97 protein-coding genes, 1 tRNA gene and 2 riboswitches (2 of these 100 running past the window's edge) are annotated in these 114321 nt (G+C 67.5%); of the genes, 41 read left to right on the forward strand and 57 right to left on the reverse strand.

What is annotated here, in order from left to right; all coding sequences use genetic code 11:
* Positions 1 to 2923: the 3' portion of a methionine synthase gene (gene metH, locus ACFVVC_RS08475; protein WP_387451300.1), read on the forward strand. The gene continues 722 nt to the left of window position 1, outside the view; 2923 of the gene's 3645 nt are visible here — the last part of the coding sequence; the start codon falls outside the window, past its left edge; it ends in the stop codon at positions 2921 to 2923.
* 6 nt (positions 2924 to 2929) lie between these two features.
* Here the strand turns inward: metH and ACFVVC_RS08480 are convergent, their stop codons facing one another.
* The 7 genes from ACFVVC_RS08480 to ACFVVC_RS08510 form a co-directional block, all read right to left on the reverse strand.
* Positions 2930 to 3364, reverse strand: coding sequence for a hypothetical protein (locus ACFVVC_RS08480; protein ID WP_387451303.1), 435 nt, complete (start codon positions 3362 to 3364; stop codon positions 2930 to 2932).
* 170 nt (positions 3365 to 3534) lie between these two features.
* On the reverse strand, positions 3535 to 6402 hold the full coding sequence (locus tag ACFVVC_RS08485; protein WP_387451306.1) for an ATP-binding cassette domain-containing protein: 2868 nt from the start codon (positions 6400 to 6402) through the stop codon (positions 3535 to 3537).
* A complete protein-coding gene (locus ACFVVC_RS08490; RefSeq protein WP_387451309.1) occupies positions 6399 to 6962 on the reverse strand; it encodes a hypothetical protein in 564 nt (187 codons plus the stop codon). Before ACFVVC_RS08490 ends, ACFVVC_RS08485 begins: the two co-directional genes overlap by 4 nt.
* 149 nt (positions 6963 to 7111) lie before the next feature.
* Positions 7112 to 8686 (reverse strand): APC family permease, encoded by a 1575-nt coding sequence (locus tag ACFVVC_RS08495; RefSeq protein WP_387451897.1) that lies wholly within the window; start codon positions 8684 to 8686, stop codon positions 7112 to 7114.
* A gap of 147 nt (positions 8687 to 8833) precedes the next feature.
* Positions 8834 to 10471, reverse strand: a complete 1638-nt coding sequence (locus tag ACFVVC_RS08500; RefSeq protein ID WP_387451311.1) for a GMC family oxidoreductase — start codon at positions 10469 to 10471, stop codon at positions 8834 to 8836.
* Complete coding sequence (locus ACFVVC_RS08505; RefSeq protein WP_387451314.1) at positions 10472 to 12010, reverse strand: aldehyde dehydrogenase family protein; 1539 nt, start codon at positions 12008 to 12010, stop codon at positions 10472 to 10474.
* Between the two features lie 101 nt (positions 12011 to 12111).
* Positions 12112 to 12738 (reverse strand): TetR/AcrR family transcriptional regulator, encoded by a 627-nt coding sequence (locus ACFVVC_RS08510; RefSeq protein WP_387451317.1) that lies wholly within the window; start codon positions 12736 to 12738, stop codon positions 12112 to 12114.
* A 141-nt stretch (positions 12739 to 12879) separates the two neighbouring features.
* Between ACFVVC_RS08510 and ACFVVC_RS08515 the strand changes: the two genes are divergently transcribed.
* The gene (locus tag ACFVVC_RS08515; RefSeq protein WP_387451320.1) at positions 12880 to 13068 is read left to right on the forward strand and encodes a hypothetical protein; all 189 of its coding nucleotides are present in this window, start codon (positions 12880 to 12882) and stop codon (positions 13066 to 13068) included.
* Positions 13069 to 13112: 44 nt separating this feature from the next.
* On the opposite strand, the gene ACFVVC_RS08520 is transcribed toward ACFVVC_RS08515, so the two are convergent.
* Together ACFVVC_RS08520 and catA are read right to left on the reverse strand one after the other, a co-directional pair.
* The gene (locus ACFVVC_RS08520; RefSeq protein ID WP_387451323.1) at positions 13113 to 14390 is read right to left on the reverse strand and encodes a benzoate/H(+) symporter BenE family transporter; all 1278 of its coding nucleotides are present in this window, start codon (positions 14388 to 14390) and stop codon (positions 13113 to 13115) included.
* Positions 14391 to 14481: 91 nt separating this feature from the next.
* Entirely contained in the window at positions 14482 to 15363 is an 882-nt protein-coding gene (gene catA / locus ACFVVC_RS08525; protein ID WP_387451326.1) for a catechol 1,2-dioxygenase, read from the reverse strand.
* Between the two features lie 326 nt (positions 15364 to 15689).
* Between catA and benA the strand changes: the two genes are divergently transcribed.
* From benA to ACFVVC_RS08550, 5 genes are all read left to right on the forward strand, one after another.
* Entirely contained in the window at positions 15690 to 17075 is a 1386-nt protein-coding gene (gene benA, locus ACFVVC_RS08530; protein ID WP_387451329.1) for a benzoate 1,2-dioxygenase large subunit, read from the forward strand.
* A 33-nt stretch (positions 17076 to 17108) separates the two neighbouring features.
* Positions 17109 to 17645 carry a benzoate 1,2-dioxygenase small subunit gene (benB, locus tag ACFVVC_RS08535; RefSeq protein WP_387451332.1) on the forward strand — a complete coding sequence of 179 codons (537 nt, stop codon included), beginning with the start codon at positions 17109 to 17111 and terminating at the stop codon, positions 17643 to 17645.
* A 123-nt stretch (positions 17646 to 17768) separates the two neighbouring features.
* Positions 17769 to 19340: a benzoate 1,2-dioxygenase electron transfer component BenC gene (gene benC / locus ACFVVC_RS08540; protein ID WP_387451335.1), complete on the forward strand. Its 1572-nt coding sequence runs from the start codon at positions 17769 to 17771 to the stop codon at positions 19338 to 19340.
* Positions 19340 to 20167 (forward strand): 1,6-dihydroxycyclohexa-2,4-diene-1-carboxylate dehydrogenase, encoded by an 828-nt coding sequence (locus ACFVVC_RS08545; RefSeq protein WP_387451338.1) that lies wholly within the window; start codon positions 19340 to 19342, stop codon positions 20165 to 20167. The genes benC and ACFVVC_RS08545 overlap by 1 nt, the downstream gene beginning before the upstream one ends.
* 59 nt (positions 20168 to 20226) lie before the next feature.
* Positions 20227 to 23058 carry an AAA family ATPase gene (locus tag ACFVVC_RS08550; RefSeq protein ID WP_387451341.1) on the forward strand — a complete coding sequence of 944 codons (2832 nt, stop codon included), beginning with the start codon at positions 20227 to 20229 and terminating at the stop codon, positions 23056 to 23058.
* Positions 23059 to 23063: 5 nt separating this feature from the next.
* Here the strand turns inward: ACFVVC_RS08550 and catC are convergent, their stop codons facing one another.
* From catC to ACFVVC_RS08570, 4 genes are all read right to left on the reverse strand, one after another.
* Positions 23064 to 23342 carry a muconolactone Delta-isomerase gene (gene catC / locus ACFVVC_RS08555; protein ID WP_141159042.1) on the reverse strand — a complete coding sequence of 93 codons (279 nt, stop codon included), beginning with the start codon at positions 23340 to 23342 and terminating at the stop codon, positions 23064 to 23066.
* A gap of 28 nt (positions 23343 to 23370) precedes the next feature.
* Entirely contained in the window at positions 23371 to 24471 is a 1101-nt protein-coding gene (locus ACFVVC_RS08560; RefSeq protein ID WP_387451344.1) for a mandelate racemase/muconate lactonizing enzyme family protein, read from the reverse strand.
* A complete protein-coding gene (locus tag ACFVVC_RS08565) occupies positions 24468 to 25400 on the reverse strand; it encodes a LysR substrate-binding domain-containing protein (RefSeq protein WP_387451347.1) in 933 nt (310 codons plus the stop codon). Before ACFVVC_RS08565 ends, ACFVVC_RS08560 begins: the two co-directional genes overlap by 4 nt.
* 80 nt (positions 25401 to 25480) lie before the next feature.
* Positions 25481 to 26851, reverse strand: a complete 1371-nt coding sequence (locus ACFVVC_RS08570; RefSeq protein WP_387451350.1) for an MFS transporter — start codon at positions 26849 to 26851, stop codon at positions 25481 to 25483.
* Between the two features lie 328 nt (positions 26852 to 27179).
* On the opposite strand from ACFVVC_RS08570, the gene ACFVVC_RS08575 reads away from it, so the two are divergent.
* Positions 27180 to 27878, forward strand: coding sequence for a maleylpyruvate isomerase family mycothiol-dependent enzyme (locus ACFVVC_RS08575; RefSeq protein WP_387451353.1), 699 nt, complete (start codon positions 27180 to 27182; stop codon positions 27876 to 27878).
* 77 nt (positions 27879 to 27955) lie between these two features.
* Here ACFVVC_RS08575 and ACFVVC_RS08580 read toward each other — a convergent pair whose 3' ends face one another.
* The 3 genes from ACFVVC_RS08580 to ACFVVC_RS08590 form a co-directional block, all read right to left on the reverse strand.
* Entirely contained in the window at positions 27956 to 28936 is a 981-nt protein-coding gene (locus tag ACFVVC_RS08580) for an ABC transporter substrate-binding protein (RefSeq protein WP_387451356.1), read from the reverse strand.
* A 268-nt stretch (positions 28937 to 29204) separates the two neighbouring features.
* Positions 29205 to 29903, reverse strand: coding sequence for a type 1 glutamine amidotransferase domain-containing protein (locus ACFVVC_RS08585; RefSeq protein ID WP_387451358.1), 699 nt, complete (start codon positions 29901 to 29903; stop codon positions 29205 to 29207).
* A gap of 24 nt (positions 29904 to 29927) precedes the next feature.
* Positions 29928 to 30800: an aldo/keto reductase gene (locus ACFVVC_RS08590; protein WP_387451361.1), complete on the reverse strand. Its 873-nt coding sequence runs from the start codon at positions 30798 to 30800 to the stop codon at positions 29928 to 29930.
* A gap of 143 nt (positions 30801 to 30943) precedes the next feature.
* On the opposite strand from ACFVVC_RS08590, the gene ACFVVC_RS08595 reads away from it, so the two are divergent.
* The 3 genes from ACFVVC_RS08595 to ACFVVC_RS08605 all read left to right on the forward strand — a co-directional run bounded on the left by ACFVVC_RS08595 (position 30944) and on the right by ACFVVC_RS08605 (position 36301).
* Positions 30944 to 31939, forward strand: a complete 996-nt coding sequence (locus tag ACFVVC_RS08595; RefSeq protein ID WP_387451364.1) for an LLM class flavin-dependent oxidoreductase — start codon at positions 30944 to 30946, stop codon at positions 31937 to 31939.
* A 199-nt stretch (positions 31940 to 32138) separates the two neighbouring features.
* Positions 32139 to 34769 (forward strand): trehalase-like domain-containing protein, encoded by a 2631-nt coding sequence (locus tag ACFVVC_RS08600; RefSeq protein WP_387451367.1) that lies wholly within the window; start codon positions 32139 to 32141, stop codon positions 34767 to 34769.
* A 65-nt stretch (positions 34770 to 34834) separates the two neighbouring features.
* Entirely contained in the window at positions 34835 to 36301 is a 1467-nt protein-coding gene (locus ACFVVC_RS08605) for an MFS transporter (RefSeq protein ID WP_387451370.1), read from the forward strand.
* Positions 36302 to 36314: 13 nt separating this feature from the next.
* Here ACFVVC_RS08605 and ACFVVC_RS08610 read toward each other — a convergent pair whose 3' ends face one another.
* The 4 genes from ACFVVC_RS08610 to ACFVVC_RS08625 all read right to left on the reverse strand — a co-directional run bounded on the left by ACFVVC_RS08610 (position 36315) and on the right by ACFVVC_RS08625 (position 39881).
* Entirely contained in the window at positions 36315 to 37448 is a 1134-nt protein-coding gene (locus ACFVVC_RS08610; RefSeq protein WP_387451373.1) for an FAD-dependent oxidoreductase, read from the reverse strand.
* A 34-nt stretch (positions 37449 to 37482) separates the two neighbouring features.
* A complete protein-coding gene (locus tag ACFVVC_RS08615) occupies positions 37483 to 38409 on the reverse strand; it encodes an AEC family transporter (protein WP_387451376.1) in 927 nt (308 codons plus the stop codon).
* Between the two features lie 53 nt (positions 38410 to 38462).
* On the reverse strand, positions 38463 to 38888 hold the full coding sequence (gene panD / locus ACFVVC_RS08620) for an aspartate 1-decarboxylase (protein ID WP_387451379.1): 426 nt from the start codon (positions 38886 to 38888) through the stop codon (positions 38463 to 38465).
* A gap of 78 nt (positions 38889 to 38966) precedes the next feature.
* Positions 38967 to 39881, reverse strand: coding sequence for a LysR substrate-binding domain-containing protein (locus ACFVVC_RS08625; RefSeq protein ID WP_387451382.1), 915 nt, complete (start codon positions 39879 to 39881; stop codon positions 38967 to 38969).
* Between the two features lie 166 nt (positions 39882 to 40047).
* On the opposite strand from ACFVVC_RS08625, the gene ACFVVC_RS08630 reads away from it, so the two are divergent.
* Together ACFVVC_RS08630 and ACFVVC_RS08635 are read left to right on the forward strand one after the other, a co-directional pair.
* The gene (locus ACFVVC_RS08630; RefSeq protein ID WP_387451900.1) at positions 40048 to 41496 is read left to right on the forward strand and encodes an amino acid permease; all 1449 of its coding nucleotides are present in this window, start codon (positions 40048 to 40050) and stop codon (positions 41494 to 41496) included.
* 360 nt (positions 41497 to 41856) lie between these two features.
* Positions 41857 to 45363: a bifunctional proline dehydrogenase/L-glutamate gamma-semialdehyde dehydrogenase gene (locus ACFVVC_RS08635; RefSeq protein WP_387451385.1), complete on the forward strand. Its 3507-nt coding sequence runs from the start codon at positions 41857 to 41859 to the stop codon at positions 45361 to 45363.
* 98 nt (positions 45364 to 45461) lie between these two features.
* On the opposite strand, the gene ACFVVC_RS08640 is transcribed toward ACFVVC_RS08635, so the two are convergent.
* Both ACFVVC_RS08640 and ACFVVC_RS08645 read right to left on the reverse strand, forming a co-directional pair.
* On the reverse strand, positions 45462 to 45776 hold the full coding sequence (locus tag ACFVVC_RS08640; protein WP_387451387.1) for a hypothetical protein: 315 nt from the start codon (positions 45774 to 45776) through the stop codon (positions 45462 to 45464).
* Between the two features lie 167 nt (positions 45777 to 45943).
* A complete protein-coding gene (locus ACFVVC_RS08645) occupies positions 45944 to 46798 on the reverse strand; it encodes a LysR substrate-binding domain-containing protein (RefSeq protein ID WP_018760711.1) in 855 nt (284 codons plus the stop codon).
* A 140-nt stretch (positions 46799 to 46938) separates the two neighbouring features.
* Between ACFVVC_RS08645 and ACFVVC_RS08650 the strand changes: the two genes are divergently transcribed.
* Complete coding sequence (locus ACFVVC_RS08650) at positions 46939 to 48318, forward strand: MFS transporter (protein WP_387451391.1); 1380 nt, start codon at positions 46939 to 46941, stop codon at positions 48316 to 48318.
* Between the two features lie 53 nt (positions 48319 to 48371).
* Here the strand turns inward: ACFVVC_RS08650 and ACFVVC_RS08655 are convergent, their stop codons facing one another.
* The 3 genes from ACFVVC_RS08655 to ACFVVC_RS08665 form a co-directional block, all read right to left on the reverse strand.
* Entirely contained in the window at positions 48372 to 49541 is a 1170-nt protein-coding gene (locus tag ACFVVC_RS08655; protein ID WP_387451394.1) for a N(5)-(carboxyethyl)ornithine synthase, read from the reverse strand.
* The gene (locus ACFVVC_RS08660; protein WP_018760714.1) at positions 49538 to 49678 is read right to left on the reverse strand and encodes a hypothetical protein; all 141 of its coding nucleotides are present in this window, start codon (positions 49676 to 49678) and stop codon (positions 49538 to 49540) included. Before ACFVVC_RS08660 ends, ACFVVC_RS08655 begins: the two co-directional genes overlap by 4 nt.
* Positions 49679 to 49783: 105 nt before the next feature.
* Positions 49784 to 49854 (reverse strand) — tRNA-Gly (locus ACFVVC_RS08665).
* Positions 49855 to 50094: 240 nt separating this feature from the next.
* Here ACFVVC_RS08665 and ACFVVC_RS08670 point away from each other — a divergent pair.
* On the forward strand, positions 50095 to 50556 hold the full coding sequence (locus ACFVVC_RS08670) for an SRPBCC family protein (protein ID WP_387451397.1): 462 nt from the start codon (positions 50095 to 50097) through the stop codon (positions 50554 to 50556).
* Positions 50557 to 50585: 29 nt separating this feature from the next.
* Here the strand turns inward: ACFVVC_RS08670 and ACFVVC_RS08675 are convergent, their stop codons facing one another.
* On the reverse strand, positions 50586 to 52298 hold the full coding sequence (locus tag ACFVVC_RS08675) for a CAP domain-containing protein (protein ID WP_387451400.1): 1713 nt from the start codon (positions 52296 to 52298) through the stop codon (positions 50586 to 50588).
* A gap of 144 nt (positions 52299 to 52442) precedes the next feature.
* Between ACFVVC_RS08675 and dcd the strand changes: the two genes are divergently transcribed.
* Positions 52443 to 53018: a dCTP deaminase gene (gene dcd / locus ACFVVC_RS08680; RefSeq protein WP_387451902.1), complete on the forward strand. Its 576-nt coding sequence runs from the start codon at positions 52443 to 52445 to the stop codon at positions 53016 to 53018.
* 48 nt (positions 53019 to 53066) lie between these two features.
* On the opposite strand, the gene ACFVVC_RS08685 is transcribed toward dcd, so the two are convergent.
* From ACFVVC_RS08685 to ACFVVC_RS08695, 3 genes are all read right to left on the reverse strand, one after another.
* The gene (locus ACFVVC_RS08685; protein WP_387451402.1) at positions 53067 to 54248 is read right to left on the reverse strand and encodes a cation:proton antiporter; all 1182 of its coding nucleotides are present in this window, start codon (positions 54246 to 54248) and stop codon (positions 53067 to 53069) included.
* Positions 54249 to 54253: 5 nt separating this feature from the next.
* Positions 54254 to 54736: a cation:proton antiporter regulatory subunit gene (locus tag ACFVVC_RS08690; RefSeq protein WP_387451405.1), complete on the reverse strand. Its 483-nt coding sequence runs from the start codon at positions 54734 to 54736 to the stop codon at positions 54254 to 54256.
* A gap of 63 nt (positions 54737 to 54799) precedes the next feature.
* Entirely contained in the window at positions 54800 to 56203 is a 1404-nt protein-coding gene (locus ACFVVC_RS08695; RefSeq protein ID WP_387451407.1) for an MFS transporter, read from the reverse strand.
* 196 nt (positions 56204 to 56399) lie between these two features.
* On the opposite strand from ACFVVC_RS08695, the gene ACFVVC_RS08700 reads away from it, so the two are divergent.
* From ACFVVC_RS08700 to mnhG, 6 genes are read left to right on the forward strand one after another with little or no spacing between them, the layout of a single operon-like run.
* On the forward strand, positions 56400 to 59429 hold the full coding sequence (locus ACFVVC_RS08700; RefSeq protein WP_387451410.1) for a Na+/H+ antiporter subunit A: 3030 nt from the start codon (positions 56400 to 56402) through the stop codon (positions 59427 to 59429).
* Positions 59426 to 59947, forward strand: a complete 522-nt coding sequence (locus ACFVVC_RS08705; protein ID WP_285247965.1) for a Na(+)/H(+) antiporter subunit C — start codon at positions 59426 to 59428, stop codon at positions 59945 to 59947. Before ACFVVC_RS08700 ends, ACFVVC_RS08705 begins: the two co-directional genes overlap by 4 nt.
* Positions 59944 to 61545, forward strand: a complete 1602-nt coding sequence (locus ACFVVC_RS08710) for a Na+/H+ antiporter subunit D (RefSeq protein WP_387451414.1) — start codon at positions 59944 to 59946, stop codon at positions 61543 to 61545. The genes ACFVVC_RS08705 and ACFVVC_RS08710 overlap by 4 nt, the downstream gene beginning before the upstream one ends.
* The gene (locus ACFVVC_RS08715; RefSeq protein ID WP_387451417.1) at positions 61542 to 62087 is read left to right on the forward strand and encodes a Na+/H+ antiporter subunit E; all 546 of its coding nucleotides are present in this window, start codon (positions 61542 to 61544) and stop codon (positions 62085 to 62087) included. Before ACFVVC_RS08710 ends, ACFVVC_RS08715 begins: the two co-directional genes overlap by 4 nt.
* Entirely contained in the window at positions 62084 to 62362 is a 279-nt protein-coding gene (locus ACFVVC_RS08720) for a monovalent cation/H+ antiporter complex subunit F (protein ID WP_018760725.1), read from the forward strand. The genes ACFVVC_RS08715 and ACFVVC_RS08720 overlap by 4 nt, the downstream gene beginning before the upstream one ends.
* Complete coding sequence (mnhG, locus tag ACFVVC_RS08725) at positions 62352 to 62765, forward strand: monovalent cation/H(+) antiporter subunit G (protein ID WP_387451421.1); 414 nt, start codon at positions 62352 to 62354, stop codon at positions 62763 to 62765. The genes ACFVVC_RS08720 and mnhG overlap by 11 nt, the downstream gene beginning before the upstream one ends.
* Here the strand turns inward: mnhG and ACFVVC_RS08730 are convergent, their stop codons facing one another.
* Positions 62766 to 63029 carry a DUF4235 domain-containing protein gene (locus ACFVVC_RS08730; protein ID WP_285247963.1) on the reverse strand — a complete coding sequence of 88 codons (264 nt, stop codon included), beginning with the start codon at positions 63027 to 63029 and terminating at the stop codon, positions 62766 to 62768. It abuts the gene before it with no gap.
* 228 nt (positions 63030 to 63257) lie between these two features.
* Positions 63258 to 63398, forward strand: a riboswitch (TPP riboswitch).
* Positions 63399 to 63465: 67 nt separating this feature from the next.
* Here ACFVVC_RS08730 and ACFVVC_RS08735 point away from each other — a divergent pair.
* The 5 genes from ACFVVC_RS08735 to ACFVVC_RS08755 all read left to right on the forward strand — a co-directional run bounded on the left by ACFVVC_RS08735 (position 63466) and on the right by ACFVVC_RS08755 (position 69357).
* A complete protein-coding gene (locus ACFVVC_RS08735; RefSeq protein ID WP_387451424.1) occupies positions 63466 to 64089 on the forward strand; it encodes an ECF transporter S component in 624 nt (207 codons plus the stop codon).
* Positions 64089 to 65636: an ABC transporter ATP-binding protein gene (locus ACFVVC_RS08740; RefSeq protein WP_387451427.1), complete on the forward strand. Its 1548-nt coding sequence runs from the start codon at positions 64089 to 64091 to the stop codon at positions 65634 to 65636. Before ACFVVC_RS08735 ends, ACFVVC_RS08740 begins: the two co-directional genes overlap by 1 nt.
* Positions 65633 to 66433: an energy-coupling factor transporter transmembrane component T family protein gene (locus tag ACFVVC_RS08745; RefSeq protein WP_387451430.1), complete on the forward strand. Its 801-nt coding sequence runs from the start codon at positions 65633 to 65635 to the stop codon at positions 66431 to 66433. The genes ACFVVC_RS08740 and ACFVVC_RS08745 overlap by 4 nt, the downstream gene beginning before the upstream one ends.
* A 106-nt stretch (positions 66434 to 66539) precedes the next feature.
* A complete protein-coding gene (locus ACFVVC_RS08750) occupies positions 66540 to 68063 on the forward strand; it encodes a UDP-N-acetylglucosamine 1-carboxyvinyltransferase (RefSeq protein ID WP_387451433.1) in 1524 nt (507 codons plus the stop codon).
* 67 nt (positions 68064 to 68130) lie between these two features.
* Positions 68131 to 69357: a glutamate--cysteine ligase gene (locus ACFVVC_RS08755; protein ID WP_387451436.1), complete on the forward strand. Its 1227-nt coding sequence runs from the start codon at positions 68131 to 68133 to the stop codon at positions 69355 to 69357.
* A gap of 4 nt (positions 69358 to 69361) precedes the next feature.
* Here ACFVVC_RS08755 and ACFVVC_RS08760 read toward each other — a convergent pair whose 3' ends face one another.
* Genes ACFVVC_RS08760 through ACFVVC_RS08770 form a run of 3 tightly spaced genes read right to left on the reverse strand, consistent with a single transcriptional unit; the run spans position 69362 to position 71241 of the window.
* On the reverse strand, positions 69362 to 70570 hold the full coding sequence (locus ACFVVC_RS08760) for an O-succinylhomoserine sulfhydrylase (RefSeq protein ID WP_387451439.1): 1209 nt from the start codon (positions 70568 to 70570) through the stop codon (positions 69362 to 69364).
* Positions 70571 to 70981, reverse strand: a complete 411-nt coding sequence (locus ACFVVC_RS08765; RefSeq protein ID WP_018760734.1) for a rhodanese-like domain-containing protein — start codon at positions 70979 to 70981, stop codon at positions 70571 to 70573.
* On the reverse strand, positions 70978 to 71241 hold the full coding sequence (locus ACFVVC_RS08770) for a DUF1737 domain-containing protein (RefSeq protein ID WP_018760735.1): 264 nt from the start codon (positions 71239 to 71241) through the stop codon (positions 70978 to 70980). The genes ACFVVC_RS08765 and ACFVVC_RS08770 overlap by 4 nt, the downstream gene beginning before the upstream one ends.
* Before the next feature lie 13 nt (positions 71242 to 71254).
* Positions 71255 to 71369, reverse strand: a riboswitch (SAM riboswitch).
* A 176-nt stretch (positions 71370 to 71545) separates the two neighbouring features.
* Between ACFVVC_RS08770 and opgC the strand changes: the two genes are divergently transcribed.
* A complete protein-coding gene (gene opgC / locus ACFVVC_RS08775; RefSeq protein WP_387451443.1) occupies positions 71546 to 74011 on the forward strand; it encodes an OpgC domain-containing protein in 2466 nt (821 codons plus the stop codon).
* Between the two features lie 100 nt (positions 74012 to 74111).
* Here opgC and ACFVVC_RS08780 read toward each other — a convergent pair whose 3' ends face one another.
* On the reverse strand, positions 74112 to 74366 hold the full coding sequence (locus ACFVVC_RS08780) for a hypothetical protein (RefSeq protein WP_387451446.1): 255 nt from the start codon (positions 74364 to 74366) through the stop codon (positions 74112 to 74114).
* A 225-nt stretch (positions 74367 to 74591) separates the two neighbouring features.
* On the opposite strand from ACFVVC_RS08780, the gene ACFVVC_RS08785 reads away from it, so the two are divergent.
* Positions 74592 to 75299, forward strand: coding sequence for a TetR/AcrR family transcriptional regulator C-terminal domain-containing protein (locus tag ACFVVC_RS08785; RefSeq protein ID WP_387451449.1), 708 nt, complete (start codon positions 74592 to 74594; stop codon positions 75297 to 75299).
* Positions 75300 to 75321: 22 nt separating this feature from the next.
* On the opposite strand, the gene ACFVVC_RS08790 is transcribed toward ACFVVC_RS08785, so the two are convergent.
* Positions 75322 to 75786, reverse strand: coding sequence for a pyridoxamine 5'-phosphate oxidase family protein (locus ACFVVC_RS08790; RefSeq protein ID WP_387451452.1), 465 nt, complete (start codon positions 75784 to 75786; stop codon positions 75322 to 75324).
* 60 nt (positions 75787 to 75846) lie between these two features.
* On the reverse strand, positions 75847 to 76776 hold the full coding sequence (locus tag ACFVVC_RS08795) for an aminodeoxychorismate lyase (RefSeq protein ID WP_387451454.1): 930 nt from the start codon (positions 76774 to 76776) through the stop codon (positions 75847 to 75849).
* Positions 76777 to 76867: 91 nt separating this feature from the next.
* On the opposite strand from ACFVVC_RS08795, the gene cls reads away from it, so the two are divergent.
* Entirely contained in the window at positions 76868 to 78343 is a 1476-nt protein-coding gene (gene cls, locus ACFVVC_RS08800) for a cardiolipin synthase (RefSeq protein ID WP_387451457.1), read from the forward strand.
* Positions 78344 to 78361: 18 nt separating this feature from the next.
* Here cls and pabB read toward each other — a convergent pair whose 3' ends face one another.
* From pabB to ACFVVC_RS08825, 5 genes are all read right to left on the reverse strand, one after another.
* On the reverse strand, positions 78362 to 80491 hold the full coding sequence (gene pabB / locus ACFVVC_RS08805; protein ID WP_387451460.1) for an aminodeoxychorismate synthase component I: 2130 nt from the start codon (positions 80489 to 80491) through the stop codon (positions 78362 to 78364).
* 19 nt (positions 80492 to 80510) lie between these two features.
* On the reverse strand, positions 80511 to 81050 hold the full coding sequence (locus ACFVVC_RS08810) for a low molecular weight protein-tyrosine-phosphatase (protein WP_387451463.1): 540 nt from the start codon (positions 81048 to 81050) through the stop codon (positions 80511 to 80513).
* 133 nt (positions 81051 to 81183) lie between these two features.
* Positions 81184 to 81807: a LysE family transporter gene (locus tag ACFVVC_RS08815; RefSeq protein WP_387451466.1), complete on the reverse strand. Its 624-nt coding sequence runs from the start codon at positions 81805 to 81807 to the stop codon at positions 81184 to 81186.
* 38 nt (positions 81808 to 81845) lie between these two features.
* Positions 81846 to 82664: a methyltransferase domain-containing protein gene (locus ACFVVC_RS08820; RefSeq protein WP_387451469.1), complete on the reverse strand. Its 819-nt coding sequence runs from the start codon at positions 82662 to 82664 to the stop codon at positions 81846 to 81848.
* Positions 82665 to 82732: 68 nt separating this feature from the next.
* Positions 82733 to 83269: a MarR family winged helix-turn-helix transcriptional regulator gene (locus tag ACFVVC_RS08825; protein WP_387451472.1), complete on the reverse strand. Its 537-nt coding sequence runs from the start codon at positions 83267 to 83269 to the stop codon at positions 82733 to 82735.
* Between the two features lie 217 nt (positions 83270 to 83486).
* Here ACFVVC_RS08825 and ACFVVC_RS08830 point away from each other — a divergent pair, with 217 nt between their 5' ends.
* The gene (locus tag ACFVVC_RS08830; RefSeq protein ID WP_387451475.1) at positions 83487 to 85688 is read left to right on the forward strand and encodes an MMPL family transporter; all 2202 of its coding nucleotides are present in this window, start codon (positions 83487 to 83489) and stop codon (positions 85686 to 85688) included.
* Between the two features lie 3 nt (positions 85689 to 85691).
* Here ACFVVC_RS08830 and ACFVVC_RS08835 read toward each other — a convergent pair whose 3' ends face one another.
* A complete protein-coding gene (locus ACFVVC_RS08835; protein ID WP_387451478.1) occupies positions 85692 to 86621 on the reverse strand; it encodes an NAD-dependent epimerase/dehydratase family protein in 930 nt (309 codons plus the stop codon).
* Between the two features lie 115 nt (positions 86622 to 86736).
* On the opposite strand from ACFVVC_RS08835, the gene ACFVVC_RS08840 reads away from it, so the two are divergent.
* Both ACFVVC_RS08840 and ACFVVC_RS08845 read left to right on the forward strand, forming a co-directional pair.
* Positions 86737 to 87516 carry a TetR/AcrR family transcriptional regulator gene (locus ACFVVC_RS08840; RefSeq protein WP_387451481.1) on the forward strand — a complete coding sequence of 260 codons (780 nt, stop codon included), beginning with the start codon at positions 86737 to 86739 and terminating at the stop codon, positions 87514 to 87516.
* Between the two features lie 84 nt (positions 87517 to 87600).
* Positions 87601 to 87894 (forward strand): hypothetical protein, encoded by a 294-nt coding sequence (locus tag ACFVVC_RS08845; protein ID WP_387451483.1) that lies wholly within the window; start codon positions 87601 to 87603, stop codon positions 87892 to 87894.
* Positions 87895 to 87961: 67 nt separating this feature from the next.
* Here the strand turns inward: ACFVVC_RS08845 and ACFVVC_RS08850 are convergent, their stop codons facing one another.
* Positions 87962 to 89266, reverse strand: a complete 1305-nt coding sequence (locus ACFVVC_RS08850; RefSeq protein ID WP_387451486.1) for an MFS transporter — start codon at positions 89264 to 89266, stop codon at positions 87962 to 87964.
* Between the two features lie 96 nt (positions 89267 to 89362).
* On the opposite strand from ACFVVC_RS08850, the gene ACFVVC_RS08855 reads away from it, so the two are divergent.
* From ACFVVC_RS08855 to ACFVVC_RS08880, 6 genes are all read left to right on the forward strand, one after another.
* The gene (locus ACFVVC_RS08855) at positions 89363 to 89686 is read left to right on the forward strand and encodes an ArsR/SmtB family transcription factor (protein ID WP_387451489.1); all 324 of its coding nucleotides are present in this window, start codon (positions 89363 to 89365) and stop codon (positions 89684 to 89686) included.
* A 176-nt stretch (positions 89687 to 89862) separates the two neighbouring features.
* A complete protein-coding gene (dnaK, locus tag ACFVVC_RS08860; RefSeq protein WP_018760754.1) occupies positions 89863 to 91734 on the forward strand; it encodes a molecular chaperone DnaK in 1872 nt (623 codons plus the stop codon).
* A 2-nt stretch (positions 91735 to 91736) separates the two neighbouring features.
* On the forward strand, positions 91737 to 92429 hold the full coding sequence (locus ACFVVC_RS08865) for a nucleotide exchange factor GrpE (RefSeq protein ID WP_387451492.1): 693 nt from the start codon (positions 91737 to 91739) through the stop codon (positions 92427 to 92429).
* A 295-nt stretch (positions 92430 to 92724) separates the two neighbouring features.
* Complete coding sequence (locus ACFVVC_RS08870) at positions 92725 to 93696, forward strand: DnaJ C-terminal domain-containing protein (RefSeq protein WP_387451494.1); 972 nt, start codon at positions 92725 to 92727, stop codon at positions 93694 to 93696.
* 15 nt (positions 93697 to 93711) lie between these two features.
* Complete coding sequence (locus ACFVVC_RS08875) at positions 93712 to 94137, forward strand: heat shock protein transcriptional repressor HspR (RefSeq protein WP_387451497.1); 426 nt, start codon at positions 93712 to 93714, stop codon at positions 94135 to 94137.
* Between the two features lie 183 nt (positions 94138 to 94320).
* Positions 94321 to 94707, forward strand: coding sequence for a hypothetical protein (locus tag ACFVVC_RS08880; protein ID WP_387451905.1), 387 nt, complete (start codon positions 94321 to 94323; stop codon positions 94705 to 94707).
* Positions 94708 to 94768: 61 nt separating this feature from the next.
* On the opposite strand, the gene ACFVVC_RS08885 is transcribed toward ACFVVC_RS08880, so the two are convergent.
* Positions 94769 to 96178 (reverse strand): aldehyde dehydrogenase family protein, encoded by a 1410-nt coding sequence (locus ACFVVC_RS08885; RefSeq protein ID WP_387451499.1) that lies wholly within the window; start codon positions 96176 to 96178, stop codon positions 94769 to 94771.
* A 345-nt stretch (positions 96179 to 96523) separates the two neighbouring features.
* Between ACFVVC_RS08885 and ACFVVC_RS08890 the strand changes: the two genes are divergently transcribed.
* On the forward strand, positions 96524 to 96811 hold the full coding sequence (locus tag ACFVVC_RS08890; RefSeq protein ID WP_387451502.1) for a hypothetical protein: 288 nt from the start codon (positions 96524 to 96526) through the stop codon (positions 96809 to 96811).
* 10 nt (positions 96812 to 96821) lie between these two features.
* Here the strand turns inward: ACFVVC_RS08890 and ACFVVC_RS08895 are convergent, their stop codons facing one another.
* The 6 genes from ACFVVC_RS08895 to ACFVVC_RS08920 all read right to left on the reverse strand — a co-directional run bounded on the left by ACFVVC_RS08895 (position 96822) and on the right by ACFVVC_RS08920 (position 103309).
* On the reverse strand, positions 96822 to 97652 hold the full coding sequence (locus tag ACFVVC_RS08895; protein ID WP_387451505.1) for an HpcH/HpaI aldolase/citrate lyase family protein: 831 nt from the start codon (positions 97650 to 97652) through the stop codon (positions 96822 to 96824).
* Positions 97637 to 98422: a 2-oxo-hept-4-ene-1,7-dioate hydratase gene (gene hpaH / locus ACFVVC_RS08900; protein WP_387451507.1), complete on the reverse strand. Its 786-nt coding sequence runs from the start codon at positions 98420 to 98422 to the stop codon at positions 97637 to 97639. The genes ACFVVC_RS08895 and hpaH overlap by 16 nt, the downstream gene beginning before the upstream one ends.
* A gap of 2 nt (positions 98423 to 98424) precedes the next feature.
* Complete coding sequence (gene hpaD, locus ACFVVC_RS08905) at positions 98425 to 99510, reverse strand: 3,4-dihydroxyphenylacetate 2,3-dioxygenase (RefSeq protein WP_387451511.1); 1086 nt, start codon at positions 99508 to 99510, stop codon at positions 98425 to 98427.
* 99 nt (positions 99511 to 99609) lie between these two features.
* The gene (gene hpaE / locus ACFVVC_RS08910) at positions 99610 to 101121 is read right to left on the reverse strand and encodes a 5-carboxymethyl-2-hydroxymuconate semialdehyde dehydrogenase (protein ID WP_387451514.1); all 1512 of its coding nucleotides are present in this window, start codon (positions 101119 to 101121) and stop codon (positions 99610 to 99612) included.
* Between the two features lie 21 nt (positions 101122 to 101142).
* Positions 101143 to 101823, reverse strand: coding sequence for a GntR family transcriptional regulator (locus ACFVVC_RS08915; protein WP_387451517.1), 681 nt, complete (start codon positions 101821 to 101823; stop codon positions 101143 to 101145).
* Positions 101816 to 103309 carry a fumarylacetoacetate hydrolase family protein gene (locus tag ACFVVC_RS08920; RefSeq protein WP_387451907.1) on the reverse strand — a complete coding sequence of 498 codons (1494 nt, stop codon included), beginning with the start codon at positions 103307 to 103309 and terminating at the stop codon, positions 101816 to 101818. Before ACFVVC_RS08920 ends, ACFVVC_RS08915 begins: the two co-directional genes overlap by 8 nt.
* A gap of 229 nt (positions 103310 to 103538) precedes the next feature.
* Here ACFVVC_RS08920 and ACFVVC_RS08925 point away from each other — a divergent pair, with 229 nt between their 5' ends.
* Entirely contained in the window at positions 103539 to 105467 is a 1929-nt protein-coding gene (locus ACFVVC_RS08925; RefSeq protein ID WP_387451520.1) for an FAD-binding monooxygenase, read from the forward strand.
* On the opposite strand, the gene ACFVVC_RS08930 is transcribed toward ACFVVC_RS08925, so the two are convergent.
* The 7 genes from ACFVVC_RS08930 to ACFVVC_RS08960 all read right to left on the reverse strand — a co-directional run.
* Positions 105440 to 106294 carry a prephenate dehydratase gene (locus ACFVVC_RS08930; RefSeq protein ID WP_387451522.1) on the reverse strand — a complete coding sequence of 285 codons (855 nt, stop codon included), beginning with the start codon at positions 106292 to 106294 and terminating at the stop codon, positions 105440 to 105442. The two genes, ACFVVC_RS08925 and ACFVVC_RS08930, sit on opposite strands and share 28 nt — an antisense overlap.
* A 37-nt stretch (positions 106295 to 106331) precedes the next feature.
* Positions 106332 to 108245 carry an amylosucrase gene (locus ACFVVC_RS08935; RefSeq protein WP_387451525.1) on the reverse strand — a complete coding sequence of 638 codons (1914 nt, stop codon included), beginning with the start codon at positions 108243 to 108245 and terminating at the stop codon, positions 106332 to 106334.
* 84 nt (positions 108246 to 108329) lie between these two features.
* Complete coding sequence (locus ACFVVC_RS08940; RefSeq protein ID WP_387451528.1) at positions 108330 to 109400, reverse strand: hypothetical protein; 1071 nt, start codon at positions 109398 to 109400, stop codon at positions 108330 to 108332.
* A gap of 27 nt (positions 109401 to 109427) precedes the next feature.
* Complete coding sequence (locus ACFVVC_RS08945; protein ID WP_387451530.1) at positions 109428 to 111503, reverse strand: hypothetical protein; 2076 nt, start codon at positions 111501 to 111503, stop codon at positions 109428 to 109430.
* Positions 111504 to 111552: 49 nt separating this feature from the next.
* Positions 111553 to 112632, reverse strand: coding sequence for a glycosidase (locus ACFVVC_RS08950; RefSeq protein WP_387451533.1), 1080 nt, complete (start codon positions 112630 to 112632; stop codon positions 111553 to 111555).
* Positions 112633 to 112638: 6 nt separating this feature from the next.
* Positions 112639 to 113454: a carbohydrate ABC transporter permease gene (locus ACFVVC_RS08955; RefSeq protein WP_387451910.1), complete on the reverse strand. Its 816-nt coding sequence runs from the start codon at positions 113452 to 113454 to the stop codon at positions 112639 to 112641.
* A gap of 106 nt (positions 113455 to 113560) precedes the next feature.
* Positions 113561 to 114321, reverse strand: partial view of a carbohydrate ABC transporter permease gene (locus ACFVVC_RS08960; RefSeq protein ID WP_387451536.1) — the 3' portion only. The gene runs 202 nt beyond the window's last position; only the last 761 of its 963 coding nucleotides appear in the window; the start codon falls outside the window, past its right edge; it ends in the stop codon at positions 113561 to 113563.

Below are 114321 nucleotides of genomic sequence, written 5' to 3' on the forward strand. Positions count from 1 at the left end.
CACTGGCCCCGACGAGATGAGCGAGCACCTCCGCCACCTCTCAAAGCAGTCCTCCGTCGCCATCGCCTGCATGCCCAACGCCGGCCTGCCCATCCTCGGCGCCAACGGTGCGCACTACCCGCTGACCCCCACCGAACTCGCCACCGCGCACGAACAATTCGTGCGCGAATTCGGCCTGGGCCTGGTGGGCGGCTGCTGCGGTACGACGCCGGAGCACATGGCCGCCGTCGTCGAACGCCTTGCACCCTTCCGCACCAAGGCCGTGGACGCCAAACCGAGCAACGCACCGGCGCGAATCCCCACCGAGCGCGAGGCCGGCGTCGCCTCCCTCTACCAGCATGTGAACTTCGACCAGGAGTCCGCCTACCTGGCCATCGGTGAGCGCACCAACGCCAACGGCTCCAAGGCCTTCCGCCAGGCCATGCTCGAAGAACGCTGGGACGACTGCGTGGACATCGCCCGCGAACAGATCCGCGTCGGCGCCCACCTGCTGGACGTCTGCATCGACTACGTGGGCCGCGACGGCGTCGCCGACATCAAAGAGGTCGTCTCCCGCTTCGCCTCCGCCTCCACCCTCCCGCTGGTCATCGACTCCACCGAGCCGCCCGTCCTGCAGGCAGGCTTGGAACTCATCGGCGGCCGCCCGGTGGTCAACTCTGTCAACTACGAAGACGGCGACGGCCCCAACAGCCGCTTCGCCCGCATCATGCCGCTGGTCAAGGAACACGGCACGGCCGTGATCGCCCTGACCATCAACGAAGAGGGCCAGGCCCGCACCACCGAGGGCAAGGTGGCCATCGCCTCCCGCCTGGTGGACGCGCTTGTGGGCGAATGGGGTATGCGGGTGGAGGACATCATCGTCGACTGCCTCACCTTCCCCGTGGCCACCGGCCAGGAGGAAACCCGCCGCGACGGCATCGAAACCATCGAAGCCATCCGCCAGATCACCACCAAGTACCCCGGCATCAACACCACGCTCGGCGTCTCCAACGTCTCCTTCGGCCTCAACCCGGCCGCCCGCATGGTCCTGAACTCCGTGTTCCTGCACGAAGCCGTCCAGGCCGGCCTGACCAGCGGCATCATCGACGCCGCCAAGATCGTCCCGCTCGCCTCCCTCCCGGAAGAGCAGCGCAAGGTGGCCCTGGACCTCGTCTACGACCGCCGCGAATACGACGCCGACGGCAACACCACCTACGATCCCCTCGCCAGCATGCTTGACCTTTTCGCCGGCGTCGACACCGCAGCGCTGAAGGACCAGCGCGCCGCCGAACTCGCCGCCCTGCCCACCGGCGCGCGCCTGGAACGGCGCATCATCGACGGCGAAGGCAAGGGCCTGGAAGATGACTTGGACCTGGCCCGCAGCGAGGGCATGACCCCCCTGGGCATCATCAACGACCACCTGCTTGAGGGCATGAAAGTGGTGGGCGAACGCTTCGGCGCCGGCGAAATGCAGCTGCCGTTCGTGCTCCAGTCCGCCGAGGTCATGAAGAACGCGGTGGCCCTCCTGGAGCCGCACATGGAAAAGGCAGACTCCTCCGGCAAGGGCACCATGGTGATCGCCACCGTCCGCGGCGACGTGCACGACATCGGCAAGAACCTGGTGGACATCATCCTCACCAACAACGGCTACAAGGTAGTCAACATCGGCATCAAGCAGGGCATCGCCGAGATCATCGCCGCCGCCGAAGAACACGACGCCGACGTGATCGGCATGTCCGGGCTGCTGGTGAAATCCACCGTGGTGATGAAGGAAAACCTCGCCGAACTGCAGACCCGCGGCCTGGCCAAGAAGTGGCCGGTCATCCTGGGCGGCGCCGCCCTGACCCGCGCCTACGTGGAACAGGACCTGGCCGAACAGTTCGAGGGCACCGTCAGGTACGCCAAGGACGCCTTCGAGGGGCTTGCCCTCATGGAACCGCTGGTGCGCGTGGCCCGGGGCGAGGACCCGGACTCCGTGGGCCTGCCGCCGCTGAAGAAGCGCATCCACAAGGGCGGACCGAAGTTCACCATCACCGAGCCCGAGGCCATGCCCGGCCGGTCCGACGTCGCCACCGACAACCCCGTTCCCGCGCCGCCGTTCTGGGGCACCCGGATTGTCCGCGGCGTCTCGCTGCATGACTACTCCGCCTTCCTCGACGAGCGCGCCACCTTCATGGGTCAGTGGGGCCTGAAGCCCGGCCGCGGCGAGGACGGCGCCTCCTACGAGGAACTCGTCGAGAGCGAAGGCCGCCCGCGCCTGCGCTACTGGCTGGACCGCATCCTCGGGGAGGGCATGCTGGACGCCTCGGTAGCCTACGGCTACTTCCCCGTGGTCTCCGAAGGCGAACAGGTGGTGGTGCTGCACCACGGCGAGGATCCCGACGGCGTCCTGGGCCAGGCGGGCCTGCTCGCCCCCGACGGTGGTTCAGGCGGTCCCATCGGCACCGACCGCCTGCGGTTCGATTTTCCGCGCCAGCGCCGCGACCGGCATTTGTGCCTGGCCGACTTCGTGAAGTCCCGCGAATCCGGACAGATCGACGTGCTGCCCGTGCAGCTGGTGACCGCCGGCTCCAAGATCGAAGAGTTCACCTCCAAGATGTTCGCGGCCAACCAGTACCGCGACTACTACGAGCTCAACGGCCTGGTGATGCAGCTCACCGAGGCGCTGGCCGAGTTCTGGCACGCCCGGATCCGCAAGGAGCTGGGTTTCGCGGCCGAGGAGCCCAAGGACACGGCAGGGTATTTCAAGCTCGATTACCGCGGTGCCCGGTTCTCGCTGGGCTACCCGGCCTGCCCGGACATGGAGGATCGCCGCAAGGTCACCGAGCTGCTGAAGCCCGAGCGCATGGGCGTGGTCCTGAGCGATGAGCTCATGTTGCACCCCGAACAGTCCACCGACGCGTTCGTGTTCCACCACCCGGAGGCCAAGTACTTCAAGGTGTGAGCCGGTTCAGTGGTGTCCGAACCGCTCCCGGGCAGCTCGGGCGGATGTGCCGAGGGCGGCACCGATCACCTCCCACGAGTCGCCCTTCGCGCGCGCGGCGCTGACGGCTGCGTCCAGCTCGGCCTCGGCCTTCGCGGCAGCCGTACGTGCAGCTGAGATCCGGCGGTAGGCCGCGGCCTCCCTGTCCACGGAAGGAACCGGGCTCAGGCGAAGGAGCGTGCCGTCCACCCGCAACGGCGCGGCTAAGTGCTCGACGTGGAGGACGTAACCTTCTTCGGGCGCGCGCTGGATGTAGAGGGTGAGGACGGAATTTCCCTCTCTGTCGTCAAAGTCCACTTTGCCGTAGCTCTCGCTGGGGCCAACAGGCCACGGGCGCGGCTTCAACCGCCATCCAGCGTCGTAGTGCGTCGGCTCGTAGGTCGGTGTTTCTCGAGGGGTCATGCGGGCCGTTCTCCTTCAAATATCTTGCCGCTTCATCCCCGCGCGTAGGGGCGCAGCAACGTCTCCCTCCACGGTACGGCCGCGGTCTGACGGGCACCCGGGTGGCAGGTACCCGAATCCGGCGACGGCATTTACCTGCGCTGGGCGTCGGTAGGCGGAGGCCAAGTACTTCAAGGTGTGAGCTGGCGCCGGTCCCGGGCGTGTGCTGACGGGGCATGGGCCCGGTGGCCGTCCGCGCTGGAAGCGGCGCCGGCCACCGGCTTCACCCGCCGGAGCGAGGCCAGGACAGCCCGCCCCACCACGGCGATGCCGATGACCGTGGTGACGGCGCGCAGGGTGTCCCAGCCCGCCGTCGACGTCAGCAGTGAGTAGAGCAGGAAGCTGCTGAGGTTGGTCCCCAGCGGTGCGCCCGGCACATAGGAAATCCCGGTGCCGCTGCCCACCGCGAAGGGCCAGAACCACAGGTTGAGCAGCAGGCCGAACACATAGGACGCCACCACGCCGTACCCGGCAAGCATCCACAGCTCTGCCCTGCCGCGCACCCGGCGGGGGAGCAGCCCGGCCCCCGCACCCACCCACGCGCAGGCGAACATCTGGAACGGCGTCCACGGCCCGATGCCGCCCCACAGCGCGCTGGAGACCGCAATGGTGGCAGCGCCGAGGAGCAGGCCAAACCGCGGACCGAACGCCCGGCCAGCCAGGACCAGCAGGATGAACACGGCCTCCACGCCGCCGACGCCGGTACTCGCCACCCGGACAGCGGAACCCACCGCGGCGAGGACGCCGAGCAGCGCCACGGTGTGTGCCGAGCGGACCGAGCCGTCCAGGGACACCACGACGGCGGCCGCCGCCAGGGGTGCGATGGCCAGGGCAGCGTACGGGGTGGCCGCCGCGGCATCCTGCGGCAGCGCCGCGGCCAGCAGCGGCCAGCAGAACGCCGCCAAAGCCACCAGGTTTGCTGCCGCCGGGACGGCCAGCTCGGCGCCCCGCGGCATCCGGGGGCGGCGTGCCGGCCTCGCGGCAGGCAGGTCAGGCCGGCGCTCGACGGCCTGGGCCGGGGCCAGGGGTTGCGACGCGGGAACGGCAGGGGGGACATCTGCTGACTTGGCCGGCACGGCTGGCTCGGCCGGCCCGGCTGTCACGGCGGCCGGCGCCACCCCGTCCCGCATCGGCAGGATCCGGGCCCCAAGCCGCTGCGCAAACTCGAGATCGTGGGTGGCGAACAGGACCGCGGCGCCGTCATCCGCGGCCGACCGCAACGCCGCAGCCACCGCGGTCCTCGCCGCGGGGTCGAGCCCGCGGGTGGGCTCGTCAATCAGGAGCACCTGCGGCCGATCCATGGTCTGCAACGTAATGGCAAGGATCCTGCGCTCGCCGGCGGACAGGTCCCGGGGATGCTCGTGCCCGATGGGCATGCTGGCGGTGCCCCGCAGGACGGACAACCGGGACGCCGCAAAGCCGGGCTCCGCAGCCTGACCCTGCTTTCCGCGCGCCAGGCGCCGCTCCGCCGCCCTCAACTCGGCGGCGACGGTGTCCCTGGTGAAGAGGTCGTCGGGGGCGTCCGGCACCAATGCCACCCGGCCGCCGTCGTCCGTCCTTGCATCGCTGGTCCCCTCCCCGAGGGCCAGCGCCACCAGGAGGGAGGACTTGCCGGCACCATTCGGGCCCACCAGCGCCACAATCTCGCCGGGGTGCAGCGCCACGGATGCCTCCCGCACCAAGGGCGTGCCGCCGCGGTGCACGGCCAGGTTTACGGCCGCCAGCACGGGCGCAGAGGCCGGCGGCTCCGTGGCCGGACCAACAACGGGACGCGGGGGCGCGGGCGTTGGGGCCGCGCCGGGCACCAGCGCGCCGTTCTCAAAGGACCACCAGGAATCGGCGACGGAGACCAGCGCTTCCGCCCGGTGCTCCGCCACGATCACGCACACGCCGGAGTGGTGCGCAAGCCTGCCGAGCACGGCGGTGACGCGGGCCCGGGCGCTGGAATCCAGGTCCGCCAGCGGCTCGTCCACCAGGAGCAGGACGGGATGGTCCACCACGGCGGCGGCGATGGCCACCAGCGTTGCCTCGCCTGCCGAGAGGGTGCTGAGGTGCCGATCCAGCAGCGGCGAAACCCCGATCCGCTCCGCCACCTCCAACACCCGGGCCTTGGCGGCCAGCCTGGCCACGCCGCGAAGTTCCAGGGCAAGGCCAATCTCGTCCCGGACCCGCGTGCTGGCAAAGGCGGCGCGGGGATTCTGCAGGACCACGCCGATGAGGCGGGCGGTGTCCCGCGGCGGCACACCAGTGCGGTCAACGCCGGCCACCTGCACCGTTCCGGTGATGCCGCCGCCGTCGACGTGGGAGAGCAACCCCGCGATGCCGCGCAGGACGGTGGACTTGCCGGACCCCGTGGGTCCGGTGATGACCGTGATGGATCCGCCGGCCGGCGCGAACCCGACCGCGTTCACCTGTGCCCCGCCAATCCGGAACTGCGCGTCCCGGACCACGAGCGGTGCATCGCTTCCGGAGGGGGATTGGGGTATGGGCCGGCCCGCGAAGCCGCGCAACTCCAGGGCTGCCGCTACCCGGGCGGCATGTTCGAGGGTGCGCTCCAGGACGGGCACCAGGGCGCGGGGGCCGAAGCGTTCGCCCCGCAACCGGAAGGCCAGGCGCACGGACGCCACGGCGTCGGCAAGTGCCGGAAGCGCCGCCCACGCCACCACCAGCATCCGGGCCACGCCCTGCAGCGGGCCGCCCCGGGCCAGCCGGACGAAGCCGCGGGACACATCCACCCACGCATTGAGCAAGCCGAAGGCCAGGATGGTGAGTGCGATGGGCAACGCGGACAGGACCGCCTGCCAGAGACCGGGCGCCGTGACCGGGCCCAGGAACACCACGTGGGCGTACGGAGCCGGAAGCCGCACCTGCGGCATGGCCAGCAGGAGCGGCTCCCCGATGCCCGCCCCGTTGAACAGGACCCGGTAGATGACCCGCGCCGCGATGAAGACGGCGGCGAGGGCCGCCGCCGCCCGTAACGGCGCGGGCCGGAAGGTCATGACGCGGGTGCTGCCGGTTCGTTGTCCACGGTGTAGAGCAGTTCAAGGCTCTCGCCGGGGTTGAGCTTGAGGGTGTCCAGGCCTTCCTGCGCGTAGGCCCACGTGCCGGCGGCGGGCTTCACCCAGAGGGCCCAGTAAGAGACAGTGTTTTTGTCATCGCACGCTTCGCGGGTGGTGCCGCCCTTGTGCTTGATGTCGAAGTCCGCGGCGGGCACGCCGTTGACGCGGCACGCGAAGCTCGTGGGGTACTTGGCGGTGCCCTCGATCTTCACGTTGGCCTTGCCCAGCACGTCCGATGCCAGGGTGGGTCCGTCCGCGGGCACGCAGGCGGAGGTGTCGGCGGCGGACTGCTTCAGGGAGGCGGAATCCACCACTACCTTCACCCCGGTGCAGGGGCCGGCAGATGTTGAGGCGGCGCTGGCCGAAGCGGAGGCTGAGGATGCCGGGGAAGCGGAGCTTTGCTGGTTGGCGGCCGGCGTGGAACAGGCGGCGAGGGTAAGCAGGAGACCGGCGGCGGCGAGGGAGCCCGCGGCGGCGGTGCGGATCTTAGTCAATGTCACCTGTCAAGGGTAGGGCGTTGCGGGTCCGGATCCGGTGGCCGTTCCGTTGTATGACGGCGGCACTCAACATGGGCAGGCGCCCGGGACGCCAAAAGGCCGACGACGGCACTCAAGTGAGTGCCGCCGTCGACCGTTCTGTTTTAGTGCTGCTAGCTTTCGGTTGCCATGACAGCGTTGGCCGGCACCGCTTCCTCCGGAGCGTCGTACCGGGGGTCGTTGGACGACGGGTGGGCGGAGACCGCAGCGGCGTGCTCCGCCAGCACGCCCGTCTGGTGGCGGATCTTCAGCCGGTAGAGCAGGGTCCCGCCAACCACCACGGCGGCCACGAAGATCACGCCGCCCCACTGCAGGTACCACTCGAACGGCGGCACCGAGTTGTAGATCTCCGGGCGGGGCCACACCAGGTTCACCGTCATGGCAGCACCCCACAGGACGGCGAGGATGTTCACGGGAAGGCCCCACTTGCCCATGGAGAACCCGGGCTCGGACCCGTCCCCGGCCAGCGGCCATTTCTTCAGGAACCGCCTGCGCAGCAGGGGAACCGTGACCAGGAGGTAGGACAGGTAGATCAGAACGATGCTGATGCTGGACAGGATGGTGAAGATGGCCGGCTGCGTGACGTTGACCAGGAGCGGCAGGACAGCCAGGACACCAATGACGATCGCCGCGACCGTGGGGGTCCTGCGGACCGGATCAACCTTGCTGAGCTGCCGGCTGAACGGCAGGTTGTTGTCCCGGGCCATGGCGAACATCATCCGGATGGCGGCGGCGTGCACTGCCAGGGTGCAGACCACCACGGCCACCACGATGCAGGCCAGGAAGGCCTTGCCGAACGGGCCGCCCAGGACGGAGAGCACGATGTGCTGCAGGCCGCCGTCGGGAGAGCCGATTTGCGGGTCCGTGAGGTCCGGCGCCGCCAGGATGCCGAACAGCAGGATTCCGCCGCCCAGCAGGAACGATGCCGTGACGGCCCGCAGGATGGCCTTGGGAGCGGTCTTCTTGGGGTCCTTGGTCTCCTCGCCCAGGGAGCTGGCGGTGTCGAAGCCGTACATGACGTAGCCGGAGGCCATGGCGCCGATCAGGAACACGCCGAAGAAGCCAAGGTCGTGGCCTTCGCCGAAGCCATTGGTCTGGAAGAAGACCTCAGGGCCCCGCACCACATGCCAGCCCAGGGCCAGGATCAGCAGCACGGCCGCGACCAGCTCCACGAACACGCCGATGCTGTTGATCCGGGTCATCAGCTTCACGCCGAACGCGTTAATGAGGGTGGAGATGGTGATCATGATGGTGGCCAGCACCACGCCGTTCATCGCGAAATCGTACGGGCCGGTGCCGTCACCGACGAACTGGAAACCGGACCAGAGCTGCGGCAGCGTGATCTGCAGGGCCAAGGCCACCGAGCCCAAGGCCATGATGGAGGAAAGCAGCAGCAGCCACCCGGCCAGCCAGGACGAGGTCCCCGACGCCAGCCGCTTGGCCCAGTTGTACACGGAACCGGCCACCGGGTAGCGGCCGGCCAGTTCGGCGAAGCACAGGGCCACCATCAGCTGGCCGACGAACACGATGGGCCAGGACCAGGCGTACGCAGGCCCGGCCATGGAAAAGCCGAAGTAGAACAGTTGGAAAACACCGGTGAGGATGGAGATGTAGCTGACACCCGCGGCGAAGCTGGCAAATTTGCCGATGCTCCGGTCAAGGGTCTGGGTGTAGCCGAATTCATCCATGCCGCTTGAATCAATACTCTTGCTGGGTTCCAATACGGACTCCTAAGTCAGAAAGCACGATGTGACCGGCCGCCCTGGGGTGCGGCGGAATAACGCTTGTTTGAGGGTTGGTGCTCATGGGAGCGGCGGCCCCGTGGGGCCCGCCGCTCAGGCCAGGGAAGTGGTGAGCTCCTTGTCTGTGTCCTCGGCACCGGCGTAATCCGCCTTAATCAGGTCGGCGCAGCGCTCGCCGATCATCATGACCGTGATGTTGGGGTTGACGGTGACGTGCTCAGGCATGACGGACGCATCGGCGACCCGGAGCCCGGTGACCCCCTTGACCCGCAGCCGGGCATCCAAAGGCGACATATCGTCGTCGGCAGCGCCCATCCGGACGGTGCCCACCGGGTGGTACACAGTGTTGTGGGTCTTGCGGATGTAGTCCCGCAGCTCCTCGTCCGTCTGGGCCTCGATGCCGGGCGAGAGTTCGCGTCCCGTCCACTCCGCCATGGCAGGCTGGGCGGCGATTTCGCGGGCCTTCCGGATGCCGGCCACCATGACGCGCATGTCGTGGCCCTCGGGATCGGTGAAGTAGCGCGGGTCCACCATCGGCTTGTCGCGGAAGTCGCGGCTGCGCAGCCGGACCGTGCCGCGGGACCGTGCGTGGGTGACGTTGGGGGTCAGGCTGAAGCCGTTTTCCGTTGTGGGGTAGCCGTGCCGCAGCGTGTTCATGTCGAACGGGACCGAACCGTAGTGCATCATCAGGTCCGGGCGGTCCAGGCCGTCCTCGGTGGGGGTGAAAATGCCGATCTCCCACCACTGCGTGGAGCTCTGCACCATGGGCTGCGTGGCCTCGAACTGCACCACGCCTTCCGGGTGGTCCTGCAGGTTTTCGCCCACACCGGGGGAGTCCACAACGACGTCGATGCCGTGCGCAGCGAGGTGTGCTGCGGGGCCGATGCCGGAGAGCATGAGCAGCTTGGGGGAGTCGATGGCCCCGGTGGACAGGATGACCTCGCGGTGCGCGGAGAGGCGGTGGGTCCGGCCGAATGCCCCGTCCACCACGTCCACGCCGGTGCAGCGCTTGTCCGCGTCCAACACCAGCTGGCGGGCGCGCAGGCCGGTCAGCAGGGTGAAGTTGGGCCGGTCGATGATGGGGTGGATGTAGGAAACCGAGCTTGAGGCGCGGGTACCGTCCGCCTGCCGGTTGATCTGGAAGAAGTTGGCACCGTTGACCACGGTGGTGCCCGTGTTGAACTTCGCGCGGGGGATGCCCGTCTGCTCGCAGGCATCGAGGAGGGCGACGCCGGCAGGATCCACCGGGGGCACGTTCATCAGGTGCACGGGGCCGGAGCCGCCGTGGTGGGGAGCGTCCGGGCCGGCGTCCTCATTGGTCTCCAGCCGCTGGTACAGCGGCCAGGCTGCGTCGGCGTTCCAGCCGGTGGCGCCGTACTTGGACTCCCACTCATTCAGGTCCTCGCGCGGAGCCCAGAAGGCGATGCAGGAATTGTGGCTGGAGCAGCCACCCATCACCTTGGCGCGGGCGTGGCGCATGAAGGAGTTGCCGTTCTCCTGCGGCTCAATGGGGTAATCCCAGTCGTAGCCGGATTCCAGCAGCTCCATCCAGCGGTCCAGCTGCAGGATCTCCGGGATACTGCGGTCGTCCGGGCCTGCCTCGACGAGGGCGACGGTGACCTCCGGGTCTTCGCTGAGACGTGCGGCCACGGCGGCGCCGGCGGACCCGCCGCCGATCACGACGTAGTCGAACCCGCGGTCGCTCACGTCCTCAATGTTGTCGTAGTGCATCTAGTTCTCCTTGCCGTGGTCAGCAAACCAGCCGGTAACCTGCGGGCTGGTGTTCTGGTAGATGTGCTTGGCTTCCTGGTATTCGGCCAGGCCGGTGGGGCCCAGCTCGCGGCCGACGCCGGACTGGCCGAAGCCGCCCCACTCGGCCTGGGGGAGGTAGGGGTGGTAGTCGTTGATCCAGATGGTGCCGTGCCGCAGCCTGCCCGCCACTCGCTGGGCCTTCCCGGCGTCCTGCGTCCAGACGGCCCCGGCCAGGCCGTAGATGGTGTCGTTGGCGATCGCCACGGCCTCGTCCTCGGTGCGGAAGGTTTCCACGGTGACCACCGGGCCGAACGCCTCGTCGGTGACCACTGACATGCCGCGCTGCACCTGGTCCAGGATGGTGGGCAGGTAGTAGAACCCGGCGCCGTACTTCTCCCCGGAAGGCGCCGAGCCGCCGGTCCTGAGCCGGGCGCCTTCGGCGATGCCGCGCTGGACGTATTCGTGGACACTGTCGCGGTGTCCTGCCGAGATCAGCGGGCCGGTCTCGGCGTCGTCGTCGAAGGGGCCGCCCAGGCGGATGCCTTCAGCACGGCGCACCAGTTCATCCACGAAGCGTTCGGCGATGGATTCCTCAACCACCAGGCGGGCGCCTGCGGAGCAGACCTGGCCGGAGTGCACGAAGGCACCATTGAGCGCGTTGTCCACTGCGGCATCGAAGTCGGCGTCAGCGAAGATGACGTTCGGGTTCTTGCCGCCCAGTTCAAGGGCAATTTTCTTGACGGTGGCGGCAGCGGTGGCGGCGATGCGCTTGCCGGTTTCCAGCCCGCCGGTGAACGAGATGAGGTCGACGTCGGGGTGTTCGGACAGCGGTGCCCCAACCTTGGTGCCGGGCCCGGTGAGAAGGTTCGCGACGCCGTCGGGCAGGCCCAGGTCCTGCATCAGCTGCATGCACAGGATGCTGGTGGACGGGGTTAATTCGGCCGGCTTGAGGACGAAGGTGCAGCCGGCTGCCAGCGCGGGTGCGATCTTCCAGGCGGCCTGGAGGAGGGGGTAGTTCCACGGTGTGATGAGGCCGCAGACGCCGACCGGTTCGTAGACGATCCGGCTGACGACGTCCTGATTCCCGGCGTCCACCACACGGCCCGGCTGCTGGCCCGCGAGCCTGCCGAAGTACTCGAAGCAGGCGGCGATGTCATCGATGTCGATGCGGCTTTCCACCATGCGCTTACCAGTGTCCAGGGACTCGGCACGGGCGAACTTTTCCCGGTGCTCCCGCAGGCCGGCGGCGACCCTGAGCAGGAACGTGCCGCGCTCAGGGGCTGGGACGGAAGACCACACTCCGGAGTCGAAGGCTGCCCGGGCCGCGGCGATGGCGCGTTCGGCGTCCTCACGGTCGCCTTCGGACACCATGGCGACTACTTCGCCGTCGGCGGGATTGCGGATCTCCCGGGCGGCGCCGGAGGCCGCCGGTTCCCAGCGGCCGTTGATGAACAGGGTGCGGGGCGTGTCGGGGAGGGCGCGTGCGGCGGCGTCTCCGTCTGCTGTGGCGTAAGTCATACCGAGCACAGTAATGGAGATTGAACGACTGTTCAATACTTTTCTTGAACAGTCGTTCAATGCTACGCCCGGTACTGTCCGTGTGATAGGGCGGCTTAACCTCAGGCCAGGCCGGGTTCCGGGGAGGTTCCTGTGTCGTCAGGAACCGGCGCGAAGGCGATCTCCTCCGTGCGGGCGATGCTCCGCTGGGTGGCGGCCCGGTCCACGCCGAGGAGGGCGGTCAACCACATGCCGTTTTGGATGACGACAATATCGGCGGCCCGGTCCCTGCATGCCTTCCAAGGGAGTTCAGGAATCGCATTGGACACCAGTGTGGCGAGCCCGTCCAGGTACCGGTCGAACGCGGCGGCGTTGATCTGGGCGTAATCCTCGTCGGCCCGGGCCAGGGCCCACAGGTGCAAGCGCAGTGACAGGTAGCGGGTGGTCAGCAGATCTGCGCCTGCCACCTGCCGCAGTGCTTGGCGCAACCGTTCATCGGGGGCCAGTGACGGGTCCGGGGCGACGAGCGCAACGTCATGCTCATCCACCCGGCGAAGTGCAGCCCGGATCAGGGTGGTCTTGTCGTCGTAGTAGTAGTTGACCAGGCCCAGCGCCACGCCCGCTTCGCGTGCCACGGCGCGCATGCTCACGCCCGAGATGCCGTGGCGGGACAGCAAATCCATCGCCGCATCAAGGATGCGGGTCTGCCTGTCCATCTGTTCGCCGGAAGTCACGGCACTGGTCCCCATCTGGCCAGACTATTGCCTGTGCGTTGCGCGTGCCTAACGCGGCTCCACCGCACTTGCTGGACCGTTGATTGTGTTTGAGGCCTTCTCCTGCCGGGCACTGTGGTTGTACAGCCAGGATTCATCAGTACAGCTTGGAGAACGATGGAAAGCGCCAGCCTCATTGCCCTCTTATTCGCGGGCGCCTTCCGCGCCGGCGAAAGCGCGCAGCCCCACGCGTCGCAACTCAGCGCCAAGCCCGGGTGGAAACGGTCCGCATGGCTGGCGTTGAGGAGCAGGACCGCGACTTTCCTGCACCGGCTGGCCTGGGCGGTGGAACCGGACCCGCGCTGACGCGGAAGAATCCCCGGCGGCCGCTGTGATACGCCCGGTCCGGCTCAGGGCTGGGCGTGGTCGGCGCGCTCCAGCAGGTGGGACACTCCGTAGCCAATCACCAGGCCCCAGAACGCTGCATGGATGTTGAAGAGGTTCAGGCCGGAGATGGTCACCACGAAGGTCACCAGCGAACCCAGGGTGAAGCTGGTGGCGAAGGCCGTGACGAACGCCTGCTGGAGGGCCCGCAGCATCGCGATGCCGCCCAGTGCCAGGACGAACTCCTTGGGCGCGGCCAGCATCAGCCGGGTCAGGGTAGGGGCAAACGCCGCGAACACCAGGGCCAGCAGGCCGTACGCCACGGCTGCCGTGTATTGGCGCTGACGGCTCCCCGACGACGTCAACAGGGCGTTGGTGGGACCTGTAACGCACGCCGAAACGGCGCCGAACCCGGCGTTCAGCACCGAGAACGCGCCGGAGGCCATGGCGAAGGCATTCACGGGCGGCCGGTGGCCGGCGGCGCGGAGGACGGCGATGCCCTGGCCGTTTTGGACGAACAGCACGGTGACGGCCAGCGGAACCACCAGTTCCAGCTGGGCGGCCCACGTGAATTCAGGGACGGTGAAAACCGGGGTGGCCAGCAGCGGTCCGCCGGGCGGCAGGTTGAACTGGCCGCTGACCGCCACGGCAAAGCAGCCTGCCACGAGGGTGCCCAGGACCGGCGGCAGGAACCTGCCAAGCGTGGGAATTGCGGTGAGGACCAGGAACGCAGCCACCATCGGAGCAGCCACGGCCGGGTTGTCCTGGGTGGAGGCAACGATGTCCGTACCGAACTTCAGGAACACCGCGGCCACCATGGCCATCACGAGCGGCATGGGAACCAGCGCCATGGCCCGGCGGACCACTCCGGTGGCGCCGAGGGCGAGGATCACCACGCCGGAGGTGAAGAAGGCCCCGACGACTTCGGGGAAGGACAGGTGCTGCAGGGATGGTCCCAGGAGCACCGTGCCGGGGATGGACCAGGCGAAGCCCAAGGGCTGCCGGTAGATGAGCGACATCAGCAGCGTGGCGGCCCCGCCCGAAAAGAGAATGCCGAAAACCCAGGACGACAGCTGGCCCTGGGTCAGGCCGCCGGCCGTTCCGACAGCCAGGGTGACGGCGATGGGTCCGGAGGCCGCGAAAATGAGCCCAATAGCGCCGTTGGAGATGTAGGACAGGCCTGTGTCGCGAAGAATCCGGCGCGGGCCTGCGGGCCTGGCCCCCGGGCGCTCCAGCAATGGTTCCGGCGCCGGAGGGGCTGGCTCAACGGAGCTGGCGGTCGGATGTGGGCGGGGACGGCTCATCGGAACTCCTGGCTGGGGCGGAAAAACCGGAGGCGCTCCGAAGCATCAGCTCCGGAGCGCCTCCGTGCGGGGGTATCTCCCAGTTTGCGTGCTACTTCTTCTGGCCCTGCTTTGCCAGGACGTAGTCATAAACTACTTCCTCGCCCTTTCCGTCGTTACGGGGGCGGGGGTCCAGCATCAGTTCAGGCTTCACTGCCGAGGCGATGTCGTCAGCGTTGTGGGGATCGCCGGGGAAGTAGAGCTGCTGGGTGACCGGCTCGTAGCCCGGTGCGGACACCTTGATGTGGATGTGCGCCGGACGCCAGGCGTGCCAGCCCGCCGCACTGATCAGCTGCCCGCAGGCTCCATCCGTGGGGATCTGGTAAGGCGCCGGGCGCATCGTGTTGATCTCGAAGCGGCCATCGTCTGAGGCCTTGACGGTGGCACGGAAGAGCCACTCGGGCAGGCCCGGGGCGTACTGGGAGTAGAAGCCGGCGGCGTCCGCGTGCCAGATCTCCACCTGGGCGCCCTGGATGGGGTTGCCTTCGGTGTCGGTGAACTGGCCGCTGAAACGCAGCGGAGTGCCCTCTTCGCCGTCGCGCATTTCCACGGTGGCGGGCGTCTGGAGCTCCGGGGAGTTGGGAACGTAGTAAGGGCCTTCAATGGTGCCCACGGTGCCGGGGCGGTCCTGGGAGTTGACGTCCTCAACTGTGTGCTCAAGCCAGACGTCGAGGAACAGCGGCCATTCACCGTCGGTGCCGACCTTGATCAGCCAGGCTTTGAGCGCGTTGTATTCCTCGTAGGTGACCTGGTGTTCCTCGACGATGTCGTTGGCGGCCTTGATCAGCGCGCCGGCAAGCAGGCTCACCCGCTCCTTGGACACTTCCACCTTGGAGAGCTTGCCCGACGCTGCGAACCGCTCGGTTGCCTTGGTGCCTGCTTCGACGGCGGTGCCTTCGTTTTCCGTGCGGCTGTCCGTTGGGGTTTGGGTCATGACAATGTCCACCTTCCTCATTGAATGGGGACAGGAAGGGCTCCTGCACCCGACGCGGGCTGCGGGGCCAGTCGTTATGCCCTGCGCCGCCACGCGTGATGTCGGTCTCAATCGTAGGCCCGCAGATAAGGACGCTACAAATATCAACTAGGCGCCTTTTGAGTCATTATCAGTACATAAAGACACCCTTGGTGGAACCTAGGTATTTACCTGATGTGAGGCCAATCACGAGCGGCAAGAATTGCTGGACAACGTCCGCCGCCGAAGCCCCTTCCCGAGTGGACCTCCGACCATCCGTCCAGCAATCTCCAATGAAGGAGCACGCCATGACCGAGAACCTGATCCATGCCCGCGAGGTCCTTGCCGACGCCGTGATCGACGACCGCGATAACGGCGTCATCCGGGCCAAGCGCGAGATCTTCACCGACCAGGAGATCTTCGAACTCGAGATGAAGCACATCTTCGAAGGCAACTGGGTGTACCTCGCCCACGAGTCGCAGATCCCCAACGTGGGCGACTACTTCACCACCTACATCGGCCGTACCCCCGTGATGATCACCCGGGACAAGGACGGTAACCTGAACTGCCTGGTCAACGCCTGTTCGCACCGCGGCGCCATGCTGTGCCGCCGCAAGACGGACAACCGCACCACCTTCACCTGCCCGTTCCACGGCTGGACCTTCAAGAACTCCGGGGAGCTGCTGAAGGTCAAGGACTCCCGGAACGCCGGCTACCCCGAGACCTTCAACAAGGAAGGCTCGCACGACCTCACCAAGGTGGCCCGCTTCGAGTCCTACCGCGGCTTCCTGTTCGGCTCACTGAAGGCCGACGTGCTCCCGCTCGGGGAGCACGTGGGCGATGCCACCAAGGTCATCGACTCGATCGTGGACCAGTCACCCGAGGGCCTGGAAGTGCTGCGCGGTTCCTCCACCTACACCTATGACGGCAACTGGAAGGTCCAGGCCGAAAACGGCGCGGACGGCTACCACGTCACCGCCGTGCACTGGAACTACGCGGCCACCACGGCCCGCCGCAGCGCCGGAGACTCCGCTAACAAGACCAAAGCCATGGATGCCGGCAAATGGGGCAAGGTCAAGGGCGGCTTCTACTCCTACGACCACGGGCACCTGCTGCTGTGGCAGGAATGGACCAACCCCGAAGACCGCCCGCTCTGGGACCGCCGCGAGGAACTGGTCCAGAAATACGGCGAGGAGATGGCCAACTTCATGATCAACATCTCTCGCAACCTCTGCCTGTACCCGAACGTCTACATCATGGACCAGTTCTCCTCTCAGATCCGCCACTTCCGGCCGATCTCCGCGGACCAGACCGAGGTGACCATCTACTGCATCGCCCCCAAGGGGGAGTCCCAGGAGAACCGTTCCAAGCGCATCCGCCAGTACGAGGACTTCTTCAATGCCACGGGCATGGCCACACCGGACGACCTGGAGGAATTCCGCTCCTGCAACAAGACCTACTGGGCCACCAGCGCCCCGTGGAACGACATGACCCGCGGCTCCACCCATGAGATCACCGGCCCGGACGAGCAGGCGCAGGCCCTGGGCATGACCCGGGTGATCGCCTCCGGCGTGCGCACCGAAGACGAAGGGCTCTACCCCATCCAGCACGGGTACTGGAAGGAAGTCATGGACCGGGCCCTGGCGGAGGAAGAGGAGCGTTCCGTCCTGGAATCCGTTCCCGTCACCGCCTGAGAGCCCGCCCAAACCACAGAGAGCGCAGAACCCATGACCAACCTGACCCACACCGCTCCGGTCCTGAAGACCGCGGAAGAGATCGCAACCCTCGAAACCGTCCGGGCGTTCCTCTACCGGGAAGCCCGCCTGCTGGATGACCGCCAGTTCGATGAATGGCTGGAGTGCTACCACCCGGACTCCGAATTCTGGATGCCGGCCTGGGACGTGGACGACCAGCTGACGCAGGACCCCCAGAAGGAGATCTCCCTGATCTACTACGACAACCGCGGCGGCATCGAGGACCGGGTGTTCCGGATCAAGACCGACAGGTCATCCGCCACCTCCCTCCCGGAACCGCGGACCGGCCACAACATCACGGACGTCGAGGTTTTGGGGAACGACGGCGGCACGGTAGAGGTGCGCTTCAACTGGTTCACCCTCTACTTCCGCTACAACACGACGGACACCTACTTCGGCACCAGCTACTACACGCTGGACCTTTCCGGCCCGCAGCCGGTGATCCTGAAGAAGAAGGTGGTCCTGAAGAACGACTACATCCACCATGTGGTGGACGTCTACATGATCTGACCTGCCCGCGCCGGCGCCCGGGACGTACGGGCGCCCGCACGGCAGCTACCCCCCTTGTGCCCGCCGGGCACGCCAGAACTTTCCCCGGACGCGACGACGCGCCCGCCTAGTCAGGAGGACCCCATGGGCCACAAAGTAGCCCTCAGCTTCGAAGATGGCGTTACCAAAGTCATCAAGGTCGGCGACTATGAGACCGTCATGGACGCGGCCTACAAAGCGCGGATCAACATTCCGTCGGACTGCCGCGACGGCGCGTGCGGCACCTGCAAGGCGTTCTGTGATTCCGGATCCTTCGACCCGGGCGACTTCATCGACGACGCCATGACGGAGGAGGAACTCGAAAAGGGCTACCTGCTCACCTGCCAGGCCGTGCCGGAGTCCGACCTCGCCATCCAGATCCCGGCGACGTCCGAATCGGCGAAGACGGCAGCCGCCACCTTCACCTCCACCATCAAGGAGCTCAACCGGCACACCGACACCACCGTGTCCTTCACCCTTGAGGTGGATAACCGCGACGCGCTGGCCTTCCTCCCCGGACAGTACGTCAACCTCAAGGTCCCCGGCACCGACGCCGAGCGCTCCTACTCCTTCAGCAGCGGCCCCGAGGTCCAGGACGCGTCCTTCATGGTCCGGGTAACTCCGCAGGGCGCCATGTCCGAGTACCTGCGCGACCGCGCCGGGGTAGGCGACGCCATCGACTTCACCGGCCCGTACGGATCCTTTTTCCTGCGCGAGCCCAAGCGGCCCCTGCTGCTCCTGGCCGGCGGCACCGGGCTGGCCCCGCTCCTGTCCATCCTGGAAAAGCTCGCCGAAAACCCCCCCTCCAGCCCGGTCCACCTGATCTACGGGCTCACCCGCGAGGCGGACATCGTCGGCCTGGACTGGCTCCGCGCCTACGAAGCGAAGCTGCCCGGCTTCACCTGGGACTACATCGCCTCCGAGCCCGGCACCTCCGCCCCGCACACCGGCTACGTCACCCAGATCATCGAACCGAAGCACCTCAACGAGGGCGACGTGGACATCTACCTCTGCGGCCCGCCGCCCATGGTCAATGCCGTCTCCAAATGGCTGGACACCGAAGGCATCAAGCCCGCCAACTTCTACTTCGAACGGTTCGCGCCGAAGGAAACCACCGGAGGCGACGCCGAAACGGGCGCCCCGGCTCCGATTGAGAAAATCCAAGCCGACGGCGACACCATGACACGCGGCGAAGCCGTGTCCTCGCTGGAGACCGGCCGGCTGGATTTCCGCAAGGAGGACAGCTTCGCCCAGCTGGACGCCCGCATGGGCCTGGAGCTTGCGGTCAGCGAACTGCTGCTGGGACGGCTCAGCGAGGAGCAGCTGCGCCAGTTCCGCCGCCTGGCCGAAGCCACCACCGGTTCGGTGCAAGACGGGAACATCACCGATCCCGACGGGTTTGCGCGCACCAACGAGGAATTCCACGAGTACCTCTTCATGATCTGCGACAACCCGATGCTCCTGGAGTCCTACCGCCGCCTGGACGTCCACGCCCAGATGGCCGCGGCCTTCGAAGCCGGCACGCCGATCTTCGAGCGCGTCACGCAGGACCACCTCGACGTCGTCGACGCCTTTGAACGCGGAGACAAAGCCAGGCTGCGCGAAATCATCATGGCCCATGCCCAGGATGCCAAGGGGACCATGGTCGGGGCCATCGACGCCAAGGCCGCACACTGATGGCTGCTCCGTACGCCGGGCAATACGTGACCCCGGGCAGGTTCGGCGGCAAGGTCGCTGTCGTCACCGGTGCCGCCCAGGGGATCGGCCAGAAGGTGGCCGAACGCATCGGCGCCGAGGGCGGCGCCGTGGTCCTGGTGGACCGCGCGGACCTGGTGCACGACGTTGCCCGCAGCATCGACCAGGCCGCCAAAGCCTCTGGCTCTGGTGGCTCGGCCACATCCGTCACCGCGGACCTGGAAACCTTCGCCGGCGCCACCCAGGCCATCAAGGCCGCACTCGCGGCCCACGGCCGCGTGGACGTGCTGGTCAACAACGTGGGCGGCACCATCTGGGCCCGCCCCTACCAGGAGTACGACGAGGACAAGATCGAGAAGGAAATCCGCCGCTCGCTCTTCCCCACGCTCTGGACCTGCCGGGCGGTCCTGCCGGCCATGATGGAGCAGGGCTCCGGCACGATCGTGAACGTCTCCTCGGTAGCCACCAGGGGAATGCACCGGGTCCCCTATGCCGCGGCGAAGGGTGGCGTGAACGCCCTGACCCAGTCGCTGGCCATGGAGGTGGCCGGGCACGGCATCCGGGTGGTGGCCACCGCCCCGGGCGGCACGGAAGCGCCGCCGCGGAAGGTCAAGCGCGGGCCGGAGGCCGAATCCGCCACCGAGAAGGACTGGTACCAAACCATTGTTGACCAGACGGTGGACTCCTCGTTCCTGAAGCGCTACGGCACCCTGGACGAGCAGGCGGCGCCCATCGTGTTCCTTGCCTCGGACGAGGCGTCCTACCTGACCGGCAGCATCCTCCCGGTGGCCGGCGGCGACCTGGGGTAGGGCAGGTGCTGGACGCGCGGCACCAAGGGCGCCCGGGCCGCTCCGGTAGGATTGCGGCCATGACAGCGGGCTCCACCCAGGGCGAAATCGCGGAGGACTTCCCGCTGGCGGGCCGGGTGGCGGCGTTCGAACAGCTGCTGGACATCCTCCGCACCGTCCGCAAGGGCAAGGTGGGAACCGTCGTCCTGTCGGGGCCGTCGGGGTCCGGCAAAACCGCGCTCCTGGAACTCTTCCTGGACCACTGCCGGACGGCCGCCCGTGGCGTCCGCGTGCTGTCCGCCATGGGGGACGACTGGGAGGCGCAGTTCGCCCTGGCCGGCTACTCCCAGCTGATGCGGACCCTTCCGCTTCGGACGGCAAAGAATTACGACGGCGGCGCCGCCCTGGCGCCGGGGCCCGTCGCCTCCCTGACCCCGGACCAGGTGGTCAACTACGCCTCCACCCTCAGCACCCATCTCGAAGGCCTGCAGACGCACGGCAGCGTGGTGGTCGCCGTCGACGACGTCCACAAGCTCGACGAGGAGAGCCTGCGCATCCTCACCTTCGTCATGCGCAGGCTGCACGACAAGCGGGTCCTGTTCCTGCTGACCCTCAACCCCGTGGACGCTCCCCGTGTCCCCGCCGGCGTGCTCGATTTCCTTACCGGCCACCAGGTGGTCCGCATTCCGCTGGAACCCCTCTCGCCCCAGCAGGTCCAGGACGTGGCACGGAGCCTGTTCGGCCTGGACCTCAGCGCGACGGCGGCCCATGGGCTGGTGACGCACACCGGCGGGATAGCCCGGTCCATCGTGGAGCTGCTCCGTGAGCTGCCCCCGGAGACCTGGCAGTCGTGGTTCCCTTCCCTGCCGCCTACTTCCCGGGTACGCGCCAGGGTCCGGAGCGTCCTGGCGGCCGCGTCCCCCGCCCTGGTGGCCGCCGCGGAAGCCACCTCGGTGCTCGGCCCCGGCGCGGGCCTGGCTGAGGTGGCCAGGGTGGGCGGCCTGGAATCTGTCATGCCGGCACTGGATGAGGGGCACCGCGCCGGGCTGCTGGGACTGTCCGTGGACCAGTCCCGCTCCGCCGTCGCTTTCCTGGAGCCCGGCACCGCGGAAGCCGTTTACGAACAGATCGTCCCCAGCCGGCGCATTGCCCTGCACCGGAAGGCCGCCGAGGTTGTCCAGTCCGAGGGCGAACAGTTGGGCCACCGGGTTGCAGCCACCCCGGCCGCAGACGAAACCCTGGCGGCCGAACTGGAAGAGTTCGCGCGGCGGCAGGCGACGGTGGGCGCATGGCAGGATGCCTCCACCGCGCTGTTCTCCGCCTCGCGGCTGTCTCCCGATATCCGCGCCCGGAACCTCCGGCTCCTGAAAGCCGTTGACGCCCTGGTGGGCTCCGGCAACGTGGCCCAGGCGCAGGCCTGGGCCGGGGCGGTGGATGCCCTGCCGCCGTCGCCCCTGCGCTCCTCGGTGCTGGGGTACCTGTCCACGGTGTCAGGCCAGAACGACAGCGCCGAAAGCCAGCTGGAGATGGCCTGGCGGACCAGCAATCCGCAGCATGAACCCGTAGCGGCAGCACAGGTGGCCCAGCGCTTCGTGCTCCACGGGGTGGCGTCCTGGGACGGTCCGATGATCACCGGCTGGGCCGAACGCGCCATGGCCCTGACGGAACCCGGAACGCCCGCGCACATCGAGTCGGAAGCCATCTACGGCCTGGGCCTGTACGCCCAGGGCCGGATAGCCGACGCCGAGGCCTCCTACCAGCGGGCCTCCGCCCAGGCGGCCGAGAATGCCCAGAAGCAGCGGGTCCAGATGGGCGCCGGCTGGCTGGCCCTGCGGCTGGACAACGCCGAATCCGCGCTGGTGAATTTTGAGTCGGCCGCCCCCACCGAGTACCGCGGGGGATCGCTGCGGATTTCCCTGTGGGCCGAGGCATGGCTGGCCCGTACCCACCTTGTGCTGGGCAACTGGGACGCGGCCGCCGCCACCATCTCCCGGGCCAGCGTACGGCTGGAGACCTCGCGGATGCCGCTGATCCGGCCGCTGCTGTATTGGACGGCCGCCGAGCTGTGGTCCATGCGGGGCGACTGGGACCGGGCACGGTACTACGTCTCGCAGGCAGCGGTGCAGCCGGGAACCTACCGGGCCATGCAGGTCCCCGCCAGCCTGGCACGCGCCCGCTTCCACGAGGCACGGGCGGACTACGAAAGTGCCCTGGCCGCCCTGCAGCCACTGACCGAACTGGACCCCTGGACCGATCAGAGGGTGTCCTTCTGGCCGTGGCAGGACACCTACGTCAACGCGCTGGTCATGACGGACAAGCTCGATGCCGCCGATACGTTCCTTACCGCGTTCGAGGGAGTGCACCGCGAGCGGGAAGTCCCCTCCGACCTGGCCCGCGTGGCGTGGGCCAGGGGCCGGCTGCTGGCCGCGCAGGGGGACCCGGACACGGCAAGGGAGTACTTCGAGGCGGCGCTGGGACACCTCCGCGGGCTCAACCGCCCCTATCTGCGGGCGCGGATCAGTTTCGCGTTCGGGCAAAGCATGCGCCGGGCCGGAAAGCGCCGGCTGGCGTCATCGGTGCTGCGCGCGGCGCGGGACCTGTACGACACCCTCGGCGCGGCCACCTATGTGGAACGGTGCGACCGAGAGCTGAAGGCCACCGGCCTGGACGTCGGGAACCTGCCCGACCCGGCGGACCCGGTGCTTTCTTCGGTAGGGAGCCACCATCAACAGCTCACCGCCCAGGAACAGGCCGTGGCCGAGCTGGTGGCCGCCGGGGCAACCAACAAGGAAGCGGCCCGGGCCCTGTTCCTGGCCGAAAAGACGGTGCAGTACCACCTCACGCGGCTGTACCGGAAGATGGGAATCCGGTCGCGCAGCGAACTTGCGGCCGCGTTCCGGGCCAAGGACTGACGCGGCTACTTCACGTCTGAGGGGTGCTTGGCCAGCGGGACCACGGTGATGTCCATGTACGGGAACAGGGGAAGGTCTTGCAGGATCCCGTGGAGCTCGTCGTTCGATTCGACGTCGAAGATGGAGTAGTTGGCGTATTCGCCCACCACCCGCCAGATTTCGGGCCATTTGCCGGACCGCTGCAGTTCCTGGGAGTAGGCCTTCTCCTTGGCCTTGATTCCGGCGGCTTCTTCGGCGGGCATGCCGGCGGGCAGGTTGACGTCCATGTGGACCAGGTACTTCATGGTGACCTCTCGGTGGAAGGGACGGGTGTCAGTCGGTGCGGTAGCGGGCGAGCTTGTCGTCGTCCACGTCGGTGCCCGCGCCGGGACCTTCGGGAACGTGGATCCGGCCGCCCGTGATGGCCAGCGGCTGGGCCAGCAGGTCATCGGTCATATCAAGGTAGTTGGACAGCTCTGCCGCACGCTTGGCGGTGTGGGCGAAGGCTGCTCCGAACACCACGGAGGCCGCGGTGCCCACCTGCGTGTCGATCTGGTTGCCGATGTAGACGTCGATGCCCATGCCCTCGGCCATGCCAACAATCTTGGCGGCTTCGGTGAAGCCGGACCGGGCGGTCTTGACGGACAGCAGGTTGGCCCCGCCGGTGAGGATTTCGCGGGCAGCTTCGCCCAGGTTGGCGGCGGATTCGTCCGCGGCAATGGGGATGGGGGAATTGGTAACCAGGCGGCGGCGGCCTAGGACTTCCCGGGCGTCGTCCGGTTCCTCAAGGAACTGCAGCCCGAGATCGGCAGTGCGGCGCAGCACCTCGGCGGCCTCGTTGGCTGTCCAGCCGCGGTTGGCGTCCATGTACAGTTCGGCGTCCTCGCCCAGGCCCTCCCGCAGCACTTTGGCGGCCTCGATGTCCAGGTTCAGCGGGCGGCGGCCGGTCTTCAGCTTGAAGGTGTTGATGCCGTAGGTTTCCCGGAACTCCACGGCCAAGGCCAGGAGCTCCTTGGCGGGTTTGAATCCGAGCATGTGGGAGACGCGGAGCGAGTCGGTGTAGCCGCCCAGCAGCTTGGTCACGGGCTGCCCCAGGGCCTTGCCGATGACGTCCCACACGGCAATGTCCACCGCGCCCTTGGCCGTCTGGTTGTGGATGGTCCGCGCCATCACGGCCTGGATCTTTTCCCGGTCAAAGACGTCAATGCCCACCAGCTGCGGGGCGAAGACATCCTGCACCACCGCCACGATGGACTTTTGCGTCTCACCGTAGGTGTACGGGCGGGGCGGGGTGTCCGCGGTTCCCATGACGCCGTCATCGGTGTGGACGCGGACCAGGACGTGGTCGGCCTCGTGCACGGAGCCGGAGGCGAAATGGAGCGGATGGCGGTACGGGATCGAGTAGGGGATCGCCTCGATGGCTGCGATCTTCATGATGGGAGGGGCCTTTCATCAGCGGGAGCGGGGGTGCCGGCGGGAGCGGAGGAGTCAGCGGTGGCCGTGGCCACGATGTCCAGGAAGTTTTGCAACAGCGCCGAGCGTTGGCCGCGCAGCCAGGCGACAGCGAGTTCCACCGGGGGAACGTTGTCAATCTCCCGGTACGCGACGCCGTCGAGCTGGAAGGCACGCACGCTGGACGGCATGACGGCGACGCCGCCGCCCGCGGCCACGAACGCCAGCATTGTGGATGTTTCCCCCACCACTTGGGTGATCCGGGGCTGGAAGCCTGCCTGGCGGCAGAGGTCCGAGGTAATGCGGTTCAGCACGGACTCCGGTGAGTAGGCGATGAAGTCCTGGTCCTGCAGTTCGTGCATGGCCACGGGGCGGTCCACCGCCAGGGCGCTGAAGGAGGGAAGCGCGACGACGAGCGGCTCCTGGGTGACGACGCGGTAGTCGATCTCCTCGGACGCAACGGGGGGACGCAGCAGAGCCGCGTCCAGGGTCCCGTTCCGCAGCCCCGCCTCCATGGAGGGCGTCAGCATCTCTCCGTTCAGCGCCAGCGACAGGCCGGGAAGGACCTGTTTGGTGAGCCGCGCGATCCGCGGCATGACGCCATAGGTCGCCGAGCCCGAGAACCCCACCCGGAGGACGCCGGTGGCACCTTTGCCCACCTGGTAGACATCCGCCCGGAGCGTCTCGACGTCGTTGACGATCTGGCGGCCGCGGTCCAGCAGGAGCTGGCCCGCCGCCGTCAGGTCCACCCGGCGCGTGGTGCGGTTGAGGAGCTGGACACCCAGCTGGTCCTCCAGCTGGCGGATCTGCTGCGACAAGGGTGGCTGCGCCATGTGCAGGCGCCTTGCCGCCCTGCCGAAGTGGCGCTCCTCCGCTACCGCAATGAAGTAGTTCAGCTGCCGGATCTCCATTGCGGTGCCACCTCTTGAGCCATTCGGGGTGAAGCGCGGTGCGGCCTCATTGATTCATAGAATAACCATAAAGGTGAGAACTAAGATACTTTTTCGACGTAATCTTGCTGCTCTTCCGCCGCGGGCTTGGCTTCCACCAGCTGGTGCTGGCGCGGTACCAGGATGGTGACGGCGCCGCCGAGCAGGGCCACCGCTCCGTAAATGTAGAAGGCTGTTGCCCCGCCGATCCCCGCCGCGGCCAGCCAGCCACCGATGATCGGACCCAGCACCCCGCCCAGCCGGCCCACGCTGGCGCACCAGGCAACGCCGGCGGCGCGGGCATTGGTGGTGAAGTAGTTGGACTGGAAACCGTAAATCAGTACCTGGGTGCCCAGGGTTCCCACCCCTGCGGTGGCGATGAAGGTGAAGAGCAGCGGCAACGGGAAGCTGAAGGTCATCAGTCCCAGGGAGATGGTGGCCAGGGCAAACGTGGCAGCAATGACCCGCTGCGGTCCGTTCCGATCGGCCATCCGGGAGGCGACCAGTCCGCCCACCACGGCACCGAGGTTCAGGGCCAGCGGGAAAAAGAGGGCGTAGGTCCGGCCGTAGCCGTAGCCTTCCATAATCTTGGGCAGCCAGGTGTTGAGCCCGTAGGTCAGGAGGAGTCCGCAGAAGGACATCAGTCCCAGCAGGATGGATGCCGCGGCGAACTGGCGGGAGAAGACGGCGGCGAACCCGGACTTCCGCGGGGCGGCGCCGGCCTCCCGGATTACCTGCTCTTCGGCGAGAGGCACCCCGGTGCGCCAGGCAGCGGCCAGGGCTTCCTCTTCCCGGCCCCGGGCCAGCAGCCACCGCGGGGATTCCGGAAGCTTCCGCCATGCAATGGGCAGGATGACCAGGAGGGGCAGGGCTCCGATGATGAAGAGGCCGCGCCAACCGATGCTGTCCAGGAATGCGATGCCCAGGACGGACGCCAGCACGCCGCCCGCGGGGACCCCGGAGTAGACGATCGCGTTGTAGAACTGCCGCCTTCCCGAGGGTGCGAATTCCGCCATCGTAGCGCCGGCGCTGGCGATGACGACGCCCAGGCCCAAGCCCGTGGCGAACCGGAGGGCGCCGAAGGCGGTGACGTCCGTGGCGAGGGCGGTGGCGAACATGCCCAGGGAGAACCAGGCGATGCCGGCAAGCATGAGCCGGCGGCGGCCGAAGAAATCACCAACGGCGCCGCAGGCCAGCGACCCCACCAGCACACCGATCAGGGCCCAGGATCCGAGGAGCCCGGCGGTGGCCGCATCGAAATGACCGATTTGGCCCGCGTCCGCGAGAAGTCCCGGAAGGACGGTGCCGTAGACCACCAGGTCGTAGCCATCAAATAGGAGGGCAGCGCAGATGACGAAGGCCACCCAGTTGGCTGTCCGGGTCTCCTTTCCCGGGTTTCCGGAGATTGTGGATTGGGGGTGCGGCAGCGTCATGGCGCAGGTCCTTTCAGGGGGCGGGTATGGAGGCGCCGCAGCATTCGGATGGATCCGCGCCGGGCCTCGGCAACCCAGCCTGACAGGCATTGTGACGCACGGCATATGAGGGAAATGCCCGGTTTCACGCCGGGGGTGCATTGTTCCGTTTCCGCATATCAAAGGGGCTGTATTTGCGATGGATCCGGCGGGAACAGGCCAAATGCGCCCGGCGGTAGTGGCTTGCTGGCGGCGGTGGCAGGGACGGTCTTAGTCCATACGCGGCCGGTATGAACCAGTCGGACCGTAACCATGGCCGGGGTCATGGCGCCGCGGTTAGGCTGGCGGAATGATCAATCCAGCACGGCTGCACTCAGACCTCTCCCGCCTGGGCCGGGAGACGGATATGTTCCTGGCCACCGTCTCCTCCTTGTCCGATGAAGAGCTGGCTGCTCCTTCGCTGTGCGAAGGGTGGACCCGTGCCCACGTCATCGCCCACGTCGCATCCAGCGGACGCGCCCTGGTGGGGTTGATCGACTGGGCCACCTCCGGGGAGGAACAACAGCTGTACGCGTCCCCTGAAGCGCGCTCGCAGGCCATTGCCGCCCTTGCGGCCCTGCCACGGGAGGAACTCCTGGCTGAAGTGCGGGACTCGGCCGCCGCTTTCGCCGGTGAAGCCCAGCGGTTGACCGGGGATCTTGTGGCACCGGAAGTAAAGGTGGGTGGCCGGGGGCTGCCGGCCACGTCCATTGTGGCGTTGCGGATTGCCGAGGTGGTGGTGCACCACCACGACCTGGACACCGCGTGGACCATCGAGGAGGCCGACCCCGATTCGCTGTTGAACGCCATTGAGGCCGTGGTACGTGCCATGCGGGCCAAGGGCGCGCCGGGGATGACGCTGGTTACCGAGGAACGCGACGAGTGGGTGATCGGTGACGGCGGCCTGCGGGTTGAGTCGGACCGGGAGGGCCTCCTGAAATGGCTGGCACGCGGGGACGCCGAAGATGTTGAGGCGGCAGGCCCGGTGCCCGTGCTGCCGGCCTGGTAAAGCAAAAGAAGAATCCCCGCCGGGCACCAGCGGACTGCTGGGGACACCCGGCGGGGATTCCTTCGTCGGCAGGCCGCCTACTTCTTGGGCAGGCCCGCCGGGTTCAGTTCGGACTTCTGGATGGCCTCGGAGGAGAGGCCCCAGCGGTCCAGGATCTTGGCGTAGGTGCCATCCTCGATCAAGTGGTTCAGCGCAGCCTGGGCGGCAACCGCCAGGCCGTTGCCCTTCTTGGTGGTGAAGGCGATCTGCGCCGTCAGCGGCCAGCCGCCGTTCAACGTGCCCACCTGCTTGGTCTTCCCGTCCTGCGCGGACTTGTACGCCGCAGCGGCGTTGGGACCGAAGGTCAGGTCCGCACGTCCGGACTGGAGAGCCAGGCTTGAGGCGGAATCGTCGTCGTAATACTGGAACTGGACCGGCGCCAGGCCGTTCTTCTTGTTCTCCTCGTCCCACCGCACCAGGATCGCTTCCTGGTTGGTGCCCGAGCCCACGATGATCCGCTTGCCCGCCACATCCTTGGCTTCCTTGACCTCCCCAATGGTGGAGTCGCTCTTGGCGTAGAAGCCCAGCAGGTCGTTGCGGTAGGTGGCGAAGTCGAACTTTTCCTTGCGCGCTTCGGTGACGGTCACGTTGGACAGCACGGCCTCGTACTTGGAAGATTCGATGCCCAGCGGCCAGTCCGCCCAGGCGACGGGCAGGACCTCGACGTCCAGTCCCAGGGCCCCGCCCACGGCGTAGGCGATGTCCACCTCGCTGCCGATCAGGGTCTTGTTGTCCGTGGCGAACAGGCTCAACGGCGCCGCGCCGCCAGTGGTCACCACGGTGAGCTTGCCGTCGGCCTTGACTGCCTCAGGTACCAGGGCCGCTGCCGCGGCGTCCTTGGTCACCGGGAAGCGGTCCTGCTGCGGTGACAGGTTGAAGGTCTTGCCCGCGGCGCTGGCGGTGGATGACGACGACGGTGCTGTCGCCGCCGAGGCGCCCGGATCGGCGCAGGCGGACAGCCCCAGCAGCGCTGCGACGGTGAGCGCCACGACGGCGGACGGCTTGGGTTTGATGGCCAATGGTTCCTCCTTGGAGGTGGGTGGGGATACAGCGGAATGTGCGCGTTGCAGCAACTATCCGGCAGCCCCGCCGGGGGAACCAAAGGCCGCGAAACCCGGAGATACAGGGAGTAACGGCGGTTAACCGGAGGACCGCGGCGGTCACATTCCGGGCCGCTCCCGGCGCCCGCGGCACGCACCTTCGAGGCGCCCGCGGCACGCAAAAAAGGGGACCAGTCCACTGCGAACTGGTCCCCTCGTTTGTTGCCCCAGGGTTGGCGCCGGGTCCTTAGGACAGCGCGGCCAGGACTTCCTTGGCCACGGCCTCGCTGGACTGCGGGTTCTGCCCGGTGATGAGGTTGCCGTCCCGCACCACGTTGGAAGACCAGGCGGCCCCGTTCTCCACCACGGCACCCTTGTCCTTGAGCGCGTCCTCCACCAGCCACGGGGTGTTCTCGCCGGTGCCGCCGCCGAGTTCTTCCTCGTTGGTGAAGACCGTCAGGCGCCGGCCCTTGAAAGCGAACCCGCCGTCGTCGTCCGTTGCACTGAGCAGCCCGGCCGGGCCATGGCAGAACGGTGCGATGACCTTCCCGTCCTTGTTGGCTGCCACCAGCAGGCGGCCCAGGTCGGCGTCCTTGAACAGGTCGGCCATGGGGCCGTGGCCGCCGGGCATCACCACGGCGTCATAGCCGTTGATGTCGACGTCGGCGAGGACCAGCGGGTGCGCCAGCTCGCCGTCGATCTTGGCCAGGTAGTCACGGAAGCCCTGCGCGCGGTCCTCGCCGCCCGCCGATTCGGGGGCCAGGCTCACCTGGTCCACCGTTGGCTTCCGGCCGCCGGGGGTTGCGATGTGGACGGTGTTCCCGGCCTCGGTCAGCACCTGGTGGGATACCACCAGCTCCTCCGCCCAGTAGCCGGTGGGGTGTTCGCTGCCGTCCTTCATGGTGAGGGAATCGGCGGCCGAGACGACCATCAGGATGTTTGCCATGGTGTTTCTCCTGTCGTTGGGTTTCTACTTACCGGCGGCTTCGAGCTCGGCGTATGTCTCGTCGTCGAGCGTGATGCCGGCGGCGGCCATGTTTTCTTCGAGGTGGGGCACGGAACCGGTGCCGGGGATGGGCATCATCACCGGGGAGCGGCGCAGCAGCCAGGCGAGGGCCACCTGGGAGGTGGTGGCACCGAGGCGCTTGGCGGCTTCATCCAGCGGTCCGCCCGGCTTGGCGAGCTCGCCCGCGGAAATGGGCGCCCACGGGATGAAGCCGATGCCGTTCTCCTCCGAGTACCGCAGCACGTCCTCCGAGGACCGGTCGGTCAGGTTGTAGCGGTTCTGGACCGTGGAGACGGTGAAGTGCTTTCCGGCTGCCTCCAGCTCCGCCACGCTCACCTGCGACAAGCCCAGGGCGCGGACCTTGCCCTCGTCCTGCAGTTCGCGCAGCACACCGAACTGCTCCTCGGCGTCCACCTTGGGGTCGATCCGGTGCAGCTGCAGCAGGTCCAGGGTGTCCACCTTCAGCTTCCGCAGGCTCAGTTCCGTCTGCTGGCGCAGGTATTCAGGACGCCCCACCGGGATCCACTTGTTGGGCCCGGTGCGGGTGAAGCCCACCTTGGTGGCAACCTTGAGGCCTGCCTTGTACGGGTGCAGGGCCTCCGCGATGATTTCCTCGCTGATGTTGGGGCCGTAGGAGTCGGCGGTGTCGATGAAATCCACGCCGAGCTCGACGGCGCGGCGCACCACGGCCACGGCGGCGGCGCGGTCGGCGGGCTCGCCCCACACCCCGTCGCCGACGATGCGCATGGCACCAAACCCGAGCCGGTGCACGGTTCCCAGGTCCTTGAGGTCGATCGTTGCGGACAGTTCCAGCTGCTTCGTTGAATCTTGGCTCATAGGGGCGGCAACATCATCAGCGTGCTGAGTATTCCGCAGCTCACAGAAATAAGCCGGGGCCCGCCGTCGTTATCCATTGAGTGCCCGCCGCTATCCGGCCGGCACACCCTACGAAACGTTTTTTTGAAAGGCCGGCACCTGACGTGACTCTTCCCCTCTCCATCCTTGACCTGGCAACCATCGGCAAAGGCCAGACGGCGGCGGAGAGCTTCGCGGGCAGCGTGGCCATGGCGCAGAGCGCGGAGAAGCTCGGATACCGGCGGGTCTGGTACGCGGAGCACCACAACATGTCCTCCATCGCCTCCTCCGCCACCAGCGTGCTGATCGCCCACGTGGCCGCCCACACCGAAAGCATCCGGCTGGGCGCCGGCGGCATCATGCTGCCCAACCACTCGCCGCTCACCATCGCGGAGCAGTTCGGAACCCTCGAAACCCTGCACCCCGGCCGGATCGACCTGGGCCTGGGGCGGGCACCGGGCAGTGACCAGAACACCATGCGCGCCCTGCGCCGGGACCCCATGTCCGCGGACAGCTTCCCGCAGGACGTCCTGGAACTGCAGGGCTACCTGACCGGCCCCACCCGCATCCAGGGCGTCGAGGCCACCCCGGGCAAGGGAACCAACGTGCCGCTGTACATCCTGGGCTCGTCCCTGTTCGGTGCCCGCCTCGCCGCGCAGCTGGGCCTCCCGTACGCGTTCGCCTCGCACTTTGCCCCCGCCGCCCTTCAGGACGCCGTGGCCATCTACCGCCGCGAGTTCAAGCCTTCCGCACAGCTGGACGCGCCGCACGTGATCGCCGGCGTCAACGTGATCGCCGCCGACTCCGCCGCCGAGGCCCAGGCCATGTTCCAGGCCACCAAACGCGCCCGCGTCTCGCTGTTCTTCGGCGGGGGCCGGGAGTTCACCGACGACGAGGCGGACATGGTCCTGGACTCCCCGCAAGGACAGCACGTCGCCCAGATGATGCGCTACTCCGCCGTGGGGACCCCGGACGCAGTGGTGGACTACCTGGCCGATTTCGGCAAGCACGCCGACGCCGACGAACTCATCGTGGCGCACCAGAGCACCGGCACCGAGGCGCGGCTGCGCTCCGTCGAGCTGCTGGCCGAGGCCGCCGGACTGGCCCGGGTGGGTGCCTGAGGGTTTCGCCGCCAGCGGCCCTGTCCGCGGCTTTTACACGGACGCAATAAAAGCGACTTTCGGGGGAAACCCCCGCGGCTGATGATGGGTACTGCCCCGTCAGGGATTGCTGGGATTCCGGGCGGGGCACCAACCGGTAGTCCGCAGGCGATCCAGCGGCTGAGTTCCCGGCCTGGTCCTGCCTCGAAGGGGTACCTGGATGCCTACGCCGTTGAACCAAAGCGTGGCGGAATCCGCGCTGCTCACCCGCTCGCTCCCGCTGGACATGCTCCGCGCCTTCATCCAGTCCGATGCCGCGGACAACGGGCTCACCCCCGCGCTGCTGGCCGAACTCAAGGTCCTTGCCCGCGTTCCGTCCCTGCTGGTGGCCTGCAACTACGGCGGGACGCTCTGCGAGGCCGAGGGCATCTCCACGGAGATCCTGCCCCTGGGCAACGCGGCCATCGCCCTCCGCGCCCTGGCGGCCCTGCCCAACACGCATGCAGCGATCATTTCCGGCCGGTCACTGCGCGACCTGGCGGCGGTGTCCCGGCTGCCCGTGGAGGTCCACCTGATCGGGTCGCACGGTGCGGAGTCGGACATGGGTTTCGCGCATGCCCAGAGCCTGGCCACCGAATCCGTCCTGCTCAAGGTCAACGCCGCCCTCAACGAGGCCGTGGGCTTCCAGGAGGGCATCTGGATCGAACGCAAGCCCGTGGCTGTTTCCGTCCACACCCGGCCCGCGCCGCCGGAGGTGGTGGAATCGGTCACGGAAACCGCCCGGGAAATCGCCCGCCTCCATGGCCTGTTCTTCATCGTGGACGGCTCCGTGCTGGACCTTTCCGTGGTGGAACCATCGAAGGCCGAGGCGCTGGAGAGCCTCCGCTCCCGGCTCGGCGCCAGCGCCGCCATGTTCGCCGGTGACGCCTACAGCGACGAACTGGCCATCGCCACCCTCCGCGGACCGGACCTGGGGCTGCGGGTCGGGCCCGGCGAGACCGCCGCCGCACACCGCGTCCGCGACCCCGAAGCCTTCGCCCGCGTCCTGGCCCTCCTCTTCGAACTGCGCCGGGCCTGGCTGTTCGGGGAGGACGCCGTCGGCCTGGAACGGCACTCGATGATCGGCAACGGCTCCTCCACCGCGCTGCTGACCCCGGACGCGAAGGTCTGCTGGATGAGCCACCCGCTGCCGGACTCCGGATCCCTGTTTGCCCATATCCTGGGCGGCGACGCCGCCGGCCACTTTTCCGTCGAACCGGTCAAAGCCTCCCAGGTGCTCGGCCAGCGGTATGTGGACAGCACCATGATCGTCGAAACCCGGTGGGCGGACGTGACGGTGACCGACTACCTGGAGCCTGCCGCGGACGGCATCACCAGCCTGGTGCGGGTGCTCTCCGGCCACGGCGCCGCGAGGATCACCTTCGCACCCCGGCCGGACTATGCCAACGCCCCGTTCAGCATGGAGTCCCGCGGCGAGGAACTGCATGTCGTGGGAACCTCCGAGCCCATCATCCTGTCCGCGCCGGGGGTGACCTTCAGCATCGCCTCCGACGGCATCCATGCCACGGCCACGGCGTCCGTGAACCTGCAGGACGGCCCCGTGGTGTTGAACCTGCGCTGCGGCGATACGGACCCGCAGCCTGCGGATCCCAACGGCGAGATGGAGCGCCGGGCGGGGGTGGCCTTGCACTCGCGCCAGTGGGTGCAGGACCTCGCCCTGCCCTCCGTCAAGCCTTCCCTGGTGCGGCGCTCAGCCCTGGTGCTCCGCGCCCTGGTCCACGAGCCCACGGGCGCCGTCCTCGCCGCGCCCACCACGTCCCTGCCCGAGGGCATCGGCGGAACACGGAACTGGGACTACCGCTACTGCTGGCTGCGCGACGGTTCCATGACGGTCAATGCGCTGGTGGACCTGGGCTCCACCGCCGAGGCCGCGGGTTTCCTGGACTGGCTGGGCCGCATCCTCGAACACGCCCCCGGCCCCGAATGGCTGCACCCCCTGTACTCGGTGACCGGCGCACCGCTCTCCACGGAAGCCGTCGTCGACAGCCTGCCGGGGTACGCGGGGTCCCGGCCGGTGCGGATCGGCAATGCGGCGGACCACCAGGTCCAGCTGGACGTTTTTGGGCCGGTCGCCGAACTGATCCATGCGCTGAGCAGGCGGGAGGGCGCGCTGGACGACGCCCACTGGGACCTGATGGTGCAGATGGCATCGGCCGTCCTGGCCCGCTGGCACGAACCGGACCACGGGATCTGGGAGGCCCGGCGCGCAGCCCGCCACCACGTCTATTCGAAAGTGATGTGCTGGGTCACCCTGGACCGGGCGCTGCGCACAGCGGCCCGCCACGGCCGGCAGCCGGACCCGGCCTGGGCGCCGACGGCGGCAACCATCCGCGACGAGGTCCTGCGCGAGGGCTGGGACGAAACGGCCAGGTCCTACACCGTGGCCTACGACAGCCCGGACCTCGACGCCGCCGTCCTGCACATCGGACTCTCGGGCCTGCTGGACGTCACGGACCAACGCTTCCTGGATACCGTCACCGCCGTCGAACGCGAACTCCGGGTGGGCCCCACCGTGTTCCGTTACCGGTACGACGACGGCCTGCCGGGCCTGGAGGGCGGGTTCCACATCTGCACCACCTGGCTGATCGAGGCATACGTGGCCGTGGGCCGCATCGACGAGGCCTGGGACCTGTTCGACCAGTTGGTGAACCTCTTCGGCCCCACCGGGCTGCTCCCGGAGGAATACGATCCCGGCACTGAAACCCACCTCGGCAACCACCCGCAGGCGTACTCGCACCTGGGATTCATCCGCTGCGCCCGGCTCCTGGACGCACACCAGGGCAAGCGGTAGTCCGCTTCCGTCGCGGGTACCTAGAGTGGAGGTAGCAGGGACCCGAAAAGACTGAAACGAGACTGATGATGACTGCCCGCGCCCAGGGAGTGGGGTTCCGTTCCGAACGGGGCCCGATTCTCATCGCTTTGATGCTGTCCACCGGACTGGTGGCCATCGACTCCACCATCGTCGCCACCGCCGTACCGTCGATCGTCCGCGACGTGGGCGGGTTCTCCTCCTTCCCCTGGCTCTTCTCCGCCTACCTGCTCGCGCAGGCGGTCTCGGTGCCCATCTACGGCAAGCTGTCCGACATGACCGGCCGCAAGCCCATCATCCTCACCGGTATTGGCTTGTTCCTGCTTGGCTCGGTCCTCTGCGGCCTGGCATGGAGCATGCCCTCCCTGATTGCCTTCCGGGCCCTGCAGGGACTCGGCGCCGGGGCGGTGCTGCCGGTATCCGTGACCATCGCCGGCGACATCTACACCCTGCAGGAACGCGCCAAGGTCCAGGGCTACCTGGCCAGCGTATGGGCGGTGTCCTCGGTGGTGGGTCCCAGCCTGGGCGGCATCTTCTCCGCACTGGGTATCTGGCGCGGCATCTTCCTGGTCAACGTGCCGCTCTGCCTGCTGGCCGGCTGGATGCTGGTCCGCACCCTCCACGAGGACGTGGAACGGGCCAAGCACAAGGTGGATTTTGCCGGCGCCGTGCTGCTGGCAGGATCCCTGGGCCTGTTGATCCTCGGCGCCCTGCAAGGCGGCCAGGCGTGGGCATGGAACTCGCCCATCAGCATTGGCGTGTTCGCGGTGGGTGCCGTGCTGCTGGTCGCGTTCCTCCTGGTGGAGCGGCGCGCGGCGGAGCCCATCCTGCCTTCCTGGGTGGTGTCGCGGCGCCTGCTGGCCACCACCACCCTGGTGTCCTTCGGGGTCGGGTCCGTCATGATCGGCCTGACCTCCTACGTGCCCACTTACCTGGAAGGCGCACTGTCCTCCTCGCCGCTGGTGGCCGGCCTGGCGCTCGCCGCGCTGACCCTCGGCTGGCCCCTCAGTGCCTCACAGGCCGGCAAGTTCTACCTGCGGATCGGCTTCAAATCCACGGCCCTGATCGGCATCACCATTTCCGTGGCGGGCCTGCTGATCCTGTCGCTCACTGCCCGATCACCCAACGTGGCGCTGATCGCCATCAGCTGCTTCGTCGTCGGGCTCGGCCTGGGCCTGCTGGCCACGCCCACGCTCATCGCCGCCCAGTCCAGCGTGCCCTGGCACGAACGCGGCGTGGTGACCAGCACCAACATGTTTGCCCGGTCCATCGGCAGCGCCCTGGGCGTGGCCGTCTTCGGTGCCGTGGCCAACTCCATCTACGGCGCCAGCAGCGGCGGCGATACCGACCCCGCCACGGTGGTGGCCGCGTCCGGGGCCGTGTTCCTGGCGGCGCTGGCGGCCGGGCTGCTCACCGTGGCAGCGGTCCTGGCCATGCCGGCCGTGAAGGCAGGCGATGCCGGAAAGGCCAAAGAGCAGCCGGTCCCCAGCAGTGCCGAGAACAGCCCGAACTAGCGGGAAGCCGCAGCTAGCGGGACGCCCGGAAGATGGCCGGTGCGTCGCGGGTCCCGGTGGCAAGGTCCGCCAGGATCCGGCCGATCACCGGCGTGAACTTGAATCCATGGCCGGAGAACCCTGCGCCAATCACCACCGGCCCCACCCGGTCCAGGACGAAGTCCTCATCCGGGGTGGTGGTGTAGGTGCAGCTGATGGCCTCGAACTGCTCCGCGTCGACGCCCGGCAGCCAGTCCCGCGCGTACGCCTGCAACGCGGCGAGCTGGGCCGGTTCCGGCAGGAAGTCCCGGTGGTCCGGATCCACCACAGGTCCAACACCGTGCCAGCCGGCCTTGATGCCTTCGCCGGGAGTCTGCATGCCGTACACGGGGGAGTACCAGCCCTGGTAGTCCGGGCCCGGGTAGTGGTTGAACCCCGGCCATACCGCCCCGGCGTCTGCCACCCGGAAATGCGCCGGCTGCTCCTGCGTGACCCGCAATTTCGGGATCCGCATGCCGGTCGCATCGTCCCCGGCAGCGGTGGCCAGCAGCTTCTCCGTCCAGCCGCCCGCGGTCACCACGGCCTGGGCTGCGGTGACCACCTCGGTGCCTCCGGCGGATTCGAGCGTCAGCCGCACGCCGTCGTCGAACACCTTGAAGTCCACCACCCTGGTGTGGTGCCGGATCTCGGCGCCCCGGGCCGCCGCCAGCTGCTGGAACACGGGAAGCGCGGCCTCCGGATTGAGCTGGCCGCTGTCGGGCATGTGCAGGACCTGCCGGTCGAAGCGGATGCCGCGCCACCGCTCACCGGCTTCCGCCGGCGCCAGGAACTCGGCGCGGATCCCTGCCGACTCAAGCGCCGCGGCCACCTGCTGGGGGTCGAAGCCGGGCCCGTGGGTGACGATGCCCGTGCGCGCCAGCAATTGGATACCGCTCTCCTGCTCCAGCTCGTCCCACAGCGACAGTCCCTCGGCCAGCATGGCCACGTAGTCCGGCTGGTGGTAGCCCGGATTCAGGTTCCGGGTGGCGCCGTGCGAGGCGCCGATCTTGTGCCCGGGGCCAAACTGCTCCACCAATGTCACCTGCCGGCCGCGGCGGGAGAGCGCCCAGGCGGCAGCGGAGCCCATGGCGCCGCCGCCGATCACCACGGTGTCAAGATTGGTATTCATCAGCCCTCCAAGCTGGGGTGGTGCGGTCAGGAAGCTAGGCCAACAGGAGCGCGACGCCGATCATCGCGGGTACGGCCACGACGGTAGTGATCAGCACGGTGTCCTTGGCCACGGTGAGCCCGGTCTTGTACCGGCTGGCGGCAACGAAGACGTTCTGGGCTGTGGGCAGCGCCGAAGTGACCACCACCGCGAAGAGGGCGTGGCCGTCCATCCCCAGCGCGAAGCGGGCGAAAACGTACGCGAGGGCCGGCTGGACGGCGAGCTTGAAGCCACTCGCCAGCAAGGTGTCCACGCGGCGTCCGGCGGAAGCCTGCAAGGGGCGGGTGCCGTTCAGGCTCATCCCGAACGCGATCAGCATGGCGGGAATCGCGGCGCCCCCGATCAGGTGGATGGGTTCCATCACCAGCGGCGGGACCTGGAATCCGGTGCCGGCCACCACCAGGCCCAAGGCGGACCCGACGATCATCGGGTTCCGCAGGATCATGAGCACGAACCGCAGGGGAGTGGTGCGGTGGGCGCTGGTGCTTGAATCGAGGACCATGAGGAACATCGGGGTGAAGAAGGCCAGCTGGAAGATCAGCAGTGGCGCCACGTAGCTGGCGTCACCCAGGACATATACCGCGATGGGAATACCCAGGTTGGCGGAGTTCGCCAGCGAGGCGGACATGGCGGACATCAGTGATTCCGGGAGGGCCCGCTTGAGCCAGAACCGTGCAATCAGGAAGAAAATCGACGCTGTGGTGATCGCGGCCACCGCAGTCACCAGCAGCGGCTGGGCAAAGACTTCCTGGAGCCGTGCCTTGCTCAGCGTTTCAAAGAGCAGCGCCGGGCTTGCCACGAAGAAGGTCAGGCCGCTCAGCACCGGCCGGGCGTTCTCGCCGAGGATTTTTTGCCGGCCGACGAACCACCCCACCAGGATGATGCACCAGACCACGAAGAATCCTGCCAGGACCCCTAGCACGGGATCCCTCCGCGGCCGCGGCGGGAGCGTCTACCGGACTTCACGCTCCGGGTTCAGAGGGTGGCGTTGTTCAGCGCGAACGGCGGACGCATCATGCCGGCGGTGAAGCCCTCGGCGGGGTCGTTGCCCAACTGGATGATCCGGTTGCCCTGGTCCACGTGGACCACCCGGGGTTCGTATGACTTGGCTTCCTCGGTGGTCATCTGGGCGTAGGTAATCAGGATGACAATGTCGTTCTCGTGCATGAGGTGCGCCGCTGCACCGTTGATGCCGATCACCCCGGAGCCACGTTCACCGGCGATGGTGTACGTCTCCAGCCGTGCCCCGTTGGTGACGTCCACGATGGACACCAGCTCGCCCGGAAGGATGTCCGCCGCCTCGAGCAGGTCAAGGTCTACGGTGACCGAACCGACGTAGTGCAGGTCGGCGTGCGTGACGGTGGCCCGGTGGATTTTGGACTTGAACATTGTTCGATTCATAACGAAACCAGTCTAGACCCGCGCTCCCTTGCCCGCAGTGACGCAGGAAACACATCCGTCACGGACGACGGCGGCCGGTCACCCGGCGTCCGTCCCCGCCACGGCCGCGGCTGCTGCGGCGAGCGTCTCGCGGGCCGCGAGGATCGCCGGGCGCTGGACGCCGGAGCGGCGGACCGAGGTGAAGATGGTGCGGTACGGCTTACCGGGAAGCTCCAGGAGCTGCGCCGTGGTGCCGCGGCCGGTCCACACCAGGTCCGGCATCAGCGCCACCGCGTTGCCGGACTCGATCAGGCGGGCCTGCGCCTGCAGGTCCGCGGTTTCAAAGCGGACATCGGGCTCGAACCCGGCGCTGCGGCAGGCCTGCTCCGCCCAGTGGCGGGACGCGGCACCCCGCGGTTCCATGACCCAGGCCAGGTCCGCTGTGTCCGCCAGCGAACAGATGGCCGGCCCGCCGTCGGACGCCGGGGGAACCGCAAGCCGGATGGCATCGGTGGTCAGCTTCACCCGGTCCAGTTCGGGGTAGCGCGGGGCGGCGTGGCCGGGGTACTGCTCCGCGATCACCAGGTCGAAGTCCCGCGCCCACGTCTCGTGCAGTGCTGTCTCGGGCTCCCGCTGGATCATCTCGATCCGCACCTCGGGGTAGGCGGCGGCCATGCGCGTCAGGGTGTCCGGCATCAGCGCCAGCGCGGCCGACTGGAAGACCGCGATCCGCACCGTGCCGGTCACCGTGGTCAGCGATGCGGCCAGGTCCGCCTCGGCCTGCTCCATGGTTTCGAGCAGCTGCGCGGTGTGCGCCACGAGCACCTCGGCCTGGGGCGTGAGCTGCACGCGGCGGCCGGTTTTCCGGAGCAGCTCAACGCCGACTTCCTTCTCCAGGAGCGCGAGCTGCTGCGATACCGACGACGGGCTGTACTGGAGTGCCTCCGCCACCTCCGCGAGGGTTCCACGGATGCTCAATTCGCGCAGGAGACGCAGCCGGCGGACGTCAAGCATAGCGGATTCCTAACTGAAACTAACGAATATTGGTTAGAAGGATTCACTTTATCTAATGCAAACGCCCACGCATACTGTTGGAACCTAGTTACCCCCGTCACAGCCATCCCTTGGCGTGCCGCGGCGGGGTCGCACCCCAAAGCAGGAGTTCCTGATGAGCAGAGACATGACCCAGTCGATCATGCGGCGCAAGCCCATCGACGACATCGAAGAAGAAAGCAAGCACAGCGGCCTTTTCAAGTCCCTCGGGCTGTGGCAGCTCACCGCCATCGGTGTTGGCGGCATTATCGGCGTCGGCATCTTCTCCCTCGCGGGACTGGTGGCGGCCGGCAGCGAAGGAACTCCCGGGGTGGGGCCCGCGGTGCTGATCTCCTTCCTGATCGCAGGCCTCGCCTCAGCGGCCGCCGCCCTCTCCTACGCGGAATTCGCGGGCATGATCCCGCGGGCCGGCTCGGCCTACACCTATGGCTATGTAGCGCTCGGCGAGGTAATCGGCTGGTTCATCGGCTGGGACCTGCTGCTGGAATACATTGCCATCGTCGCCGTGGTGGCCATTGGCATCTCGGGCTACCTTGACGCCTTCCTCGCCGGCATCGGCATCCATTTGCCGGCCGCGATGACCTCCACCTTTGACGAGGGCAAGGGCGGCATCGTCAATGTCCCCGCCATCCTGGTCTGCCTCCTGGTGACCTGGATCCTCTCCCGAGGCACCAAGGCGTTCGGCCGGTTTGAACTCGTAGCGGTGGGCATCAAGGTGGTCCTCATCCTCTTCATCATCGGGCTGGGCGTCTTTTACATCGACACCAACAACTACAACCCGTTCATGCCCAGCGGCTTCGGCCCCGTGGTTGCCGGCTCCGCCACCGTCTTCTTCGCCGTGTTCGGCTACGACGCCATGAGCACGGCCGCCGAGGAAGCCAAGGACGGCAAGAAGCACATGCCCAAGGCCATCGTGCTCTCGCTCATCATTGCCATGCTGCTCTACGTTGCCGCCACGCTTGTCCTCACCGGCATGCAGAACTACAAGGACATCGACCCCAAGGCGGGCTTCGCCTCGGCCTTCACGTCCGTGGGGCTGCCGGTCATTGCCACGATCATCTCGGTGTTCGCCGTGCTGTCCATCCTCACCGTGATGCTCACCTTCCTCCTGGGCGTGACCCGCGTCTGGTTCTCCATGAGCCGCGACGGCCTGCTGCCGGGCTGGTTCGCCAAGACGGACCGCAACGGAACCCCGCAGCGCGTCACCTGGATCGGCGGCATCGCGTCCGCCTTCCTGGCCGGCGTGTTCCCCATCAAGGCGGTCGCGGACCTGACCAATATCGGCATCCTGGCCGCGTTCGTCGTCGTCTGCCTGTCCGTGATCATCTTCCGTTACAAGCGGCCGGACGCGCCCCGCACGTTCCGCCTGCCCCTGATGCCCGTGATCCCGGCCTTCGGTGTCCTCGCTTCGGCCTTCCTGATGCTGCAGCTGCACTGGGAAACCTGGCTGCGGTTCGTGGTGTGGCTGATCATCGGCCTGGTGATCTACTTCGGCTACGGCCGCAAGCACTCGCTGATGAACCCCAACAGCCCGCGCCACCAGGAGCTCGCGGACATGCACCGCCCCCTGTCCTAACCCCCTCTGGAACGCCCGCTCACATCTGACCGTTTTTCCCCCAACGCCCGCTCACATCTGACTGTTTTTCCTGGGACGCCCGCTCGCATCTGGCAGGAACAGGGAACCCTCCTGCGCATCACGTGCAGGTGGGTTCCCCGTCAAGACCGCCGAATGTGAGCGGGCGTTTGGAATTTAATTGCAGGATCTGAGCGGGGGTGGGGGTTTTGAATGTCAAAGGTGAGCGGGGGTTCCGGGAGTCATTGAAACGTTGGTTTTCCTAACCTGTATTGGTTGGAAAAGATCGCTTTATCTTATGTGATTCGAAGCTCATACTGGTGGAAAGACCTCCTCCCAACCCCAGGAAAGATCGGGAAAACCATGACCCACGTTGCAATGGAACCGGCAGCCACAGTCGCTGCCACGGCGCAGACGGTCGACGTCGACGTCCCCCAGGCGAAGGCGCTCGCCGACGAAGCGGTCGCCTTGGTCCGCCGCTGGCTCACCGAGGCGTCGAAGGTCCCCGTCGACGCCTCCGCGCAGCAGTTGGCCGGCGTGCTGAAGGACCCCAACGGCCTGGAGTTCACCGTTGGATTCGTGGACGGCGTGGTCCGCCCCGAGGACCTGAACGTCGCCGCCCGCAACCTGGCCGCACTGGCCCCCAAGGTACCGGCCTTCCTGCCCTGGTACATGCGCAGCGCCGTGGCGCTCGGCGGCACCATGGCCCCCGTCCTGCCCCGGGTGGTCATCCCCGTGGCCCGCAAGGTCCTGCGCGAAATGGTGGGCCACCTGATCGTTGATGCCACCGACGCCAAGCTGGGACCGGCCATCGCAAAGATCAAGAAGGACGGCATCAAGCTCAACGTCAACCTGCTCGGCGAGGCGGTTCTCGGCGAGCACGAGGCCTCCCGCCGGCTGGAAGGCACGCACACCCTGCTGGCCCGCCCCGACGTCGACTACGTCTCCATCAAGGTCTCCTCCACCGTGGCCCCGCACTCGGCCTGGGCCTTCGACGAAGCCGTGGAGCATGTCGTCGACAAGCTCACGCCGCTGTTCCAGCGCGCGGCCTCCTTTGCCGGCCCCGGCAAGAAGGCCAAGTTCATCAACCTGGACATGGAGGAGTACAAGGACCTGGACATGACCATCGCGGTCTTCACCAGGATCCTGGACAAGCCCGAGTTCAAGGACCTCGAAGCCGGAATCGTGCTCCAGGCCTACTTGCCCGACGCACTGTCCGCCATGGTCCGGCTGCAGGAATGGGCCGCCGGGCGCCGCGCGAATGGCGGGGCCGGCATCAAGGTCCGCGTGGTCAAGGGCGCCAACCTCCCCATGGAGCAGGTGGAATCCTCCCTGCACGACTGGCCGCTGGCCACCTGGGGCTCCAAGCAGGACTCCGACACCAGCTACAAGCGGGTCATCAACTATGCGCTGCACCCGGACCGGATCAAGAACATCCGGATCGGCGTTGCTGGCCACAACCTGTTCGACATCGCCTTCGCCTGGCTCCTGGCCAAGCAGCGCGGCGTGGAAGCCGGCATCGAATTTGAGATGCTGCTGGGCATGGCGCAAGGCCAGGCCGAAGCCGTCAAGAAGGACGTCGGCTCCCTGTTGCTCTACACCCCGGTGGTGCACCCGGCCGAGTTCGACGTCGCCATCGCCTACCTGATCCGCCGCCTGGAAGAGGGCGCCAGCCAGGAAAACTTCATGTCGGCAGTGTTCGAGCTCAGCGAGAACGAGGGACTGTTCAAGCGCGAAGAACAGCGGTTCCTCGCCTCGCTTGACGCCCTGGACAACACCGTTCCGCTGCCCAACCGCCGGCAGGACCGGAACCAGGCCCCAGAGGCCTTGCCGCACACCGGATTCGGGAACACCCCCGATACCGACCCCGCGCTGCCCGCCAACCGCACCTGGGGCCGGGCCATCCTGGAACGCGTCCCGTCCTCCGCCCTGGGCAATGCCGCCGTTGAGGCCGCCTTCATCAACGACGAAGCTGCGCTCAACACCGCCATCGAAACCGCCGTTGACAAGGGCAAAGCCTGGGGCAAGCTTTCCGGCAACGAGCGCGCCGAGATCCTGCACCGAGCCGGCGACATCCTCGAGGCCCACCGCGCCGACCTGCTCGAGGTCATGGCCAGCGAAACCGGCAAGACCATCGACCAGGGCGACCCCGAGGTCAGCGAGGCCATCGACTTCGCGCACTACTACGCCGAGTCCGCACGCAAGCTGGACGCGGTCGACGGCGCCACGTTCGTCCCAGCCAAGCTCACCGTGGTGACCCCGCCATGGAACTTCCCGGTCGCCATCCCGGCAGGGTCCACCCTTGCGGCACTCGCCGCCGGCTCCGCCGTCGTGATCAAGCCCGCCAAGCAGGCCGCCCGCAGCGGCGCCGTGATGGTCGAAGCGCTGTGGGAAGCCGGCGTCCCCAAGGACGTCCTGACCATGGTGCAGCTGGGGGAGCGGGAGCTCGGCCGCCAGCTGATCAGCCACCCTGCCGTGGACCGCGTCATCCTTACCGGCGGCTACGAGACCGCCGAACTGTTCCGCTCCTTCCGCAAGGACCTGCCGCTGCTGGCCGAAACCAGCGGCAAGAACGCCATCATCGTCACCCCCAGTGCAGACCTGGACCTGGCAGCCAAGGACGTGGCCTACTCCGCGTTCGGCCACGCCGGCCAGAAGTGCTCCGCGGCCTCGCTGGTGATCCTGGTGGGCTCCGTGGCCACGTCCAAGAGGTTCCACAACCAGCTGATCGACGCCGTGACCTCGCTCAAGGTGGGCTACCCGCAGGATCCCACCAGCCAGATGGGCCCCATCATCGAGCCCGCCAACGGCAAGCTCCTCAACGCGCTCACCACGCTGGGCGAGGGCGAAAGCTGGGCCGTCGAACCGAAGAAGCTCGACGGCACGGGCAGGCTCTGGAGTCCCGGCGTGCGCCACGGCGTCAAGCCCGGTTCCTACTTCCACCTCACCGAGTTCTTCGGGCCCGTCCTGGGCGTGATGACCGCCGCGACGCTGGAAGAAGCCATCGCCATCCAGAACCAGATCGAGTACGGTCTCACCGCAGGCCTGCACTCCCTCAACTCCGAGGAACTGGGCATCTGGCTGGACACCATCCAGGCCGGCAACCTCTACGTCAACCGGGGCATCACGGGCGCCATCGTGCAGCGCCAGCCCTTCGGCGGCTGGAAGAAGTCAGCCGTGGGTGCCGGCACCAAGGCGGGCGGCCCCAACTACCTCGCCGGCCTGGGCCATTGGGTTCCTGCCACCAGCGCCGCCACCGCCCCGGTGACCCACGCGGGTGTCCGCCGGGTCCTTGACGCGGCGGCCCCGGTCCTTGGCGCCGCCGCGCTGGAATCCGTCCAGCGGGCACTGGCGTCCGACGCCGCGGCCTGGGCCGAGGAATTTGGCACCGCCAAGGACGTCTCGGGCTTGAGCGCGGAACGCAACATCTTCCGCTACCGGAACCTCCCCGTCACCATCCGCCTGTCCGAAGGTGCCCCGCTGTCGCACCTCGTCCGGACCGTGGCGGCCGGCGTGCTGGCAGGCTCCGCGCTCACCGTCTCCACCGCCGTCGAACTTCCGGCCCAGTTGCGCGCCGTGCTCAGCGCACAGGACATTGAGGTGACGGTGGAGTCCGACGCCGGCTGGCTGGCTTCGGCGGGACGCCTCGCCTCCGCGGGCAAGCTGTCCGGTGGCCGCATCCGCCTGATCGGCGGCGACGCCCCCGCGCTTGCCGAGGCAACGGGTGGACGGCCCGACATTGCGGTGTATGCCCATCCGGTCACGGAGGCCGGGCGGGTGGAGATGCTGCCGTTCCTGCACGAGCAGGCCGTGAGTATCACCGCGCACCGGTTCGGAACCCCGAACCACCTCTCCGACACGCTGATCTAGTCCGGGCAAGGTAGCGGTGGTTGAGCTGGTCGAAACCTGGTTCCGACAAGCTCAACCACCGTCCGACAAGCTCAAGCACCGTCTGGGGTGCGGATTCGCTACCCCAGGTACCAACCGGGCGGCGTCCAGGTCACCGGGACGTTGTGCGCCGAGAATTCCTCGCAGTGGGTGCAGGTGTAGGCCACTTCGCCGAGTGCCGCCACGCTGCCATCGCGCCGGTACGTGGGGGGAATGAAGGACTCAAGGTAAACGAATTCGTCGGTCCGGCACTTGTCGCAGGTGGGCTTTCCGACGTATCCGGTATCAACGGACGCGCGCCCGCTCCCGAGGTTGTTCTGGCGGGTAGAAGGCCGTGCCTCGGCGTACGGGCGGGCGTGCGCAGAGTTGAGATGGGTGTTCCTGGCTGTCGTCATTGGCTGCCTGTCCCAAACGCGGGCCGGCATGCGGAAGCGCGTTTGTGGTGAGTGAACGCGGCCTGCTGCTTGACCTTGGTAATAGAGCATAGGGGATGGCACCTCCCCTATCAATGGACACGGACCCCCTAATCCCGCCAAATGCTGGAATTCGGGCTGTCGCGGGGTTAAGTTTGCCGGTTAATGGTCCTGCCGACGATCGATTGGGTGAGGGCGTCAATCACCTCCGAGTTCGCCAAGGGGTTGCGGATCAAGGTGAAGTCCACATCTCCCACCGCGGGAAGGTCGAAGCGCCGGGTAATGATCTTCAGGTCGTCGGGGACCAGCGAGGTGGGCATGACGGCAACGCCGATGCCCGCCCGGACGGCTGCGAGCACTCCGCTGATCTGGCGGGTGGTGCAGGTAATCCGCCAGGTCCTGCCGTGGGCTTCCAGTGCATCGATGGCCAGTTTCCGGCTGAGGCTGGGAGATGGGTAGGCGATCAACGGCACGGGTGTTCCGGGTTCCAGCGACGTTTGTTCAAGGCCCACCCAGGAGAACGAATCGTGCTGGACCACCGTGCCGTCCTTCGCCCCGGCCACCCACTTCACGAAGACCAGGTCCAGTTGGCCGGCGTTGAGTTTTCGGTAAAGCTGGTCGCTTTGGCCCACAGTGAGTTCCAGGTTGATCTGCGGGTAGATCTGCCGGAATTCGCGCAGGATCCGTGGCAGGCCGGTGATGGCGAGGTCATCCGCCGTGCCGAACCGCAGCCGTCCCCGCATCGCGGAGCCCGAAAAGTAGCGGGCGGCGGCATCGTGGGCTGCGAGGATATTCCGGGCAAATCCGGCCATGGCGTCGCCGTTGTCGGTGAGCCGCACGTCCCGGGTATCCCTGGCGATCAGGCTGCGCTTGGCGGCCGTTTCAAGCTTGCGGATGTGCTGGCTGATGGTGGGCTGCGCCAACCCCAGGCGTTCGGCGGCCTTGGTGAAGCTCAGGGTGTCCGCCACGGCCAGGAAGGAGCGTAGCTGGGCTGGTTCAAACATCTCGGGACTCCCGCGGTATCCAAGGTGGCGTGTATTGCGTTTTGCAATACGAGTTATAGGGACCATACCGCTCCATAATTGCCTCCGCCAGCCTAGCGTTAAGGACATCCCAGACCGCCCGCAATTTTGAGGACACACCTGTGGCACCCCCACCGCCTTCGTCGGCCTCCGTCACCCAGCCAGTTATCGACGCGGCGGGCTCAGCGCCGCCGGACAACCAGACCCAGCCGCTCGCCGTCGTCCCTGAAAAGCTCCCTTGGCGGCACACCTTCATCTCGCTGAAAGTGCCCAACTTCCGGATCTTCGCCGTGGGCCACTTCATCGCCGTCATCGCCATCTGGATGCAGCGCATCGCGCAGGACTGGCTGGTGCTGCAGCTCTCGGGGTCCGTGACGGCCGTAGGGTTCACGGTGGCCTTGCAGTTCATGCCGTCCCTGGTGCTTGGGCCGTGGGGCGGAATGATCGCGGACCGGTTCGCCAAAAGGAAGATCCTCATCCTGTGCCAGAGCGTGGCTGCCATCCTTGCGGCGGCGCTTGCCGTTCTGGCCCTGACCGGCGTGATCATGGTGTGGCACGTCTACGTCATCGCGTTTGTCCTGGGCCTGGTGACCGTCCTTGACCAGCCCGCCCGGCAGGTGTTCGTCAACGAGCTCGTGGGCCCGAAATACTTGCGGAACGCCATCAGCGTCAACTCCACCACCTTCCAGCTGGGCGGCCTGATCGGGCCGGCCATCGCGGGCCTGCTCTTGACGGCAGTGGGGGCCGGCTGGGCTTTCGCGGCGAACGCGCTGGCCTGCTGCTCCACGGTGACCATGCTCCTGCTCCTGCGCAAGGACCAGCTCTTCGTCAGCGCCCCGACGCCCAAGAGCAAGGGCATGCTCCGGGAGGGGCTGCGCTATGCCCTGAGCAAGCCCACCATCTACTGGCCATGGCTGATGGCCGGGTTCATCGCGGTGTTCGCCATGAGCCTGCCGGTGCTGCTTGCCGCGTTCGCGGACCACGTTTACCAGGTGGGAGCCGGCGGGTATGGACTCCTCAATGCCCTGGTGGCACTCGGAGCACTCTCCGGCGCCGTGGCGTCCACCCGGCGTCGTCAGCTGCGCCTGCGGTCCGTGGTGTTCTGCGCCGGGATGTACGGCCTGATGCTCTGCCTGGCTGCCCTTGCCCCGTCCATGGTGTGGTTCGGTGCCGTGATGGTCTTGTCCGGGTTCTGGTGCCTGATGTTCCTCACCGGGTCCAACCAGTTGGTGCAGGTCAGCTCCAACATGGCCATCCGCGGCCGGGTGATGAGCCTGTACATCATGGTGCTGATCGGCGGCCAGGCGCTGGGCGGGCCCATGCTGGGCTGGATCGCCGAGCACGTTGACCCGCACGCCGCGCTGCTGGTATCCGGCGGCGTACCCGCGTTGGCGGCACTGTCGGTGGGTGCCGTGCTGGCCCGCAAGGGCGGCCTGCAGCTCCGGATGGACCTGAAGTGCCGCCGCCCCCTGCGGATCGTCAGCCGGCACGCCGGCGCCTAATAACCGCCGGCGCCTAGGGAGGGCGCGCAGGCCCTGCTGTCCGGGTGAGCTGCCTAAAGCGCGGCCAGGTGCAACGCCTTGTGCGGGTACTCCGCAGCGCGCTCCTGGAACTGCAGTACGGCCTCGTTCCGGATGACGCCGCCGCGGATCTCGATTGCCCGCGCTATGGTGTCGTTCGCGTCCCACGCGGCCGGTCCGCCCATGACTGTTTCGAGGAACGGTTGAAGCGCCTGGCTGATCTCCCAGCTTGAGGAGTTCCAGAGGTAGGACGGGCTGTGGTCCACCGCGTAGTAGTTGATGTGGTCACCGACCGTGATCATCGGAGCCGCAAACGTGGTGGACTTGGCCCAGCTGAAGCCCATGCCGTCATCGCAGGAAACATCAACGATAAGGCTGCCCGGGCTGAACGCTGCCAGGTCCTCGGTCCGCAGGTACGTGAGCGGGTTGTTCGGGTCCTGCAGCGTGCAGTTGACCACGATGTCGCTCTCGGCGAGGAACGGTGCCAGCGGGACCCTGCCCCGTTCGGTGATGACCTGGCTCAGGAAGGGAGCCTCGTCGTCGTGGTCGAACTGCACAATGTTCACTGAATGGATGGGGGCGCCCACCGCTGCCACGCCGCGGTTCGTCAGCACTTGGACGTCGTGGATGCCGTGCGCGTTCAGCGCCGTCACCGCCCCGCGTGCCGTGGCGCCGAAGCCGATCACGACGGCGCTCAGCCGGCGCCCGTAGTCCCCGGTGGAACCCGTCAGCGCCAGCGCGTGCAGGACCGAGCAGTAGCCGGCAAGCTCATTGTTCTTGTGGAACACGTGCAGGCCGAACCCGCCGTCGCTGGCCCAGTGGTTCATTGCCTCAAACGCGATGAGGGTCAGTTTCTTGTCGATCGCCAGCTGGGTGATGGCGCGGTCCTGGACGCAGTGCGGCCACCCCCAGAGGACCTGCCCGTCCCGCATCTCCGCCAGGTCTTCCGGCTGCGGTTTGGGCAGGAGGACGACGTCGGCCGCGGCCAGCAGTTCTTCCCGGGCCGCCATGCGTCCCACCAGTGTGGAGAGGAGGCTGTCCGGGACGCCGAAGCGCTCGCCGTAGCCCTGTTCGAGGATGATGCGCTGCCGCAGTGCGGGGGCGATCCGTTCGACGTGCAGGGGGTGGATGGGTACGCGGCGCTCGTCCGGTTTGCGCGTGGAGGCCAGGACGCCCAGGCTCAGCCGGGGTTCTTGGCCGCTCACTTCTTTTTTGCGGCCTTGGTGGACGTGATGTCCAGGGAGCTGGCCGGCGCTGCGGCGGCCTTCTTGTCTGCGCGCTTTTCCTTGATGGACTTGCCGGACTTTTTTGATGCCGATTGACGCGGGGACTTGTCAGCCATGATTGCTCCTGTAGCGGAACCGAAAAGGTTCCTGGCTACCGACCCTACACCCCTGCACCTAATGGGCGCCGGGGCGGCGGCAACACGTGGGGAGGGAGGTTCCAGAGCGGCTGACGGGAATCGAACCCGCGTATCAAGCTTGGGAAGCTAGCGCTCTACCATTGAGCTACAGCCGCAGTGCCGCCACTCGCGCGGGGCAGAACTTAGCTTAGCGCAGATCGAGGGGCTCCCTGCCAACCCGGCAAGCAGGGCGTCGCGTGTCCCCCAAACCCCCGGCGTCATCCAGTAACTCTTCAATAACGTCGGCCCTGCCGGCTAGGTCCGGCGGACGGGCGCTGGCTAACCTGATCCGGGTAGCGGCCACATTGGGGGAGGCGGCTACTGCGGCAGCCGACGTCAACCACAGGAATATCTTCATGGCAAGCGCAGAAAACGAGGTCCTCATTGAGCGTGATGCCATGGCTGTGTACCAGTACCTCCTTGACGCCACCAACCTCCCCTCATGGCGGCATGACGTCCGCAGTGTCAAGCTCGTGCAGGGTCCGGCCGACAGCACGAACGCCGTTTACCGCAAGATGGTGGCCGGCCGTTCGGGGCTGAGCATTCCCGCGGAGCTGGAAATCACCAACGTCCGGCCCGGGGCAGAAATCGAGTTCCACATCGTTTCCGGGCCCGCCACCCGTTGGGGCGGGTACTACCTCAGCACGGAAGGCTCCGGCACCCGCGTCCGTTTCGCCGTGGAAGCCAAGCGCGAGGGCCGGTTCGGCATCCTCAACCGGCTGGGCCTCCTGGACGGGATGCTGCAGCGCCGCGTCAGCTCCGACGTCGCGCAGCTCGAGCGGCTGAAGGACGTCCTGGAGCTCCAGCCCGCCCTCTGAAACGGGGGGCGGCCCCAACCATCCCGGGGCTACTGCGCCAGCCGCTGGCCGGACCACGGCCCGGCAATGTTCGACGGCGACCCGAGGCTTCCGGAGCTCAGGTCCCAGTACTGCACGGTGTCGTTTGCGCGGCGGAGCGCCACTCCTGTGGAGTTCAGCCCGGTCACGTTGCGCAGCGCGCGGATCCCGGTGACGTCCGTCCAGCCCGTGGCTACGGTGGGGCGTGCCTCAGCGCGAAGCGTGGTGGTGCCCCACCCGCGGTACAGCGTGACAGTGCCATCGGCCTTGAGCGCCAGGATGTCCTGGAAGCCGTCAGCGTCGTAGTCCACCATGGCCAGGCGGGAGGCGGAGATGCCGGTGGCAATGGTGACGCGGTCGGCGATATCGCCGGTGCCCTTGTTCGGGTAGAGGAACAGGTTCCCGGAGCCGTCGAGGGCAAGGATCTGGGGCATCCTGTTGTTGGCGCACCAGCCTCCCACCGCCAGGGTCAAGGTGTTCCAGCCGCCCGTGCCGAGTGTGATGGGCGCCTGGAATCCACCGGTGGCGATGCCCCGGTAGAGGGCCAGGTTGCCTGTGGCCCACTGGACCAGGGCGTCGTAGGTGCCGTCGCGGTCCCAGTCCGTCACGAAGACTTCCTTGGCGCCGGCGAACCCTGAGCCGATCACTTTCGCTGCGGCGTAGGTACGGGGGCCGGTGGCTGCCCTGTTCAACAGTTGCCCCGCCGAGTCGACCGACACGAGGTCAGCCGGGCCCGTGATGGCAGCGGCGGAAAGGTTCAGGGTGGGCGGCATGTGCCGTACCGGGGCGTCGCACAGGCTGGGCGGCGGTGCCGGAAAGGCTCCGCCGGAGCCGGAGCCGCCCGGGGAATCGAGGGTGCCGGCGGGCAGCGTGGTGTAGCCGAAAAAGTTCACCACTCCCCAGATCTGGTAGGTGGAGTTGGTGTAGGAGATGCCGGCTCCCATGACGTTGAACCGGGGGTCCAGGAGCATGGCGTTGTGCCCGGGGGAGCCCTTCCACCATTCCACGAGCTGGGCGGCGTCGCGGTCTGTGCGGATGGCGATGATCTCACCGGCCCCGTTGTTGGGGTTGAGCGCGCGGGGGTCCGTCCAGAAGGAGGCCCGGTGCTCCACCACCTCCCGGGTGGCGATGTTGTCCGACCATTCCTGGGACATGCCGGCCACGGTGGGGTGGTACTTCACCTTGTTCAGGCCGTTGGCCACCCGGTATTCATTGATCTTGGTGAAGACCGTGAGGATGGCGGCCGCATTGCTGTCCGGGACGAGGGCCTCGGTGGAGGGCAGCGCGGTGGCCGATTCGGGTGCGGCCACCTGGGCCGGAGCGGAGGTGGCGAGTTCCTGGTCGGGCGCCCACAGTGGGGGGATGGACGGCACGTCGGCCGGCGTCGCTGCGGGAGTGGTGGCGGGGAGCGCCGCGGTGGACGGCATGGCGGACGTGGAGGATGCCTCAGCTGTTGATGACGTTGCGGGCGCGGACGCAACTGTGGGCGCGGGGGTGGGTGCGGGCAGCGGCGAAGCGGCCCTGATGTCCGGGTCCACGGCCGGGGTGAGGTTCCCGGTGCCTGCATTCGCAGCAGCGGACCTGCCGGAGTTGCGCACCAAGGGAGCCGAGAGGGTGATGCTCGCCGTGCCCGATGCCTGGCCGAACGGCGGCACAGGAGGAGCAGTGGCGGACGATGAGACCAGCGCCAACGCACAGAGCACGCCAATGAAAGACGGTGCCACCAATTTATCCACAACATCCCCAGCTCTGTCATGCCTACCCGGGAGACCATTCCGGCGGCTTTCATTCGCAACATTAGCCCCACGGGGCCACAGCAACAACGGGAAAGTGCGGCTGTGGATAACCGATACGGTAATTTGGGAGCCGTGCTGATCTCTGACCGCGACATTCGTGCCGAAATTGATTCCCAGCGGATTGTGCTGGAACCTTATGACCCCGCGATGGTGCAGCCATCATCCGTGGACGTCCGGATCGACAAATTCTTCAGGTTGTTCGACAACCACAAGTACGCGCACATCGACCCCGCGCTGGAGCAGCCCGAGCTGACGCGGCTGGTGGAGGTGGAGGAGGACGAAGCGTTCATCCTCCACCCGGGGGAGTTCGTCCTGGGGTCGACTTACGAAACCGTCACCCTGCCCGACGACATCGCCGCCCGCCTGGAAGGCAAGTCATCCCTGGGCCGGCTTGGACTCCTGACGCACTCCACCGCAGGCTTCATTGATCCCGGTTTCTCCGGGCACGTCACGCTGGAGCTGTCCAACATGGCTACCCTGCCCATCAAGCTCTGGCCCGGCATGAAGATCGGCCAGCTCTGCTTCTTCCGGCTCAGCTCCGCGGCGGAATTCCCCTACGGCCAGGGGGAGTACGGCAACCGGTACCAGGGCCAGCGCGGTCCAACTGCCAGCCGCAGCCACCTGAACTTCCACCGCACCAGCATCTAGCACCGGCAACCCCCCGGCGCACCGGCAGCCTCCGGAGCACCGGCAACCCTAGACCTGGGGCGCGACGGCGGCCCGCCGGATGGCGGCCTTGGCCAGGGGTTCCACATAGCGTGCAGCCAGCGGGCCGAGCACCGCCATGAGCAGTACATAGGCGGTGGCCAGCGCCGCCAGCTGGTGCGGAACCGCCCCTGACGCGACCGCCAGGCCTGCGATCACGATGGAGAATTCGCCGCGTGCGATCAGTGCGGCGCCGGCTCGGAAGCGGCCCGGGCGGGCGATTCCTGCGCGTTTCGCCGCCCAGATGCCGGTCAGCATCTTGGTGGCCGCCGTGACTGCTGCCAGGACCAGCGCCCAGCCCAAAACCGGCGGGATCGACGTGGGATCCGTGTTCAGCCCGAAGGCCACGAAGAAGATGGCGGCGAAGAGGTCGCGCAGCGGTTCGAGGATGCGGGTGGCGCTGTGGGCCGTGGCCCCGGAGATGGCGATGCCCAGCATGAAGGCGCCCACCGCCGCGGACACCTGCATGGCGGACGCCGCGCCGGCCACCAGCAACGCCGCACCCAGGACGTTGAGCAGGAAGACCTCGGAGTTCTCGCTGTGAACGGCCTTGGAAACATGGTGCCCGTGCCGCAGTGCCACCATCAGGACCAGGCTCACCACCGCCAGGGCGATCCCCACGGTGGTGAGGCCGCCCAGGAAACTCACGCCGGCGAGCGTGGCTGTGAGGATGGGCAGGTAGACGGCCATGGCGAGGTCCTCGAAGACCAGGATGGACAGCACCACCGGGGTTTCGCGGTTTCCCAGCCGGCCCAGGTCCGTAATGACCTTGGCGGCGATGCCGGATGAGGAAATGTACGTGACGCCGCCCATGACCATGGCACCCACGCCGCCCCAGCCCAGGAGCAGCGCGATGCCGGCACCGGGCAGGAAGTTCAGGACCAGGTCCAGCACGCCTGCCTGCCACGAACGGCGGAGCCCGGTGAACAGCTCGGCGGCCGTATATTCCAGTCCGAGCATAAGCAGCAGCAGGATGACGCCGATTTCGCCGGAAAGGTGTGCGAACTCGTGCATCCCCTCGAGTTTGACGATGCCGCCTGCCCCGAATGCGAGTCCGCCCAGCAGGTAGAACGGGATGGGGGACATTCCAATCCGGCCGGCCAGCCTGGCCAGCAGGCCGAGGCAGAACACAACGGCCCCCAGCTCAATGAGGGTCTGGGCCAACGGGTCCATTCGGCTTAGCCGTGGCGCAGGATATTGGCTGCGGAGTCCAGGCCTTCCTGGGTGCCCACCGCCACCAACAGGTCGCCGGCGTGGAGGACGACGTCGGGCCCGGGCGAGGGCAGCACCTCGCCTTCGCGCATGATGGCCACGATGGAGACGCCGCACCTGGTACGGATGCAGGCCTTGCCCATGGGCTGGTTCTGGAACGGGGAGTCAGCAGCGATGGAGAACTGGCGGGTGACGATGCCCGGGACGTCCTTGTGTTCCTCGGCGAGCTTCATTGCAAGGTGCGTGCCGCCCAGGAGGTTGCCCAGGGTTGCCGCTTCGTCGCTGGTGAGCGGAATGGAGGCCTGGCAGGTATCGGGATCGTCCCAGGCGGAGACGATAAGTTCGGTCTGGCCTTCGCGCAGCTCCACGACGCCAATGCGGCGTCCCGAGGCGGTCATGAAATCCTTCCGGCGGCCCAGGCCGGGCAGGTTGGTTTCGTCCACGTTCATGGTTCCAGCCTAGTCTGCCTGGCAACACCTGGCCCGGGCCCCGGCGCGGTGCCGGAGGTGGCGTCAGGCAGCGGGGACGACGGCGATGGGGGCCTTGTCAGGAGACTTCACCGGCAGCAGGACCAGGAGCCCGGCCAGGAGCACCACCATGATGCCCAGGATGCCCCAGCGCTGGGCCTGCCCCGCGGGCACCAGCGGGGTGGCCACGGTGATGCACAGGGTGAAGAGGGCGGGTGCCAGGAAGCTGACGGCGCGTCCGGTGGTGGCGTACAGCCCGAAGAGCTCTCCCGATTCCCCGTGCGGCGCCAGCCGGGCCAGATAGGCACGGGACGAGGACTGGGCCGGCCCCACGAACAGGCAGAGGAACAGCCCGAACACCCAGAACGTGGTGCTCCCGGCCCAATCCATGCCGACGAAGGAATAGTTTCCGTTGCCCAGGACCAGGATGGCGGTCCCGGCGACCAGGAGCCCCACCAGGGAACCAGTAATAACTGCCTTGGGGCCCACTTTGTCATCCAGGAAGCCGCCGATCACGGCACCGATGGCCGCCACCACGTTCCCGAAGATGGCGAAGAAGATGACTTGGGGCAAGGCGAAGCCGAAGGTCCCGGCCGCGATGATGCCGCCAAAGGTGAAGACGGCGGCCAGGCCGTCCCGGAAGACGGCACTGGCGAGCAGGAAATAGATGGTGTGTGGGCTGGTGGCGTAGATGGCCTTGATGCGCCGGAACAGCAGCCCGTAGCTGGCCAGGAACCCCAGGCGTGCGTCCTGCGCGGCGCGGGGCAGTTCGGGAACGGCGAATAGCACCGGGAGGGCGAAGACGAAGAACCAGAGTGCGGAGAACACGGCTACCAGCCTGATGTTGAGGCTGTCCGTGGTGGACGCCCCGAACCAGTCGAAAGCCGGTTGGATGAACAGTTGCAGGACGATCAGGAGGGCCACGATTCCGCCGAGGTAGCCCGCGCCCCAGCCGAACCCGCTGACCTTGCCGATGTTCTGCGGTGTGGAAACCTGGGCAAGCATGGCGTTGTAGTTCACGCCGGCGAATTCGAAGAACACGTTGCCCAGCGCAATCAGGCAGGCACCGGGGAGCAGGAACTCCGGGTTTGGAAACACGAAGAAGCACAGCGCGGTGAGGATGGCGACGGCGGCCGAGTTCACTCCCAGCCATAGCTTGCGGCGGCCGCCCGCGTCCGAGCGCTGGCCGGTGACCGGCGCCAGGAGGGCGATGGCGAACCCGGCGACAGCCAGGGCGGCGCCCAGGACCGCGGAGGCGCTGTCCTCCCCGCCGAAGGCATTGGACGTGAGGTAGACGGTGAACACGAAGGTGGTCATGACCGCGTTGAAGGCCGCCGAGCCCCAGTCCCAGGAGGCCCACGCCAGGACGCGGCGCTTGCTGGACGTCCGGGTTCCGGTTTCAAGTTCCGAGGCAGGCCGCATTGCCCCCTGAGCGCTGGCGCTGTTCATACGTTGAATCGTATCCGCCCGTGGCGAACACCCGGCGGAGCACAGCCCTGTGACGTGGGGGAATTCGCCGCCCGGCCCCACGCGGACCAGAAAAGGAGGGCCTTGAGCCTTGATAAACTGGAGCCTCCCGGATCTAACTTTCTTGCCGCCTGCTCCAACTTTTGACAATCGAATCCCTGACGTTGCGGAGATACCAGTGATAACAGTCCTTGCCGTGCACTTTTCGGTGGCTGTCCTGGCGCCTTTGCTCTTCAGGGCCTGGGGCCGGAACGCGTTCTACGCACTGGCGGCCGTCCCGGCTGTTTCCTTCGCCTGGTTGGCCTCCCAGCACGGCGCCGTCTATTCCGGGTCCGGTGCGGTCTCCGAAGTCTTCGAATGGATTCCCGGCCTCCACCTCGAGTTTGCGCTCCGGATGGATGCGCTGGCCTGGGTGATGTCCCTGCTGGTGCTGGGTGTCGGTGCGCTGGTGCTGCTCTATTGCGCCCGGTATTTCAAGCGGAAAGACCACGACCTCGGTGCGTTCGGCGCACAGCTGCTGGCGTTCGCGGGCGCCATGTTCGGCCTGGTGCTGGCCGATGACCTGCTGTTGTTGTTCATCTTCTGGGAACTCACCACCATCCTCTCCTACCTCCTGATCGGGTTTGCCAGGACCCGGCTCGCGGCCCGCCGGTCCGCCCTGCAGGCGCTGATGGTCACCACAGCCGGTGGCCTGGCCATGCTGGTGGGCCTGATCATGCTGGGCTACGCCGCAGGCACCTACCGCGTCTCCAGCATCCTGGAACAGGCGGCCGCGCTGGTCTCCGGACCGTCGGGCGCCACGGTGAGCGCCGCCGTCGTGCTCATCCTGGCGGGCGCCATCACCAAGTCCGCGCTGGTACCGTTCCACTTTTGGCTCCCCGGTGCCATGGCTGCGCCGACCCCCGTCAGTGCCTACCTGCACGCCGCGGCGATGGTCAAGGCGGGAATCTACCTGGTGGCCCGCCTTGCCCCTGGCTTTGCGGAGACGGCGTACTGGCAGCCCGTGGTCCTGGGGCTCGGCCTGGCCACCATGCTGGTGGGAGGCTACCGGGCGCTCCGGCAGACCGACATCAAGCTGATCCTCGCCTACGGCACCGTCAGCCAGCTGGGCTTCCTCACCATGGTGGTGGGCCTGGGGACGCCCGACGCCGCACTGGCCGGACTTGCAATGCTGCTGGCCCACGGCCTGTTCAAGGCCACGCTGTTCCTCGTGGTGGGCATCATCGACCACCAGTCCGGGACCCGTGATGTGCGGAAGCTCTCCGGCGTCTTCCGGTCCTCGCGCGCCCTGGGCATCGTGGCCGGTATCGGTGCGGCTTCCATGGCCGGGGTGCCGCTGCTGGCCGGGTTTGTTGCCAAGGAGTCGGTGCTCGAAGCGTTCGTGCACCACGCCACCGGCCCGCATGCCGGTCCTTGGGGCATGGTGGTGCTGGCCGGCCTGGTGGTGGGATCCATCCTGACCTTCGCCTACAGCGCCAGGTTCATGTGGGGTGCCTTCGCGGCCAAGCCCGGCGTGGAGCCCACCCCGTTCAAAGCCATCCGGCCTTCCTTCCTCGCCGCGCCTGCGGTCCTGAGCCTCCTGACCATCGCCTACGGGCTCTGGCCGGTGGCGGTCGACGCCTGGATCCAGCCCTACGCGGCGCTGTTCGCCTCCACGGCGTCCGAGGCCGGAACGCCGGCTGAGCAGGCCGGCCACCTAGCGCTGTGGCACGGTTTCACACCGGCACTTGGGCTGACGGCGGCCACGTTCGTGCTGGGCCTGGCCATGTACTTCGGCCGCAACGCCGTGGCCAGGGCGCAGGCACTGGTCCCGGGCTGGGTGGATGGCGACCGGGCCTACCAGCTCACCATCGGCGCCCTGGATGACGCCGCCGTCTGGATCACGGGCCGGACCCAGCGCGGTTCCCTCTACTTCTACCTCGCAGTGATCCTCAGCGTGGCGTTCGTCCTGCCGCTCACCGCCATCCTGCTCAGTGGCAATGCCCTGCCGCCGGACATCTACCTCGTGGACCCGCACTCGCCGCTGCAGCTCGTGGCCGGCGTGGGCATCGTGATTGGCGCCCTCGCCGCCGTCAAGGCCAATAAGCGCTTCCTGGCGGTGCTGATGGTCTCCGTCACCGGATACGGCATCGCGCTCATGTTTGCCCTGCAGGGCGCCCCCGACCTTGCCCTGACCCAGATGCTGGTGGAAACCATCATCCTCGTGGCGTTCGTCCTGGCCATGCGCAGCCTTCCGCCCGAGCTTCGTGACCGCACCGGCGGAAAGTACCGGGTGCTGCGCGTCATCATCGGGTTGGGCTTCGGCGTGACCATGGTGTTCGCCGCGATCTTCGCCATGGGAGCCAGGACGGCCATCCCGGTGTCGCTGCAGTTTCCGCAGCTCGCCTACGAGGGCGGCGGCGGCCTGAACGTGGTCAACGTGACCCTGGTGGACATCCGGGCGTGGGACACGTTCGGTGAGATCAGCGTCCTTGCCCTGGCCGCCACCGGCGTGGCCAGCCTGATCTTCGTCCGCGGCCGTGGCGACCGACTGCAACGGTCCGCCTCTGTTGCCGAGGGCACCGTGGGGCGGTACCACGGCGTGGACCCCGGGTCCCGCGACGGCGCGGCGCTGGCCATCAGCCGGAAGTTCGCCGCTTCGGCCCGGGACGCCTGGATCGTGGCGGGCAGGACCCTCGCCCCGGAACGCCGCTCCATCATCTTCGAAGTGGTCACCCGCCTGATCTTCCACTCGATGATCATCTTCTCGCTCTACCTGCTGCTGGCGGGCCACAACCTGCCCGGCGGCGGTTTCGCCGGCGGCCTGACCGCCGGCCTGGCCCTGACCATCCGCTACCTGGCCGGTGGGCGGTTCGAACTGCGGGAAGCCGCGCCGCTCAGCGCCGGTGCATTGCTGGGCACCGGCCTGGCCCTGGCCGCCGCCTCCGGCGTGACGCCCCTGCTGCTGGGCGGCCAGGTGTTCCAGTCCGCCATCATCGAAGTGTGGCTGCCCGTGTTCGGCGACATCAAGTTCGTCACCTCCACCATCTTCGATATCGGCGTGTATGTGGTGGTGGTGGGCCTGGTCCTCGACGTGCTGCGCAGCCTGGGTGCCGAGATCGATGAACACATGGAAGAGCGGTCCGCCGCGGCCGGGCCCGAACCGGCACAGCAGGACCAGGAACCGGACCGTATTCCTGCCGAGACCACCGCAAAGGGCAACGCATGAGCGTCAACCTGACCCTGCTGATCGTCATGGGCGCCCTGTATGCCTGCGGCATCTACCTGATCCTCGAACGCAGCCTCACCCGCGTCCTGCTGGGACTGATGCTGCTGGCCAACGCCACCAACCTGCTGATCCTGTCCACGGGGGGATACGCCGGCCTGGCTCCGTTTTTCACCAAGGACACCCCGGCCGGTGATTACAACGACCCCCTGCCGCAGGCCCTGATCTTGACCTCGATCGTGATCTCCTTCGCCGTCACGGCGTTCATGCTGGGCATCATCTACCGCACGTGGGTCCTGGCCCGCCAGGACGATATCCAGGACGACGTGGAAGACCTCCGGGTGGCGGAAACACCGAGCTTCGACGCGGAGGACGACGCAGAAATCCCGGCCGAAACGTCCGAGTTTCCGCTCGCCACCGTCACGGCGGGAGGCCGGGAAATGCCGGCCGAACAGGCAGCCGCGGAAGAACAACCCGGCTCGCCCACCATCGAATCCGGCCCGGAAGGCGGCACGAAGTGAACATCGCCAGCCTGGCCCCCCTCGCCGTCGTCCTTCCCATCCTGGGCGCCGCCCTGACCTTCCTCCTGATCCGGCACTCCCGGGCCCAGCGGGCGGTCAGCATCGGACTGTTGTCGCTCACCCTGGCCCTCGAATGCCTCCTGTTGGCCTCCGCCTGGAACAGCGGGACCGCCGCGGTGACCATCGGCGGCTGGCTGCCGCCCTGGGGCATCGTGATGGTGGTGGACCAGTTCTCCTCGCTGATGCTGGTGGTCTCCTCGGCCGTGAGCCTCGCCGTGCTGGTGTACGCCACCGGGCAGGGCATGGCCGACGGCGACGAGGACGCCCCGGTCTCGATCTTCCACCCCACCTACCTGATCCTGGTGGCAGGGGTGTCCAACGCGTTCCTCTCCGGGGACCTCTTCAACCTCTACGTCGGCTTCGAGATCCTCCTGACCGCAAGCTACGTGCTGATGACCCTGGGCGGTACCGGGCCCCGGATCCGCGCCGGCGTCACCTACGTGGTGGTGTCGGTGGTGTCCTCCGTGCTGTTCCTGATCGCCATCGCCATGGTGTACGGGGCGACAGGCACCGTGAACATGGCTGACCTCGCCCTCAAGCTGGGCGACCTGGACCAGGGCACCAAGACCCTGCTGCACGTCATGCTGCTGGTGGCGTTCGGCATCAAGGCCGCCGTCTTCCCGCTCTCCTTCTGGCTTCCCGACTCCTATCCCACGGCGCCGGCACCCGTCACCGCCGTGTTCGCGGGCCTGTTGACCAAGGTGGGCGTGTACGCCATGGTCAGGACCGAGACGCTGCTGTTCCCCGGCGACACCCTGAACACGCCACTGATGGTGGTGGCGCTGCTGACCATGGTGGTGGGCATCCTTGGTGCGCTGGCGCAAAGCGACATCAAGCGTCTGCTCTCGTTCACCTTGGTCAGCCACATCGGGTACATGGTGTTCGGGCTGGCCATGTCCTCGGTGGCCGGGCTGGCCGCGGCGGTCTTCTACGTGGCCCACCACATCACCATCCAGACCAGCCTGTTCCTGGTGACCGGCCTGATCGAACGCCGCGGCGGCAGTTCCTCGGTTGACCGGCTGGGCGGCCTGGCCAAGCTTTCGCCCCTGCTGGCGCTGCTGTTCTTCATCCCCGGCATGAACCTGGCCGGCATCCCGCCGTTCTCCGGATTCCTCGGCAAGGTGGGCCTGCTCCAGGCCGGCATTGAGCTGGGGACCCCGCTGGCCTATGCGCTGGTGATCGGCGGGGTGCTGACCAGCCTCCTGACGCTGCTGGCCATCGCCCGCGTATGGAACCGCGCGTTCTGGCGGAAGCCGGAGGACGCCGAGCACCCGGACCCTGTGCTCCTGGCCGGCCCCTCGGGGCGCGCGGCCGGGCCCGGGGCCAAACTCAACATGGTCACGCTCCTGCCGCGCACCATGGTGGGTTCAACCCTTGGCCTGGTGGTGCTCGGCGTCGCCCTCACCGTGTTCGCCGGGCCGCTGTTCGGACTCTCCGACCAGGCTGCGCGAGACATGCTCGACCGGGCCCCGTACATCCAATCGGTCCTCGGCGGCAATACCGCCGTCCCGGCCACCGTGACGGGAGGAGGACGATGAGCCGCAAACGGATTTCGCTGCGCCAGGAGCTTCCCCTCCTGGTGTGGCTGGTGATCGTGTGGGGTGCCCTCTGGCAGGACTTCAGCCCCGGGAACCTGCTCTTCGGCGCCCTGTTGGCGGTGGGAGTTGCCAGGTTGTTCTACCTTCCGCCGGTGGAACTCAGCGGCCGGTTCAACATCCTGTATGCCGTGCCCTTCGCCTTTGCCTTCCTGTGGAAAGTGGTGGTGGCCAGCGGCCAGGTCCTCTACCTGGCCACCGTCCGCGGACCCAAGGTGACCAACGCCGTCGTCGCGGTGAAGCTCCGGAGTCACCAGGACCTGATCGTCACCGCCACCGGGCATGTGATCTCCCTGATTCCCGGCTCCCTGGTGGTGGAAGTGGACCGCCCGGCCTCCACCCTGTACCTGCACGCACTCAACATCACCTCGAAGCAGGACATCGAGGGCCTGCGGAACGAGGTCCGGTCCATCGAAGCAGGCCTGATCCGCATCATGGGTTCCGCCGAAGAACTTGAAGCCGTCCGAATGGAGGCGTCCGCATGATGCCCGTTGTCCTGGCGGTCACGGCCGTCATCTTCTCCCTCGCCGCAGGCGGGGCCATCATCAGGATTGCCCGCGGCCCTTCGCTGCTGGACCGGGTCCTTGCAGCCGATGTCCTGCTGGCCATCCTGGGCGGGGCCCTGTGCGTGGACATGGCCGTGAACCGGCACCTGAACAACCTGATGCTGGTGGTGGCCATCTCCATCATCGGGTTCATCGGGTCAGTAACGGTGGCCCGGTTCGTCGCCGACCGGAGGGTGAACCCCCATGAATCCTGACTTCTCCGGCGCGGACGCGTGGATCGACCTTGCCTCCGCAGTGTTCATGGTGGTGGGTGCGCTGCTGTCCCTGGGCGCCGCAATCGGGCTGCTCCGATTCCCGGACCTGATGAGCCGCATGCACGCCGCCACCAAGCCGCAGGTCCTGGGCCTGTTCCTGCTGCTGGCCGCCATTGGGCTCCAGATGCGCACCTGGTGGGTTTGGCCGGTCCTGGTGGTGGCCTGGATCTTCCAGCTGCTCACGGTGCCGGTGTCCGCGCACATGGTGGGCCGGGCCGGCTACCGCACCAAGCACCTGCACCGGGAACTGCTCGCCGCGGATGAACTCGAGGCCGTAGTGCAAAAAGCCGCCGCCGAGGCTGCCCGGACGGACAACCACGACGACGGCGAAAACCGCCAGTAGCTAGACGATGTCCTGCGTCTTGGCGAACCGGGTGATGGCGCGCTGGGTGCCGCGGTTGGCCAGGACCTGGATGATCGCGCTGACGGAGGCGGAGATCAGTGCGAAGGTCAATGCCGACCTCAGGCTGGTGGGCACGTCCTCGCCCTTGCCGCTGGGCGGCTTCTGCCCCGTGGTCTTCTCCCAGATGGTGTTGACGAGCTTGGTGCCGACCAGGCCTGCGCCCAGGCTCACCCCGGTACCGAGCAGCTTGATGAAAAGGTTCATTCCTAGTACTCCTTGCGGGCGGAAAACGGACTGCCTCCAGCCTAGCCGCACACCAGGACTCGTCCGGGCAAGGGCATGGCCGGGATACTTTCCGGGCCGGCAAAGGCGGTCCGCGGTCACATCCGGTCCGGCAGCCGTCAAGGCCGCCGATCAGTCCCTGCGGGTGTAAACTTGACCACGCCCAATCCGGGCAGTATTTACACGCGTTACCCAACGAATATCAACACTTAAAAACGACAGGGGAGCGCCGCCGTCGGACAACCTGGCTATGCCGGGAGCCGCAGGTGGGCGCTGAGAGTGCGGGACAGCCGCAGACCCTCGAACCTGATCCGGTTAGTACCGGCGCAAGGGAGTCGAGTTCTCAAAGTGTCCGGCCGGACCGGCTAGAGTCCGCCAGCCGGAGCCACTTTCCCCTCCTGTTACCCAGGAGGATCACATGAGTACTGCAGCAATCAAGAAGACCACCAGCAGGTCCTGGCGCGTCGTCGACATCGTGGTGGCGGCCCTTGTGGCCATCGCCGGCGGAGTCATTTTCTGGGCCTGGGACCAGGGCGCCGCCGCCCTCTCGGCCCCCATGAACGCCGCCTACCCGCCCCTGACCGGGATCCTGGCCGGCGGCTGGATGATTCCGGGCGTGCTGGGAATGCTCATCATCCGCAAACCCGGAGCCGCCCTGTTCTGCGAAACGGTGGCCGCAACGGGCGAGCTCCTGATGGGTTCCCAGTATGGCGCCTCCGTCCTTTTCTCCGGTTTCATCCAGGGTCTGGGGGCGGAAATCATCTTCGCAGTGTTCGTCTACCGCAAGTTCAACCTGCCCGTGTCCCTGCTGGCTGGTGCGGCGGCGGGCTTCTTCTGCGGCCTGAATGACTCATTCGCGCCGTGGGGCTGGAACATCGCCTACCCGGGCGCAGACAAGCTCGCCTACATCGTCCTGACCACGGTGTCCGGCGCCGTCCTCGCAGGCGCCTTGTCCTGGCTCGCCACCCGTGGCCTGGCCCGCACCGGGGTGCTGAGCTCCTTCGCGTCCCGCAAGGCTGCAACGGAGCCAGTCTTCTCCTGATGGCACCCTCCCAGGACGCCGCAGGAGGCGTGCGCCCTGCCGCCATCACGGCCCGCGGCTGGGGCTGGCGTCATGCCGGCCGGGCAAAGCCTGCCGTCCACGCCCTCGACGTGGACATCAGCCCGGGCGAGCGGGTGCTCCTGCTCGGCCCTTCGGGTGCCGGGAAATCGACGCTCCTGCATGCCCTCGCAGGGGTCCTGGGTGACATCAACGACGACGGTGAGGCCGGCGACGCGGATGAATCCGGCTCACTGCTGGTTGACGGCGCACCACCTCGCGAGCGTCGCGGCCGGTCCGGCCTCATGCAACAGGACCCGGAGACGCAGGTGGTCCTCTCCCGGGTGGGGGATGACGTCGCCTTCGGCGCCGAGAACCTTGCCGTGCCCCGCGATGCCATCTGGGCGCGGGTGCACGAGGCGCTTGCCGACGTCGGGCTGTCCCACCTCCCGCTGGACCACCCGACGTCGGCCCTCTCCGGCGGGCAGAAACAGCGCCTGGCGCTGGCGGGCATCCTCGCGATGCGCCCGGGGCTGATCCTGCTGGACGAGCCCACCGCCAACCTGGACCCGGACGGTGTCCTGGAGGTCCGCGACGCCGTGGCGCGCTGCCTGGACAAGACCGGAGCCACCCTGGTGGTGGTGGAGCACCGGGTCTCCGTCTGGAAGGACCTGGTGGACCGGATCGTGGTCCTGCAGCCGGGCTCCGCCTCGGATCCCGCCGTGCTCCTGGACGGACCTCCGGACCGGGTGCTCAGCGAGGCCCGGGCCATGCTGACGGCCGCCGGAGTCTGGGTGCCGGGGTATGTGCCGGCCACCCGCCGCCGGTCCGGCGTCCCGGCCGCCGGGACCGGCAACCTCCTGCTGGCAGCCGAAGACCTGGCCGTCTCCCGCGAGCGTCCCCGCCGCAAAGGCTTCCGCAAAATCGCGCCGGTTCCTGTCCAGGAGGGTGTTGCCGCGCAGGTCCGGTCCGGCCAGGCGCTGGCCGTCACTGGACCAAACGGCGCCGGAAAATCAACGTTCGCGCTGACCCTTGCCGGGCTCCTTGAACCGGTGTCCGGCAAGGTGTCCGCCACCCTGGACCTCAACCGCGGTGCCGGAATCGACCCCTACACGTGGAAGGCCGAGCAGTTGATCTCACGGGTGGGAACCGTGTTCCAGGAGCCTGAGCACCAGTTCGTGACCGGCAAGGTGCTGGATGAGCTGCTGTTCGGGCCGCGGCATCTGGGCCACGGCGAGGACCGGGTGGAGGAACTGCTGGAGCGGCTGCGGCTCACCCAACTTGTGGACGCCAACCCCTACACCTTGTCCGGCGGTGAGAAGCGGCGGCTGTCCGTGGCCACGGTCCTGGCCGCCAGCCCGCAGGTGCTGGTCCTGGACGAGCCGACGTTCGGGCAGGACGCCAACACCTGGGCGGAGCTGGCCTCGTTCCTGTCCGAGCTCCTGGACGCCGGCACGGCAGTGGTGTCCGTGACCCACGACGCCGAATTCAGCGCTGCCCTGGGCGGGGCGGAGTTGCGGATGGCCGCTGCGGAACCGGTGGCGCCATGAGGCAGCAGCTGACCCTGGACGGCAACCGCGCCCTCCTGGCCAGGGCCAACCCGCTGAGCAAATTCGCCGCCGTCGTGCTCATCACCGCGGTCCTGGCGCTGTCCATCGACTGGGTGTCCGCGTCCGTGGCCCTGGCCTTCGAGCTGATGCTGTTTCCCTTGGCGGGCCTCACCCTGTCCCTGCTCTGGCAGCGGGGCTGGCCGCTGATCCTCGCCGCCGCCATCGGCGGATGGAGCACCTCCATCCTGGCGCCGGACAGCGGAAGGATCCTGCTCGACGCCGGCATCTGGACCATGAGCGAAGGGTCCCTCCAGCTGGGCATTGGCTTCCTGCTGCGCGGCTTCGCGATCGCCCTTCCGGCGGTGCTCCTGATGAGCTGCACCGATCCGACGGACCTTGCCGACGCGCTGGCACAGAAGGCGCGCCTGCCGCACCGGTTCGTCCTGGGAACCCTGGCGGCAATGCGCCTTGTGGGGCTCATGGCCGAGGAATGGCAGACGATCGGCATGGCCCGGCGTGCCCGCGGAGTTGGTTCGCGCGGAAACCTGGTCCAGCGGGTGAAAGCGACCCTGGGACAGAGTTTTGGGCTCCTGGTGCAGGCGATCCGCCGCGCCTCGAGGCTTGCCGTGACCATGGAAGCGCGGGGCTTCGGCGGCGGACAGCGGACCTGGGCCCGCGAATCCACGTTCAGTGTGTTGGACCTGTGGGTGGTGGGCGGCGGCGTCATGATCGCCGGGTGTGCCCTCGGCGCGGCGCTGGCCGCAGGCCGTTGGAACATGGTGTGGCTCGGCAGCTAGCGGGGTTACCTGCCGGTACTATCGCATGTAGCGGGTAGGTCATCCCGGGTTTGCCCTCCATCGAACGTTCCCCGCCTCACTATCTCATTTATGATATATTTTCGGCATGACTCAGGAGACCGCCGGCCACGTCGCCGCCATGTTGAGGAACGCCCGCAACGAGAAGGGCTGGACCCAGGGCCAGCTGGCTTCCGAACTCGGAACCAGCCAGAGCGCCGTCGCCCGGATGGAACAAGGCAAGCAGAACCTCAGCCTCAAAATGATCCAACGGCTGGAAAACATCTTCGACCGCAGCATCGTCAACGTGGGCAAGCCCAGGATGACGCACCTGCGGGTGGAGGGCGGCCGTACCCTCTCCGGCGCCGTTGACGTCAACAGCAGCAAGAACGCCGGCGTGGCACTGCTGTGCGCCAGCCTGATCAACCGGGGCACCACCGTGCTCCGCCGCCTCGCCCGGATCGAGGAAGTCAACCGCATCGTTGAAGTGCTGACCAGCATCGGCGTGGAATGCACCTGGCTCAACGATACCGATCTCCGCCTGCGCCGCCCTGCCGTCCTCGACCTTGAGGCGATGGACGTGGACGCGGCACGGCGCACCCGCAGCGTCATCATGCTGCTGGGTCCCCTCCTGGACGAGTCGCGGGAGTACCGGCTGCCCTACGCCGGCGGCTGCGACCTTGGAACACGGACGGTTGAGCCCCACATGCAGGCACTGCGCGAGTTCGGGCTCTCGGTGGAAGCCACCGCCGGTTTCTACACCGTCCAGGCGCCTCCAGCGGACACCCGGGACCGCTCCTTCGTCCTCACCGAACGGGGGGACACCGTGACCGAGAATGCGATCATGGCGGCGGCCCACCGGCCCGGAACGACCGTGATCCGCAACGCCAGCCCCAACTACATGGTGCAGGACCTCTGCTTCTACCTGCAGATGCTCGGCGTGACCATCGAGGGAGTGGGAACCACCACGCTCCGGATCACCGGCCGGCCCGTGATCGACGCCGAGATCGAGTATTTCCCGTCCGAGGACCCCATCGAAGCCATGAGCCTGATTACGGCCGGCATCGTCACCAACTCCGAGGTCACGGTGCGGCGGGTGCCCATCGAGTTCATGGAAATCGAGTTGGCCACCCTGGGCCAGATGGGGCAGAAGCTCGAAATCTCCGGCGAATACATGGCCCGCAACGGCCGCACCAGGCTGGTGGACGTGACCACCAAGCCGTCGGAGCTGCGCGCCCCGGAGGACAAGATCCACCCCATGCCGTTCCCCGGGCTGAACATCGACAACCTGCCGTTCTTTGCGGTGATCGCCGCCAACGCCCACGGGCAGACCATGATCCACGACTGGGTGTACGAGAACCGGGCCATCTACCTGACGGAGCTCAACCGGCTCGGCGCGCAGGTGCAGCTGCTGGACCCGCACCGGATCTACGTCAATGGACCCACCAAGTGGCGGGCCGCCGAGGTGGGCTGCCCGCCGGCGCTCCGGCCCGCTGCTTGCCTGCTGCTGGCCATGCTCGCCGCTCGGGGCGTCTCCGAGCTCCGCAACATCTACGTGATTGAGCGCGGCTACGAGGACCTGGCGGAGCGCCTGAATACCATCGGCGCCAAGGTGGAGTACTTCCAGGACTAGGCGTTCATGCTTCGTCATGATCAGCGGGGGCGCCCGGAATTTCCGGCCCCTGACGCAGAATGTTCGTATGCGTACTTTCGGCGTCGAGGAAGAACTCCTGATTGTTGATCCGGAGTCCGGAGAGCCGCTCGCCCTGGCGGACGCCCTCCTCGCCGGACACCGTGTAGCCGCGGACGATCTGCCGGTGGACCCGGACCTCCACCACTCCGGGAAGCAGGCGGATCACGACGACGAGATGGGCTTGAGTGCCGAGCTGAAGCTTGAGCAAATCGAGACGCAGACCAAGCCCTGCCTGGAGTCCGGGGCCCTGCTCGAGCAGATCAGGGCCGGCCGCGCCATGGCAAACCAGGCGGCCGACAAACATGGTGCCAGGGTGGCTGCGCTTGCCACGTCGCCGCTGGCATCCACCAGCCACACCACGCCGGACCCGCGCTACGCCAGGATGCTGGAACGCTTTGGCCTTACGGCGCAGGAGCAGCTGACCTGCGGTTTCCACGTGCACACGTATATCGAATCGCCGGAAGAAGGCGTGGCGGTCCTGGACCGGATCCGCGACAAGCTGGCGGTGCTGACGGCGTTGAGCGCCAATTCGCCGTACTGGAATGGCGTTCCCACCGGTTTCGAAAGCTACCGCACCCAGGCCTGGAACCGGTGGCCGACAGCCGGTCCGGCGGCGATCTACGGGACGTACCCCGCGTACCGGAGGGTGGTCACCCGGCTGCTGGACACGGGCGTGATGCTCGACGAGGGGATGCTGTATTTCGACGCGCGGCTTTCCCGCAACCACCCAACCGTGGAGGTGCGGGTGGCGGACGTCTGCCTCCGTGCCGAGGACGCAGCCCTGATCGCAGTGCTGGTCCGTGCCCTGGTCGAATCAGCCAGCCGGGAATGGCGCGAGGGCGTGGATCCGGCGCCCGTGCCTACGGTCCTGTTGCGGATGGCGTCGTGGCAGGCCAGCAGTTCGGGACTCAGCGGCGAGCTCCTGGACTTTGGGAACTTCCGCCCGGCCCCGGCCGCGGACGTTGCCCGTTCCCTCGTGGATTACCTGGCGCCCGTCCTGCAGGAACAGGGCGAACTTGCCTTGGCCCGGCAAGGCGTGGAGCACATCATCGCCCGCGGTACAGGGGCCGCCGAACAGCGCCGGGCCCGCGACAGGGCGCTGGCCGGACCGCCTCCCGAGGATATGGGTTTCGGTGCAGTGGTCCGGCACGCCGTGGACGTCACCATGCGCGGTGCCCTGGATCTTTCAGACGTCGAAGACACCCCGGAACTCCTGCGGGTCCGCCAGGCCTGACGCTTTAGATCTGCTTCAGGGCCTGTTCCAGGTCGCGGATGAGGTCGTCCGCGTCCTCGAGTCCCACGGAGAGCCGGACCACGCCGTCGCTCAGGCCAATGGCGGCCCGCCCCTCCGGGCCCATGGCGCGGTGCGTGGTGGTGGCCGGGTGCGTGATCAGGGACTTCGAATCGCCGAGGTTGTTGGAGATGTCGATGATCCGCAGCCCGTCCAACAGGGCGAAGGCGGCCTCCTTGGCGGAGCGTCCGCCCGATGGCGCCAACTCGAGGGTGAGGACCGTGCCGCCGGCACTCATCTGCTTCGCCGCCAGCCCATACTGCGGGTGCGACTTCAGCAGCGGGTACTTCACCCAGCTCACGGCAGGCTGCTCCTCAAGCCATTCGGCGAGCCGCAGCGCGGTGGCCGAGGAGTGCCGGACGCGCAGGCTCATGGTTTCCAGGCCCTTGGTCAGGACCCAGGCGTTGAACGCCGAAAGCGCCGGACCGGTGTGGCGCATCAGCTGCTTCACCGGGCCGTCGATGAACTCCTTGGTGCCCAGGATAGCGCCGCCAAGGACCCGGCCCTGCCCGTCGATGTGCTTGGTGCCGGAGTACACGATCACGTCCGCGCCGAGGTCCCCGCAGCGCTGCAGCAGGGGAGTGGCGAAGACGTTGTCCGCGACCACCTTGGCGCCGGCGGCATGGGCGAGTTCGCTCACCGCCGCGATGTCCACGATTTCCTGCATCGGGTTGGACGGGGATTCGAAGAAAACGGCGGTGGTGGGCGTGGACAGGGCCTCACGCCACTGGTCCAGGTCCGGGCCGTCGACGAAGACCGTCTCCACACCCCACCGGGGAAGGATCTCATTCAGGATCACGAAGCATGACCCGAACAGTGAGCGGGCGGCCACCACGCGGTCGCCGGCGGCGAGCAGCGCGCCCAGGGCGGTGAACACCGCGGACATGCCCGACGCCGTCGCGAAGCACGCTTCGGTGCCTTCCAGCAGCCTGAGCCGTTCCTGGAAGGTGGCCACGGACGGGTTGCCGTAGCGCGAGTACACAAAGCGCTCGTCCTCGCCGGTGAAGGCGCGTTCGGCCGCCGCCGCGGACTCGTAGACGAACCCGGAGTTCAGGAAGATGGCCTCGGAGGTTTCCTGGAAGTTGGTGCGGTCCAGGCCGCCGCGGACAGCTTGGGTATCGGGGTTCCAGCCGGGGGCATCTTGGTTGAAAGTCACTTAGTTCTTTCCGAGGTTGGTGGGCAGGCCGCGGTTCTTCCAGCCGTTGACGGTCCGTTCGCCGTAGCGGTCCGGTTCTCCCTCGAAGCCCTCCAACACGTTGTACGAGGTGAAACCGGCCTGGGTGGCCGCAACGGCGGCGGCGATGGAGCGCTGGCCCGAGCGGCACAGGAACACCAGCTCCGCGCCGGGGTCCTCGGGCGCCTGCTCCTTGAGGTCCTTCACGAAATCGGGGTTGGGGATGCCGCCGGGGAAGGTCCACTGGATGAACAGGGGATCGTTGTCCGTTGCCTTGGTGTCCGGAATGCCGATGTGGGCCCATTCGCCTTCCGTGCGGACATCCACCAGGATGGCGCCCTGCTCCAGCTTGGCCCACGCTTCCTGCGGCGTGAGGTCGCCTGCGTAGCTCATGCGTGGCCCTCGCCGTCGAACTCGCCTTCCAGGTCGTCAACGGCCGTGGCCACTGCGGCGTCCGCCGAGGCGATTGCGGCCGGGAGGACAACTGCCTGGGCCACGATGACGCTGCTGCCGTTGAAGGTGGCCGCCGGGCTGCCGTGCAGGACGTAGCCGTCCGCGAGGGCGGCCGAGATCCGCTCACAGAAGGAGCGGTCGTCCGGGCCCGTAATCAGGCGGTAGGACAATTTTTCGTCAGGGGCGGGTGCGTCAGACACGACGGATCTCCTTCTTTCACGCTTGCAGCTCGAATCGGTCGATATGCCAAGTATTCACCTGAGGCACCCCGCCGCGAGAGGAGGGTTGCCGACCGGCCAGTCAGGGCTTAACACCGGTACTCATTACTCCCCAAAAACGTAACACCTGGCGCGCCAAGCCGCACGGCCGCCGTCGTCATGTTCCGTAATTGAGAGCTCGCGACCACCGCGTCACGGGAACGCGGCAAGGCGGCCGGACCGATAAAGTTTCTACCGGGGGCGCCGCCCTGCCGTGACAGTGGGAGTACCGGGGGGTCTTGCCAGCATGCGAGCTGCTACATCGCACCACCAGGCCGGCCGTCGTCGTGCCCGTCATCGTGCCCTCCGGGCCGTCCTCGCCGTCGTCGTTGTCCTCCTGGCCCTTCTGGCGCCTGCCGGTGCGTCGCAGGCGGCCTCCGCAGTACCGGACCAGGGCAAGCCCTGGCTGGGTGCCGTCCTTGAATGGGGCGAGGATACTGCCGCTGGATTCTCCGACCGGCTGGGGGCGAGCCCGGCCGTGTTTGGCCACGACATCGCCTTTCCGTTCCGCGACTCGGACCGGAACAACATCGAGGGTTTCCTGCAGCAGGCCGCGGCCAAGGGCGCCCACGCCATGCTCACCGTGAAGCCCACCATGCCGCTGGAGCAGATCGGTGCCACCGAAGCGGAAGCCTTTGCCGGCAAGGTCCGCAACCTGACCTCCGGGTTCAAGGGCCGGCTGTTGATCCGGTTTGCCCCGGACATGAATTCGAGCTGGGTGGCCTGGGGCCAGCAGCCGGCCGCCTACCGGGCGGCCTTCAAGGCCGTCGCGGCAGCGGTCAGGAAGGACGACGGCGGCCGGGCCGCCATGGTCTGGGCGCCTTACCTGGGCAAGGACTATCCCTTTGACCGGAACCGGAATGCGCCGAAACCTGGGAGTGACGGCTTCGCGCTCCTGGACACCAACGGCGACGGTGCCTGGAACGGCTCCGACGCCGCCTACGCCCCGTACTATCCCGGCGACGACGCCGTGGACTGGGTGGGCCTCACTGCGTACCATGACGACACCGCCGGCGGGGCTGCCGTCAACACCGTGCCGCGCGCCGGTGAGCTGCAGGAGATGCTGACCGGCTCCGGCAGCGAAAACTTCTATGGCACCTACGCGGAGGGGCGCAAGAAGCCGTTCCTGCTCCAGACCTCGGCGTTCTACGGCCCTGCCGCGGCCGGACCGCCTGAGGCAGACATCAAGGTGGGCTGGTGGGACCAGGTGGTGGGTACAGCCACCTCGGCCGCTTTCGCCCGGACGGCGGCTGTGGTGTGGGACGAGCGCACCAGCACCAGGGATACCGGCGTGGCCAGCATCGACTGGCTGCTCACCGGAAACCCCAGCATCGCCAAAGCTGCGCTGGACCGGCTGAAGTCCTCTCCGGTGGTAACCGGACCGGTCACCGACGTGGCCGCGGACGGAGCGTACGTCCGGGCCAACACCCTGTCCGGGGCCGCCGTCTGGACCCTTGCCGTGGCGATGGCCATCCTCCTGGCGGCGTTGTGGCAAATTCCCCGCCGCGTCACCGCCGCTGCCGCGTGGAGCTACCAGGACCCGGGCAGCAGGGACTCGCGCGTGGATTTGCTGCGCGGGATGGCCATTGTCTTCGTGGTGGTCAACCACCTGGGCCTGGTATCGCTGTTCCAGCTGCTCACGCAGGAGGCCGTGGGCTTCGTATCGGGGGCCGAACTGTTCGTGCTCTTTTCCGGCCTGGTGGTGGGCATGGTCTATGGGCCAAAGGCCAGGGAAGATTTTGGCAAGGTGGTGGACCTCACCTCCCGCCGCGCGGGGAAACTCTACGTCACCGCGCTGGCGGTGCTGATCGGCGTCTTCCTCATCGCGCAGCTTCCGTTCTTCCACACCGAGGCCCTGACCACCTTCGTGGACCAGGGAACCGGCGGGGCCGGTCACAACGGCGCCGGCCGGACCTACGACCTCTACGCCGGGATGTCATCGCTGTTCCAGTTCCCGGTGCCGCCCCAGGTGCTGCCGGCCATCCTGCTGCTGCAGTTCGGGCCATGGCAGTTCAACATCATGGGCCTGTACGTGGTGCTTCTCCTGGCCAGCCCGCTGATCCTTGCGCTGCTGAACCGCGGGAAGGCCGTGTGGGTCCTGGCGGCGTCGCTCGCGGTGTACGCCGTGGGCGCCGGAACCAGGTTCCGGATCCTGCCGTCCCAGTTCGAGGACTCGTTCCCGCTGCTGGTCTGGCAGGTGCTGTTCGTGCTCGGGCTGGTGGTGGGATACCACCGGCGCAGCATCATCGCGTGGTTGTCGGCGCATGCCTGGGTGGTGGCGGCCTGCACGGTCGCCGCATTCGGCCTGGCTTTCCTGTCCTGGGGCAACCCGTACCTGGCCAACAACTACGACGTCCGGCTGGCGCTGATGCCAGACGCCACGTACCGGGGCATGTATGACGCCCTCTTTGGCCGGACCTACCTGGCGCCAGGGCGCCTGCTCAACGTCGTCGTCCTGGTGGTGGCGGCCTACGCGTTCCTCAGCGCCTACTGGAAACCGGTGGAGCGGGCGCTGGGCTGGTTCCTGATCCCGCTCGGCCGCGCAACGCTCTACGTCTTCATCATGCACGTGGTGCTGATCGCCGTCGTGGCCAATATCCCCGCTCTCCAACAGGAGAGCATCTTCCTCAACACTGCGGCCTACGCCGTGGTGCTGGGCCTGCTGTGGCTGATGGTCCGCACCAGGTTCCTGTTCCGGATCATTCCCACCTAGGCCGGTGGCCAGGGCATGAAAAATGCTGCGGCACGGTTGGTGCCACAGCATTTACGTCATTGCCAGGAAATGACGGGGAAGGCCCCGCAGTCCCGGTGTCTTAGACCAGTTCGGGATACGAGGACACGATGTAGTCGGCGGCTGCCGCACCTTTCATGCGCAGGCCCTTGCGGCTGCCCGGCAACCTGGCCTTCATCGCTGACCAGAACGTCGTTTCCGTACCCGGCAGGTGCTGGTTGATGAAGCACCAGCTCATGTACAGGCCGTAAAAGCGGTCGCGTTCCAGTGTGGACTCGGACGTCTGGTCGAAGTAGGTGGCGTCTTGGAGAAAGAGATCAAACTGGGAATGTGCCATGAGGGCGTCCCTTCGCTAAGTGCGTGGCGCCGCCGTTCGGCTACAGCAGCGAACCTCGATGCCCTGCACTGGTGGCAATCGGGTCCATAGATTAATCCTGTGAAAGAAACCGGGATTATCAGCGCCGTCAACGCCTGTCTACACTGTAGACTTTACCCGTAGACTACATATGAGGCAACCCTCTCGAATGATCTCGGGTCAGTTGTCCGCAGCGAGGACAAATCCATGACTTCCCCCAATCCTTCCGGTACCGGCAAGGTCAAGGCCCGGCTCAGCAGGGACATCGTGCTGGCAAAAGCGCTGGAAATGGTGGATGCAGAAGGGCTCGACGCTTTGACCATGCGCCGCCTGGGCCAAGAGCTTGGCAGGGACCCGATGAGCCTTTACCGCTACGCGGAAAATCGGGCCGCGTTGCTCGATGGGGTTTCTGAGCTGGTGCTTGACCAGCTCACCATCCATCAGGATGATCCGGACTGGAAGGCGCAGTTGCGGGCGATCGCCCACAACCTGCGGGCGCTGGCCCTCCAGCATCCCAACGTGGTGCCCCTGCTGGTGACCCGGCCCCTCTCCACGCCGCTTGGCTTGCGTCCGCTGGGCACTCTGCGTCCGCTGGAGAAGATCCTTTCCCTGCTGGTGTCAGCCGGATTCGAACCGTCCGACGCGCTGCACGTCTACCGCGTGTACTACGGCTTCCTCTACGGCCACATCCTCAACGAACTGCAGGAGTTCGTGGTGGACCCCGAAGAGAACGAGGTGCTGCTCCGGCTGGGGCTCCACCGCCTGCCCGCCAAGGAATTTCCCAAGCTGCGGGCGTTGGCGCCGGCACTGTCAGATTACGACGGCGCCAACGAGCTCGACCAGGGGCTCACCATCCTGCTGTCCGGGCTGGAAGCACAGCTTTCCCGGCAGGCTGCTGCAGTACAGCCCGGTTAGCGCGGAAGCGGCAAGCGGCGCACTATTCGAACGAAGCCCGGCGGCGGTCCTGCACGCGGGTGTTCCAGACGTCCGGCCGGTTGACCTGGAACCTGCGTCCGGTCAGGGCCTTGGCGTTCAACCGGACATAGTTGGCCTTTTCGCCAGGCTGCCACGGTTCCAGGCCCAGGCCGTCCACCTGGTCCTTGACCGCCTGGTCCTCGATGATCCCGGTATCGCCGCGCACCACCACGCTCCATGCCAATTCGGTGGCGGGGTCGTAGCCATCGATCTCCAGCGCGGCCGGCCGCTCCATTTTGGCGCCCCAGAGCTTGGAGCCGGGCGCGGTGCGGAAGACGATGCTGCGCAGATGGACGATGTAGTTCACGGGGAAGATTTCGGGATGCTCATCCACCACGATGGCCAGCCTGCCCACGGTGTCATTGGCGAGGAGTTCCCAGCAGTCGTCAAAGGAGAGGTTTTCGATCGGCAGCTTGTGCGAGTCCATGGTCCACACCTTACGGGTGAAGCCCGGAGGGCAAAAGGGGCCGGTGGCCCTGTTGCGCGGTTACTGGATCCCGGCGAAAAGCCCGCTCAGCTCGGCAGTCAGTTCCTTTTGCACGGCCGGGGTGCCGATCTCCTTGCCGTCGATCCGGTTCACGGGGGCCAGCAGGCGGACGCTGGAGATCAGCCAGACCGCATCCGCGTCCAGCAGGTCGCGGGGCTCCAGCGGGCCATACCCGAGTTCCCAGCCCGCCGCCTTGGCCGCCGCGAAGAGGGCTCCCTGGGACGTTCCGGGCAGGATGCCGCTGTCCAGCTGTGGCGTGATGAGGCGCTTGACTTCACGGCCGTCGTCGGACTTATCCACGTGTGCCAGCAGCACGGTGGAGGTGGGGCCTTCCAGGACGCGGCCGTCGGAAGACACGAAGATGACGTCGTCCGCGCCCTGCTTGTGGGCGTGCCGGAGGGCTGCCATGTTGACGGCGTAGGACAACGTCTTGGCACCCATGAGCAGCCACGGGGCCCGTTCGGCCACGTCGCTGTCGTAGCCCCTGTCCAGCAGGATCACGTCGATGCCGGTTTCCCGCTGGCGGCGGCCCGCTGCTCCGGCAGGTGAGACCTGCACCCAGGCCGTGGGGGTGGGGGCGCCCTCGACGCCGCGGGTGACCACGAGCTTGACCACCAGTTCGTCGGCGTCGGCCTCCGACGGCGGGTTCGCGGCGCGGTGCCGGGCAACGGCGGCCGCAATGGCGCGCTGCCACGCGTCCTGCTCCGGAATCCCAAGGTCCAGCGCGCGGGCGGAGCCTGCAAGCCGGTCCAGGTGGGCCTGCACTTTCCGGACCGTTCCACCCACGGCCAGCATGGTTTCGAAGATGCCGTCACCCCGGGTGACGCCCAGGTCCGTGACCAGGAGCTGCGGTTTGGCGGCGTCGGCCACCCTGCCGTCAGGGTAGGCAGGGTCGAGGAAAACGAGAACCACGGGGGCTGGAGAGCTCATGGCACCAGCTTAGTGCGGCGGCGCCGCTAAGCTGGGCGGAGTGCGCCGGCCGGAACCGTCCTCCGGAGCCCGATCTCCGGGAGTTATTGACGTGTTGTGGCCTTTTTCGCTTGCCGGCACCGCGCCGACGTGGGTTGTGGTGCTCCTGGGCTTTGCCGACCTGGTGATCAGGATCCTTGCCCTGGGAATCATCCCCGGCAACAGGCGCCCCACCACGGCCATGGCCTGGTTGCTGGGGATCTTCTTTATTCCGTTCGTGGGCATCGTCCTGTTCCTGCTGTTCGGCAACTTCCAGCTGTCCAGCCGCCGACGGGCGCAGCAGGAACTGGTGAACGACCGCGTGCGGGCAGGCATCAGCGCCCTCTCGGACGCGGAAAGCGACTACCCCGGCCCGGAATGGGTGAAGTCCGCCGCTGAGCTCAACCGCACGCTGGGATCACTGCCCATGGTGGACAACAACTCCGTGGACCTGATCCCCGGGTACCCGGACTCCATCCTGGCCATGACACAGGCCGTGCGGAAGGCAAAGAAGTTCGTCAATGCCGAGTTCTACATCATGAGCTCGGACCACGTCACCAACGACCTGCTCACTGCCATGGAGGAAGCCGCCGAACGGGGCGTGGAAGTGCGGCTCCTCTTCGACCACATCGGCACCCTCCGCATCAAGGGCTACCGGAATCTGCTCAAGCGCCTCCGGGCAGGCAAGATCCAGTGGCGCCGGATGCTCCCGCTCCTGCCCATCCACGGCCAGTGGCGCCGGCCGGACCTGCGCAACCACCGCAAGATCATGGTGGTGGACGGCGAGATCGCGTTCACGGGGTCGCAGAACCTGATCGAGCCCTCCTACAACAATCCCCGGCACCGCAAGGCCGGACGCGAGTGGGTGGAGCTGATGGCATGCTTGCGCGGCCCCATCGTCACCACGCTCAACGTCGTCTTCGCCACCGACTGGCTGAGCGAGACCGATGAGTCACTGGAGCACCAGCTGCAGTTGCCGGCCAACCCGGAACCCGGAAACGTCACGGCCCAGGTGGTGCCCAGCGGCCCCGGGTTCATCACGGAGAACAACCTGCGGCTCTTCAACACGCTCATTTACTCCGCGCAACACCGCATCTCCATCTGCAGCCCGTACTTCGTCCCGGACGATTCCCTGCTCTATGCCATCACCACCGCGGCGCAGCGCGGCGTTGACGTGGAATTGTTCGTCTCGGAAAAGGGCGACCAGTTCCTGGTCCACCACGCGCAGCGGTCCTACTACGAAGCCCTCCTCGAGGCAGGCGTGCGCATCTACCTGTACAAGGCGCCGTTCGTGCTGCACGCGAAGCACTTCACCATCGACGACGAGGTGGCCGTCCTGGGCTCCAGCAACATGGACATGCGTTCGTTCTCGCTGAACCTTGAGGTGTCCGTGATGCTCCTGGGCGAGGACATCGTCAACAAGATGCGGGCCGTGGAGGACACCTACCGGGATATTTCCCATGAGCTCAAGCTGACGGACTGGGTCAACCGGCCGCTCGCCGCGCGCTACGTGGACAACGTGGCCCGGCTGACCGCAACGGTGCAGTAGCCGGCCGGCCCGCCGGGGTCAGCGGTCCGGAAATCCGGTCCCCAGGGTGGAGAGCACGCCGAAGGCCTTGGTGCGGATCTCCTCGTACTCGTCCTCCGCCACGGAGTCCGAGGTGATGGCACCGCCGACGCCGAGCGTCAGGTCCGCGGCTCCGTCGCCGGAAGCGTCAATCACCAGGGTCCGGATGGCGACGGCGAGGTCGGTCGCCGAATTGAGCGAGAAGTACCCGATGGCCCCCGAGTAGAGTCCGCGGGGGCCGGCCTCCAGCCGGTCCAGGATTGCCATGGTGCTGATCTTGGGGGCGCCGGTCATGGAACCTGCCGGGAAGCAGGCCGCCACCGCCTCGGCCCGTGCCGCCCCGGGGAGCAGCCGGGCGTCGATGGTGCTGACCATCTGGTGGACGGTGGCATAGCTTTCGATCGCGCAAAGCCGGCTGACCGTCACGGAGCCGGGCACTGCAAAGTGGCTGAGGTCGTTGCGGAGCAGGTCAACGATCATGATGTTCTCGGCGCGGTCCTTCACGGACGTGGCCAGGTCCGCGCGCAGCTGCGAGTCTTCCTGCGGATCGGCAGCCCGGCGGCGGGTGCCCTTGATCGGTTCGGCGCGCATGCCTCCGTCGGCCGCTATCTTCAGGAACCGTTCGGGTGAGGTGCTGGCGACGGCAAGGCCCCCCAGCCGCAGGTAACTGGCGAACGGGGCCGGGTTGCGGCGGCGCAGCGCCAGGTAGGTGGTCCAGGGATCCAGGGTGTCCGCCGGGATCCGGGCTTCCAGGGTGGTGGTCAGGCAGACTTCGTAGGTGTTTCCCTGCGCGATCTCATGCTGGGCGGCCGCGATTTTCGCCCGGTACCGGGCGCCCGTATCCCGGCTCCGGAAGGCGGGCGGGCCGGGACGTTCGACGCCGGTGCTGCCGCCGCCATCCCCGGCGCCCACCGCTCCTGTGCCCACTGCTCCGGCGGGGCCTGCGGCGGTCGCGGTGGCCGGAGCGGCGGCATGCACGGCTGCCCGCGCGCGGTCCAGCCACTCGTCGGTGTCCGGAGCCGCAAGGGCCAGGAGCCAGGCGGCGCCTTCGGCGTGGTCCAGCACCACGGCGCGGCCGGCGAAGATCAGTGCGGCGTCCGGGGTGGGCGCGGAAAGGTCGCTGCCGCCGGTTTCGCGCTTGAGTTCGTAACCCAGGCAGCCCAGCCACCCCAGGGTGAACTCGCCCGGGTAGCCCTCGGGAGTCCGGACCGCCCGCCGGCCCCAGACGGTATTCAGCCAGCGGAAGAACGGGCCCGGAACCTTCGCCACGGACGAGCCCGCGCTGATGAGGCTCACCCCCGCACGGTGCGTGACATACTGCCCGAACGTGCCGGCGTCGTCAGCCATGATGCTGAACCGGCTGCGTTCGGCGGCGGTCCTGTCCTCCCCGGATACCTGCTCCCCGGAGCCGGCCCGGGCGTCCCGGTGATTGGAGGAGTCCAGCCAAACGGCGTTGGGGGAGCGGCCATACAGGGATTCGAACAGGGCCGGTGGGTCCGGTGCCAGGTCCAGGCGCTCGGCGTGCAGGCGCAGGCCGCGGCGGGCGGACAATTCCGGGGCGAGGACCGGCGCCAGCGCAGGCAGGTACGGGAGGAGCCGCAAAAGGTCCACGGGTGCGGAGCCGTCGGCGCGGTTATTGACGCGCAGGTCCGCCCGGCCGGGGACGTCGTCGCGGCCCAGCCATTCTTCCTCCTGGGCCGCCCACTGGTCCCAGAACGGCCTGTAGGTGTCGCCGTCGCGGTCCAGGGCCCGGGTCCGGCGGACATCGTCCGGTGACTCCGCCCAGATGACGGCGCCCAGGAACGGGGCGGCAGGCTCGGACGCGGCGCCCACCCCCTCCACGATGACGATCTCCGCCGGCAGCGTTACCCGGGCATCGCCGTCGTAATGGTTGGACCAGTCCCAGCTGGTCCAGCTGGCGGCCTCGCCCCGGCTCAGGGGCGTGAGGACCGTGGAGACATAGCGTTCGACGCCGGCCGCGAGCCCGTCCCAGCCCGGGTAGATGTCCTCGAGGTGGAACAGGGACACCTTGTGGTGGGCGCGGAGCAGCGCCGCGAGTTCGACTGCCAAGGTGGTCTTGCCTGCGCCGGAGCGCCCGTCGATGGCGATGATGACGGGGGCTGGGATCATGGACTAGAGCGTACCGGGTTCAGTGTGCCTGCCGCTGCAGTCCCGTGTCCCGCAGGGCCTCCGCCTTAATGTGGTCCACGATCCCGGGAAGGGCGGAGTGGATCTGGTGCCAGACGGCGTCGAAATCAGCGTGGCCGCCGTACCAGGGATCCTCGATGCCCTGGTCCAGCCGGTCGCGGCCGGCCATGGCCGGATCGAAGCTGCGGAGCATCCGGATCTTGTTCAGGGCCTCCCGGCCCGGTGCGGCCTCGGTGAGCCAGGCGTAATGGTCGATGTCCAGCGCCAGGATCAGGTCGCGCTCGCTGAACCACCGTGGGTCCCATTCCCGGGCGATATGGGTTTCGGAGGCCAATTGTGCTGCCGCCAGCCGGCGGGCGGCCCGGGGGTCGATGGGCCTGCCGGCCTCGTACCCTGTGGTGCCGGCGGAGTCCACCTGCACCAGTCCGTCCAGTCCTTCGCGTTCCAGCGCTGCCGCAAGCATGAACTCGGCCATGGGGGACCGGCAGATGTTGCCGGTGCAGACGGTGATGACACGGTATGGGCTCGACGTTGAGTTCATGAAGCTAAGCATGCGCGCTGGTTGCCCGTCTTGGCTAGCGGGCTGTTCACAATGTTTTACGGGTTTGTAAAGATGCATTACTGGCTGTCATATCGCTGCGGCTTCGGTGCGCCCGGGCCTTCCGCCGTCCCACTTAGTGGATCAGGGCCAGCAGGATGCCAACGCCCACGAACAGCGCGCCGAAGACGCGGCTGAGGACGATTTGGCCTGGCTCGGTACTCGTGAAGCGCTGGAAGGACCTGGCGGCTGCGGCGAAAAAGAACCACATCACCAGGATGTCGATGACCACGATGGTGGCGGTGAGCACCGCGTATTGCGTGAACAGCGGTTGCTCAGGCCGGATGAACTGCGGAGTGAACGCGAGGAAGAACACGATCGCCTTCGGGTTCAGCAGGTTGACCCAGAATCCGCGCCGGAAAATTGACCACGCCGGCTCATTGCGCAGGGCGGCGGCCTCTTCCCGGGCGGCCGTGGGCTTGCTCAGGAACTGGCGAATGCCCAGGTACACGAGGTAGGCGGCACCGGCGTAGCGGATCACGTTGAAGGCCACGGGGGAGCTTGCCACCAACACCCCCACGCCAAGGGCCACAATCAGCACGTGCACCACCAAGGCTGCCTGCTGGCCCAGGATTCCCCAGATGGACCGGCGGAACCCCGCATTCAGCGAGTTGCTCATGGTGTTGATGGCCCCGGCGCCCGGGGTGAAGCTGATGAGGGCACCGGCACCCGCAAGGGCCAGCCAAAGGGAAAATTGCACTCATCAATCGTACGGGGCGGCACGCCCCGGCGTCGGCGCTAAGCCCGGGCGATGACTTCACCGTTGGGGATCAGGAACCAGCCGTCGTCGGTGGAGCCCCAGCGGTGCCAGCCGGCGGAAATCCTGGCCAGATCCGCCGGGTTGGCGAACCCGTACTCAAGTGCCTGGTCGGCGAAGGCGGAATGCAGCACCCGCTCGCCCCACACCCGCGCCTGCCAGCGGCGCTGCTGGGCCGTAGCGTACAACCAGTTGCTGCTGCTGGGGGCGACGTCGGTGAACCCCGCGGACTGGGCCCAGCTGACCAGCCGGCGCCCGGCGTCGGGCTCTGCTCCGTTGCGGCGGGCAATCCGCTGGTACAGGTCCATCCACTCGTCCAGTTCCGGGAATGCCGGGTACCAGCTCATCCCGTGGAAGTCCGCATCACGGACCGCCACAATGCCGCCGGGCTTGGCCACGCGGCGCATCTCGCGCAGGGCCTCCACGGGGTCCGTCAGGTGCTGGAGCACCTGGTGCGCGTGGACGAGGTCGAACGTTTCGTCGGCGAAGTCAAGGTCGTAGATGTTGCCGGCAACGAATTCAACGTTGGGCACGCCGCGTTCGGCGGCGAGGGCCTGGGCCTGGGCGATGATGTCCGGCGAGCGGTCCAGGCCGGTGACGTGCCCGGGGTTGACCAGCGCGGCAAAGTCGCAGGTGATGCTGCCGGGCCCACAGCCGACGTCCAGCAGGGCTGTTCCCGGCGTCAGGTGCGGGAGGACGAACGCCGCGGAATTTTCAGCGGTCCTGGCGGCATGGGCGCGGACCACCGATTCGTGGTGGCCGTGCGTGTAGACGTCTTCCCCTGGCTGCTGCGCACTCATAACCAAACGCTACTCCCAACCGGGCTGCGGTTGCCGCTTCTGCGGGGCCAACACCACAGAACCGGGGCTCATCCGGGGTGGCCGCCCTTGGGTTCTTCGTCGTGGGATGCTTCCCGGGCCGCGGCGGTGGCCTCGACCATCGCGGTCATGAAACGGGTCACCGTTTCAAGTTCCGCCGCGGAGAACTCCGCCATGGCACTGTCCATGTGCTGGGCCAATGGCGCGAAGATGGCGCCGCCGTCCCTGAAGGCCTTGGGCGTCATCTTCAGTTGGACCTGGCGCCGGTCCGTGGCGTGCCGTTCGCGGACCACGTGCCCGGAGTTGTCCAGCCTGTCGATCAGTGCCGTGGTGGCGGGGGAACTGAGGTTCAGCTCCTTCCGCAGCACGCCGGGGGTTACCACCTCGCCCCTTGCAGTGTGGCGCATGATCACGGCCAGGGCATTCATGTCCGTCCGGTGCATGTCCTTGCGGTCGCCGGCGGCGTCCACGTACCGGTTCGCCTCGATGGTGAACTCCTGCAAAAGCCGTAGCAGGGGGTTCGGCGGGCCGAATTCCGGTCCGGCCTGGGGAAAGGGCGGTGGACCTGCTGCAGTCTGTCCTGCCATGCCCACCTCCCTTCAGCCATTCGTGTTCGCGTTCCTGCCGGGCCGTTTCTGCGCGACCGTACTGACGGATATTACTGCAGCCGCCTGAGCCCCGCCCCTGTCCGCACTGTCCGTACCGGCGGATCTGCGAAAAAAGCTCGACTGGCACTTATCTCCATGATGGAGATAATCTATGCTGGAATCAATTCTACTCGCGGCACCCTGGATGGAAGGCATCATGAAACGAACAAAAGTCGCCAAAGAGCGTGTCCCGTTCTGGCTGCGCTGGCTCATCCCCCTCGTCCTGGTCGTAACCTGGCTGGGACTGGCCGGGGTGGGCGGCCCCACGTTCGGCCGCCTGGACGAAGTCTCCAGCAATGACCAGGCGTCCTTCCTGCCCGCCAGTGCCGAAGCCACCGAAGCTCAGGACTGGCAGGCAAAGTTCCGGGACTCGGACGAGGTCCCCGGCATCATCGTCATCGAAAACACCGCCGCCTTCACCCCCGCGCAGCTGGGAGAGTTGGCCACGCTCAAGACCAGCCTCGAAGGCCTCAAGCTGGGCAGCACCGTGATCGGCCCGATCCCCTCCAAAGACGCCAAGGCAGTCCAGTTCGTAGTCCCCATCGGGTCCTCCACCGAGGTCAAGGACGCCGTCAAGGAACTCCGGGACGCGGTGTCCACGGCGGCACCGCAGGGAACCCAAACGTTCGTGACCGGACCCGCAGGGCTGGCCGCCGACCTTACCGCCGCGTTCGGCGGCATCGACGGCATCCTGTTGCTTGTGGCCCTGTCCGCCGTCTTCGTCATCCTGTTGATCGTCTACCGTTCCCTGCTGCTGCCCATCATGGTGCTGCTGACCTCCGTCTTTGCCCTCTGTGCGGCCATCCTCCTGGTCTTCGGCATGGCCAAGGCCGGCTGGATCCAGCTCAACGGCCAAAGCCAGGGCATCCTCTCCATCCTGGTGATCGGCGCGGCCACGGACTACGCCCTGCTCTTCGTGGCCCGCTTCCGCGAAGCCCTCACCCACACCACCAACCGGACCGCCGCAGTCCTGACCGCCTGGAAGGCCTCCTTTGAGCCCATCCTGGCCTCAGGTGCCACGGTGATCATCGCCCTGCTGTGCCTGCTCTTCTCGGACCTCAACTCCAACAAGGCCCTCGGCCCGGTTGCCGCCGCCGGCATCCTGTGCGCCCTGTTCGCCGCGCTGACCCTGCTGCCTGCACTGATGGCGCTCCTGGGCCGGGCCGCGTTCTGGCCCTTCCGCCCCAAGCTGGTCCCCGCCGACCAGCGCGAACCCGAACTGGTGACCGGGCTGGAAGGCCAGAAAGGCCTGTGGCGCGCCACTGCGTCCCTGGTGTCACGCCGGCCCAGGGTTGTCTGGGTGGCTTCGGTCCTCCTGCTCCTGGTGGCGGCAGGCGGCCTGCTGCAGCTCAAAGCCAACGGCGTGCCGCAAACGGACGTCATCCTCACAGCCTCCAATGCCGTTGACGGCCAGGATGCGCTGGCGCGCCACTTCGACGCCGGCAGCGGCAGCCCCGCCGTCGTGGTTGCGGACCAGGCCAAGGCCGCCGCAGTGCTGGACCGCGTCAAAGCGGACGACGGCGTGGGCGAGGCCTACCTCCTGGCGCCAGGCAGCGTGCCCATCACTGGCGCGCCGGGGGCTCCCAGCACCCCGGACGTAAGGGACGGAAAGGTCCTCATCAACGCCACCCTGAACGACGCCGCGGACTCCCTCCAGGCCGAGGAAACCGTCAAAGCCCTCCGCGGCGAGGTCAAGGCCGTGGATCCCGGCGCGCTGGTGGGCGGCGTGACGGCCACCGCCCTGGATACGAATACCACCGCCCAGCACGACCTCGTGGTCATCATCCCGGTGGTGCTCGTGGTGATCCTCTTCATCCTGATGCTGCTGCTGCGCTCCATCGTGGCCCCGGTGCTGCTGGTGCTGTCCGTGGTGCTGTCCTACGCGGCCGCGCTCGGCGTGTCCGCGTTCGTCTTCAACAACATCTTCGGGTTCCCCGGAGCGGATGCCACTGTCCCGCTGTTCGGATTCGTGTTCCTGGTGGCCCTGGGCGTGGACTACAACATCTTCCTGATGAGCCGGGTCCGGGAGGAGTCGCTCAAGCACGGCACCCGGCCCGGGATCCTGCGGGGCCTTGGCGTCACCGGCGGGGTGATCACCTCCGCGGGCGTGGTGCTGGCCGCAACGTTTGCCGCCCTTGGCGTCATCCCTATCATGTTCCTGGTGCAGCTTGCCTTCATCGTGGCGTTCGGCGTGCTGCTGGACACCGTGCTGGTGCGCTCGCTGCTGGTACCGGCGCTCGCCTACGATATCGGCCCGAACATCTGGTGGCCCGGGAAGCTGGCCCGCGCGGAGGCCGGGTCCGGCACCCAATCCTGGGAGCCCGGCGTTGAGCCCCGCACGGAGGTCCCCACCCGCTGACGCTCAGCCCTGCCGCCGCCACCATTCCACGGTGGCGGCGGCTGCCGCGTCCAGCGGGGTGGGCCGGACGCCAAGGATGGCCTCCGAGCGGGCCGAGTCCATCACGAACGGGTGCTCAAACTGGTAGCCGAGCTCCGCTAATTCCCGCATGTCGGCGGAAAAGAACGCCGCCGCCCGCAGGGCCCAGCCCGGCAACACGCGCACCTTGGGTGCTGGCACGCCCGCGGCCCGGGCAAAGGCCTGGACCAGCTCCCGCTGCGTCAGGGCCGGGCCGGTGGGGGCATGCCAGACCGAGTTCCAGGCAGCGGGGTTGGCAGCTGCGGCGACCATCGCGGCGACGAGGTCCGGGACGTAGGTAAAGGAGTGCGGCTGGTTCGCGCTCCCCACCACGCTGACATTCCGGCCGGCAAGGATGGGGACCACGATGCGCTCGCCGCCGTGCGCCATCCGGACCCGCGGGCCAAAGAAGTCCCCGGCCACCACGCTCACAGTTGTCGCAGCTGAGTCCTCCCTCGCCTGCAGCAAGCGGGTGCGCACGCCGCGCTTGCCGCCGGCCGCCCGGCGCGGGCTGTCCTCGGTCATCACGCGGTCCGGCTCACTGTAGGAGTACAGGCTTTCCGGAAAGACGACGACGGCGCTTGCCTCGTGGGCCGCGTTCAACACTGCCTGCTCGGCTGCGGGCAATTCCGCCTCCCAGGCTGCGGCGGTGTAGGACGAGCCGTGGATGCAGTGGAAAACGGCATCAACACCTGCGAAGACCCGTCGCAGGGTTTCCGGATCCTTGGCGTCTCCCGTGATCCGCTCAACCAAGGGGTGGTCGGGCCCGCTGCCGGACCGGGTGACCACGCGGACGCGGTGTCCATCGGCCGCGAGCTGCTCGGCAACCGTCCAGCCCACCGGCCCAGCGCCGGTGACGACGAAATTCTTGACCATGAGTCCTCCTGGAAAGTTTGTAGCGAGAGCGGTGCTCTCGCAATCAGCTTGGGCGCTTGCCGCGGTTTTGTCAAGAGCGCTGCTCTCCTTTGTTGGCACCGCTCTCGGTTGTGGCATGCTGGAGCTTGTGACGGACACGGAGAAGACGGATGCGGGGACGGCACCGGCCCGGGCCCTGACGCCCAGGCAGCGGGCCCGGACGCAGACCGTGGTTGACATCGTCCGGCTGGGACGGCGCCACCTGGCCCTGCACGGGGCCGCGGCACTGTCCCTCAGGGCGGTGGCCAGGGACTTGGGGGTGGTGTCCTCGGCGGTGTACCGCTACGTGGCAAGCCGGGATGAGCTGCTGACGCTGCTGCTGATTGATGCCTTCAATGAGCTGGGGGACGAGGTGGACGCCGCCGTCGAGGCGGTTCCAGCCGCTGACCATGCCGGCCGCTTCACGGCCTTGGGCCGCGCGGTACGGTCCTGGGCGCTGCGGGAGCCGGCAAGCTATGCGCTCTTGTTCGGCAGCCCGGTCCCCGGCTACAACGCGCCCGCCGAGCGGACCACGGTCCCCGGTACCCGGGTGATCGTCGCCCTGATCGGCATCCTGGAGTCTGCTTTTCGGGCCGGGCGGCTGGCCGTGGAGGATGCGGTGCGGCCCCGGATCCCGGCCGCGCTCCAAGCTGACCTGGAGGCCATCCGGGCGCAGTTCGGCCTCACCGTTCCCGAGGAGCTCGTGGCCCGGGGAGTCCTGGTGTGGAGCGCCCTGTTTGGCGCCGTCAGCTTCGAGGCCTTCAACCAATACGGGCCGGAGACCTTCAGTGTTCCGGCCGAACTTTTCGACCACCACCTTGCCGTCCTGGCCGGTGTGGCGGGGCTGCACTTAGGCGCATCCCGCAATGACGGGTAGGCCTGGCCCTGTCGGCGGCCAGGGGGCGTCGGTAGACTGCCAGTGCGCCCGCACGGACGCGCAGCCTCGAAGGAGAGATGCACCATGACTGAGAACCCTGAAGTTGCAGCCGAGGAACCCCGCAAGGGCAGCAGCGCCCCGGGCCTGGAGGGGGAAGGTGGCCAGTACGTGGACGGGGACTACGGCACCGCGGGCACCATCAACGAGCCGGAACGGGAAGCTGACGGCGAATACGAGGAGGGCAACTATGGCGACGCCGGAACCACGGGCGGCGCGCGGACGGAGGAAGCAATCCGCGACGGGCTGACCGACGGCCAGGTCCAGTCGACCGCGGACGAGCGCGGCCCATTGCACGGCCGCCCGGACTCCGACCGGTAAGCACCCTGCCGGGCCGTTTCCCGCGCGGCCCGCACCGGCCGCCGTCGTCATCCCCGGAACGGCAGGCCTAGCGGCCCACGGATTCCGGAGCTGCCGTGGCCGTGACGCCTTCCGCGTTGCCCGGATGCTGCCCGGCGTCCCGTGCCGCCACCGTGACGTCTGCGGCCGGTTCGGCGTCCTTGCTGCGGGCGCGGCTGATCGCAGCCACCGCCGCCAGGACCGTCACCAGGCCGCCATACGCGTAGGTGGTGACGGGGAGGGACAGTATGGGTGCCAGCAGGCCGGCAAGCACTGCCGGAACACCGAATGCCGTGTATGCCACCACGAAGAGCGAGGCGAAGGTGCCGGCGCGTTCGTGGTCCTCCACCAGGGGGCTGATGGACCGGATCACGCCCATGAAAGCCGTGCCAAATCCCGCTCCGGCCACCACCACGGCGGCCAGGAACAGGCCGAACGAGCCCAGGCCGATGGCCAGCAGGGACAGCGCAGTTCCCAGGGCCAATGCCGTGGTGCCGAAAATGGTGATGGTGCGGGCGCCGAACCGGTGCAGGACCGCAGCTGTGGCGGCTCCGGTGCCCGCCAGGATGGTGATCACCATTCCTTGCCACAGGTGCTCCCTGATGCCGAAGGTGGTGAGGACGATCGCGGCGCCGAGCGAGAGGTACAGTCCGCCCGTGGCCCAGCCGGCGAAGACTGCCGGGGCGCCGGTGATGAATCCCCGGCGGGCGGCGGGCGGCAGCGTCAGGTGCGGCTTGAGCGAGGCCGCTGCCCCGGGGGTCCGGGGCGAGGTTTCGGGGGCGGCCCACACCAGCGCGGCGAACACCACGTACAGGGCGGTCAGCGAAACGAATACCAGGGTGCGCGGCTCGGCCAGCAGGTCCAGCAGCAGTCCGGACGCCAAGGCTCCCAGTGCCAGGCCGCCCAGCGGCGCCACGGTGTTCCAGGCCGCGCTGGAGCCCGGGTCGTCCTCTGCTTCCAGGTCCGCGATCGCGGCGGAGAGCGTGGTCAGCAGGATGCCGCTGGCGATGCCCTGCAGTATGCGGGCCACCAGGAGCATGGCCAGTGAATCGGCCACCAGAAAGGCTGTGACGCTGGAAGCGAGCAGGATGAAGGCGGCGCTGATGACCGGCCTGCGGCCCAGGTGGTCCGAAATGGAGCCGAAGACCAGCAGGGCCGCCAGCAGCGCCACGGCGTAGACGGCGAAGATCCCGGTGGTTGCCACGGGCAGCAGATGCAGCTGCTCTTGCAGTGTGGGGTAGAAGGGCGAGGGCGCGCTGGCTCCGGCCATCATCGCTGCCGTGGCAGCCGCGACCAGGGCAAAGCCCAGCCGCCGGCGGGTCTCTTGGGGCCGGGCTGCGGTGGAGTGCGTCAAAACGTGCCGCCTTCTGCGTAGGGTGGGGTTGGTTCGAAAATAATCGAAACCTCAGCCTACTGGCAGTGACGGTAATGGTTCAACTAAAGTCGAACTGTGGCTACACCGGCGAACCTCACTCACCCCGAACGCGCGGACCTCCATTTACCCAGCGTGCTCTTTGCCCTGAGTGACCCTGACCGGCTGGAGATCGCGCGCCAGCTGCGCGCCGGCCCCCTTGATATGGCCGAGTGCGCCCTGAGCAACCCGGACATGCCGAAGTCCACCAAGTCCCACCTGATGAAGGTGCTGCGCGAAGCCGGCGTGATCCGCAACGAGGCCAACGGGCGCGGCCGCCGCCTGACCCTGCGCACGGAGGACCTGGAGGCGCGGTTCCCGGGACTGCTCGCGGCAGTGCTGGACGCGCCCTCCCCGGACTGAAACCCCCGCACCGAGGGCGACGGGCCGGCGTCGGCCGCCCTTCTTGTCCGCCGTGAGCAAAGTTGAGCGTAGTTCGCTCAAGTTGTGTTGACATCTGGTAGTGCCTGAGTAAAGTTGAGCCCAGAACGCTCAATCATTGGGCGCCACCCAGTTCCAAGGAAAGAAGGAAGCAACACATGTCACGTGCAGTAGGTATCGACCTCGGAACCACCAACTCCGTCGTCTCCGTTCTCGAAGGTGGCGAGCCCACCGTTATTGCCAACGCCGAGGGTGGCCGCACCACGCCGTCGGTCGTTGCATTCTCCAAGTCCGGCGAAGTCCTGGTCGGCGAGATCGCCAAGCGCCAGGCCGTCAACAACATCGACCGCACCATCGCCTCCGTCAAGCGCCACATGGGCACCGACTGGACCGTCGCGATCGACGACAAGAAGTACACCCCGCAGGAAATCTCCGCGCGTATCCTCATGAAGCTGAAGAACGACGCCGAGTCCTACCTGGGTGAAAAGGTCACCGACGCCGTCATCACGGTCCCGGCCTACTTCAACGACGCCGAGCGCCAGGCCACCAAGGAAGCCGGCGAGATCGCAGGCCTGAACGTCCTGCGCATCGTCAACGAGCCCACCGCCGCAGCCCTCGCCTACGGCTTGGACAAGGGCAAGGAAGACGAACTCATCCTCGTCTTCGACCTCGGCGGCGGTACCTTCGACGTTTCCCTGCTGGAAGTCGGCAAGGACGAAGACAACTTCTCCACCATCCAGGTCCGCGCCACCGCCGGTGACAACCGCCTGGGCGGCGACGACTGGGACCAGCGCGTCGTCGACTACCTGCTGAACCAGCTCAAGGTCAAGGGCATCGACCTCTCCAAGGACAAGATCGCCCTCCAGCGCCTCCGCGAGGCAGCCGAGCAGGCCAAGAAGGAACTCTCCTCTTCCTCCAGCACCAACGTCTCCCTCCAGTACCTCTCCGTCACCCCCGACGGCCCGGTCCACCTGGACGAGCAGCTGACCCGCGCCAAGTTCCAGGACCTCACCAAGGACCTGCTGGAGCGCACCAAGAAGCCGTTCCACGACGTCATCAAGGAAGCCGGCATCAAGCTTTCGGACATCAACCACATCGTCCTGGTCGGTGGCTCCACCCGTATGCCCGCCGTCTCCGAACTGGTCAAGGAACTCGCCGGCGGCAAGGAGCCCAACAAGGGCGTCAACCCGGATGAGGTCGTGGCCGTCGGCGCAGCCCTGCAGGCCGGTGTGCTGAAGGGCGAGCGCAAGGACGTCCTCCTGATCGACGTCACCCCGCTGTCCCTCGGCATCGAAACCAAGGGCGGCGTCATGACGCACCTGATCGAACGCAACACTGCCATCCCCACCAAGCGGTCCGAGACCTTCACCACGGCGGACGACAACCAGCCGTCCGTGGCCATCCAGGTCTTCCAGGGCGAACGCGAATTCACCCGCGACAACAAGCCGCTGGGCACGTTCGAGCTGACCGGCATCGCGCCGGCCCCGCGCGGCGTCCCCCAGGTTGAGGTCACCTTCGACATCGACGCCAACGGCATCGTCCACGTCTCCGCAAAGGACAAGGGAACCGGCAAGGAACAGTCCATGACCATCACCGGTGGTTCCAGCCTCTCCAAGGAAGACATTGACCGCATGGTCAAGGACGCCGAGGAGCACGCAGCCGAGGACAAGGCCCGCCGCGAGGCAACCGACACCCGCAACACCGCCGAGCAGCTCGCCTACTCCGTGGACAAGCTGATCGCCGACAACGCGGACAAGCTGCCCGAAGAGGTCAAGACCGAGGTCCAGGGCGACGTCGACAGCCTCAAGAAGGCCCTCGAAGGCACGGACGATGCCGCCGTGAAGGCCGCGTTCGAGAAGCTGCAGGCCTCGCAGACCAAGCTGGGCGAAGCCATCTACTCGCAGGCCGGTTCGCCGGACGGTGCCGGCGCTGCCGGTGCCGAGGGTGCCGCCGGTGCCTCTGCGGGCAGCAAAGCCGATGAGGACATCGTCGACGCCGAGATCATCGACGAAGACGAAGCGAAGAAGTAGCCATGCCGCACCACGGTAGCGAGGAAGAGCACAACTCATCCGCGAACCATGACGCCAAGCAGGGCAACGGCGAACCTGTCATCCGGGACAACCGCAAGGTTGACCCGGTGACCGGCCAGGCCCGGCACCCCGAAGGCGGCCACGCCCCAGGCGCCGGCCACCAGCAGGGCGCTGCCGATTCCGACGGCGACGCACTGGCCCAGGCAGAGGAAATCCTCAACGGGGTGGACGTGCCCGCAGAGGAATCCGTGGCCCAGGGGGCTCCGGCAGCAGGCGGCAACGCCGAGGCCGCCGAACTGCGCAACGACCTGCTCCGGCTCCAGGCCGAGTACGTCAACTACCGCAAGCGGGTTGAACGGGACCGCGCCGTGGCCGGAGAGATGGCCGTCATCGGCGTCCTGAACTCCCTGCTCCCGGTCCTGGACGACGTCGACGCCGCACGGCAGCACGGCGACCTCACCGACGGGCCCTTCGCCGCGATCGCCACCAAGCTGGAGAACGCGCTGAAGACCTACGGCCTGGTCCGGATCAACGAGACCGGCGTGGAGTTCGACCCCACGATCCACGAAGCCCTGATCCAGCAGCCCGGCGAAGACATCGAGGTTGACACCGTCAGCCAGGTCCTTCGCTCAGGCTACAAATCAGGAGACCGCGTGCTCCGCGCAGCACAGGTCATCGTCGCCGTTCCGGCTTAGTTGGGGTCAGCTGCTCTGGTCGCGCCGAACGGATAAGGGGCCCCGCCCCTACGCGTGGCGGCTTGGTCCTACGGACCTAAGCCGCCACGCTTCGGCAGGCCCGATGCCACTCCCGGGCCCCTTACCCGTCCGTCGCTCGGCGGTTGTGTCACCTAAGGTGAGATGACCACAAGCTCGAAGCGCAGCTGGGTAGGGGGCCGCGGCGTGGCGGGCACCGCGAAGCGGGCACGGCCCCCTACCCAGCGGAGCGTCGCCCCGCCGGGGACTTAGGTTTTGTTTACGAAAGGAAACGCCATTGGCTAGCCAGGATTGGGTGGACAAGGATTTTTACAAGATCCTTGGTGTTGCCAAGGACGCTTCCGAAGCCGATATCAAGAAGGCCTACCGGAAGCTTGCGCGGCAGCACCACCCTGATACCAATGCCGGGAATGCCGCTTCCGAGAAGAAGTTCAAGGACATTTCCGAGGCATACTCGGTTCTCTCTGATCCCGATGAGCGCCAGCAGTATGACGCCATCCGCGCCATGGGCAGCGGAGCCCGCTTTGCCCCCGGCGGCGCCGGCGCCCCCAACGGCGGGTTCGAGGACATGTTCGGCGGCCTCTTCACGGGCAACACCGGGCGGCACTCGGGCGGGTTCAACCCGTCCGCAGGCGGCATCCCGCCCGAGTTCGCAGACCTGTTCGGCGGCTTCGGCGGTTCCCCCGGCTTCCAGCGCACGCCGCAGAAGGGCGCCGACCGCACCGCGTCCACCAGCATTTCGTTCGCCGGGTCCATCCGCGGCACCACCATTGGCCTGCGCGAGCCCAGCGGCGAGGTCATCGACGTCCGCGTCCCCGCCGGCATCAAGGACGGCCAGAAGGTCCGCGTCCGCGGCAAGGGCCAGCCGGGTGCTGCCGGCAACGGCGACCTGGTGGTGTCCGTCGCGGTCCAGCCGCATGCGTTCTACACGCGCGACGGCGACAACCTCCGCATCCACGTCCCCGTCACCTTCCCCGAGGCGGCCCTGGGCGCGGATATCGAAGTTCCCACCGTTGACGGTGACACGGTGAAGGTCCGTGTTCCGGCCGGCACGCCGTCCGGCCGCACGTTGCGGGTCAAGGGCAAAGGCGTGAAGACGTCCAAGGCGACCGGTGACCTGCTGGTGACCATCGACGTCGCCGTTCCCAAGAATCTCAACAAGGACGCCGAAGCTGCGGTCAAGGCGTTCGCCGAGGCGACGTCGTCGGCGGACGTCCGTGAGGGCCTGGCAGCCAAGGCCCGGCTCTAGGAGCGGAGGTGAGCCGTGGACATCAGTCCTGACCAACCGATCTTCGTGATCTCCGTGGCGGCCGAGCTTGCGGACATGCACCCGCAGACGCTGCGTCAGTACGACAGGCTCGGCATCGTCAAGCCCAGCCGTGCCCCGGGGAAGTCCCGGCGGTACTCGCAGCGCGACGTCAACATGCTGCGGGAGGTGCAGCGGCTGTCCCAGGAGGGCGTCTCGCTGGAGGGAATCAAGCGCATCCTGGAACTTGAAAACCAGGTCGCTGCCCTCCAAAGCCGGATCGCGGAACTCACCGAGGAGCTGGGGCGCCGGCCGCGGGCTGTGGACTCGCGCATCTTCGCTGCCGGTGCCGCAGGCGACGTCGTGAGCCTTTCCCGCGGGCAGCGGCCCCGGCCGCGGTCGCAGGCTGTCATGCTGTGGCGGCCGCGCGCCATCGGCAAGTAAGTACAGAGGACGGGGCTCCAGCAAAAACACGAGTACCCACTACTCGTGACCCCGAAGCCCCCCGAACCTTGAATGGAACCATCGCCGGATCAGCGGCGGTGGTTCCACGAGTTTCTGGGGGTTTACCGTGTTTGGTGTAGTCAGCACAGGCGTCAACCGCAAGGCCCGGCCATGAGCCCGGGCATGGAGTCCGTCGCTGCATTCAGCGGCTCAATGCCGGGTCAAATGCTGTTGGCCCTGGGGCAGACCATCGTGGTGGTCTGCGTCTGCTTCGACATGGTCCGCGAACTGTCCGTCCCGAGGTCGCACCGCCGCTATGTGGCCAGTACCGTGTTCCGTACCCTGGCCATCCCGTCCATCGTCGCCAATGCCCTGACCGTCTTCGTCGCCCTGGTGATGTCGTCCTGGGTGGACGTGGTGATGGGCATGTTCGTGCTGGTGGCCATCGTTTTCCGCTTCCACCACAACCAGGACGAGGACAACTGGTGGAAAGGCAAAGGCAAGAAGCTCGCCCGCTGGGCCCGCCGGCAGTTCGCCGGTCGGACCGCTGCCGCCCCGGCCATGGGGTAACGCCCCGAAAGTCCCGGGAGCCCGGCACCGGCAACCTTCGTGCCGGGCTCCCGCGTCAACGTCAGCCGTTGATAACCTGCGGTACCCCGAGTGCTTTGAGCCCTTCAACGCCGAATTCAACGCCGTAGCCGGACTGCTTGGCTCCGCCGAACGGGATGCGGGGGTCCACGGCGCCGTGCCGGTTGATCCAGACGGTACCGGCCTGGATCCGGCCGGCCACCTCGCGGGCGGCGGCCAGGTCCTGGGACCAGACCGAGGCGCCGAGGCCGACGTCGACGGCGTTGGCCTTCTCTACTGCCTCGTCGATGGTGCTGTAGCGGATGATCGGAAGGGCCGGCCCGAACTGTTCCTCGGCCACCAGCGGGTTGTCGTTGTCGATGTCCGCCACCAGGGTGGCGGGGTAGAAGAAGCCGGGCCGGCCGGTGTCCGGGTTCCCGCCCAGCAGGACGCGTGCGCCGGAAGCCTTCGCCGCCTCCACGAGGTTCGCGACGACGTCGTACTGGGCCTGGTTCTGCAGCGGTCCCAGCAGGTTGTTCTCATCCAGGCCGTTGCCCATCGGCACGGCCTTGGCGACGGCGGTGAGTTCCTCGCAGACGGCGTCGTAGATGTCGCTGTGGACATAAAGGCGCTTGAGGGCGGCGCAGGTCTGGCCGGTGTTGATGAAGGCGCCCCAGAAGAGGTCCTGGGCGATGGCTTTGGGGTCGGCGTCGGGGAGGACGATGCCGGCGTCGTTGCCGCCCAGTTCCAGGGTGAGCCGCTTGACGGTGTCCGCGGAGGACTTGATGATGGCGCGGCCGGTGGCTGTGGAGCCGGTGAACATGATCTTGCCGATCGCCGGGTGTTCGGCCAGCCGGGCGCCGACGTCGCGGCCGCCGGAGACCACGGTCAGGAGGCCTTCGGGCAGTTCCTCGTTGATGACCTTGGCCAGCGCCAGGACGGAAAGCGGCGTGTACTCGGAGGGCTTCACCACGATGGCGTTGCCCATTCGCAGGGCGGGCGCGAGCTGCCAGACGGTGATCATCATGGGCCAGTTCCAAGGGCCGATCGCGCCCACCACGCCGATGGGCCGGTAATGCAGCTCGGCGCGGGTTTCGCCGTCGTCCACGATGGTTTCGGGCTCCAGCGGCAGCCCGGCCGCGGCACGCAGCCAGGCCACGCAGGCGCCCACCTCGAACCGGGCATTGGGGCCGTTCAGTGGTTTGCCCTGCTCGCGGGAGAGCAAGCGGGCAAGTTCCTCGGCGGAACGTTCGACGGCGTCTGCTGCCTTCAGGAGCGCAGCGGACCGGGCCTCATGGCCCAGCGCAGCCCAGGCCGGCTGCGCGGCGCCCGCTGTGGCCACGGCGCGTTCAAGGTCGTCGAGGCTGTGGACGGGAGCTTCGCCGACCGGCTGGCCCGTGGCCGGATCGAGAATGGTCCGGCCGGTGCCGGCAGTGGGGGCAATGGACGCGAGGAGCGCATCATAGGTTTCCAAGGGGTACTCCACTTCGAGTAGTCAAGGGCGCCAGCCGGGCGGCGTAGCGGGTTGCTCCCAGTCTTGCCGTGCTTGCCCCGCGGCTCTTGTGTTGTGGCGCAGGACCGTTGACGCAGAGGGAACAGCGCAATATTCCCCCACCTTATTGTGAACTTGTCAGATTAAGCCTAGACTCGGGGCCAGGCCGGCAAAGCCCTCGAGGACCGCCGGGTGACTCCTCCCCGGATCCAGGCATACGACCCTGTCAAACCCCAGCAGCGGACAGCACCGCTCCTGCTGCGCCACAGGCGCACAGGTGCTGGGATTCTTTGCGCCGTCGATGCCCCAGACGAGCAGGAGAACATCATGACTTTGAAGTCCGGGCTCACCGAAGCGCCCGCAACAACACCTACCGTCACTTCCCGAGGGGGCAGCTACGTCACGTTGCCGGCCGGCTCAGAGGCACCGCCGCAGTCCGAGGGCAGTTACGTCACGTTGCCGGCCGGCCCCGGGGTGCCGCCGCAGCCCACGGGCGGCTATGTGTCCCTGCCCGGAGCTGTTCCCGGACATGGCGTCAAGCCCCAGGGCACGTACGTGACTCTTCCCGCGGCGCCGGCGGGGGAGGCTGGGGTCAGCAGTACCAACGACGGCTGATACCACCGGGTCAGTAGCTGGTGGTTTTGGCAGCCTCAGCCACCGGGTCACGCGGAATGTACTGCGCGGCGAGTGCCTCGCTGCCCCGGGCCAGGAGCGCGACGTCGGCGCCGACCAGGATGAAGTCGGCACCGTTTGCGAGGTAATGCCCAGCGGTGGCGGGGTTGAAGGCGTTGACGCCGGCGGGTTTGCCGGCCGCTTTGGCGGCAGTGAGACAGTGTTCGACGGCGGCGCGCACCTGGGGGTGTTCCTGCTGCCCCAGCAGGCCCATGGACGCGGCGAGGTCGGAGGGGCCGACGAAGACGGCATCCACGCCGTCGACCTTGAGGATGTCCCCCACGGCCTCGACGGCCGCCGTCGACTCGATCTGGACGGTGACGCTGATGGTCTCACTGGCGCGGGTGAGGTAGTCCGGCACCCGGTTCCAGCGGGCGGCGCGGGCCAGCGCCGACCCAACGCCCCGGACACCCTGGGGCGGGTAGCGGGTGGCAGCCACGGCGGCTTCGGCCTCGGCCACGGAGTTCACCATGGGGATCAGGAGGTTCTGCACACCGAGGTCCAGGTACTGCTTGATCACCACGGTGTCGTTCACGGGCGGCCGGACCACGGTGTGCACCGGGTAGCCGTGGATGGCCTGCAGCTGCGCCAGGATGGACTCGAGCCCGTTGGGGCTGTGCTCGGCGTCCACCAGGAGCCAGTCCAGGCCGGCCCCGGCGCACAGTTCGGCCACCAGCGGGCTGCCGGAGCACACCCACATGCCCGCCAAAGGCCGGCCTGACGTACCCTTTTGCTTTTGCGCAGCCAACGCGTCGCGGAAGGTGTCTTCTATTCGAAACGGCATGTCACAGCTCCCAGGGGTCCGTAGTCGGCGTGGACGGTGTCGCCCTTGTAGACCCAGAGCGGCCGGGTGAAGGACCCGGCCAGGATGATGTCGCCTGCCTTCAACGCGTCCCCATGCGCGGCGATCTTGTTCGCGAGCCAATGGACCCCGTTGGCGGGGTGGTCCAGGACGCCGGCGGCCACGCCGGTTTCCTCCACGGTCTGGTTCTTGTAAAGGATGGCGGAGACCCAGCGGAGGTCCACGGCGTCCGGCTTCACCGGGTTGCCGCCGATCACCATGGCGCCCATGGCGGCGTTGTCCGAAATGGTGTCCACGATGGTCCGGCCCTCCATCTCGATCCGGGAGTCCAGGATCTCCAGGGCCGGCACCACGTAGTCGGTGGCCTTCAGGACATCGAAAATGGTCACGCCCGGGCCCTTCAGCCCGTCCTTCAACACGAATGCCAGTTCCACCTCCACCCGCGGGTGGGTGTACCGGTCCCATTCGACCGAGCATCCGGTCTCCAGGACCATGTCATCGAAGATGGCGCCGTAGTCCGGTTCGGTGATGCCGGTGGCGGCCTGCATGGCCTTGGACGTGAGGCCGATCTTCCGGCCCACCAGGGTCCGGCCGGCTTCCTCGTTCCGGCGCCGCCACAGCTGCTGGACGGCGTAGGAGTCCTCCACCGTCATCTCCGGATAGCGGGCGGTCAGGCGGGGGACGGGGGTGCGGGTCCGGCCGGCCTCCAGCAGCTCATCCGCAATGGCTTCGATCGTCTTCGGCTCCAGCATGGCTAGACCTGCGCTCCGAGCTTGAAGCCGGTGCGGTCGCCCTCAGGGGTGCCGTCCTTGCGGGTGTAGGAGAAGCCGTCAGCACCAACCGTGACGGCCATTTCGGACTTCTCTTCCCGGATGATGACCGGCTGCGGGTTGCCGTCCAGGTCAAGGACCAGGGAGGCCTCGGTGTACCAGGACGGGACCACGGGGTTGCCCCACCAGTCGCGGCGCTGGTTGTCGTGGACGTCCCAGGTGATGGTGGGGTTGTCGGGGTCCCCGGTGTAGTAGTCCTGGGTGTAGATCTCGATCCGGTGCCCGTCCGGGTCCAGGATGTAGAGGTAGAACGCGTTGGAGACGCCGTGCCGGCCGGGGCCGCGTTCGATCCGGTCGCTGATGCGCAGCGCGCCCATCTTGTCGCAGATCTGGATGATGTTGTGCTTCTCGTGCGTGGCGAACGCGACGTGGTGCATGCGCGGGCCGTTGCCGCCGGTCAGGGCGGTGTCGTGGACCGTCTGCTTGCGGTGCATCCAGGCAGCGTACGTCACGCCGTCGGCGTCTTTGATGTCCTCGGAGACGCGGAAGCCCAGGTCCTCCAGGTACGCCCGGCCGCGGGGGACGTCCGGGGTGACCTGGTTGAAGTGGTCCAGGCGGACCAGTTCACCGGCGGAGTAGAGGTCGTAGCGCTGGGTGAGCCGCTCGACGTGTTCCACCTCGTAGAAGAACTCGTAGGGGAAGCCCAGCGGGTCCTCGACGCGGACGGAGTCGCCGATGCCCTTGGTGAAGCCGTCCTTTCGGCGTTCCACCCGGCAGCCGAGCTCCTTGTAGTAGGCCTCGGCGGCGTCCACTTCGGCGGGGGACTTCACCCGGTAGGCGAAGGCGGCGACGGCCGCGATGGGTCCCTTGCGGAGTACCAGGTTGTGGTGGATGAACTCTTCGAGGGAGCGCAGGTAGATGGCGTTTTCGTCTTCCTCGGTCACGTGCAGGCCCAGGAGGTCCACGTAGAACTCGCGGGACCTGGCGAGGTCGGTGACCACGATTTCCATGTAGGCGCAGCGGACGATGTCCGGTGCCGGGACGGTGGGGGTGGGGATGAAGTCGGTCATGATGGTCTCTCTTCGTTGAAAGGGGCTTCTTCTCCAACTGACTGGCAGTAAATGTCGTTTTGAGGCCTCAGAACGACAACAACTGCGAGCTAGTTGGGTTCAGGCGCCGAATTTGGGGGTGTGGACGGTGCCGAGGGTGATGTGCACGGCCTGCTGGTCGGTGTAGAAGTCGATGGAGCGGTAGCCGCCCTCGTGGCCGAGGCCGGAGGCCTTGACGCCGCCGAACGGGGTGCGCAGGTCGCGGACGTTGTGGCTGTTCAGCCAGACCATGCCGGCTTCGACGTTTTGGGAGAAGTTGTGGGCGCGGGTCAGGTTCTGGGTCCAGATGTAGGCGGCCAGGCCGTATTTGGTGTTGTTCGCCAAGGCGAGGGCTTCGTCGTCGTTCTCGAACGGGGTGATGGCCACGACGGGTCCGAAGATCTCCTCCTGGAAGATCCGGGCGTCCGGGGCGACGTCGGCAAATACCGTGGGTGCGATGTAGTTGCCTTCGGGGAGGTGGTCGGGGCGGCCGCCGCCGGCCAGGAGCCGGCCTTCGGTCTTGCCGATCTCCACGTAGGAGGCCACCTTCTCGTAGTGCTCGGGGTGGACCAGGGCGCCCACCTCGGTCTTGGGGTCGTGCGGATCGCCGACGACGATCTTCCTCGCCCGGGCGGCGTACTTGTCGCAGAATTCGTCGTAGATGGCGCGCTCCACCAGGATGCGCGAGCCGGCGGTGCAGCGCTCGCCGTTGAGGGAGAAGACGCCGAACAGCGCGGAGTCGATCGCGGCGTCCAGGTCGGCGTCGGCGAAGACGACGCAGGGGGACTTGCCGCCGAGCTCCATCGAGAGGCCTTTGAGGTTGGCCGCGGCGTTCCGGAAGATGGTCTGGCCGGTGGTGGTCTCGCCGGTGAAGGAGATCAGGGGAACGTCCGGGTGCTTGACCAGGGCGTCGCCGGCTTCCTCGCCCAGGCCGTTGACCAGGTTGAACACGCCGTCGGGCAGTCCCGCGTCCTTGAAGATGGTGGCCCAGAGGGAGGCCGAGAGCGGGGTGAACTCGGCCGGCTTGAGGACCACGGTGTTGCCGGTGGCCAGGGCCGGGGCAAGCTTCCAGGACTCCAGCATGAACGGGGTGTTCCACGGCGTGATCAGGCCGGCGACGCCGATCGGCTTGCGGTTGACGTAGTTGATCTGGGCGCCGGGGACCTTCATGGCGTCGTCGAACTGGGCCACGATCAGGTCCGCGAAGAACCGGAAGTTCTCGGCCGCGCGCAACGCCTGGCCCTTGGCCTGGGTGATGGGCAGGCCGGTGTCGAAGGTTTCCAGTTCGGCGAGCCGGGCTTCCTGGGCCTCGACGGCGTCGGCGATCCGGTTCAGGACGCGGGCGCGTTCGCGGGGCTTCATCTTCGGCCACGGGCCGTTCGTGAACGCTTCGCGGGCGGCGGCGACGGCGAGGTCGATGTCCTCTTTCTGGCCGGCGGCGGCGGTGGCGTAGTTCCGGTTGGACACCGGGTCCAGGACATCGAAGGTCGCCCCGCCCGCGGAGTCCACGAACTTCCCGTTGATGAAGTGCTGGATGTGGGTGGGCAGGTCCTCGGGGACGTAGTGCGTGCTGGTTTCTACCGAGGTCGTCATCGTTGAAGTCCTATCTGGGGGTCAGGGATTGTTGGCCTGGGCGAGGTAGGCGTCCAGGGTGGCGGAGCGGTGGAGCCGGGCCGCCTTTTCGATCTGTTCCGCGTCGGCGCCTGTTTCGATGAGCGTCAGCAGGTTTTCGTGTTCCGCCACCGAGTCGCGGGCGCGGCCGGGGACGAAGCGGAAGGTGGAGGACCGGAGCGAGGCCAGCCGGTTCCAGCCGCGGTGCACCAGGTCCAGGATGTGCGGGTTGGGGCAGTGCTCGAACAGGACGCTGTGGAAGTCCTGGTTGAGCCGGGTGAACCGGACGGGGTCGAAGTGGTCCAGGCACTCGCGCATTTCCTGGTTCACGGCGCGGGCCCGGGCAATGGCCGCCGCATCGATCAGCGGGGCGGACATGGCGGTGGCGGCACCCTCCACGATGCTCAAGGTCTGCATGGTGTAGAGGTATTCAGTGGGGTCGATCCCCGCCACGGTGGCACCGACATTGCGTTCGAACGTCACCAGGCCTTCAGCCTCGAGCCGGCGGATGGCTTCCCGCACCGGGACCACGCTGAAGCCAAGGTCCTTCGCAATGGAACCCAGGACCAGGCGGTAGCCGGGAGTGTAGGCGCCTGCCACGATCCGGGCCTTGACGGCCTGGTAGGCCTGCTCGGACTTGCTGCCGGGAGTGGCAGCGGGGAGGTCGGTGGCCGTGTCAGTCATTGGGTTGCCCTTCCCACGCCTTGTACTTTGCCTGCCACTCTTTGTTCATCGGGTAGAGCCCGTCCACGCTGTTGCCCTGCCTGACCATTTCGAAGATGAACGCTTCTTCCTTTTCCTGCTGGATGCAGTCCTCCACCAGTTCTTCGGCGATGGCCGGCGGGATCACCAGGATGCCGTCGGAATCGGCCACGACGATGTCGCCGGGCTGGACGGTGGCGCCGCCGCAGGCGATGGTGATGTCCGTATCCCAGGGAATGTGCCGGCGGCCCAGCACGGCCGGGTGCGGGTTGGCGAACCAGGTGGGCATGTCCAGGCAGGCTACCGCGGTGTAGTCGCGGACCCCGCCGTCGGTGATGATGGCTGCGGCGCCGCGGACCTGGGCGCGCAGGGCGAGGATGTCACCCACCGTGCCGGTGCCTTTTTCGCCGCGGGCTTCCATCACCAGGATTTCGCCTTCGTTGACGGAATCGATGGCGCGCTTCTGGGCGTTGAAGCCGCCGCCGTGGGTCTTGAAGAGGTCCTCGCGGTTGGGAACGTAGCGCAGGGTCCGGGCCAGGCCCACCACGCGCCGGTCCAGGCGGGTGCCTTGCAGGCCGTCGATGCTGACGTTGTTAAGGCCACGCTTGCGCAGCTGCGAGGACAGCGTTGCGGTGGCAACGGATTCGAGCTTGGCTTTCAGTTCGGGGGACAGGGCGGGCGCGACGGCGGCAGTTGGCTGAGCTTGTTCAACGACGGGTGCCAGCCCTGCGGCTTCACGGGACCCGTAGGCTTCCTCCCGCTGCAGGTCATCCACCTTGGGCTGGGCACCAAAGTCCGCGAACGTCGTCGTGCCTTCCTCCACCGTGGTGACCAGCCGCCCGGTGCTGAGGTTGCCGTCGATAGCCTCCACTTCCACTTCCAGGACGTCGCCGGGCTTCGCCACGGACGCCCCTGCCGGGGTGCCGGTGAGGATGATGTCCCCCTCTTCGAGGGTGAGCAGCTGGGACAGGTCCGCCACCAGGCGGGCGAAGGGGAAGAGCAGGTCCCCGGTGGTGTCATCCTGGACCAGTTCGCCGTTGTGCCAGGTGCGGATGCGAAGTTTGGAAGGGTCGACGGCGTCTGCCGGAAGAAATGCCGGGCCCACGGGGGTGAACCCGTCGCCGCCCTTGGACCGGAGGTTGGAGCCCCTGTCCGCCCAGCGCAGGTCATAGACACCGAGGTCGTTGCTGGCGGTAACGGCGGCAACGTGGCTCCAGGCGTCCTCGATCGTGACGCGGCGGGCGGCCTTGCCGATGATGAGCGCAATTTCGCCTTCGTAGCCGAGCAGTTCGCAGCCGGCCGGGCGTTCAACGGGGCTTCCGCTCAGTGCCAGGGAGCTGGAAGGCTTGAGGAAGTAGGACGGCTGGGCTGGCGTGCGGCCGCGCTGGGCAGCCCGGCTGGGGTAGTTGATGTGCACCGCGACCACCTTGCGGGCCGCTGCCAGGGTGTCGCCGTTGACCTGCTCCAAAGCCGTCTCCTCATCAGGTACGAAATCGTATACGATCACTATCACGCATGCTGCCGCATCCGTCAACCCCCGGTTTTGCGATGCTTTCCAGGCTATTCCGGAGCTACTTGTCGCCCGCGTCACATCCGGCGTACAGTGGAAATCTAGTTCCTAGTTTTCGATTATCGAATCTCTTGTTCTGATATAGAACACATTTGCTGAGAGTCATCCACAACGAAGTGAGGCACCCGTGCAGTTCCACCACCACGGATACGTATCCGGCGACCCCCGCGTCCAGCCGGCGGCCGGCGTCGGCCTGAACCGCCCCGAGGAGCTCCCCGATGAAGTGGACGTGCTCATCGTGGGCACCGGCCCGGCGGGAATGCTCGCCGCCGCGCAGCTGTCCATGTTCCCCAACGTGAGCACCCGCATCCTCGAACGCCGCCCCGGCAGGCTCGCCATCGGCCAGGCAGACGGGATCCAGGCCCGCAGCGTGGAAACCTTCCAGGCTTTCGGGTTCGCGGAGCGCATTATTGCCGAGGCGTACCGGATCACCGAGATGGCCTTCTGGAAGCCGGACCCCGCCAACCACGCCAACATCATCCGCACCGCCCGCGCCGTGGACGACGAAATGGGCATCAGCGAGTTCCCGCACCTGATCGTGAACCAGGCGCGCGTGCTGGACTACTTCGCCGAGTACATGGCCAACGCGCCCACCCGGATGAAGCCCGACTACGGCTACGACTTCCAAGGACTCGAGGTCACCGGCGAAGGAGACTACCCGGTCACCGTGCGGCTGGTCCACGCCTCCGGCCCCGACGAGGGCCAGGAGCGCGTTGTCCGCGCCAAATACGTGGTGGGTGCCGACGGCGCCCGCAGCAAGGTCCGGCAGGCGATCGGCTGCACGCTCGCAGGAGACCAGGCCAACCACGCCTGGGGCGTCATGGACACCCTCGCCGTCACCGACTTCCCGGATATCCGCACCAAATGCGCCATCCAGGGCGCCGAGGGCAGCATCCTGCTCATTCCGCGCGAAGGGGGCCACCTCTTCCGCATGTACGTGGACCTGGGGGAAGTGGACCCGAACAGCCACCACTCCGTCCGCAACACCACCATCGAGGAGATCATCGCCAAGGCGAACGCCATCCTGCACCCGTACACCCTGGACGTGCGGAACGTTGCGTGGCACAGCGTGTACGAGGTGGGGCACCGCCTTACGGACCGGTTCGACGACGTCCTGCCGGGCGAGCGCAGCACCCGCACCCCACGGGTGTTCATCACCGGCGACGCCTGCCACACCCACAGCGCCAAGGCCGGCCAGGGCATGAACGTCTCCATGCAGGACGGCTTCAACATCGCCTGGAAGCTGGGCCACGTGCTGGAGGGCCGCAGCCCGGAAAGCCTGCTGTCCACCTACTCGGAGGAGCGCCAGGTGGTGGCCAGGAACCTCATCGACTTCGACAAGGAATGGTCCACCATGATGGCCAAGAAGCCGGAGGAGTTCGAGCACCCCTCCGACCTCGAGGACTTCTACGTGCAGACCGCCGAGTTCCCGGCCGGGTTCATGACGCAGTACGGGCCGTCCCTGATCGTTGGCAGCACTGGCCACCAGGACCTGGCCACCGGGTTCCCGGTGGGCAAACGCTTCAAGTCGGCCCCCGTGGTCCGCGTGGGGGACACCAACCCGATCCACCTTGGCCACCACGCCACAGCGGACGGACGGTGGCGGATCTACGTCTTCGCGGATCCCGCACTGCCCGGCACCGGATCCGCCACGGACACGCTCGCCGAGTGGTTCGCGGACTCGCCGGACTCCCCGCTGGCCGCCACGCCCGCCGGCGCCGACCCGGATGCGTGGTTCGACCTGAAGGTCATCTACCAGCAGCCGCACACCGCCGTCGACATCAATGCCGTGCCCGCCGTGTTCAAGCCGCTGGTGGGCCCCTTCAAGCTGACCGACTACGAGAAGGCGTACGCCACGGACCCCAAGGCGGACATCTTCGAGGCGCGCGGCATCGACCGTGCCGGCGCCGTGGTGGTGGTCAGGCCGGACCAGTACGTGGCGAACGTCCTGCCGCTCACCGCAACGGCGGAGCTGGGTGCGTTCTTCGGGCCCTTGCTCAAGCGCCCGGCACCCGTGCAGGAACCGCGTCAGGCCGTGACTGCCGCCGCCCGGTAGTCCGCGGCCGGGTACACGCCGAGGATCCGCACCTCGGTGGTGAAGAAGTCCAGTTCCTCGAGGGCCAGCTTCAGCGGCAGGTCCTCGGGGTGGCCTTCCACGTCGGCCATGAACATGGTGGCCGCGAACTCGTCGCCCACCATGTAGCTTTCCAGGCGGGTCATGTTCACGCCGTTGGTGGCAAAACCGCCCAGCGCCTTATACAGCGCGGAGGGGACGTTGCGGACGCGGAACACGAAGCTGGTCACTGCCGGTCCGGGAAGCTCGTCCTTGGCCGGCAATGCCGTTTCCCGGGCCAGGACCACGAAGCGGGTGGTGTTGGAGGGGTCGTCCTCCACGCGGGAGGCCAGGACTTCGAGGCCGTAGATCTGCGCCGCCAGCGGGGGAGCCAGGGAGAGTTTGCGGGGATCGTTCCACTCGGCCACTTCCCGGGCGGACCCGGCGGTGTCGCCGGCGATGACGGGCTTGAGGCCATGCTCGCGGATCAGCTTCCGGCACTGGCCCAGGGCGTGGATGTGGCTGTGGACCTCGGTGGCGCCGCCGATGGTGCTGCCCGGAATGCCCAGCAGGTCGAAATGGATGGGCAGGAAGTGCTCGCCCACGATCTGCAGGTTGGACTGCGGCAGCAGGATGTGGATGTCCGCCACCCGGCCCGCGATGGAGTTCTCGATCGGGATCATGGCCAGGTCGGCTTCGCCGGTTGTCACCAGTTCGAACGCGTCCTCAAAGCTGGCGCACGGGACGCTTTCGAAGTCGGGGAACATCTGCTGACACGCGATATTGGAGTTGGCGCCGGGCTCACCCTGGTACGCAATCTTGGAGGCCATGATCCGTATGGTTTCACGCCCCGGCGCCAGCTCCCAATTACTGCGGCGTAACGCGCAACCAGAGGTATTGCCGGGGGAGGAGCGTGACGCCGTCATCCAGGCGCAGGGCTGCTTCGGAGAGAAGGTCGACGGCGGCAGCATCGTAGCCGCCGAAGGTTTCCGGGGACAGCGCCTGGGGTGAGTCGCTGAAGTTGGCGAGGGCCAGGATGGTGCCCCGGCCCTCCCCGTCGCCGGGCCGCCGGTACGCCAGGACGGAGCAGTTGTTCGTGGCGAAATCCACCAGTGTGGTTCCAGCCAGTTCGGGAGTGGCGGCGCGGACCTCGATCATCCGCCTGAGGCCTGCGTATATTGCGCCTTCCGGGGTGGCGGGGTCGAGGCGCCGGGCGTATTGCTCCGCCGGGAAGTGCGGGCGGTGCACCCAGCGGCTGTCTTCGCCGTGGCCCGGTTCGGAGGCGTAGCCGTAGTCGTTGAGCTGCCCCACCTCGTCGCCCAGGTACAGCAGCGGCACGCCCCCGGTGCTGAATGGCACCGAGTGGGCCAGGAGGATCCGTTCCACCGCCTCGGCCGGGTCAACCTCCATGCCGCACAGGGACGCCGTCGTGCCGGAAATCCTGCAGTCCCCGGTCTTGGGGTTGTCCTGGAACGGGACGCCGCGGGCGAAGCTGCCGGGGAACCTGTTGACGTAGAAGGAGTTCAGGAAGCGGCGGTGGTCGAAGCCGTTGATGCCCAGCTCGGCTGCGTCCTCGTCGGCGAAAGTCCAGCCGATGTCGTCATGGCTGCGGACGTAGTTCACCCAGGCTGTGCCGTCCGGGACGTTGTGCCTGCGCTCCAGGGCCTGGGCCAGGAGCGACACGTCGCGGGTGGCCAGCGACTCCCAGATCAGGGCCATCTGCAGCGGGTTGTAGGAGAGCTGGCACTCCGCGGGGTCGATGTACAGCGCCACCTCGTCCGGGTGCACGATCGCCTCGGACTTGAACAGCAGCGACGGCGCCGCCAGCCGGCACACCGCGTTGAAGGCCCGCAGCAGCGTGTGCGCCTGGGGCAGGTTCTCGCACGGGGTACCCAGCTGCTTCCAGATGAAAGCGACGGCGTCCATGCGCAGGATGTCCACGCCCTGGTTGGCCAGGAACAGCATCTCGCCGGCCATGGCCCGGAACACCTCGGGGTTGGAGTAGTTCAGGTCCCACTGGTACGTGTGGAAGGTGGCCCAGACCCAACGGCCGTCGTCCATGCGGATAAAGGACCCCGGGTGGTTCTCGGGGAAGATCTCGCGCACATTCGCCTCGAACGCGTCAGGCATGGTCCGGTCCGGGAAGATCCAGTAGTAGTCGCTGAACCCGGGGTCCCCTGCCGCAGCCTTGCGCGCCCACTCGTGCTCGTCCGAGGTGTGGTTGAAGATGAAGTCCACCACCAGGCTGATCCCGTTGGCCTTCAGCTCGGCGGCGAGGCTGCGCAACTGCTCCATGGTGCCCAGCTTCGGGTTGACCTCGCGGTAGCTGGAGACCGCGTAACCCCCGTCCGAGTGGGGCTCGGGTGCCAGGAACAGGGGCATGAGGTGCAGGTAGGTGAGGCCCAGCTCCTTGAAATACGGGATGCGGGCCCGGACTCCTTCCAGGCTGTGGGCATAACGGTCCACGTAGCACACTCCGCCCAGCATGCGGTTGGACTGGAACCAGTCCGGCGCCTGTTCGCGGCTGGCATCCAGGGCCTTCAGCTCCGGGGAGCGCTCCTGCCAGGACCGGGCGCTCTGGACCACCAGCGCCGCCAGCTGGTCCAGCCAGTCCCGGCGTGCACCGTAGAGGGAGTGGAACAGGCTGCGGAGGGTGGGGAAGTGCTCCTCGAGCCGCCGGTCAAAGTCAGGGTCCGGGCGCAGTCCAAGCTCCCGTTCCCGTGACACCGCGGACAGCACCTGCCGGCGCGCTACTTCGTCCTCGTTGACGTATTCCTGCATGTGACCGGCCCCTTCCGCAATTCCGCCGGACGTCCCGGCCGCGCACCTGTACGGAAGTATTCCACGTCACATGCCACGTGGCTGTCAGTTGCCGGCGGCCCGGTAAAAGTACATCTCCCGGGACCCGGACGGGGCGTCCCAGCCTTGGGCGAACATCCATGTTCCGGCGTACTGGGTGAGGCCGCCCCAGGCCAACGATCCACCACGGTGCACCTCTTTCTGGGTGAAGGGCGCGTCCAGGTCGTACAGCGCCTGCGCGGCGGAGAATTGACCGTCGACGTCGCCGTAGAAGAAGTCCAGGACCAGCCTGGGCCCGGCGGCGCCGTCCTCCACCACGATGGCGCACGCCACTTCGTGCAGTGACCCGCCAAGCGGCCCCAGGTCGAGGTAGTCCTGCGGCTCGAAGGTCCAGTTCACCAGATCGTCGGAGCGCCCGACGTGGGTCTTGCCCCCGCACCCCTCGGACAGGTACATCAGGTAGGACCCGTCGATCTTCACCGCTTCGCCGCGGGCGTTCCGCGGGATCACTGCGCCCTTGGCCCAGTACCGGGATACCTCGTGCGGTACGGCCAGGCCGAGCTTCTCCCAGTGGAGCAGATCGTCGGATACCGCCACATTGATATCGCAGCCGACCTCGCCCAGCGGGTAGGCCGCGGGGTCCTGGCCCTCCGGCTTGTCGGTGCTGTCGATGGTCCAGATCCCGTTGTAGAACATGTAGTACCGGCCGTTGGCCTGGTACACCTTCGGGTCCTCGCAGCCCAGGATCTCGTTGTCCTGGGTGGGATAAATGACGGGGTTGGAGGCGTTGTCCTGCCACCCGGCCTCCGGATCGTAGACCGCGACGCCGATGCGGCTGGAAACCGACTCCTTGCGGGGGGAGGCCCGGTAGAACAGGTACAGCTTGCCGTCCCGCTCGATGACGGAGGGGTTGAAGATGGAGTCCGCCGTCCAGCCGATGCCGGTGGGGTCCTCCCAATCATCCACCTGGCGGAACGTCAGGGCCTCGTCCTTGCGGAACGGGCCCACGGCCCACGCGGGATGTTCGGGGTAGGCGGCGGAAAACTGGTCGGTGGAGATCGTGTCAGTCAGCGGGTTGCTGAACGTGAGCGCCCCCTGGTAGCTGTCGGACAGTGCCTGTGTGGTGATTTTCTGCATTGCTTCTTCCTGTTTTGCAGTGCTGGACTAATTGCGGACCAGGTTCACCCAGGTGAACCCGCCCGGAGCGACCGTGACGCCGCCGGAGTGGTCCTGGCCGTTGTGGTTGGGGTCCCGGGGAACGGGCCGGCCCTCGGCGTCAAACGCCTGCTGGCTCAAGTGGAAGCCCTGGGGCACATCGACTTTTCGATCCACGCTGTTGGGCGCCGCGCTGATGTAGAGCGTGGACGCGCCTCCGGAGCCGGAAACCGAAACCGAGGAGATCTGTGGCTGGAGCAGGACTCCGTCGATCGCGACGTCGCCGCCGGTCTTCCCCGAGATACTGCTCTCACCCGCGGGAAGGACCCCGTCCAGGGAGAACGGATACAGGATGCCGGGAGCCGCGGTAATGCCCTGTGCGCCGGCGCCGCCGTTCGGTGTGCTTCCGAGCGGTGCGCGCCCTGCCGTCCAGGATGCGGTTCCGGCGGCTTCGGGCCGTTGGTTCACGATGGGGTAGACATTCCGGTCCTGGTCCGCTGCCGGGACCGGAATCGTGAGGGATCCCCCGGCCTTGAGGGCCACGTAGGCCCCGCCGGACCAGTTGGCCTCCCCGGTCCACGCGGACGCAGGTTTGACGACGGCGCCGTTGGTGAACGATCCTGCCTCGGCTTCGGCCACCTTGAGCCCGTCGGTGCCCACGGTGTGGCTGATGCCCAGGGCTTTGGCCTTGAGCGCAGGATCGGCGTCCAGGGCAAGCATCGAGAGCAGGGTGTGGATGGTGGATTCGGCCCCGGAGTTGGGGTTGACGCGGCCGTCCGTTTCGATGCCGTCAATGGCGGTTCCGGTTGCGGGGTCGTAGGCGGGTTTGCCGCTGCGGTTGGCCCCGAAGTACCACCCGGCTGCCACCGCTGCGACGTCGAGCAACCCCGGGGCGTCCGCTGCTTTCGCCGTGGCCACGAGCCCCTCGACCCGGGAATCCACTCCGTAGGCAATCTGCGCTTCGCCGGGTACCGGGCTCCAGGCGTTGTCGGGCCCGCCAGCTGCGAGGAGCTGGGGGCTGAACTGGGCGGAATCCTTCACCGCCGCGTCCAGGAGATCCGGCCGCTGCAGCTGGGCAGACGCCGTGGCGACGGCGGCCGGGGCCATGCCGCCCCAGGCGTGCCACAGGGTCCTGGACTGGTTCCAGGGAAGGATCGCCCCATACGGCCACTGCCGGGTAGTTCCCGATGACATGGCAGCGATGCCCTCGGTGAGTTCCCGGAGTGCCCCGGTGGCGGCACCGTCCGCGGGTGCGGCCTTGGCGTATGCCGCAAGTCCCAGCACCGCCTCGGCCGACGCGTCCGCTCCGCCGGTGATCAGCCAGGCCGGAACCTTGGCGCCATCGGCGACGTCGTACTGCCCGTACTTGGCCAGGGACTGCCGGTTCAGTGACGCGACGGCGAGGTCCAGCCGGGACTGCAGGAACGCGGCGAACTGCGGGTCTGCGGACTTGAAGGCGGCGTACCCTTCGCCCAGCGCCCACACTGCACGCGCCAGCCAGTACGACTCGGCCGAGTCACTGGGGTCCGGGAGTTCCACCGGTTTAGCGCTCGGGGAGAGCGAGCCGTCGGGCTGCTGCCAGAGCACCACGTTGCCGGCGCTCGGGCCGGTGGTGGTCTGCAGGAACGTCAGCTCACGCAGTACCTCAAAGGCGTGGTCCCGGCTCGACGTGTCGCCGGTCTGTTGCCAATGCCGCAAGTAGACCACCGCCGTCCGCGCGATGTCGTCAGCATTGAAGGCCCCCTGGCTCCAATGCCCGGTCCCCGGGTCCAGCGTCCCGCCCCCGACGCGGCTGTAACTGCCGTCCGCCTTCTTGTTGGCGTAGGTCCACGGCGCCTGCGCGGCGGGCCGCTCACCGATCTGGTAGGTGGTGTGGCCCTCCACTGCCGTGAGCGGGACGGTGTCCAGCAGGAAGTCCAGATGGGCAAGATTGGCCAGCGGCGCCGGGGAAGCCGCGGCGGGGGCCGGCGCCGGGGCCGGCGCGGTGGCAGAGGCAACCCCCGCCCCGGCCAGGAGCACGGACAGGGCCGCGACGACGGCCACGGGAGCGGATTTCAGTCGTGCGGGAACAGCGGGGCGGGTCATGTCTAACTCCTGTAGCCGTGGGGCGGGGTTGCCGGGGGTGCGGAGTCGGCTAGACCCGGTCCAGCCTGGCGACGCCGATCTTCGAGTCAGCCATGCCGTAGAAGACGAACAACTGGTCACCGATCTTCTCGATGGCGGTGGGGAAGACAACGTTGGGCACGATGCCTGACGTTTCTTCCTGGGTTTCCGGAGCCAGAAGCGGCTTGGCGCTGCGGGCGATGACTTTGGAGGGGTCATCGGCGTCGAGGATCATGGCAGCGGCGGTGTAGTTGACGTTTTGTTGATGGTCAAAGGCCGACTTTTCCATTTTCCCGGAGACGCCGTGGTGGATCAGCAGCCAGCCTTCGTCGACCCGGATCGGGGCCGGTCCCCCGCCGATCTTGAGTTCCTCGAACGGGAACTCGCTGTACGCTACGGGCCGGTGTTTGGCCATGTGCACGAGGCTTCGGATGTCCTTTTCGACGTCTTCCACCGGAACATAGGAGATCCAGATGCCGGGGCGGTTGTCCGTGATGCCGGCCGGGAGGTGTTCCCCTTCCCCCTGTCGGATCCAGCCCAGGTCCCACATGGGACGGTGCAGCATCGCATAGGAAAGGACACCGTCCGGATCCTTGACCGGTTCCGGGAAGAAGACGGCATCCTTGTTCGCGAAAAGGTTCAGGTCCATGGAGAGATCGGCCTGGTACTCGAAGTGGCACGGTCCCAGGCGTGTCCAGTCGCGCAGGTCCCCGGAGCAGGCGAAGGCCAGGCGCGGGCCCAGCGGGCCATAGGCCACGTAGGTCATGAGGTGCTTGCCCAGCGAGGGCACCCACGTGGTCCGGGGATCCTCCGTGCCGGCGTTGTTCGTGCCGCGTTCCCAGCCTTCGTCGGGAGCCAGGACCACGCCTTCGCGTTCGACGCCGGTGGGTACGCCGTCCTCGATGATGACCCGGGCGATTCCGACCCGGGAGACATTGCCCTTCGCGACGAGCCGCGGCAGCAGGTAGAGCTCACCGTCGGGTCCCCGGCCGGAAGCCGGGTTGAGCACGCCCTCGGCTTCGAATTCGTTCCCGGCCTCCGGGGTCATGATGACGCCGGCCCGGGTGAGGGTGAACGGAACGGAGGGCAGTGTGGGGGAAGAGGAAGTCATAGGTGATTAGCCCTTTACGCTTGATCCGATATTGGTGGAAATGAATTGGCGTTGGAAGAAAATGAAGAGCGCGACGGCGGGCGCCGCGAGGACGCAGGCGCCGGCCAGGATGGCGCCGAACGGGTTTGCCGCCGTCGCCGCGATATTGGAGATGTAGTTCGCGAGTGAGACCGCCAGCGGCTGCAACGCCTGGTCTTTGGTGACCAGGAACGGCCAGAGGAACTCGTTCCAGGGACCAATGAAGGTCAGCAGGACCGCGGTGACGATCGCGGGCCGGACCAGGGGGATGGCGATCTGCCAGAGGATCCGCAGTTCGCTGGCCCCGTCGATCCGCGCCGCCTCGAACAAGGTGGAGGGCAGCTGCATGAAGTACTGCCGGAAGACGAAGACCGCCGTCGAGTTGATGGCGAACGGCAGGATCATGCCAAGGTAGTTGTCGCCCAGGCCGTAGTCGCGGACGATCATGACGTACAGCGGAATCAGCAGGAGCTGGAACGGCACCATCTGCACCAGCAGCATCATTCCGAAGACGACGCCGCGGCCGCGGAACTGCATCTGTGCCAGTGCGTAACCCACCAGCAGGCCAAAGATGACGGTGAACAGGATGACCCCGCCGGTGAAGATGCCCGAGTTGGCCAGCCCCTGCAACAGGTTGATGGAGCCGTTGATGTTGGTGTAATTTTCCCCGGTCAGGTTGCCCGGGTTGGGGAATGCGCCGCCCACCGAGGTGTCCGGGTTGGTCTGCAGCGAGCCGATGAACATGTAGTAGAAGGGGAACAGGAAGACGAACGCGCCGACGGCGAGCAGCAGGAAGCTGCCCATGCCAAGGCGCCGCCGCCTTTCCACGGCGCCTGTGCCGGTGTTCCTGACCCGCACGGGCCGCACCCCGCCGTCGTCCGGGGTTTTCAGTGGCTTTGCCAGGGACATCTCAGTCCTCCTTTCCGCCGACGAGGCGCTTCTGGATCAGGGCGATCAGCAGGACGCCGATCACCAGCACGACGCCCAGGGCGGCGGCGACGTCCGGGCTTCCCTGCAGGATCCCCTTCTGGTACATCAGGAACACCGGGGACGCGGAGGCTCCGTCCGGGCCGCCGCCGCCGGTCAGCAGGTAGGGCTCGGTGAAGAGGTTCGCACCCGTGATGGTGGCGAGCAGGGTGACCAGGACGGAAGCCGAGCGGACACCCGGCACGGTGATGTTCCAGAACTGGACCCACTTGTTCCCGCCGTCGACGGAGGCTGATTCGTACAGTTCATCGGGGATGTTCTGCAGCGCCGCAAGGTAGAGCAGGATGAAGAACCCCAGCTGCTTCCACGTCACATACAGGGCCACCGTTGGCATGGCCAGCCAGTTGTTGACCAGCCACGACGGGTTGGGTGCCAGCGGCCCCAACAGGGAGTTGACCAGGCCGCCTTGCTGGAACAGGAACAGCCAAACGCCGACGACGGCGACGCTGGCCGTCACGTAGGGGACGTAGTAGCTGACCCGGAAGAAGGTCCGCAATTTCTGCACCCGGTTCAGCGCGTTCGCGAGGACCAGGGACAGGCCCACGGTGAGCGGGACGTTGATGACCAGGAAGATGCCGATGTTGACGAACGAGCGCTGTACCGCCGGGTCCGAAAGAACGGTGATGTAGTTGTCCAGCCCGACGAACGGCCGGTCCACCTGCACGCCGGGGGCGGTGAAGAAGT

It is taken from the genome of Pseudarthrobacter sp. NPDC058196 (genome assembly GCF_042882685.1).
GTDB lineage: Bacteria > Actinomycetota > Actinomycetes > Actinomycetales > Micrococcaceae > Arthrobacter.

Excerpts from the sequence above, each read along its gene's own strand:
- ACFVVC_RS08480 (WP_387451303.1), bottom strand. The coding sequence starts at position 3,364 with ATGACCCCTCGAGAAACACCGACCTACGAGCCGACGCACTACGACGCT.
- ACFVVC_RS08485 (WP_387451306.1), bottom strand. The coding sequence starts at position 6,402 with ATGACCTTCCGGCCCGCGCCGTTACGGGCGGCGGCGGCCCTCGCCGCC.
- ACFVVC_RS08495 (WP_387451897.1), bottom strand. The coding sequence starts at position 8,686 with ATGGATGAATTCGGCTACACCCAGACCCTTGACCGGAGCATCGGCAAA.
- ACFVVC_RS08500 (WP_387451311.1), bottom strand. The coding sequence starts at position 10,471 with ATGCACTACGACAACATTGAGGACGTGAGCGACCGCGGGTTCGACTAC.
- ACFVVC_RS08505 (WP_387451314.1), bottom strand. The coding sequence starts at position 12,010 with ATGACTTACGCCACAGCAGACGGAGACGCCGCCGCACGCGCCCTCCCC.
- ACFVVC_RS08510 (WP_387451317.1), bottom strand. The coding sequence starts at position 12,738 with ATGGGGACCAGTGCCGTGACTTCCGGCGAACAGATGGACAGGCAGACC.
- ACFVVC_RS08515 (WP_387451320.1), top strand. The coding sequence starts at position 12,880 with ATGGAAAGCGCCAGCCTCATTGCCCTCTTATTCGCGGGCGCCTTCCGC.
- ACFVVC_RS08520 (WP_387451323.1), bottom strand. The coding sequence starts at position 14,390 with ATGAGCCGTCCCCGCCCACATCCGACCGCCAGCTCCGTTGAGCCAGCC.
- catA (WP_387451326.1), bottom strand. The coding sequence starts at position 15,363 with ATGACCCAAACCCCAACGGACAGCCGCACGGAAAACGAAGGCACCGCC.
- benA (WP_387451329.1), top strand. The coding sequence starts at position 15,690 with ATGACCGAGAACCTGATCCATGCCCGCGAGGTCCTTGCCGACGCCGTG.
- benB (WP_387451332.1), top strand. The coding sequence starts at position 17,109 with ATGACCAACCTGACCCACACCGCTCCGGTCCTGAAGACCGCGGAAGAG.
- benC (WP_387451335.1), top strand. The coding sequence starts at position 17,769 with ATGGGCCACAAAGTAGCCCTCAGCTTCGAAGATGGCGTTACCAAAGTC.
- ACFVVC_RS08545 (WP_387451338.1), top strand. The coding sequence starts at position 19,340 with ATGGCTGCTCCGTACGCCGGGCAATACGTGACCCCGGGCAGGTTCGGC.
- ACFVVC_RS08550 (WP_387451341.1), top strand. The coding sequence starts at position 20,227 with ATGACAGCGGGCTCCACCCAGGGCGAAATCGCGGAGGACTTCCCGCTG.
- catC (WP_141159042.1), bottom strand. The coding sequence starts at position 23,342 with ATGAAGTACCTGGTCCACATGGACGTCAACCTGCCCGCCGGCATGCCC.
- ACFVVC_RS08560 (WP_387451344.1), bottom strand. The coding sequence starts at position 24,471 with ATGAAGATCGCAGCCATCGAGGCGATCCCCTACTCGATCCCGTACCGC.
- ACFVVC_RS08565 (WP_387451347.1), bottom strand. The coding sequence starts at position 25,400 with ATGGAGATCCGGCAGCTGAACTACTTCATTGCGGTAGCGGAGGAGCGC.
- ACFVVC_RS08570 (WP_387451350.1), bottom strand. The coding sequence starts at position 26,851 with ATGACGCTGCCGCACCCCCAATCCACAATCTCCGGAAACCCGGGAAAG.
- ACFVVC_RS08575 (WP_387451353.1), top strand. The coding sequence starts at position 27,180 with ATGATCAATCCAGCACGGCTGCACTCAGACCTCTCCCGCCTGGGCCGG.
- ACFVVC_RS08585 (WP_387451358.1), bottom strand. The coding sequence starts at position 29,903 with ATGGCAAACATCCTGATGGTCGTCTCGGCCGCCGATTCCCTCACCATG.
- ACFVVC_RS08590 (WP_387451361.1), bottom strand. The coding sequence starts at position 30,800 with ATGAGCCAAGATTCAACGAAGCAGCTGGAACTGTCCGCAACGATCGAC.
- ACFVVC_RS08600 (WP_387451367.1), top strand. The coding sequence starts at position 32,139 with ATGCCTACGCCGTTGAACCAAAGCGTGGCGGAATCCGCGCTGCTCACC.
- ACFVVC_RS08605 (WP_387451370.1), top strand. The coding sequence starts at position 34,835 with ATGATGACTGCCCGCGCCCAGGGAGTGGGGTTCCGTTCCGAACGGGGC.
- ACFVVC_RS08610 (WP_387451373.1), bottom strand. The coding sequence starts at position 37,448 with ATGAATACCAATCTTGACACCGTGGTGATCGGCGGCGGCGCCATGGGC.
- panD (WP_387451379.1), bottom strand. The coding sequence starts at position 38,888 with ATGAATCGAACAATGTTCAAGTCCAAAATCCACCGGGCCACCGTCACG.
- ACFVVC_RS08625 (WP_387451382.1), bottom strand. The coding sequence starts at position 39,881 with ATGCTTGACGTCCGCCGGCTGCGTCTCCTGCGCGAATTGAGCATCCGT.
- ACFVVC_RS08630 (WP_387451900.1), top strand. The coding sequence starts at position 40,048 with ATGACCCAGTCGATCATGCGGCGCAAGCCCATCGACGACATCGAAGAA.
- ACFVVC_RS08635 (WP_387451385.1), top strand. The coding sequence starts at position 41,857 with ATGACCCACGTTGCAATGGAACCGGCAGCCACAGTCGCTGCCACGGCG.
- ACFVVC_RS08640 (WP_387451387.1), bottom strand. The coding sequence starts at position 45,776 with ATGACGACAGCCAGGAACACCCATCTCAACTCTGCGCACGCCCGCCCG.
- ACFVVC_RS08645 (WP_018760711.1), bottom strand. The coding sequence starts at position 46,798 with ATGTTTGAACCAGCCCAGCTACGCTCCTTCCTGGCCGTGGCGGACACC.
- ACFVVC_RS08660 (WP_018760714.1), bottom strand. The coding sequence starts at position 49,678 with ATGGCTGACAAGTCCCCGCGTCAATCGGCATCAAAAAAGTCCGGCAAG.
- ACFVVC_RS08670 (WP_387451397.1), top strand. The coding sequence starts at position 50,095 with ATGGCAAGCGCAGAAAACGAGGTCCTCATTGAGCGTGATGCCATGGCT.
- ACFVVC_RS08685 (WP_387451402.1), bottom strand. The coding sequence starts at position 54,248 with ATGGACCCGTTGGCCCAGACCCTCATTGAGCTGGGGGCCGTTGTGTTC.
- ACFVVC_RS08690 (WP_387451405.1), bottom strand. The coding sequence starts at position 54,736 with ATGAACGTGGACGAAACCAACCTGCCCGGCCTGGGCCGCCGGAAGGAT.
- ACFVVC_RS08695 (WP_387451407.1), bottom strand. The coding sequence starts at position 56,203 with ATGAACAGCGCCAGCGCTCAGGGGGCAATGCGGCCTGCCTCGGAACTT.
- ACFVVC_RS08705 (WP_285247965.1), top strand. The coding sequence starts at position 59,426 with ATGAGCGTCAACCTGACCCTGCTGATCGTCATGGGCGCCCTGTATGCC.
- ACFVVC_RS08715 (WP_387451417.1), top strand. The coding sequence starts at position 61,542 with ATGAGCCGCAAACGGATTTCGCTGCGCCAGGAGCTTCCCCTCCTGGTG.
- ACFVVC_RS08720 (WP_018760725.1), top strand. The coding sequence starts at position 62,084 with ATGATGCCCGTTGTCCTGGCGGTCACGGCCGTCATCTTCTCCCTCGCC.
- mnhG (WP_387451421.1), top strand. The coding sequence starts at position 62,352 with ATGAATCCTGACTTCTCCGGCGCGGACGCGTGGATCGACCTTGCCTCC.
- ACFVVC_RS08730 (WP_285247963.1), bottom strand. The coding sequence starts at position 63,029 with ATGAACCTTTTCATCAAGCTGCTCGGTACCGGGGTGAGCCTGGGCGCA.
- ACFVVC_RS08735 (WP_387451424.1), top strand. The coding sequence starts at position 63,466 with ATGAGTACTGCAGCAATCAAGAAGACCACCAGCAGGTCCTGGCGCGTC.
- ACFVVC_RS08740 (WP_387451427.1), top strand. The coding sequence starts at position 64,089 with ATGGCACCCTCCCAGGACGCCGCAGGAGGCGTGCGCCCTGCCGCCATC.
- ACFVVC_RS08745 (WP_387451430.1), top strand. The coding sequence starts at position 65,633 with ATGAGGCAGCAGCTGACCCTGGACGGCAACCGCGCCCTCCTGGCCAGG.
- ACFVVC_RS08750 (WP_387451433.1), top strand. The coding sequence starts at position 66,540 with ATGACTCAGGAGACCGCCGGCCACGTCGCCGCCATGTTGAGGAACGCC.
- ACFVVC_RS08755 (WP_387451436.1), top strand. The coding sequence starts at position 68,131 with ATGCGTACTTTCGGCGTCGAGGAAGAACTCCTGATTGTTGATCCGGAG.
- ACFVVC_RS08765 (WP_018760734.1), bottom strand. The coding sequence starts at position 70,981 with ATGAGCTACGCAGGCGACCTCACGCCGCAGGAAGCGTGGGCCAAGCTG.
- opgC (WP_387451443.1), top strand. The coding sequence starts at position 71,546 with ATGCGAGCTGCTACATCGCACCACCAGGCCGGCCGTCGTCGTGCCCGT.
- ACFVVC_RS08780 (WP_387451446.1), bottom strand. The coding sequence starts at position 74,366 with ATGGCACATTCCCAGTTTGATCTCTTTCTCCAAGACGCCACCTACTTC.
- ACFVVC_RS08785 (WP_387451449.1), top strand. The coding sequence starts at position 74,592 with ATGACTTCCCCCAATCCTTCCGGTACCGGCAAGGTCAAGGCCCGGCTC.
- ACFVVC_RS08790 (WP_387451452.1), bottom strand. The coding sequence starts at position 75,786 with ATGGACTCGCACAAGCTGCCGATCGAAAACCTCTCCTTTGACGACTGC.
- ACFVVC_RS08795 (WP_387451454.1), bottom strand. The coding sequence starts at position 76,776 with ATGAGCTCTCCAGCCCCCGTGGTTCTCGTTTTCCTCGACCCTGCCTAC.
- pabB (WP_387451460.1), bottom strand. The coding sequence starts at position 80,491 with ATGATCCCAGCCCCCGTCATCATCGCCATCGACGGGCGCTCCGGCGCA.
- ACFVVC_RS08810 (WP_387451463.1), bottom strand. The coding sequence starts at position 81,050 with ATGAACTCAACGTCGAGCCCATACCGTGTCATCACCGTCTGCACCGGC.
- ACFVVC_RS08820 (WP_387451469.1), bottom strand. The coding sequence starts at position 82,664 with ATGAGTGCGCAGCAGCCAGGGGAAGACGTCTACACGCACGGCCACCAC.
- ACFVVC_RS08825 (WP_387451472.1), bottom strand. The coding sequence starts at position 83,269 with ATGGCAGGACAGACTGCAGCAGGTCCACCGCCCTTTCCCCAGGCCGGA.
- ACFVVC_RS08830 (WP_387451475.1), top strand. The coding sequence starts at position 83,487 with ATGAAACGAACAAAAGTCGCCAAAGAGCGTGTCCCGTTCTGGCTGCGC.
- ACFVVC_RS08835 (WP_387451478.1), bottom strand. The coding sequence starts at position 86,621 with ATGGTCAAGAATTTCGTCGTCACCGGCGCTGGGCCGGTGGGCTGGACG.
- ACFVVC_RS08840 (WP_387451481.1), top strand. The coding sequence starts at position 86,737 with ATGCTGGAGCTTGTGACGGACACGGAGAAGACGGATGCGGGGACGGCA.
- ACFVVC_RS08845 (WP_387451483.1), top strand. The coding sequence starts at position 87,601 with ATGACTGAGAACCCTGAAGTTGCAGCCGAGGAACCCCGCAAGGGCAGC.
- dnaK (WP_018760754.1), top strand. The coding sequence starts at position 89,863 with ATGTCACGTGCAGTAGGTATCGACCTCGGAACCACCAACTCCGTCGTC.
- ACFVVC_RS08865 (WP_387451492.1), top strand. The coding sequence starts at position 91,737 with ATGCCGCACCACGGTAGCGAGGAAGAGCACAACTCATCCGCGAACCAT.
- ACFVVC_RS08880 (WP_387451905.1), top strand. The coding sequence starts at position 94,321 with ATGGAGTCCGTCGCTGCATTCAGCGGCTCAATGCCGGGTCAAATGCTG.
- ACFVVC_RS08890 (WP_387451502.1), top strand. The coding sequence starts at position 96,524 with ATGACTTTGAAGTCCGGGCTCACCGAAGCGCCCGCAACAACACCTACC.
- ACFVVC_RS08895 (WP_387451505.1), bottom strand. The coding sequence starts at position 97,652 with ATGCCGTTTCGAATAGAAGACACCTTCCGCGACGCGTTGGCTGCGCAA.
- hpaH (WP_387451507.1), bottom strand. The coding sequence starts at position 98,422 with ATGCTGGAGCCGAAGACGATCGAAGCCATTGCGGATGAGCTGCTGGAG.
- hpaD (WP_387451511.1), bottom strand. The coding sequence starts at position 99,510 with ATGACCGACTTCATCCCCACCCCCACCGTCCCGGCACCGGACATCGTC.
- hpaE (WP_387451514.1), bottom strand. The coding sequence starts at position 101,121 with ATGACGACCTCGGTAGAAACCAGCACGCACTACGTCCCCGAGGACCTG.
- ACFVVC_RS08915 (WP_387451517.1), bottom strand. The coding sequence starts at position 101,823 with ATGACTGACACGGCCACCGACCTCCCCGCTGCCACTCCCGGCAGCAAG.
- ACFVVC_RS08930 (WP_387451522.1), bottom strand. The coding sequence starts at position 106,294 with ATGGCCTCCAAGATTGCGTACCAGGGTGAGCCCGGCGCCAACTCCAAT.
- ACFVVC_RS08935 (WP_387451525.1), bottom strand. The coding sequence starts at position 108,245 with ATGCAGGAATACGTCAACGAGGACGAAGTAGCGCGCCGGCAGGTGCTG.
- ACFVVC_RS08940 (WP_387451528.1), bottom strand. The coding sequence starts at position 109,400 with ATGCAGAAAATCACCACACAGGCACTGTCCGACAGCTACCAGGGGGCG.
- ACFVVC_RS08945 (WP_387451530.1), bottom strand. The coding sequence starts at position 111,503 with ATGACCCGCCCCGCTGTTCCCGCACGACTGAAATCCGCTCCCGTGGCC.
- ACFVVC_RS08950 (WP_387451533.1), bottom strand. The coding sequence starts at position 112,632 with ATGACTTCCTCTTCCCCCACACTGCCCTCCGTTCCGTTCACCCTCACC.
- ACFVVC_RS08955 (WP_387451910.1), bottom strand. The coding sequence starts at position 113,454 with ATGGGCAGCTTCCTGCTGCTCGCCGTCGGCGCGTTCGTCTTCCTGTTC.